Source organism: Rhodococcus rhodochrous (assembly GCF_900187265.1).
GTDB classification, from domain to species: Bacteria; Actinomycetota; Actinomycetes; order Mycobacteriales; family Mycobacteriaceae; genus Rhodococcus; species Rhodococcus rhodochrous.
On record NZ_LT906450.1, the window covers coordinates 631,071 to 744,508 of the forward strand.

The 113,438-nt window shown below is 68.2% G+C and carries 111 protein-coding genes (2 of these 111 cut by a window edge); 55 read left to right on the forward strand and 56 right to left on the reverse strand.

Going from position 1 to position 113,438, the window contains the following annotated elements:
- Both CKW34_RS02915 and CKW34_RS02920 read left to right on the forward strand, forming a co-directional pair.
- Positions 1-263: the 3' portion of an aspartate aminotransferase family protein gene (locus CKW34_RS02915; protein WP_059382552.1), read on the forward strand. The gene continues 979 nt to the left of window position 1, outside the view; 263 of the gene's 1,242 nt are visible here — the last part of the coding sequence; its start codon lies off the left edge, out of view; the stop codon is at positions 261-263.
- Positions 264-285: 22 nt separating this feature from the next.
- Positions 286-780 (forward strand): DUF3830 family protein, encoded by a 495-nt coding sequence (locus CKW34_RS02920; RefSeq protein WP_016694735.1) that lies wholly within the window; start codon positions 286-288, stop codon positions 778-780.
- Between the two features lie 62 nt (positions 781-842).
- On the opposite strand, the gene CKW34_RS02925 is transcribed toward CKW34_RS02920, so the two are convergent.
- Both CKW34_RS02925 and CKW34_RS02930 read right to left on the reverse strand, forming a co-directional pair.
- Positions 843-2,213 carry an amidase gene (locus tag CKW34_RS02925; protein WP_059382551.1) on the reverse strand — a complete coding sequence of 457 codons (1,371 nt, stop codon included), beginning with the start codon at positions 2,211-2,213 and terminating at the stop codon, positions 843-845.
- A gap of 32 nt (positions 2,214-2,245) precedes the next feature.
- Positions 2,246-3,160 (reverse strand): D-2-hydroxyacid dehydrogenase, encoded by a 915-nt coding sequence (locus CKW34_RS02930; RefSeq protein ID WP_059382631.1) that lies wholly within the window; start codon positions 3,158-3,160, stop codon positions 2,246-2,248.
- A 140-nt stretch (positions 3,161-3,300) separates the two neighbouring features.
- On the opposite strand from CKW34_RS02930, the gene CKW34_RS02935 reads away from it, so the two are divergent.
- The 3 genes from CKW34_RS02935 to CKW34_RS02945 are packed head-to-tail and all read left to right on the forward strand — an operon-like array spanning position 3,301 to position 5,464.
- Positions 3,301-4,041: a maleate cis-trans isomerase family protein gene (locus tag CKW34_RS02935; RefSeq protein ID WP_059382550.1), complete on the forward strand. Its 741-nt coding sequence runs from the start codon at positions 3,301-3,303 to the stop codon at positions 4,039-4,041.
- Complete coding sequence (locus CKW34_RS02940; protein WP_059382549.1) at positions 4,042-4,782, forward strand: maleate cis-trans isomerase family protein; 741 nt, start codon at positions 4,042-4,044, stop codon at positions 4,780-4,782.
- Complete coding sequence (locus CKW34_RS02945; protein WP_059382548.1) at positions 4,769-5,464, forward strand: GntR family transcriptional regulator; 696 nt, start codon at positions 4,769-4,771, stop codon at positions 5,462-5,464. The genes CKW34_RS02940 and CKW34_RS02945 overlap by 14 nt, the downstream gene beginning before the upstream one ends.
- Before the next feature lie 6 nt (positions 5,465-5,470).
- On the opposite strand, the gene CKW34_RS02950 is transcribed toward CKW34_RS02945, so the two are convergent.
- The 9 genes from CKW34_RS02950 to CKW34_RS02990 all read right to left on the reverse strand — a co-directional run bounded on the left by CKW34_RS02950 (position 5,471) and on the right by CKW34_RS02990 (position 14,187).
- Positions 5,471-6,076 (reverse strand): TetR/AcrR family transcriptional regulator, encoded by a 606-nt coding sequence (locus CKW34_RS02950; protein WP_059382547.1) that lies wholly within the window; start codon positions 6,074-6,076, stop codon positions 5,471-5,473.
- Between the two features lie 129 nt (positions 6,077-6,205).
- Positions 6,206-6,943, reverse strand: coding sequence for an acetoacetate decarboxylase family protein (locus tag CKW34_RS02955; RefSeq protein ID WP_059382546.1), 738 nt, complete (start codon positions 6,941-6,943; stop codon positions 6,206-6,208).
- Between the two features lie 70 nt (positions 6,944-7,013).
- The gene (locus CKW34_RS02960; RefSeq protein WP_019290148.1) at positions 7,014-7,889 is read right to left on the reverse strand and encodes an aldo/keto reductase; all 876 of its coding nucleotides are present in this window, start codon (positions 7,887-7,889) and stop codon (positions 7,014-7,016) included.
- A gap of 94 nt (positions 7,890-7,983) precedes the next feature.
- Positions 7,984-8,562, reverse strand: a complete 579-nt coding sequence (locus CKW34_RS02965; protein ID WP_059382545.1) for a P-loop NTPase family protein — start codon at positions 8,560-8,562, stop codon at positions 7,984-7,986.
- A gap of 37 nt (positions 8,563-8,599) precedes the next feature.
- On the reverse strand, positions 8,600-9,649 hold the full coding sequence (locus CKW34_RS02970) for an acyl-CoA dehydrogenase family protein (protein WP_059382544.1): 1,050 nt from the start codon (positions 9,647-9,649) through the stop codon (positions 8,600-8,602).
- Complete coding sequence (locus CKW34_RS02975; RefSeq protein WP_059382543.1) at positions 9,646-10,617, reverse strand: acyl-CoA dehydrogenase family protein; 972 nt, start codon at positions 10,615-10,617, stop codon at positions 9,646-9,648. Before CKW34_RS02975 ends, CKW34_RS02970 begins: the two co-directional genes overlap by 4 nt.
- The gene (locus CKW34_RS02980) at positions 10,614-11,774 is read right to left on the reverse strand and encodes an acyl-CoA dehydrogenase family protein (protein ID WP_059382542.1); all 1,161 of its coding nucleotides are present in this window, start codon (positions 11,772-11,774) and stop codon (positions 10,614-10,616) included. The genes CKW34_RS02975 and CKW34_RS02980 overlap by 4 nt, the downstream gene beginning before the upstream one ends.
- Complete coding sequence (locus CKW34_RS02985; protein ID WP_059382541.1) at positions 11,774-12,643, reverse strand: enoyl-CoA hydratase; 870 nt, start codon at positions 12,641-12,643, stop codon at positions 11,774-11,776. The genes CKW34_RS02980 and CKW34_RS02985 overlap by 1 nt, the downstream gene beginning before the upstream one ends.
- Positions 12,640-14,187: a FadD3 family acyl-CoA ligase gene (locus tag CKW34_RS02990; RefSeq protein WP_059382540.1), complete on the reverse strand. Its 1,548-nt coding sequence runs from the start codon at positions 14,185-14,187 to the stop codon at positions 12,640-12,642. Before CKW34_RS02990 ends, CKW34_RS02985 begins: the two co-directional genes overlap by 4 nt.
- 44 nt (positions 14,188-14,231) lie before the next feature.
- Here CKW34_RS02990 and CKW34_RS02995 point away from each other — a divergent pair, with 44 nt between their 5' ends.
- The 9 genes from CKW34_RS02995 (at position 14,232) to CKW34_RS03035 (ending at position 22,811) form a co-directional block, all read left to right on the forward strand.
- Complete coding sequence (locus CKW34_RS02995) at positions 14,232-15,440, forward strand: acyl-CoA dehydrogenase family protein (RefSeq protein WP_059382539.1); 1,209 nt, start codon at positions 14,232-14,234, stop codon at positions 15,438-15,440.
- A complete protein-coding gene (locus CKW34_RS03000; protein WP_016694718.1) occupies positions 15,437-16,252 on the forward strand; it encodes an SDR family oxidoreductase in 816 nt (271 codons plus the stop codon). Before CKW34_RS02995 ends, CKW34_RS03000 begins: the two co-directional genes overlap by 4 nt.
- Before the next feature lie 34 nt (positions 16,253-16,286).
- Entirely contained in the window at positions 16,287-16,898 is a 612-nt protein-coding gene (locus tag CKW34_RS03005) for a TetR/AcrR family transcriptional regulator (protein WP_026061684.1), read from the forward strand.
- Positions 16,899-16,907: 9 nt separating this feature from the next.
- Positions 16,908-18,056 (forward strand): acetyl-CoA C-acetyltransferase, encoded by a 1,149-nt coding sequence (locus CKW34_RS03010; protein ID WP_059382538.1) that lies wholly within the window; start codon positions 16,908-16,910, stop codon positions 18,054-18,056.
- 132 nt (positions 18,057-18,188) lie between these two features.
- Positions 18,189-18,458 carry a DUF2277 domain-containing protein gene (locus tag CKW34_RS03015; protein ID WP_059382537.1) on the forward strand — a complete coding sequence of 90 codons (270 nt, stop codon included), beginning with the start codon at positions 18,189-18,191 and terminating at the stop codon, positions 18,456-18,458.
- Between the two features lie 117 nt (positions 18,459-18,575).
- Complete coding sequence (locus CKW34_RS03020) at positions 18,576-20,882, forward strand: carbon starvation CstA family protein (protein WP_059382536.1); 2,307 nt, start codon at positions 18,576-18,578, stop codon at positions 20,880-20,882.
- The gene (locus CKW34_RS03025; RefSeq protein ID WP_174479623.1) at positions 20,879-21,061 is read left to right on the forward strand and encodes a YbdD/YjiX family protein; all 183 of its coding nucleotides are present in this window, start codon (positions 20,879-20,881) and stop codon (positions 21,059-21,061) included. Before CKW34_RS03020 ends, CKW34_RS03025 begins: the two co-directional genes overlap by 4 nt.
- A 16-nt stretch (positions 21,062-21,077) precedes the next feature.
- Complete coding sequence (locus CKW34_RS03030; protein ID WP_059382535.1) at positions 21,078-21,851, forward strand: crotonase/enoyl-CoA hydratase family protein; 774 nt, start codon at positions 21,078-21,080, stop codon at positions 21,849-21,851.
- A 111-nt stretch (positions 21,852-21,962) separates the two neighbouring features.
- The gene (locus CKW34_RS03035; RefSeq protein ID WP_229580020.1) at positions 21,963-22,811 is read left to right on the forward strand and encodes a DUF5996 family protein; all 849 of its coding nucleotides are present in this window, start codon (positions 21,963-21,965) and stop codon (positions 22,809-22,811) included.
- Positions 22,812-22,821: 10 nt separating this feature from the next.
- On the opposite strand, the gene CKW34_RS03040 is transcribed toward CKW34_RS03035, so the two are convergent.
- Entirely contained in the window at positions 22,822-24,789 is a 1,968-nt protein-coding gene (locus CKW34_RS03040) for a CocE/NonD family hydrolase (RefSeq protein ID WP_059382533.1), read from the reverse strand.
- A gap of 291 nt (positions 24,790-25,080) precedes the next feature.
- Here CKW34_RS03040 and CKW34_RS03045 point away from each other — a divergent pair, with 291 nt between their 5' ends.
- Positions 25,081-25,998 carry a TIGR03564 family F420-dependent LLM class oxidoreductase gene (locus CKW34_RS03045; RefSeq protein WP_059382629.1) on the forward strand — a complete coding sequence of 306 codons (918 nt, stop codon included), beginning with the start codon at positions 25,081-25,083 and terminating at the stop codon, positions 25,996-25,998.
- Positions 25,999-26,089: 91 nt separating this feature from the next.
- Here the strand turns inward: CKW34_RS03045 and ipdC are convergent, their stop codons facing one another.
- Genes ipdC through echA20 form a run of 4 tightly spaced genes read right to left on the reverse strand, consistent with a single transcriptional unit; the run spans position 26,090 to position 29,591 of the window.
- Positions 26,090-27,169 carry a (3aS,4S,5R,7aS)-5-hydroxy-7a-methyl-1-oxo-octahydro-1H-indene-4-carboxyl-CoA dehydrogenase gene (gene ipdC, locus CKW34_RS03050; RefSeq protein ID WP_059382532.1) on the reverse strand — a complete coding sequence of 360 codons (1,080 nt, stop codon included), beginning with the start codon at positions 27,167-27,169 and terminating at the stop codon, positions 26,090-26,092.
- Entirely contained in the window at positions 27,166-27,924 is a 759-nt protein-coding gene (gene ipdB / locus CKW34_RS03055) for a cholesterol ring-cleaving hydrolase subunit IpdB (RefSeq protein WP_059382531.1), read from the reverse strand. The genes ipdC and ipdB overlap by 4 nt, the downstream gene beginning before the upstream one ends.
- Positions 27,921-28,799, reverse strand: a complete 879-nt coding sequence (locus CKW34_RS03060) for a CoA transferase subunit A (protein WP_179161794.1) — start codon at positions 28,797-28,799, stop codon at positions 27,921-27,923. The genes ipdB and CKW34_RS03060 overlap by 4 nt, the downstream gene beginning before the upstream one ends.
- Before the next feature lie 30 nt (positions 28,800-28,829).
- Positions 28,830-29,591, reverse strand: coding sequence for a (7aS)-7a-methyl-1,5-dioxo-2,3,5,6,7,7a-hexahydro-1H-indene-carboxyl-CoA hydrolase (gene echA20, locus CKW34_RS03065; protein ID WP_059382529.1), 762 nt, complete (start codon positions 29,589-29,591; stop codon positions 28,830-28,832).
- Positions 29,592-29,708: 117 nt separating this feature from the next.
- On the opposite strand from echA20, the gene CKW34_RS03070 reads away from it, so the two are divergent.
- Entirely contained in the window at positions 29,709-30,926 is a 1,218-nt protein-coding gene (locus tag CKW34_RS03070) for an acetyl-CoA C-acetyltransferase (protein WP_059382528.1), read from the forward strand.
- 72 nt (positions 30,927-30,998) lie between these two features.
- Here CKW34_RS03070 and casG read toward each other — a convergent pair whose 3' ends face one another.
- Positions 30,999-32,678 carry a steroid-24-oyl-CoA synthetase gene (casG, locus tag CKW34_RS03075; protein WP_059382527.1) on the reverse strand — a complete coding sequence of 560 codons (1,680 nt, stop codon included), beginning with the start codon at positions 32,676-32,678 and terminating at the stop codon, positions 30,999-31,001.
- Positions 32,679-32,918: 240 nt separating this feature from the next.
- Here casG and CKW34_RS03080 point away from each other — a divergent pair, with 240 nt between their 5' ends.
- The 5 genes from CKW34_RS03080 to CKW34_RS03100 all read left to right on the forward strand — a co-directional run bounded on the left by CKW34_RS03080 (position 32,919) and on the right by CKW34_RS03100 (position 37,944).
- On the forward strand, positions 32,919-33,728 hold the full coding sequence (locus tag CKW34_RS03080; protein WP_059382526.1) for a MaoC/PaaZ C-terminal domain-containing protein: 810 nt from the start codon (positions 32,919-32,921) through the stop codon (positions 33,726-33,728).
- Between the two features lie 26 nt (positions 33,729-33,754).
- Positions 33,755-35,434, forward strand: coding sequence for an AMP-binding protein (locus CKW34_RS03085; RefSeq protein ID WP_059382525.1), 1,680 nt, complete (start codon positions 33,755-33,757; stop codon positions 35,432-35,434).
- A gap of 151 nt (positions 35,435-35,585) precedes the next feature.
- On the forward strand, positions 35,586-36,770 hold the full coding sequence (locus tag CKW34_RS03090) for a Rieske 2Fe-2S domain-containing protein (RefSeq protein WP_059382524.1): 1,185 nt from the start codon (positions 35,586-35,588) through the stop codon (positions 36,768-36,770).
- A gap of 23 nt (positions 36,771-36,793) precedes the next feature.
- Positions 36,794-37,048 (forward strand): hypothetical protein, encoded by a 255-nt coding sequence (locus tag CKW34_RS03095; RefSeq protein WP_059382628.1) that lies wholly within the window; start codon positions 36,794-36,796, stop codon positions 37,046-37,048.
- Between the two features lie 92 nt (positions 37,049-37,140).
- Positions 37,141-37,944 (forward strand): SDR family NAD(P)-dependent oxidoreductase, encoded by an 804-nt coding sequence (locus tag CKW34_RS03100; protein ID WP_059382523.1) that lies wholly within the window; start codon positions 37,141-37,143, stop codon positions 37,942-37,944.
- A 68-nt stretch (positions 37,945-38,012) separates the two neighbouring features.
- Here CKW34_RS03100 and CKW34_RS03105 read toward each other — a convergent pair whose 3' ends face one another.
- The 3 genes from CKW34_RS03105 to CKW34_RS03115 form a co-directional block, all read right to left on the reverse strand.
- Positions 38,013-39,065: a ferredoxin--NADP reductase gene (locus CKW34_RS03105; protein ID WP_059382522.1), complete on the reverse strand. Its 1,053-nt coding sequence runs from the start codon at positions 39,063-39,065 to the stop codon at positions 38,013-38,015.
- A gap of 136 nt (positions 39,066-39,201) precedes the next feature.
- Positions 39,202-40,548 carry an MFS transporter gene (locus CKW34_RS03110; RefSeq protein ID WP_059382627.1) on the reverse strand — a complete coding sequence of 449 codons (1,347 nt, stop codon included), beginning with the start codon at positions 40,546-40,548 and terminating at the stop codon, positions 39,202-39,204.
- 227 nt (positions 40,549-40,775) lie between these two features.
- Positions 40,776-41,921 carry an oxidoreductase gene (locus tag CKW34_RS03115; protein WP_059382521.1) on the reverse strand — a complete coding sequence of 382 codons (1,146 nt, stop codon included), beginning with the start codon at positions 41,919-41,921 and terminating at the stop codon, positions 40,776-40,778.
- 245 nt (positions 41,922-42,166) lie between these two features.
- On the opposite strand from CKW34_RS03115, the gene CKW34_RS03120 reads away from it, so the two are divergent.
- The 6 genes from CKW34_RS03120 to CKW34_RS03145 all read left to right on the forward strand — a co-directional run bounded on the left by CKW34_RS03120 (position 42,167) and on the right by CKW34_RS03145 (position 49,194).
- Entirely contained in the window at positions 42,167-43,060 is an 894-nt protein-coding gene (locus CKW34_RS03120; RefSeq protein ID WP_059382520.1) for an IclR family transcriptional regulator, read from the forward strand.
- Between the two features lie 117 nt (positions 43,061-43,177).
- On the forward strand, positions 43,178-44,044 hold the full coding sequence (locus CKW34_RS03125; protein WP_059382519.1) for an alpha/beta fold hydrolase: 867 nt from the start codon (positions 43,178-43,180) through the stop codon (positions 44,042-44,044).
- A 192-nt stretch (positions 44,045-44,236) separates the two neighbouring features.
- Positions 44,237-45,415: an acyl-CoA dehydrogenase family protein gene (locus CKW34_RS03130; protein ID WP_059382518.1), complete on the forward strand. Its 1,179-nt coding sequence runs from the start codon at positions 44,237-44,239 to the stop codon at positions 45,413-45,415.
- Between the two features lie 51 nt (positions 45,416-45,466).
- Positions 45,467-46,390: a VOC family protein gene (locus tag CKW34_RS03135; RefSeq protein ID WP_059382517.1), complete on the forward strand. Its 924-nt coding sequence runs from the start codon at positions 45,467-45,469 to the stop codon at positions 46,388-46,390.
- Positions 46,391-46,403: 13 nt separating this feature from the next.
- On the forward strand, positions 46,404-47,573 hold the full coding sequence (hsaA, locus tag CKW34_RS03140) for a 3-hydroxy-9,10-secoandrosta-1,3,5(10)-triene-9,17-dione monooxygenase oxygenase subunit (RefSeq protein ID WP_059382516.1): 1,170 nt from the start codon (positions 46,404-46,406) through the stop codon (positions 47,571-47,573).
- A 154-nt stretch (positions 47,574-47,727) separates the two neighbouring features.
- Complete coding sequence (locus CKW34_RS03145) at positions 47,728-49,194, forward strand: FAD-dependent oxidoreductase (protein ID WP_059382515.1); 1,467 nt, start codon at positions 47,728-47,730, stop codon at positions 49,192-49,194.
- 50 nt (positions 49,195-49,244) lie between these two features.
- Here the strand turns inward: CKW34_RS03145 and CKW34_RS03150 are convergent, their stop codons facing one another.
- Positions 49,245-49,760, reverse strand: coding sequence for a flavin reductase family protein (locus CKW34_RS03150; protein ID WP_059382514.1), 516 nt, complete (start codon positions 49,758-49,760; stop codon positions 49,245-49,247).
- Positions 49,761-50,007: 247 nt separating this feature from the next.
- On the opposite strand from CKW34_RS03150, the gene CKW34_RS03160 reads away from it, so the two are divergent.
- Positions 50,008-50,613: a TetR family transcriptional regulator gene (locus CKW34_RS03160; RefSeq protein WP_059382513.1), complete on the forward strand. Its 606-nt coding sequence runs from the start codon at positions 50,008-50,010 to the stop codon at positions 50,611-50,613.
- A gap of 69 nt (positions 50,614-50,682) precedes the next feature.
- On the opposite strand, the gene CKW34_RS03165 is transcribed toward CKW34_RS03160, so the two are convergent.
- Genes CKW34_RS03165 through CKW34_RS03190 form a run of 6 tightly spaced genes read right to left on the reverse strand, consistent with a single transcriptional unit; the run spans position 50,683 to position 55,651 of the window.
- Positions 50,683-51,813 (reverse strand): acyl-CoA dehydrogenase family protein, encoded by a 1,131-nt coding sequence (locus tag CKW34_RS03165; protein ID WP_059382512.1) that lies wholly within the window; start codon positions 51,811-51,813, stop codon positions 50,683-50,685.
- Between the two features lies 1 nt (position 51,814).
- Complete coding sequence (locus tag CKW34_RS03170; RefSeq protein ID WP_059382511.1) at positions 51,815-53,065, reverse strand: acyl-CoA dehydrogenase family protein; 1,251 nt, start codon at positions 53,063-53,065, stop codon at positions 51,815-51,817.
- 39 nt (positions 53,066-53,104) lie between these two features.
- Positions 53,105-54,289 carry a lipid-transfer protein gene (locus CKW34_RS03175; RefSeq protein ID WP_059382510.1) on the reverse strand — a complete coding sequence of 395 codons (1,185 nt, stop codon included), beginning with the start codon at positions 54,287-54,289 and terminating at the stop codon, positions 53,105-53,107.
- Positions 54,286-54,696, reverse strand: a complete 411-nt coding sequence (locus CKW34_RS03180; RefSeq protein ID WP_059382509.1) for a hotdog family protein — start codon at positions 54,694-54,696, stop codon at positions 54,286-54,288. The genes CKW34_RS03175 and CKW34_RS03180 overlap by 4 nt, the downstream gene beginning before the upstream one ends.
- A complete protein-coding gene (locus tag CKW34_RS03185) occupies positions 54,693-55,100 on the reverse strand; it encodes a Zn-ribbon domain-containing OB-fold protein (RefSeq protein WP_059382508.1) in 408 nt (135 codons plus the stop codon). Before CKW34_RS03185 ends, CKW34_RS03180 begins: the two co-directional genes overlap by 4 nt.
- Positions 55,097-55,651, reverse strand: coding sequence for an FAS1-like dehydratase domain-containing protein (locus tag CKW34_RS03190; protein ID WP_059382507.1), 555 nt, complete (start codon positions 55,649-55,651; stop codon positions 55,097-55,099). Before CKW34_RS03190 ends, CKW34_RS03185 begins: the two co-directional genes overlap by 4 nt.
- A gap of 189 nt (positions 55,652-55,840) precedes the next feature.
- On the opposite strand from CKW34_RS03190, the gene CKW34_RS03195 reads away from it, so the two are divergent.
- Both CKW34_RS03195 and CKW34_RS03200 read left to right on the forward strand, forming a co-directional pair.
- Positions 55,841-56,617, forward strand: coding sequence for an SDR family oxidoreductase (locus tag CKW34_RS03195; protein WP_059382506.1), 777 nt, complete (start codon positions 55,841-55,843; stop codon positions 56,615-56,617).
- Positions 56,614-57,528: an SDR family oxidoreductase gene (locus tag CKW34_RS03200; protein WP_059382505.1), complete on the forward strand. Its 915-nt coding sequence runs from the start codon at positions 56,614-56,616 to the stop codon at positions 57,526-57,528. The genes CKW34_RS03195 and CKW34_RS03200 overlap by 4 nt, the downstream gene beginning before the upstream one ends.
- 55 nt (positions 57,529-57,583) lie before the next feature.
- On the opposite strand, the gene CKW34_RS03205 is transcribed toward CKW34_RS03200, so the two are convergent.
- From CKW34_RS03205 to CKW34_RS03215, 3 genes are all read right to left on the reverse strand, one after another.
- Complete coding sequence (locus tag CKW34_RS03205) at positions 57,584-58,243, reverse strand: GNAT family N-acetyltransferase (RefSeq protein WP_059382504.1); 660 nt, start codon at positions 58,241-58,243, stop codon at positions 57,584-57,586.
- A gap of 90 nt (positions 58,244-58,333) precedes the next feature.
- Entirely contained in the window at positions 58,334-58,807 is a 474-nt protein-coding gene (locus CKW34_RS03210; protein WP_059382503.1) for a nitroreductase family deazaflavin-dependent oxidoreductase, read from the reverse strand.
- Between the two features lies 1 nt (position 58,808).
- Entirely contained in the window at positions 58,809-59,972 is a 1,164-nt protein-coding gene (locus tag CKW34_RS03215; RefSeq protein WP_059382502.1) for a steroid 3-ketoacyl-CoA thiolase, read from the reverse strand.
- Positions 59,973-60,153: 181 nt separating this feature from the next.
- Here CKW34_RS03215 and CKW34_RS03220 point away from each other — a divergent pair, with 181 nt between their 5' ends.
- Complete coding sequence (locus CKW34_RS03220) at positions 60,154-61,407, forward strand: cytochrome P450 (protein ID WP_059382501.1); 1,254 nt, start codon at positions 60,154-60,156, stop codon at positions 61,405-61,407.
- A 64-nt stretch (positions 61,408-61,471) separates the two neighbouring features.
- On the opposite strand, the gene CKW34_RS03225 is transcribed toward CKW34_RS03220, so the two are convergent.
- The gene (locus CKW34_RS03225; RefSeq protein ID WP_059382500.1) at positions 61,472-62,026 is read right to left on the reverse strand and encodes a helix-turn-helix domain-containing protein; all 555 of its coding nucleotides are present in this window, start codon (positions 62,024-62,026) and stop codon (positions 61,472-61,474) included.
- A gap of 66 nt (positions 62,027-62,092) precedes the next feature.
- On the opposite strand from CKW34_RS03225, the gene CKW34_RS03230 reads away from it, so the two are divergent.
- Positions 62,093-62,446, forward strand: coding sequence for a hypothetical protein (locus CKW34_RS03230; RefSeq protein ID WP_059382499.1), 354 nt, complete (start codon positions 62,093-62,095; stop codon positions 62,444-62,446).
- 9 nt (positions 62,447-62,455) lie between these two features.
- Here CKW34_RS03230 and CKW34_RS03235 read toward each other — a convergent pair whose 3' ends face one another.
- From CKW34_RS03235 to CKW34_RS03270, 8 genes are all read right to left on the reverse strand, one after another.
- Entirely contained in the window at positions 62,456-63,139 is a 684-nt protein-coding gene (locus tag CKW34_RS03235) for a YqeB family protein (protein WP_064059858.1), read from the reverse strand.
- Positions 63,136-63,738, reverse strand: a complete 603-nt coding sequence (locus tag CKW34_RS03240) for a TetR/AcrR family transcriptional regulator (RefSeq protein ID WP_059382497.1) — start codon at positions 63,736-63,738, stop codon at positions 63,136-63,138. The genes CKW34_RS03235 and CKW34_RS03240 overlap by 4 nt, the downstream gene beginning before the upstream one ends.
- Positions 63,739-63,817: 79 nt before the next feature.
- A complete protein-coding gene (locus tag CKW34_RS03245; RefSeq protein WP_059382496.1) occupies positions 63,818-64,390 on the reverse strand; it encodes a nucleotidyltransferase family protein in 573 nt (190 codons plus the stop codon).
- 10 nt (positions 64,391-64,400) lie between these two features.
- Entirely contained in the window at positions 64,401-64,814 is a 414-nt protein-coding gene (locus CKW34_RS03250) for a nuclear transport factor 2 family protein (protein ID WP_059382495.1), read from the reverse strand.
- A complete protein-coding gene (locus CKW34_RS03255) occupies positions 64,811-65,692 on the reverse strand; it encodes a TIGR03619 family F420-dependent LLM class oxidoreductase (protein WP_033096877.1) in 882 nt (293 codons plus the stop codon). The genes CKW34_RS03250 and CKW34_RS03255 overlap by 4 nt, the downstream gene beginning before the upstream one ends.
- Positions 65,693-65,701: 9 nt before the next feature.
- On the reverse strand, positions 65,702-66,877 hold the full coding sequence (locus tag CKW34_RS03260; RefSeq protein ID WP_059382494.1) for a thiolase domain-containing protein: 1,176 nt from the start codon (positions 66,875-66,877) through the stop codon (positions 65,702-65,704).
- Positions 66,877-67,938, reverse strand: coding sequence for a thiolase domain-containing protein (locus tag CKW34_RS03265; RefSeq protein ID WP_059382493.1), 1,062 nt, complete (start codon positions 67,936-67,938; stop codon positions 66,877-66,879). The genes CKW34_RS03260 and CKW34_RS03265 overlap by 1 nt, the downstream gene beginning before the upstream one ends.
- A 14-nt stretch (positions 67,939-67,952) precedes the next feature.
- Positions 67,953-68,924, reverse strand: coding sequence for a Zn-ribbon domain-containing OB-fold protein (locus CKW34_RS03270; protein WP_059382492.1), 972 nt, complete (start codon positions 68,922-68,924; stop codon positions 67,953-67,955).
- Positions 68,925-69,014: 90 nt separating this feature from the next.
- Between CKW34_RS03270 and CKW34_RS03275 the strand changes: the two genes are divergently transcribed.
- Positions 69,015-70,052 (forward strand): LLM class F420-dependent oxidoreductase, encoded by a 1,038-nt coding sequence (locus CKW34_RS03275; RefSeq protein WP_059382491.1) that lies wholly within the window; start codon positions 69,015-69,017, stop codon positions 70,050-70,052.
- A 76-nt stretch (positions 70,053-70,128) separates the two neighbouring features.
- On the opposite strand, the gene CKW34_RS03280 is transcribed toward CKW34_RS03275, so the two are convergent.
- Both CKW34_RS03280 and CKW34_RS03285 read right to left on the reverse strand, forming a co-directional pair.
- Positions 70,129-71,658 (reverse strand): AMP-binding protein, encoded by a 1,530-nt coding sequence (locus CKW34_RS03280; RefSeq protein ID WP_059382490.1) that lies wholly within the window; start codon positions 71,656-71,658, stop codon positions 70,129-70,131.
- A gap of 129 nt (positions 71,659-71,787) precedes the next feature.
- On the reverse strand, positions 71,788-72,687 hold the full coding sequence (locus CKW34_RS03285; protein ID WP_231921787.1) for a crotonase/enoyl-CoA hydratase family protein: 900 nt from the start codon (positions 72,685-72,687) through the stop codon (positions 71,788-71,790).
- Between the two features lie 45 nt (positions 72,688-72,732).
- Between CKW34_RS03285 and CKW34_RS03290 the strand changes: the two genes are divergently transcribed.
- Both CKW34_RS03290 and CKW34_RS03295 read left to right on the forward strand, forming a co-directional pair.
- Complete coding sequence (locus CKW34_RS03290) at positions 72,733-74,400, forward strand: acyl-CoA synthetase (protein ID WP_059382488.1); 1,668 nt, start codon at positions 72,733-72,735, stop codon at positions 74,398-74,400.
- 8 nt (positions 74,401-74,408) lie between these two features.
- Positions 74,409-75,521, forward strand: coding sequence for an NAD(P)H-dependent flavin oxidoreductase (locus CKW34_RS03295; protein ID WP_059382487.1), 1,113 nt, complete (start codon positions 74,409-74,411; stop codon positions 75,519-75,521).
- A 141-nt stretch (positions 75,522-75,662) separates the two neighbouring features.
- Here the strand turns inward: CKW34_RS03295 and CKW34_RS03300 are convergent, their stop codons facing one another.
- Together CKW34_RS03300 and CKW34_RS03305 are read right to left on the reverse strand one after the other, a co-directional pair.
- On the reverse strand, positions 75,663-76,244 hold the full coding sequence (locus CKW34_RS03300; protein WP_037190326.1) for a TetR/AcrR family transcriptional regulator: 582 nt from the start codon (positions 76,242-76,244) through the stop codon (positions 75,663-75,665).
- Positions 76,245-76,282: 38 nt separating this feature from the next.
- On the reverse strand, positions 76,283-77,104 hold the full coding sequence (locus tag CKW34_RS03305) for an esterase/lipase family protein (protein WP_231921788.1): 822 nt from the start codon (positions 77,102-77,104) through the stop codon (positions 76,283-76,285).
- Between the two features lie 110 nt (positions 77,105-77,214).
- On the opposite strand from CKW34_RS03305, the gene CKW34_RS03310 reads away from it, so the two are divergent.
- The 8 genes from CKW34_RS03310 to CKW34_RS03345 all read left to right on the forward strand — a co-directional run bounded on the left by CKW34_RS03310 (position 77,215) and on the right by CKW34_RS03345 (position 87,928).
- Entirely contained in the window at positions 77,215-79,023 is a 1,809-nt protein-coding gene (locus tag CKW34_RS03310; protein WP_059382485.1) for a multicopper oxidase family protein, read from the forward strand.
- Entirely contained in the window at positions 79,020-80,195 is a 1,176-nt protein-coding gene (locus tag CKW34_RS03315) for an alpha/beta hydrolase (protein WP_059382484.1), read from the forward strand. The genes CKW34_RS03310 and CKW34_RS03315 overlap by 4 nt, the downstream gene beginning before the upstream one ends.
- On the forward strand, positions 80,192-81,469 hold the full coding sequence (locus tag CKW34_RS03320) for an oxygenase MpaB family protein (RefSeq protein WP_059382483.1): 1,278 nt from the start codon (positions 80,192-80,194) through the stop codon (positions 81,467-81,469). Before CKW34_RS03315 ends, CKW34_RS03320 begins: the two co-directional genes overlap by 4 nt.
- A 39-nt stretch (positions 81,470-81,508) precedes the next feature.
- Entirely contained in the window at positions 81,509-82,561 is a 1,053-nt protein-coding gene (locus tag CKW34_RS03325) for a lipocalin-like domain-containing protein (RefSeq protein WP_016692388.1), read from the forward strand.
- The gene (gene hmgA, locus CKW34_RS03330) at positions 82,558-83,901 is read left to right on the forward strand and encodes a homogentisate 1,2-dioxygenase (RefSeq protein ID WP_059382482.1); all 1,344 of its coding nucleotides are present in this window, start codon (positions 82,558-82,560) and stop codon (positions 83,899-83,901) included. Before CKW34_RS03325 ends, hmgA begins: the two co-directional genes overlap by 4 nt.
- On the forward strand, positions 83,901-85,376 hold the full coding sequence (locus CKW34_RS03335; protein WP_059382481.1) for an aldehyde dehydrogenase family protein: 1,476 nt from the start codon (positions 83,901-83,903) through the stop codon (positions 85,374-85,376). Before hmgA ends, CKW34_RS03335 begins: the two co-directional genes overlap by 1 nt.
- 7 nt (positions 85,377-85,383) lie before the next feature.
- Positions 85,384-86,646: a CaiB/BaiF CoA transferase family protein gene (locus CKW34_RS03340; RefSeq protein WP_059382480.1), complete on the forward strand. Its 1,263-nt coding sequence runs from the start codon at positions 85,384-85,386 to the stop codon at positions 86,644-86,646.
- Positions 86,647-86,797: 151 nt separating this feature from the next.
- Complete coding sequence (locus CKW34_RS03345) at positions 86,798-87,928, forward strand: nitronate monooxygenase (RefSeq protein WP_059382479.1); 1,131 nt, start codon at positions 86,798-86,800, stop codon at positions 87,926-87,928.
- A 16-nt stretch (positions 87,929-87,944) separates the two neighbouring features.
- On the opposite strand, the gene CKW34_RS03350 is transcribed toward CKW34_RS03345, so the two are convergent.
- The 12 genes from CKW34_RS03350 to CKW34_RS03405 form a co-directional block, all read right to left on the reverse strand.
- Positions 87,945-88,466, reverse strand: a complete 522-nt coding sequence (locus CKW34_RS03350; RefSeq protein WP_059382478.1) for a DUF3253 domain-containing protein — start codon at positions 88,464-88,466, stop codon at positions 87,945-87,947.
- A gap of 16 nt (positions 88,467-88,482) precedes the next feature.
- The gene (locus CKW34_RS03355) at positions 88,483-89,694 is read right to left on the reverse strand and encodes an MCE family protein (RefSeq protein WP_059382477.1); all 1,212 of its coding nucleotides are present in this window, start codon (positions 89,692-89,694) and stop codon (positions 88,483-88,485) included.
- Positions 89,691-90,785 (reverse strand): MCE family protein, encoded by a 1,095-nt coding sequence (locus tag CKW34_RS03360; RefSeq protein WP_080968258.1) that lies wholly within the window; start codon positions 90,783-90,785, stop codon positions 89,691-89,693. Before CKW34_RS03360 ends, CKW34_RS03355 begins: the two co-directional genes overlap by 4 nt.
- Complete coding sequence (locus CKW34_RS03365; RefSeq protein ID WP_059382476.1) at positions 90,782-91,999, reverse strand: MCE family protein; 1,218 nt, start codon at positions 91,997-91,999, stop codon at positions 90,782-90,784. The genes CKW34_RS03360 and CKW34_RS03365 overlap by 4 nt, the downstream gene beginning before the upstream one ends.
- Positions 91,996-93,015 carry an MCE family protein gene (locus tag CKW34_RS03370; protein ID WP_231921789.1) on the reverse strand — a complete coding sequence of 340 codons (1,020 nt, stop codon included), beginning with the start codon at positions 93,013-93,015 and terminating at the stop codon, positions 91,996-91,998. The genes CKW34_RS03365 and CKW34_RS03370 overlap by 4 nt, the downstream gene beginning before the upstream one ends.
- On the reverse strand, positions 93,012-94,028 hold the full coding sequence (locus CKW34_RS03375) for an MCE family protein (RefSeq protein WP_059382474.1): 1,017 nt from the start codon (positions 94,026-94,028) through the stop codon (positions 93,012-93,014). Before CKW34_RS03375 ends, CKW34_RS03370 begins: the two co-directional genes overlap by 4 nt.
- On the reverse strand, positions 94,025-95,182 hold the full coding sequence (locus CKW34_RS03380; protein WP_064059857.1) for an MCE family protein: 1,158 nt from the start codon (positions 95,180-95,182) through the stop codon (positions 94,025-94,027). The genes CKW34_RS03375 and CKW34_RS03380 overlap by 4 nt, the downstream gene beginning before the upstream one ends.
- Before the next feature lie 5 nt (positions 95,183-95,187).
- Positions 95,188-96,048 carry an MlaE family ABC transporter permease gene (locus CKW34_RS03385; protein ID WP_059382472.1) on the reverse strand — a complete coding sequence of 287 codons (861 nt, stop codon included), beginning with the start codon at positions 96,046-96,048 and terminating at the stop codon, positions 95,188-95,190.
- Complete coding sequence (locus CKW34_RS03390; protein WP_016692401.1) at positions 96,045-96,809, reverse strand: MlaE family ABC transporter permease; 765 nt, start codon at positions 96,807-96,809, stop codon at positions 96,045-96,047. Before CKW34_RS03390 ends, CKW34_RS03385 begins: the two co-directional genes overlap by 4 nt.
- A gap of 119 nt (positions 96,810-96,928) precedes the next feature.
- On the reverse strand, positions 96,929-98,563 hold the full coding sequence (locus tag CKW34_RS03395) for a long-chain-fatty-acid--CoA ligase (protein WP_059382471.1): 1,635 nt from the start codon (positions 98,561-98,563) through the stop codon (positions 96,929-96,931).
- A gap of 4 nt (positions 98,564-98,567) precedes the next feature.
- The gene (locus tag CKW34_RS03400; RefSeq protein ID WP_059382470.1) at positions 98,568-99,683 is read right to left on the reverse strand and encodes an acyl-CoA dehydrogenase family protein; all 1,116 of its coding nucleotides are present in this window, start codon (positions 99,681-99,683) and stop codon (positions 98,568-98,570) included.
- A 15-nt stretch (positions 99,684-99,698) separates the two neighbouring features.
- Positions 99,699-100,883 carry an acyl-CoA dehydrogenase family protein gene (locus CKW34_RS03405; protein ID WP_016692404.1) on the reverse strand — a complete coding sequence of 395 codons (1,185 nt, stop codon included), beginning with the start codon at positions 100,881-100,883 and terminating at the stop codon, positions 99,699-99,701.
- A gap of 133 nt (positions 100,884-101,016) precedes the next feature.
- On the opposite strand from CKW34_RS03405, the gene CKW34_RS03410 reads away from it, so the two are divergent.
- The 12 genes from CKW34_RS03410 to CKW34_RS03465 all read left to right on the forward strand — a co-directional run bounded on the left by CKW34_RS03410 (position 101,017) and on the right by CKW34_RS03465 (position 112,719).
- On the forward strand, positions 101,017-101,202 hold the full coding sequence (locus CKW34_RS03410; protein WP_016692405.1) for a ferredoxin: 186 nt from the start codon (positions 101,017-101,019) through the stop codon (positions 101,200-101,202).
- Positions 101,203-101,335: 133 nt separating this feature from the next.
- Complete coding sequence (locus tag CKW34_RS03415; RefSeq protein ID WP_059382469.1) at positions 101,336-102,262, forward strand: 3-oxoacyl-ACP reductase; 927 nt, start codon at positions 101,336-101,338, stop codon at positions 102,260-102,262.
- Between the two features lie 466 nt (positions 102,263-102,728).
- Positions 102,729-103,493, forward strand: a complete 765-nt coding sequence (locus tag CKW34_RS03420) for an MlaE family ABC transporter permease (protein WP_006551898.1) — start codon at positions 102,729-102,731, stop codon at positions 103,491-103,493.
- Between the two features lie 16 nt (positions 103,494-103,509).
- Positions 103,510-104,358, forward strand: coding sequence for an MlaE family ABC transporter permease (locus CKW34_RS03425; protein ID WP_059382468.1), 849 nt, complete (start codon positions 103,510-103,512; stop codon positions 104,356-104,358).
- Positions 104,359-104,368: 10 nt separating this feature from the next.
- Positions 104,369-105,547 (forward strand): MCE family protein, encoded by a 1,179-nt coding sequence (locus CKW34_RS03430; protein ID WP_059382467.1) that lies wholly within the window; start codon positions 104,369-104,371, stop codon positions 105,545-105,547.
- Between the two features lie 2 nt (positions 105,548-105,549).
- Entirely contained in the window at positions 105,550-106,569 is a 1,020-nt protein-coding gene (locus CKW34_RS03435; RefSeq protein WP_059382466.1) for an MCE family protein, read from the forward strand.
- Positions 106,566-107,624 (forward strand): MCE family protein, encoded by a 1,059-nt coding sequence (locus CKW34_RS03440; RefSeq protein ID WP_033096864.1) that lies wholly within the window; start codon positions 106,566-106,568, stop codon positions 107,622-107,624. Before CKW34_RS03435 ends, CKW34_RS03440 begins: the two co-directional genes overlap by 4 nt.
- Positions 107,621-108,946: an MCE family protein gene (locus CKW34_RS03445; protein ID WP_059382465.1), complete on the forward strand. Its 1,326-nt coding sequence runs from the start codon at positions 107,621-107,623 to the stop codon at positions 108,944-108,946. The genes CKW34_RS03440 and CKW34_RS03445 overlap by 4 nt, the downstream gene beginning before the upstream one ends.
- On the forward strand, positions 108,943-110,160 hold the full coding sequence (locus tag CKW34_RS03450; RefSeq protein ID WP_016692412.1) for an MCE family protein: 1,218 nt from the start codon (positions 108,943-108,945) through the stop codon (positions 110,158-110,160). The genes CKW34_RS03445 and CKW34_RS03450 overlap by 4 nt, the downstream gene beginning before the upstream one ends.
- On the forward strand, positions 110,157-111,569 hold the full coding sequence (locus tag CKW34_RS03455) for an MCE family protein (RefSeq protein ID WP_059382464.1): 1,413 nt from the start codon (positions 110,157-110,159) through the stop codon (positions 111,567-111,569). The genes CKW34_RS03450 and CKW34_RS03455 overlap by 4 nt, the downstream gene beginning before the upstream one ends.
- On the forward strand, positions 111,569-112,081 hold the full coding sequence (locus CKW34_RS03460) for a hypothetical protein (RefSeq protein WP_016692414.1): 513 nt from the start codon (positions 111,569-111,571) through the stop codon (positions 112,079-112,081). Before CKW34_RS03455 ends, CKW34_RS03460 begins: the two co-directional genes overlap by 1 nt.
- Positions 112,078-112,719: a hypothetical protein gene (locus CKW34_RS03465; RefSeq protein WP_059382463.1), complete on the forward strand. Its 642-nt coding sequence runs from the start codon at positions 112,078-112,080 to the stop codon at positions 112,717-112,719. Before CKW34_RS03460 ends, CKW34_RS03465 begins: the two co-directional genes overlap by 4 nt.
- Positions 112,720-112,729: 10 nt before the next feature.
- On the opposite strand, the gene CKW34_RS03470 is transcribed toward CKW34_RS03465, so the two are convergent.
- Positions 112,730-113,438, reverse strand: partial view of an alpha,alpha-trehalose-phosphate synthase (UDP-forming) gene (locus CKW34_RS03470; protein ID WP_059382462.1) — the 3' portion only. 803 nt of this gene lie beyond the right edge of the window; 709 of the gene's 1,512 nt are visible here — the last part of the coding sequence; its start codon lies off the right edge, out of view — the gene reads right to left on this strand; the stop codon is at positions 112,730-112,732.

Below are 113,438 nucleotides of genomic sequence, written 5' to 3' on the forward strand. Positions count from 1 at the left end.
GTGCACGGGAGAACACGATCGACGCCATCGGCGACGTGCGCGGCCTCGGCCTCATGGTGGGCCTCGAATTCACCACCGACGGAGCACCCGACCGGGAGCGGGCGACCGCAGCGCAGCAGCTCGCCGCGCAGAAGGGGTTGCTGCTGTTGACCTGCGGTGCGCACATGAACGTGGTGCGCATGATCCCGCCGCTGATCGTCACCACCCAGCAGATCGAGGACGCGCTCGGGATCTGGTCCGAGGTCCGCGCCGAGGTCCGATAATCCGTCGAACGAGGGAGTCCGCGTGGCCCGATACATCACGATCACTCTCGACAAGCGCGATATCACGTGCAGAGCACGGCTTCTCGACGACGAGGCGCCGCTCACCTGTGCGGCGGTGTGGGACGCCCTGCCGCAGAGCGGCTCGGCGTTCCACGCCAAGTACGCCCGCAACGAGCTCTACACCCTCGTCCCGAGGATCACCGCGGCACCGCACAGGGAGAACCCGACGGTGACTCCGATCCCCGGCGACGTGTGCCTGTTCGACTTCGAACCGTGGGAGATCGGTAATCCCGCATACGGTTACGAACCCGGATCGCAGGCCCATGCGCAGCAGGGAGCGACCGACCTCGCGTTGTTCTACGGCCGGAACAATCTGTTGCTCAACGGCGATGTGGGCTGGGTGCCGGGCAACGTCTTCGCGACGATCGAGGAGGGCCTGCCCGAACTCGCCGTCGCGTGCAACGACCTGTGGATCCAGGGGGTCGTGGGGGAGACGCTGAGCTTCGCACGCGCATAGACGGGCACCGCACGGGAACGGCACCGCACAGAATGTGCGGTGCCGTTCCCGTGCGGGCTTCTTCAGCTCAACGCGTACTCGGCGAATCGCGCGACGGCGAGCAGCAGGTCGTCCGAGTGCCGTGGCCCGACGATCTGCAGACCCACGGGCAGACCCGCCGAGGTGGTGCCCACAGGGATGCTGATGGCCGGCTGCTGCGTGAGATTGAAGGGATAGGTGAACGGGGTCCACTGCGGCCACGAGGTGAGCGACGAACCCGGCGGCACGTCGTGGCCGGCCTCGAAGGCGGGGATCGGCATCGTCGGGGTGATCAGCACGTTGTACTTCTGGTGGAAGCTCCCCATCGTGATTCCGACCGCCGCCGCGACCGCGCGGGCCTCGAGATAGTCCACGGCACCGAGTTGTTCGCCGTGGGACCACACGCGTCCGAGACCGGGGTCCACCTTGTCCCGCGTGCCCTCGGGGAAGGTCTTCAGCATCGTGGCCGCGCCTGCCGCCCAGAGGTTCTCGAAGGCCTCGAGCGGGTCGGTGAAACCGGGATCGGCGGCGGTCACGCGCAGTCCGGCCTCGTCGAGGACGCGGACTGCCCGGTCGACGATCTCACCGACCTCGGGGTCCACGTCGACGTAGCCGAGGGTCTTGGAGTAGGCGACGTCCATCCCCACCACCTCGCGGTTGAGGCCACCGCGGAAGGTCGTCAGAGGTGGCGCGAGGGCCGTCGGGTCCCGGGGGTCGGGCAGCGCGAGGATGTCGGTGAGCAGTGCCGCGTCCTCGACCGTCCGGGTGATCGGCCCGGCGTGCGCGAGCGGCCCGAACGGGCTGGCGGGGAAGATCGGGATCCGGCCGTGGGTGGGCTTGAATCCGACGACGCCGCAGAACGATGCGGGGATGCGGATGCTGCCCCCACCGTCGGTGCCGACGGAGCACGGACCGAAGCCGGCCGCGACCGCCGCCGCGCTGCCACCGGACGAGCCACCGGCGGTCTTCGTCGTGTCGGCGGGATTCGTGGTCACCCCGTAGAGCGCCGAGTCGGTCACCGCCTTCCACGCGATCTCCGGAGTGGTGGTCTTGCCCAGCAACACCATTCCGTCCTCGCGCAGCCGGGCTGCGACCGGGCTGTCGACGTTCCAGTCCTGGTTCTCGTCGATGGCCTGCGAGCCCCGCAGGGTCGGCCATCCGTCGGTGAGGAAGATGTCCTTGATCGAGATGGGGACCCCGTCGAGCAGGCCCTTCGAATAGCCGGTCCGCCACCGCTCCTCGGACCTGCGCGCCTGGTCGAGGGCCTTCTCCTCGTCGACGAGGCAGAACGAGTTGATCTCGCGATCGTGCGCCGCGATCCGATCGAGCACGGCCCGCGTCACCTCGACGGGAGACAGCTCGCCCGAGGAGAACGCCGACACGAGTTCGACGGCGGTCATGTCTGTGGGCTCCATCGTGCCTCCTTCTCGTCGGACGATGCCGACTCTCACGCGCCGGGCACGTAACCCAGCTTCTTGTCCACCACGTTCCGAAGAGGTTCGCCACTGCGGTGACGGTGGAAGTTGTCGACGAAGACGTCCACCAGCGCGTCGCGCCAGCCCACGAAATCCCCCGAATTGTGCGGGGTGATCGAGACGTTCGGCATGTCCCAGAGCGGATGGCTCTCGGGGAGCGGTTCGACGTCGAGCACGTCGAGTGCGGCGCCGGCGATCGTGCCCGACCGCAGTGCCTCGACCAGGTCGTCGGTGCGCACGAGTTCGCCACGCCCGACGTTGACGAAGCGCGCCTGCGGCTTCATCGCGGCGAACATCCGGGCGTCGAACAGGTGCCGGGTCTGATCCGTGAGAGGTGCGGCCACGACGACGAAATCGACGTCGGCCAGGGCGGCCGGAAGGTCGGCGGTCGCGGTGACGGTGCCGAAATCGGGGTCGTCGTCGCGAGAGCGTCGGCCCGAGCCCCGGACCGTCATTCCCACGGCGGAGAGCAGGCGGGCGATCGCGCGACCGATCGGGCCGGTGCCGACGACGAGCACGGAGCGCCCGGCGATGCGTTCGGATTCCCGGTGCTTCCAGATGTGCTCGTGCTGGAGCCGCAGCGATTCGGGGATGTCCTTGGCGAAGGAGAGTATCTGGGCGAGCACGTATTCGGCGATCGCCCCGTCGAAGACTCCGCGGGAGTTGGTGACGACCACGTCGCTGTCGCGCAGCTCGGGGAACATGAGGGCGTCGACCCCGGCCGCGGCGACATGGATCCACTTCAGGGACGCTGCGGCGTGCCAGGCTGCGGGCAGCGCGTCGGTGAGGAAGTCGTACGCGAAGAGGATGTCGGCGCCGTCGAGCGCGTCGGCCAGACCGGTGGCGTCGGCGTAGCGGACCGTGGCGTGTTCGGCCACCGGGGCCATCCACGCACGATCCGGCACGGCTTCGGCATGAAGCACTGCAACGACCGGCTGGGCATCCACGTTGACACCGTATGAGTGCCTCGTATTATTGTCAACAATCCTCAAGGCTGAGGGAACTCTTGACGAAGCCGAGGGACCGTATGGAACTGAACATTCCCGAATTCGAAGGTCCTCTGGCTCAGCGGGGCATCGGTGTGATCGCACCCTTCGATCTCGCCCTGGAACGAGAACTGTGGCGATGGGCGCCGCTCGAGGTCACCCTGCACCTCGCTCGAACCCCCTACGAGCCGGTGCCGGTCAGCCGTGCCATGGCCGAGCTGGTGTCCGACCGACGGCACCTGATGGTCGCGGCCCGCGACGTGCTGTCGGTGGAACCGGAAGTCGTTGCCTATCTGTGCACCTCGGGCAGTTTCGTCAACGGGGTGGCCTACGAGAAGGCCCTGTGCGACGCGATCTGCGAGGCGGGCGCATCGTGCGCGGTCACGACCTCCGGAGCGCTGCTCGAAGCCCTCCGCAAACTCGACCTCACCCGCATCTCGGTGATCACCCCCTACGACCGGGAACTCACCGACCTGCTGCACGACTTCCTGAAGGAGGCCGGAACCGAGGTCGTCCGGTCGTCACATCTCGGGCTCGGCGGCGGCATCTGGAAGGTCAACTACCGCACCATCGCCGAGCACATCATCGCGGCCGACACCCCGGACGCACAGGCGATCTTCGTCAGTTGCACCAACCTGCCGACCTACGACCTGATCGCGCCGCTCGAACGGGAACTCGGCAAGCCGGTCCTCACGGCCAACCAGCTCACCATCTGGGCGTGCCTGGGACGGATGAAGTTGCCCATGACCGGACCGGGGAAGTGGTTGAGAGGAGTGTTCTGAATGCATCGTGACCGCACGACCGTCGGGATCGTCTACCCGGATCATGCCGCCGAGGACGACTACCCGTTCGCCGCCGAACTCCTGGGGGTGAATCTGCCCGTCGCCCACATCTACGGAACCGATCTGCACGCCGTTCCCGAACTCCTCGACCTCGGGAGCCCGGCCAAGCTCGCCGGGGGAGCGGCGCAGTTCGCGGACGAGCCCCTCGACGCCCTCGTGTGGGCGTGCACGTCGGGCAGCTTCGTGTACGGACCCGAGGGGGCACGCACCCAGGTCGAGCAGCTCTCCCGGGACGCGGGAGGCGTGCCCACGACGAGCACGAGCATCGCGTTCGTCGCCGCGCTACGGGCGCTCGGAGTCGGCCGGGTGGCCGTGGCGGCGAGTTATCCGCGGGACGTCGCCGAACTGTTCGTCGCCTTCCTCGCGGACGCCGGTGTCGACGTCGTCTCGCTCGCCGACGCCGGCATCGACACCGCCGCCGAGGTCGGCACCCTGACCGACGAGGCCGTCCTCGAATTCGTGAGGACCAACGATCATCCCGACGCACAGGCGGTCCTCGTCCCCGACACCGCGATGCACACGCTGCGGATCATGCGGGAACTCGGGAAGGAGACCGGTAAGCCGGTCCTGACCGCCAACCAGGTCACCGTGTGGCACGGCCTGGAACTCGCCGGATATACAGTGGAATGCCCGGAGCTGGGCTCACTGTTCGAGGAGGATAGCGATCATGGTGCTCGGTGATCTGGAAGGTCTACGTCCTGTCACCCGGCCGTCCACGGCCGAGCTCATCGCCGAACAGATCCGGTCGGCCATCGTCCGGGGTGCGCTCGGTCCCGGGGAACAGCTGGGGGAGGCCGAACTCGCGGCGCACTTCCAGGTCTCCCGGGGCCCGCTGCGAGAAGCCATGCAGCGGTTGCTGTCCGAAGGACTGCTCTACAGCATCCGCAACCGGGGCATCTTCGTCACCGAGCTCACCTTCGACGACGTCGTCGACATCTACCGCAGCCGCTGGGTCATCGAGGGCGGTGCCCTCGACCTGGTGCTGGACGGCCGTCGCGAACAGACGTGGAAGGCCCTCGAACCGGCGATCGAGGAGATGCGCACCGCCGCCGAACGCGAGGACGCCACCGGTGTCTCGGACGGCGACCGACGTTTCCACGAGATCCTCGTGGCCAGTGCCGACAGTCCGCGGCTCGTGCGGGCGGCCCGCACGCTGCTCGTCGAGACGCGGATGTGCCTCGGCGCGTTGCAGACCACCTATCCCGACCTGCACGTGCAGGTGGACGAGCACGTCGTGCTGCGGGAGGCGATCCGCACCGCCGACCGGGAGGAGGTGCGGCGTCTGCTCGACGAGCACCTGCACGACACGGTCACCCGGCTCCGCGAGCGTCAGAACGTCGACGGCGTGATCGCGTCCGGCTGATACCGCTCAGCCGGGCGGGGTGAACGACGACAGGGCCGTTGCGGCGATGTAGTCGGCGGCGTCCTCCGCCGACAACCGTCCTGCCGCGACTTCGGTTGCGGCACAATGGACCAGGCTGTGCAGGACCGACGCCAGCCAGGACGACGACAGGTCGGTGCGGAACGCCCCTTCGGCGCGACCGCGCTCGATGAGGGCGGTCGCGCGGGCGAGCAGGCCGTCGTGTGCGGCGCGGACGTCCTCGGCGGGAAGTGCTTGTTCGGCGGCCGCGAGCAGCGTCCCGGCGTCGGCGGTCAGCGACCACGAACCCGCGATGAGGCGGTGCAGGGCGTCGCGGGGGTCGCCCGTGAGGTCGATGCGGTCCACGGTCTGTTCCGCCTCGGCGAGCGCGCGCTGCACCACGGCGGTGACGAGTTCTGCGCGAGTGGGGAAGTGGCCGTAGAGCGTGACACGCCCGACGCCGGCGGCCTTGGCGATCTCCCCGATGCTCGCGTCGGGATCACGACCCAGTGCGATGCGCGCGGCGTGGAGGATCGCCTCGATGTTCCGCTCGGCGTCCGCACGTTTCCTGGGGCGGAGTGATTCGGGTCGGGGGAATGCCTCGTGGGTGGTCACGGAACCTCCTCTTGTCGAACACTGGTGTTCAGGTTACGTCGACGGGCAACTCGAACATCACTGTTCAACTCAGGGCGGATCCTCATGACGAGCGCCGTCTCGGGCGCGCACTCTTGAGTCCGGGGAGCGTCAGACGACGGTCGCGTCGCCGAAGGTCATCTGCAGATCGGGGATCGACGACGAGGCCAGTGCGCGTCGCGGCAGACCGAGCGACCGCAGTTCGTCGGCGATCGGATGCGTCCCCAACCGCAGGGTCGCGCCGCCGAGCCGGGTGCGCACGCCGCTCGGATTCATCTCCCAGGTCGTGCAGCGGGTGACGTCGTCGATGTGCGAGTAGGCAGCGAGCGAGGCGGCGAGACCCTTGCCCGGCACCGGAAGTCCGGGCGCCACGGTCAGTTCGGCGATCAGTGCTCCGTCGGCGGAGACCGAACCGCGCTTGGTGCTGCTGTCGTGGTCGGCGTCGAAGTCGGCGAGGGTCTTCGGAAAACCCCAGATGCCGCGCCCCGCCGCGAGAGTGAAGTCGCCGTCGACGGGCAGGTGGTGGATGAGTGCACCGGCCTGCCCGCCGACGAGGCTCCGCCAGTCGCCGACGATGCCGTCGCCGCGGTTGCGATGGTTGCGGACGAGGAAACACACCCCGAACTCGTTGTACGGGCCGAGGTCCCCGTCGACGTAGTCCACGAAGACGAGCGTGCAGATCCCGTGGCCCGGCCGGTACTGCAGGATCTCGAGCCCGGTGTGGGCGACGAGTTCCTGCGCGGGGCGCACGGGAACCGAGAACATCCCCATGAACGCCGTGGCCGTTCGGACCTGCACGGGCATCGTGACCGGCTTGCCCAACACCACATGCGTCGTCGTCTCGCTCATCGCTGCCTTCCGGAAGTCGGACGTGCGTACCCCGACAATGAGAACACGTTCCAGTTCCGGAGGGAAGAGACTAGGAAGGAGCGCCGATGTTCATCTCGTCGGGATGCGCGCCCACCCGCGTGCCGTCGTCGAGCGTGTCGAGTTCGCTGAGGTCGAGCTCGTCGAGTTCGAAGTCGAAGACGTCGATGTTCTGGGAGATGCGCTGCTCGTGCACCGACTTCGGGATGACGATCAGCCCGTTCTGCAGATGCCAGCGGATCAGCACCTGCGCGGCCGACTTGCTGTGACGATCGGCGATGCGGGTGACGATCGGGTCGACGAGCAGGGTGTTCGGCTTCGAGTTCGGACCCCACCCCGAGTTGCTCGTGCCACCGAGCGGGCTCCACGACTCCACGGCGATGCCGTGCTCGGACGCGAACCGGCGGATCTCCTGCTGCGGCAGGTGCGGATGCAACTCCACCTGGTCCACCGCAGGCAACAACCCGCCACGATCGACGAGCAACTGCAGGTGGTGCGGTTCGAAGTTGCACACCCCGACCGCCTTCGCGCGCCCGGACTCGGCGATCTTCTCGAGGGCGTCCCAGGTGCGCAGGATCCGTTCGCGGTCCTGCAGCGGCCAGTGGATCAGGTACAGGTCGACGTACTCGGTGCCCAGCTTCTTCAGGCTCGTGTCGAATGCCTTCAGTGCCGGCTCGTAACCCTGATCGGCGTTCCACAGCTTGGTGGTGACGAAGATGTCCTCGCGCGGCACCGACGACGCGGCGAGCGCGCGGCCGACGCCTTCCTCGTTGCCGTAGGCCGCGGCCGTGTCGATGTGCCGGTAACCGGCCTCGTCGATCGCGTATCGGACCGCGTGTTCGGTCTCGTCGTTGGTGGCCTGCCAGACTCCCAGGCCCAGCTGCGGGATCGTCGTTCCGGAATTCAGCGTGATCGTGGGAGGTGTCATCTCTCCGACGTTAGCGAGCCGCCGCGGCGGGCGCGAGTGATCCCGGGCGATCGGGTGTTCTCCGACCCGCGGGCCCCGAGGACGGATGTCGAGTTCATCGGCCGGACGCCGGGGGACGGCAGGCGAGCAGCGCCGCCCACGCATCGACCTCCCGCCGGCCCGTCAGCCGCACGACCGGCAGATCGGGACGTTGTGCGAGCGCGGTGAGGACGCGGTCGCGGTACCCACCGTGGGTTCGCCACGCCCAGCGCACGATGTGGTCGCGATCGCGGAAGAAGGTGTGCAGGGGCGGTTCGATGTTGCCGTTCCACAGTTCTTCCCGGCGCACCCGGCGTCGCAGCGTCCGCCACACCACCTGTCGCATCACCGTGCTCCGCGGCAGGTCGAGCCACACCATCAGGTCGGCGCGCTCGACGAGCAGCGGCCGCACCGCGGTGTACTGCCACTCCGTCACCCAGCGCGGCTGCGCGGTGAACTCCTCGACGTCCTCGCGGAAGGACGGACGCCGCGTCCAGTTCGGACCGTGATGGAGGCCGTCGAGCTCGACGTGCGGAAGGTCGAGGATCTGCCCGGTCCTCGCGGCGAGGGTCGTCTTGCCGGAACCGGACGTCCCCGCCACGAGGACGCGGCGGGGACGCACGGGGAGTGGAACCGAGGAATCGAGGAGGCGCATCACCGATCTTTCGCAGGATCGCCGCCGACGATATTGCTCAGGCGGATATTGCGCTCAGGTATTCGCGCGGTTGCCCGAACAACTGGGCGCTGCCGTGTGCCCGCTTGAAGAACAACTGCGCGTCGTGCTCCCAGGTGATCGCGATCCCGCCGTGCAGCTGCACGGCCTCCGACGCGACCTGCTGGAAGGCCTCCGAACAGTAGATCTTCGCGGCGTACGCGTCCTGTAGATCCTGCGACAACGCAGCCGCATACGACATCGATCGCGCCGTCTCCACGAGCGCGTACATGTCGGCCATACGGTGCTTGAGCGCCTGGAACGATCCGATCACGCGACCGAACTGCTTGCGGTTCTTCGCGTAGTCGACGATCAGATCGAGCACGGCCTGCGCGGCGCCCACCTGCTCGGCCGACAGGGCGATCGCCGCGGACGCCCGCAACCGCTCGACGAGATCGTCGGACGACGACAGGCGACGGCCGGTCACCGCCGAGAACGACACCTCGGCCATGGAACGCGTCGGATCCATCGTGGGCACGCGGCGCCGCGACACTCCGTCGGTGTCCGGATCGACCTCGAACAGGCCGACCGTGTCGCCGTCGGCAGCGAGCACCAGCAGAGTGGACGCGATATCGCCGCCGAGCACGTAGTGCGCGGTTCCGGTCAGCACGTCGCCCTCGACGCTCACGCCGGGACGCTGCCAGCCGGCGGCCGACGCCCAGCACACCGCGACGACTTCACCGGCCGCGATGCCGGGGAGCAGACGTGCCGCCGCGTCGGCATCACCGGACAGCAGCACGGTCTGCGCCGCGAGTACCGCCGACCCCAGGAACGGCGACGGCGTGAGCGTGCGGCCGAGTTCCTCGAGCACCACGTGGGTCTCGACCCACGAGGCGCCCACACCGTCGTACTCCTCCGGAACGGCGAGGGCCGCGACCCCGACCTGTTCGACGAGCATCGTCCACAGCTCGTCGTCGTACCCACTGTCGGTGGTGATCGCGCGCCGGACGGCAGCCGAATCGGAATGCTTGGCGAGCAGGGTGCGCACCGAGTCCCTCAGTGCGGCGCGCTCTTCCGTCTCGAACGTCACGACGCCTCGCTCTCGAGTGCCGCGACCACGCGGGCCCGGTGCTCGTCGGGGGTGCCCCACGCGGTGACGAGCGCACGGACCTTCGTGATCCACAGCGACAGATCGTATTCCTGGGTGTAGCCGATGGCGCCGTGCACCTGCAGGGCCGTGCGTGCGGCGAGGTAGGCGGCGTCGCCGCACGCGACCTTCGCGGCCGAGACGTCCCGGGACGCGGTGGGCAGTCCGTCGCGGACGGCGATAGCCGCGCCGTGCAGCAGCGGACGCGCCATTTCCAGCGCGACCGCCACCTCGGCCAGGTGGTGCTTGACGGCCTGGAAGGAGCCGATCGCGCGACCGAACTGCTTGCGCTGCTGCGCGTACTCGACGGTGGTGTCGAGCAGAGTCCGGCCCAGGCCCTGGAGCTGAGCGGCCGAAGCGAGGACACCGATGTCGAAAGCTGCAGCGGTATCGGCGGATCCGAGCGACTCACCCGGGGTGAGCGAGGCGAGCGTCCGCGAGCGGTCGACCGACTCACGCGTCTCACCTGCGGTGCCCACCGAGACGGTGCCGCCGGCGACGTGCAGTGCGAGGTCGGCGACGTGTGCGTCGACCGCGTACGGGGTGTGGGGGAGCATCGCGACGGTGGCGAGCGAGCCCGCGGCAAGAGGGCCGAGACGCTCGGGTGCCACGGCGGCGAGCAGAACCGGTGCCACCGCCACGGTTTCGACCACCGGTCCGGGCACGGCATGGCGGCCGAGCTGTTCGACGGCGACGACGAGGTCGACCGCGTCGGCCCCGAGGCCGTCGTGCTCCTCGGCGACGAGCAGACCGTTGACGCCGGTCTCGGCCAGTCGCTCCCACACCTGCAGACCCGGTGCCGTGTCGCCGCTGTTCCACGCACGGATCACCTGCGGCATGTCCGACTTGGTGAGCAGGGCGTCGATACTGGACGCGAAGTCCTCATGGGACTCGTCGAGTGCGAATCTCATCGATCACCCCTCGGAAGGCCGAGCAACCGCTCGGCGATGACGTTCTTCTGGATTTCGTTGGTACCGGCGTAGATCGGGCCCGACAGCGAGAACAGATAGCCGTCGGTCCAGCCGTCGACGAGCTCGGCTTCGGCGCCCTGCAGGTCGAGCGCCGTCTCGTGCGCGGCGATGTCCCACTCGGACCAGAACACCTTGTTGATCGACGATTCGGCGCCGAGTTGCCCACCGGCGGTCAGGCGCGTGACGGTCGCCCAGGTCGACAACTCGTACGCGCGGGCACCGATCCATGCGTCGGCGACGCGGTTGCGCAGCGCGGTGTCGCCGTGGAGGTCGGACCCGCGGTAGGCGCGCAGCAGCCGGTCGGTGGCTGCGAGGAACCGGCCCGGTGCGCGCAGCGAGAGACCGCGCTCGTTGGAGGCGGTGCTCATCGCGACCCGCCATCCCTCGTTCACCGCGCCGATCACACCGGATTCGCCGGGACGCTCCGGGTCGTCGGGGACGAAGACGTCCTCGAGGAAGATCTCCGCGAAACCGGGTTCCCCGTCGAGCTGCGGGATCGGTCGCACGGTGACGCCCTCGGCCCGCAGGTTGAACATGAAGTAGGTGATGCCCTTGTGCCGCTGGGCCTCCGGATCGGAACGGAACAGGCCGAAGCCCATGTCGGCGTAGGACGCCCGCGAGCTCCACGTCTTCTGCCCGTTGAGCAGCCAGCCACCGTCGACCTTCGTGGCGGTCGAGCGCAGCGACGCCAGGTCGGAGCCGGACTCGGGTTCGGACCAGGCCTGGGCCCAGATGTCGTCGGCCCGGGCCATACGGGGCATGATGCGGGCGAGCTGCTCGGGGTGGGCGTGCTCGAACAGGGTGGGGGCGAGCAGGAAGATGCCGTTCTGGCTCACCCGGCCGGGCGCGCCGGCGCGGTAGTACTCCTCCTCGAACACGACCCACTGCTCGAGGGTCGCGTCGCGGCCGCCGAGTTCCTCGGGCCAGGAGACGACCGACAGGCGTGCATCGGCGAGGGTGCGTTCCCACTGCCGGTGTTCTTCGAAGCCCTCGGCCATGTCCATCGACTTCAGCGGCGTCTTCGGGACGTTCTCGGAGAGGAAGGCGCGCACCTCGTCGCGGAACGCGAGGGTGGTGTCGTCGAGCTGCAGATCCACTACTTCGCCCCTTCCACCGGACGGGCGCTCGCGGCCATCGACTTGGCGTTCATGCCGCCGAGCGAGTCGGCTCCGACCTCGGCGTTGTGCGCGTGTGCGAAGTGGTGCAGGCCGAAGACCGAGTCCATGCCGTTGCGCATGCCCATCTGGTCCTCGCACTGGTTGACGGCGCGCTTGGTGAGCGCGAGACCGAAGCGCGGCATCTCCGCGATGCGGGCGGCGAGGGCGAGGGTCTCGTTCTCGAGTTCCTCACGCGGCACGACGCGGCTGACCATGCCCACCTCGTAGGCGCGCTGGGCGCTGAAACGGTCACCGGTGTAGAGGATCTCCTTCGCGAAGCGGGTTCCGAGGATCCACGGGTGCGCGAAGTACTCGACACCCGGGATGCCCATGCGCACCACGGGATCGGAGAAGAAGGCATCCTCGGACGCGACGATCAGGTCGCACACCCACGCAAGCATGAGGCCACCGGCGATGCAGGCGCCCTGCACCGAGGCGATGGTGGGCTTGGGGATCTCGCGCCAGCGGCGGCACATCCCCAGGTAGACCTCCATCTCCCGGGCGTAGCGCTGGTCGCCGCCGGGCTTGTCGACGTGGTCCCACCACATCACGGCCTTGTTGTCGTAGTGGACGTGGTGGTCGCGGCCCGGGGTACCCAGATCGTGGCCGGCGGAGAAGTGCTTGCCGTTGCCGGCCAGCACGATCACCTTGACCTCGTCGTCCTCGACGGCCTTCTCGAAGGCGGCGTCGAGCGCGTAGGTCATGACCGAGTTCTGGGCGTTGCGGTAATCGGGTCGGTTGAGAGTGACGATCGCGACGCCGTCGCGCACCTCGTAGGTGACGACATCGGGCTCGAACGGGACGGTCATGACTTCTCCTCACGCAGAACGTTCTTCAGTACCTTGCCGGACGGGTTTCGGGGCAGCGCATCGACGAACCGAACCGATCGCGGCGCTTTGAAGTTGGCGAGTTTCTCTCGGGCATACGCGATCACGTCGTCCTCGGTGAGCGGATGTCCGTCCAGCGGGACCACGAACGCCCGGCCGACCTCACCCATACGCTCGTCGGGGACACCGATCACCGCGACCTCGTGGACTCCCGGCAGGCGCAGCAGTGCCGCTTCGACCTCCGCCGGATAGACGTTGAATCCGCCGCTGATGTACATGTCCTTGAGGCGGTCGGTGATGTCGAGATAGCCGCGCTCGTCGAGGGTTCCGACGTCGCCGGTGTGCAGCCAGCCGTCCTCGTCGACGGTCTTGGCGGTGGCCTCGGGATCGTCGAGATAACCGAGCATGACGTTCGGGCCGCGCAGCAGGATCTCGCCCTTGTCTCCGATGCGCACCTCGAACTCGGCGGTGGCGCGTCCGGACGAGGTGGAGACGGTGACGGGATCGTCGTCGGTGCGGCACATCGTCGCGACGACCGCCTCGGTCTGGCCGTAGGCGGTGAGCACCGCGTCGAAGCTCAGTTCGTTCTGCATGCGCTCGACGAGGGAGACGGGCACGGGTGCGGCGCCGGTGACGGCGATGCGCAGGTTGCTCAGGTCGTACTCACCGCGACGCGGGTGGTCGAGGATGGACTGGTAGATCGTCGGGGCGCCCGGGAGCACGCTGATGCGCTCGGCCGCGACCATCGCCATGACCTTCTCCACGTCGAAGGTCGCGAGGGGGATGACGGTGGAGCCCTCGAGCAGTGCGGCGACGAAACCGGCCTTGTACCCGAAACTGTGGAAGAACGGGTTGATGATCAGGTAGTTGTCGTCGGTCGTCAGTTCGGCGCACTCACCCCACGCCTGCGCGACACCGATGCACTGACGGTGGGCGCTGAGCACGCCCTTGCTGCGGCCGGTCGTGCCCGAGGTGAACAGGATGTCGGAGACGTCGTCGGGGGTCACGGCCGCGGCGCGCGCGTCGGCTTCGGTGCGGGCGGCATCGGTGGCGGAGGACAGGAAGTCCGCCCACTCGACGACCCCGTCGGTCGGCGCGTCGTTCCCGCCCAGCGGGACCCGCACGGTCGTCGGGATCGACAGCTCCGGCGCGGCCTTGCTCAGTTCGGTGCACCGGTCGGTCCCGAGGAACTCGCCGACCACGACGAGGGCCTCGGGACGGACGCGCTCGACGACGTCGGCGGCCTCGCTTCCGGTGTAGCGGGTGTTGAGGGGCACGACGACACCGCCGGCCCAGTGCGTGCCCAGGGCCGCGATCACCCAGTGGAACGTGTTGGGCGACCAGATGACGACGCGCGCACCGCGTTCGACGCCGCGGGCGACGAGCGCCGCGGCGAAGTCGCGGACGTGGTCGCGCAGTTGTGCGAAGGTCAGCCGGGTGTCGCCGTCGGCGATCGCGAGCAGGTCCGGCCAGGTGTCGGCGGCACGTACGAGTGCGGCCGGAGTGGTTCTCGGTCGTGTGTTCACAGAGCTCCCTACCTAGCAATTGCTTGGTAGGTTATCGTACGGATGTGCACGAGAGCGAGAGCCAGGAAAATGCGGAGTTCGCAGCCACCGTTCGGCAGTGGCTCGAAGACAACCTGACCGGCGAATTCGCCGAGCTCAGGGGCAAGGGCGGACCCGGAAGCGAACACGAGTTCTTCGAACAGCGACTCGCGTGGGACCGGCATCTGGCCGCGGCCGGATGGACCTGCATCGGCTGGCCCACCGAGTACGGCGGTCGCGGTGCGAGCATGGATCAGCGGGTGATCTTCCACGAGGAGTACGCGAAGGCGAACGCGCCCGCACGCGTCAACCACCTCGGGGAGGAACTGCTCGGCCCCACCCTCATCGCCTTCGGAACCGAGGAGCAGAAGCAGCGCTTCCTGCCCGGGATCCGCAACGTCACCGAACTGTGGGCGCAGGGCTACTCGGAACCGGGCGCCGGCTCCGACCTCGCCAACGTCTCCACCACCGCCCGCCTCGAGGGCGACAAGTGGGTGATCAACGGCCAGAAGGTCTGGACGTCGCTCGCACACGTCGCACAGTGGGCCTTCGTCGTCGCGCGGACCGAACCCGGTTCGAGCCGTCATCACGGCCTGAGCTTCCTGCTCGTGCCCCTCGACCAGCCCGGCGTCACGGTGCGGCCCATCCAGCAGCTCACCGGCACCTCCGAGTTCAACGAGGTCTTCTTCGACGACGCCGTCACCGATGCCGACCTCGTCGTCGGTGCCCCCGGCGACGGATGGAAGGTCGCGATGGGTCTGCTGACCTTCGAACGCGGCGTCTCCACCCTCGGGCAGCAGATCGGCTTCGCCCGCGAACTCGACGGCATCGTCTCCGTCGCCGAGAGCAACGGTGCGATCGACGATCCACACCTCCGCGAACGCATCGCCCGCGCGCGGATCGGACTGCGGGTCATGCGCGCCCACGCCCTGCGTACCCTCGGCGACGCCGACCCGGGTCAGGCCTCGGTCGCGAAGCTGTTGTGGGCCAATTGGCATCGCGACCTGGGTCAGCTCGCCATGGACGTGCAGGGTGCGTCGTCGCTCGTCGGCCCCGATCACGACCATGCCGGAAATCCCTCCGAGATCACCGATCCCGAGCATCTCGAGCTCGCAGAGTGGCAGCGGCTGTTCCTGTTCACCCGCGCCGACACCATCTACGGCGGATCCAACGAGATCCAGCGCAACATCATCGCCGAGCGCGTGCTCGGCCTTCCCCGGGAGGCACGTCCGTGACCGCTTCACCCCGCCCCGTATCCCCGCTCGCGACCCCGCCGGTCGAGACCCCCGGCCACGGCCTGCTCCGCGACAAGAAGGTCGTGGTCACCGCCGCCGCCGGCACCGGCATCGGATTCGCCACCGCGCGTCGCGCGCTGCTCGAGGGCGCCGACGTGCTCGTCTCCGACTTCCACGAGCGCCGGCTCGGCGAGTCAGCGGAGAAGCTCGCGGCCGAGTTCCCCGAACAGCAGGTCGCGACGATCGTGTGCGACGTGTCGTCCACCGAACAGGTCGACGCCCTCATCACCGGCGCCGCCGATCAGCTCGGACGTATCGACGTGCTCGTCAACAACGCCGGACTCGGCGGGGAGACGCCCGTAGTCGAGATGACCGACGAGGAATGGGATCGCGTCCTCGACATCACCCTCACCAGCACCTTCCGCGCGACCCGCGCCGCGCTGCGCTACTTCCGTTCGGTCGACCACAACGGAGTGCTCGTCAACAACGCGTCGGTCCTCGGCTGGCGCGCGCAGCACTCGCAGGCGCACTACGCGGCTGCGAAGGCCGGCGTCATGGCCCTGACCCGCTGCTCCGCGATCGAGGCCGCCGAATACGGCGTGCGCATCAACGCCGTCGCCCCGTCCATCGCCCGGCATCCCTTCCTCGCGAAGGTCACCAGCGAGGAACTGCTCGACAACCTCGCCGCCGGTGAGGCCTACGGTCGCGCCGCGGAGGTCTGGGAGGTCGCGGCGACGATCGCGATGCTCGCCAGCGACTACACGACCTATCTGACCGGCGAGGTCGTGTCGGTCTCCTCCCAGCGCGCATGAACCCACCCTCGGTCGGCTTGAAAGGATGTCCGTCATGACTCCCTCACGCGACGACACCTCCAGCAAGTCCGGACGCCGCGCGGAACTGCTCGACATCGCCGCCGACCTGTTCGCGTCGCGCGGTGTGCGGGCCACGACCGTGCGCGACATCGCCGACGCGGCGGGAATCCTCTCCGGCAGCCTCTACCACCACTTCGATTCCAAGGAGTCGATGGTGGACGAGATCCTGCGCGCCTTCCTCGACGACCTGTTCGACCGGTACCGCAAGATCGTCGCGTCGGGTCTGCCCTCCCGCGAGACCCTCGCGGCGCTCGTCACCACCTCCTACGAGGCGATCGACCGGTCGCATGCCGCGGTGGCGATCTACCAGGGTGAGGCCAAGCATCTCGAGGGCGACCGTTTCGCCTACATCGGTGAACTCAACATCGAGTTCCGCGACCTGTGGGTGGGCGTGATCGAACGCGGCGTCGCCGACGGTTCGTTCCGGCCCGACGTCGACGTCGAACTCGTCTTCCGGTTCCTGCGCGACACCGTGTGGGTGGCCGTGCGCTGGTACCGGCCCGGAGGCTCCCTCAGCATCGATCAGGTTGCCCAGCAATACCTTTCCATCGTTCTCGACGGACTATCGAACCAGAATTCTTCCTAAGGAGACATCATGACCGAGGCCTACATCGTCGACGCGGTGCGTACCCCCATCGGCAAGAAGAAGGGTGGGCTCGCGGACGTGCACCCGGCCGACCTGGGCGCGCATGTGATCAAGGCGCTCGTCGACCGCACGGGCATCGATCCCGCCGACGTCGACGACGTGGTGTTCGGTTGCGTCGACGCCATCGGTGGCCAGGCCGGCAACATCGCCCGCACCGCGTGGCTCGCCGCCGGTTACCCGCAGCACGTGCCCGGCGTGACCGTCGACCGTCAGTGCGGGTCGAGCCAGCAGGCCCTGCACTTCGGCGCCCAGGCGATCCTCAGCAACACCGCCGACCTCATCGTCGCCGGTGGCGTGCAGAACATGACGCAGATCCCGATCTCCGCGGCCATGATCGTCGGACAGCAGTACGGCTTCGACACCCCCTTCGGCGGGTCGAAGGGCTGGACCGAGCGTTACGGCGACGAAGAGGTCTCGCAGTTCAAGGGCGCCGAGATGATCGCCGAGAAGTGGGACATCAGCCGCGAGGAACTCGAGAAGTGGGCGTTGCAGAGTCACGAGCGCGCCAAGGCCGCGATCGCCGAGGGCCGCTTCGACAACGAGATCGTCCCGCTCGGTGACGCCACCGTCGACGAGGGCCCGCGCGAGACCAGCCTCGAGAAGATGGCGTCGCTGCAGCCGCTCGTCGAGGGCGGTCGTCTCACCGCTGCCGTCGCCAGCCAGATCTCCGACGGCGCGTCCGCGGTGTTGCTCGCCTCCGACGAGGCCGTGAAGAAGTACGGCCTGAAGCCCCGCGCGCGCATCCACCACCTCAGCGCCCGCGGCGACGACCCGATCTTCATGCTCACCGCCCCGATCCCCGCCACCCAGTACGCCCTCGAGAAGGCCGGCCTGACGATCGACGACATCGACCTCATCGAGATCAACGAGGCCTTCGCTCCCGTCGTCCTGGCGTGGATCAAGGAGATCGGTGCCGACCCGTCGAAGGTCAACGTCAACGGCGGCGCGATCGCCCTCGGCCACCCGCTCGGCGCGACCGGCACCAAGCTCATGTCGACGCTGCTCAACGAGCTCGAGCGCACCGGTGGCCGCTACGGTCTGCTCACCATCTGCGAGGGTGGCGGCACGGCCAACGTGACCATCATCGAACGCGTCTGATCTGTTCGTCCGTATCCGCGCGCCCGTTCGTCATCCGCTGCAGCAATTGCTGTAGCGGATGGACAGCGGGCGCGCGGATGTTCGGTTCGGCACTGTATGGTTCGGCACCCGAGCGGCGTCTACCCTCGAAGCATGTGCCGGAACATCACGGAGCTGCGCGGGCTCGAGCCGGCCGCGACCGCCGAGGAGATCGAAGCGGCCGCGCGGCAGTACGTCCGTAAGGTCAGCGGGATCCACAAACTCTCCGACGCCACCCGGGAACCGTTCGAGCAGGCCGTCGCCGAGGTCACTGCGACGACCACGAGATTGCTCGCGTCCCTTCCCGAGCGGCGGCAACCACCGCCGACGGTCCCACCGCTGCGTCGGCCCGAGGTGCAGGCGCGGATCGCCGCACGCGGCTGATCGATTCCGGTTCCTTCGTCGACGCGCGCGAGTAGCGTGACGCTGGTCGAGAATCGAGCACGTTCGAGGCCCGTCGCGACTTCCGCGGACCCGCGGCGAGCCCGGTGAGGAGCCGATATGGCCGTGGACCCGGCGCCACAGAACAGCGAGGTCGAATACCTCCGGACCGATCCCGATCTTCCTCCTGTCGGTGTCGTCGACCGGACACCGATCTCACCGACCGCACGGATCGTCTTCCTCGTACTCGCGATCCTGGGCGCCGTCGCCTGGTCGATCATCGCGCTGGTCCGCGGTGAAGAGATCAACGCGGTCTGGTTCGTCATCGCCGCCGTCTGCACCTATCTCGTCGCGTATCGCTTCTACGCGAAGTTCATCGAACGCAGGATCGTCCAGCCACGCGACGACCGTGCGACCCCCGCCGAGGAACTGGAGAACGGCAAGGACTACATGCCGACCGACCGTCGGGTGTTGTTCGGCCATCACTTCGCGGCGATCGCCGGGGCCGGCCCACTCGTCGGCCCGGTGCTCGCCGCTCAGATGGGTTATCTGCCCGGCACGATCTGGATCATCGTCGGCGTCGTCTTCGCCGGTGCCGTCCAGGACTTCCTCGTCCTGTGGATCTCGTCGCGCCGACGCGGGCGCAGCCTCGGTCAGATGGCCCGGGAGGAACTCGGGCCCATCGGCGGTGTCGCCGCGATCATCGCGGTCCTCGTCATCATGATCATCCTCATCGCGGTACTGGCGCTGGTGGTCGTCAACGCCCTCGCCGAGAGCCCCTGGGGTCTGTTCTCCATCGCGATGACGATCCCCATCGCCCTGTTCATGGGCGTCTACCTCCGGTACCTGCGTCCCGGCAAGGTCGCGGAGGTCTCGCTCATCGGTGTGGTCCTGCTGGTCACCGCGATCATTGCGGGCGGATGGGTAGCCGAGACCGACTGGGGCACCGACTGGTTCACCCTGTCGCCGGTGGCGATCTCCTGGCTGATGATCGCCTACGGTTTCGCCGCGTCGGTGCTGCCCGTGTGGCTGCTGCTCGCCCCGCGCGACTATCTGTCGACCTTCATGAAGGTCGGCACCATCGTGCTGCTGGCCATCGGCATCCTCGTCGCGCGTCCCGTCCTGGAGATGCCCGACGTCACCTCCTTCGCGATCGAGGGCAACGGCCCGGCCTTCGCCGGATCGTTGTTCCCGTTCCTGTTCATCACCATCGCGTGCGGCGCACTGTCGGGATTCCACGCGCTGATCTCCTCGGGCACCACCCCGAAGCTGATCGAGAAGGAGAAGCAGATCCGGCTCATCGGCTACGGGGGCATGCTCACCGAGTCGTTCGTCGCGATCATGGCGCTGGTCACCGCATGCATCATCGACCAGCACCTGTACTTCACGCTCAACGCACCGGCCGCCCTCACCGGCGGCACCCCCGAGACCGCCGCCGCCTACGTCAACGGACTCGGTCTCGGCTCACCGGACATCACCCCGGAACAGATCGCCGCCGCCGCGGAAGGCGTGGGGGAGGAATCGATCATCTCCCGCACCGGTGGTGCCCCGACCCTCGCGTTCGGTATGTCTCAGGTGCTCAGCGACCTGTTCGGCGGCGACAGCCTCAAGTCGTTCTGGTACCACTTCGCGATCATGTTCGAGGCGCTGTTCATCCTCACCACCGTCGACGCCGGCACGCGCGTCGCCCGGTTCATGCTCTCGGATTCGCTCGGCAACCTCGGCGGACCCGCACAGCGGTTCAAGGATCCGTCCTGGCGTCCGGGTGCCTGGTTCTGCTCGTTCGTGGTGGTCGCCGCGTGGGGCGGGATCCTGCTGATGGGCGTGACCGACCCGCTGGGCGGCATCAACACCCTCTTCCCGTTGTTCGGCATCGCCAACCAGCTGCTCGCGGCGATCGCCCTGACGGTGGTGCTCGCCATCGTCGTGAAGAAGGGCCTGGTGAAGTGGGCCTGGATCCCCGGTGTGCCGTTGGTGTGGGATCTGATCGTGACCATGACGGCGTCGTGGCAGAAGATCTTCTCCGGCGACCGTGCGGTCGGTTACTGGGCGCAGCACCGCGCCTTCGTCGACGCGAAGAACTCCGGCGCGACCACCTTCGGGTCGGCGAAGACGGCGGACGAGATAGACGCCGTCATCCGCAACACCTTCATCCAGGGCACACTGTCGATCGTGTTCGCCGTTCTCGTGTTGATCGTCTTCGTGGCCGGGGTGGTGGTGTGCATCAGATCGATCCGTGCCGGAGGCATGCCCACCACCGAGACCCCGGCGGTGCCGTCGAAGATCTTCGCCCCGGCCGGTTTCGTGCCGACCCCGGTGGAACGGGAACTGCAGAAGGAGTGGGACGAACTCATCGCGTCGGGCAAGGTCCGTGCACCGGGCGCCGCGCACGCGTTCGTCGAACATCGGGACCAGGATCTGTCGTGATCACCGCACTGCGACGTGCGTGGTGGTGGATCGGTGCCGTCATGGGCGACCACGACTACGCGCGGTACGTCGAAGTACACCGCCGGAAGCATCCCGATCGACCGCCGTTGAGCGAACGCGACTACTGGCGGGAACGGCACGCCGCGGCCGACGCGAACCCTGGAAGCCGATGCTGCTGAACAGGGGAGGACGGGCATGACGCAGTACGAATCGATCCGCGTCGAGACACGCGATCGGGTGACGACGGTGATCATGACCCGTCCCGAGCGCCGGAACGCCGTCGACGGTCCGATGGCCGCCGAACTCGCCGACGCGTTCCGGGCCTTCGACACCGACCCCGACGCCGACGTCGCCGTCCTCTACGGCGACGGTGGGAACTTCTGTGCGGGAGCGAACCTCAAGGCCATCGGGACCGAGGAACAGAACGTCCTCGGTGAGAACGGCGACGGACCGATGGGGCCGACACGCATGTCGCTGTCGAAGCCGGTGATCGCGGCGGTGGAGGGTTACGCGGTGGCCGGCGGACTCGAACTGGCGATCTGGTGCGATCTGCGGGTGGTGTCCGCCGATGCGGTGTTCGGTGTCTTCTGCCGCAGGTGGGGTGTGCCACTGATCGACGGCGGGACCGTTCGGCTGCCCCGCCTCATCGGCGCGAGCCGGGCCATGGACATGATCCTGACCGGCCGTCCGGTCGATGCCGCGGAAGCGCTCGACTTCGGTCTGGCCAACCGCGTGGTCGAACCGGGAACAACACGCGAGGTCGCCGAGGACATGGCGCGGGAGATCGCCGGCTTCCCACAGACGTGCATGCGCAACGACCGGTGGTCGGTCCACGCGCAGTTCGGCCGTTCCGAATCCGACGCGCTCGCATTCGAGTTCACGGTCGGCATGCAGTCCCTAGAGAGCGATGCGGCCGGCGGGGCCGCCCGCTTCGCGTCCGGGGAGGGGCGGCACGGATCGTTCTCCTGATCCCGATCCCTCGACAAGGGAGGCGTTGTGAACGAATCGGAACCGGTCTCCGGTGATGCGTGGCCGAGGCTGCGCACGGCGGAATGGACCGCGACCCGCGACACCCTCCACATGTGGCTGCAGATCGTCGGCAAGATCCGGATGGCTCACGCGCCGATGGTCAACCACTGGTGGCAGACGACGCTGTACGTCACGCCGCGAGGGCTGAGCACCTCGTCGATCCCGTACCGGAACTCCGTCTTCGACATCGAATTCGACTTCTTCGAGCACCGGCTGCACATCCGCGCGAGCGACGGTCGCAGTCGTTCGGTGCCTCTCGTCGCACAGCCCGTAGCCGAGTTCTACACCCGCACCCTCGGAGCGCTGGACGAGCTGGGTATCGCGACTCGCATCCACGGCACACCCAACGAGGTGGATCCGGCGATCCCGTTCGCTCAGGACCGTGAGCACGACAGTTACGACGCCGAGGCCGCCCACCTCTTCTGGCGGCAGCTCGTGCAGGCCCAGCGTGTCCTGCAGGTGTTCCGGGCGGATTTCCTCGGCAAGGTCGGTCCGGTGCACTTCTTCTGGGGCGCGATGGACCTCGCGTGCACCCGGTTCTCCGGACGCACCGCCCCGCCGCACCCCGGCGGGATCCCGAACTGCCCCGACCGGGTGATGACGGAGGCCTACTCGCACGAGCTCAGCAGCTGTGGCTTCTGGCCGGGTGGTGGGGACGAAGGAGCCTTCTATTCCTACGTCTACCCCGGCCTCGACGGATTCGGCGAAGCCCCGGTGCGACCGGATGCCGCTCACTATTCGGCGGAACTGGGGGAGTTCGTGCTGCCCTACGAGGCGGTGCGGACCGCGGCCGATCCCGACACCGAACTGCTGCAGTTTCTGCACAGCACCTACGAGGCCGCCGCCCGGCTCGGTGCGTGGGATCGGGACACGCTCGAGCGTCGAGCCGACGCCCGGTGACGCGACCCTCCTATCGAGCGACGGGCAGTGTCACGAAACTCGGTGAGGCGGGGTTCAGTTCGAGGTGCTGTGGCCGCAGTCCGCTCTCGACCAGCATCGGACCGAGGGGCAGCGAGCGCGGGACGCTCGCGGCGTAGACGTCCACGCGGATGCGGTGCCCCGGTTGCAGGACCGCCTCGGTCGGCAGCGTGCTGATGTCGAGGGCCGTCGGTTGCCCCGGGACGATCGGCTGCCGGGACTCGAGGGTCAGCACCGGATGTGCCTGCGCATAGTCGCCGTCGGCGGTGAACGTGCTCTTCGAATCGTCGATCGCCCGCAGCGACGAGACGAGGGAACCGGTGGTGAGCACGGTGGACCGTCCGTCCGGAGCCACGTCGTTCACGGAGACCGACCAGAATCCGTCGGTGGTGTCGAGGACGGTCTCGAGGTGCACGTTGACCGGTCCCGAGAGCACGGTCGGTTCGGTGACCGGCCCGCTGGTGAAGGTGAGACCCTCGGCCTCGTTGAACCGGGCGTCCTTCGTGCATCCGGCGCCCAACAGCACTGCGATGCCGGCGGTGCCCTGCGCGGCCTCACGGGAACAGAATCCGCGCAATCCCGGGGCGACGGTGAGTCGTTGTGCGGTCTCGGGTGCCGACGTCGCGAGCGTGCCGTCGTGGAGGGCGTGCCACGCGGTGCCGCTCGGTGCCGGCGACAGGAAGAGCTTCTCGTGGTCGACGGTGCTGCGCGGGAATTCGTCGGTCGTGACCCAGCCACCGCCCTGCTGCAGCAGGGTGACGGGACCGTACTCGTCGATGCCGTTGTCGATGTCCTTGAGCCAGCGGTCGAACCAGGCGTGCTGGAGTGCCGTGATGTTCGGTGGGTGTCCCTCGGTGCCGAATCCGGTACCGAGGATCGCGTGGTAGCCGTCGCCCATCACCAGTTGCTTGCGGCCGGGTTCGACGGGAATCCGGTTGTAGATGTCGGGCTCACTGTCGGCGAAGATGTCGTGCCAGTTGCCGAAGACGAAGGTGGGCACCTCGATCGACTCGAGTCGGGCCTGCCGTTCCTGGTAGAACGGGCCGTCCTGCGCGACCGCGAGGGCATCGGGGGAGACGCCGTCGACGCTCGGCGCGGTGAGGACCTCGAAGAGTTCGGGGATCTTCGTGGCGGGGTCGGCGAGCCTGTCGCGCAACCACTGTGCGTCGAACCGGCCCTGGAGGAGGGCTTCCATGTCGGGAACCCATTTGAGCCCGTTGACGAGACCGAGCCAGGCGGGCATGAAGCCCACACCCACGGCGCCGCCGGTGCCCACGATGTCGCGCAGCAGGTCGTTGCCGGGTTCGACGGCGAAGACAGCGTCGAGTGCCTCGGGCCGCAGGCCGGCGGCCTGGATCTGGTTGATCGCCGAATAGGAGACGCCGGTCGTCCCGACGCGTCCGTTCGACCACGGCTGCTTCGCCGCCCAGTCGATGACCTCGACGGTGTCCTGCTGCTCGCGCGGACCGAGGACCTCCCACTGTCCGTGGGAGAAACCGGTACCCCGGACGTCGACGATCACCTGCGTGTACCCGTTCTGCACGAGATCGCGGTTGAGTCCGAAGGCGCGGCCGAGTTGTGATGCCGGCGCGGCGAGTTCGGTGATGCCGTCGAAGGGGGCACCGAAGTTCAGGACGGATCCGAGTTCGTCCACGAGCGGGGCGAACTGCGGGTCCTCCATCGCCACCGACGCCAGCGTCGACAACAGTTTCGTGTAGGGCGTGAGGCCGAGGACGACCGGGGTGGGTTCGTCGATCGGGGTTCCGTCGGCATGCGCGGGACGGAAGACGTTGGCGCGGAGCACCGTCCCGTCGCTCAGCGTGATGGGTACGTCCCACTCGACGGCCGTGTTCGGATAGGCGTCGGGCGCGTCGACGAGGCTCTGCCAGGAGGCGCCGGAGGCACCGCCGGTGGGATCGGCGGTCGCCGGTCCTGCGGATGTGATCGTGCAGGCGGCCATTGCCGCCACGACGAATGCGACCGTACGTGATCCCACCGGGCCCCCATGCCTGCGGTAAACAGTTCTGCGCACGTTAACGCGAGGTCGGCGAATCCGTCAACGACCGTAGTCGGTCGGATCGGAACCGACGTTGTTGTCGTTCATCCCGTGAAGGATCGACAACAACGTCGGTTTCGATGGCGGGAACTATCAGGACCCGGCCGACCACAGTTCTCCGACAAGAATCCATACTCTCTTTATCGGAGAGTACTGTTCTCCTCATCGATTGGGAATGCGATCGCGGAGGTGTCGATGCGAATCGGGCTCACGGGCGGAGCGTCGTCCACGGACAGGATCGTGAAGCAGGCACAGAAGGCGGAGGCCGAGGGCTTCACGTCGCTGTGGTTCGCGAGCACCGTCGCGGGCGACCCGCTGGCGACCCTCGCGGTGGCCGGTCGGGAGACCGGATCCATCGAACTCGGCACCGCCGTGCTCCAGACCTACCCGTGCCACCCGCTGCTGCAGGCGAACCGCGCCGCGGCCGTCGCCGAGGCCATGGGCCGGCCGGGATTCACGCTCGGGCTGGGACCGTCGCACGAGAGCCTGGTCCGGGACGTCTACGGATTGTCGTACGACACCCCGGGGCAGAACACCGAGGAGTACATCCGGATCGTCACCGCCCTGCTGCGTGGTGAGGAGGTGGACTTCCGGGGAGAGGCCTGGTCGACCCGCAGTGCGGGGCGGATGGTCGACGTCGCGCACGAGGTGCCCGTCCTGCTGTCCGCCATGTCGCCGCGGATGCTGCGGGTCGCGGGGGAGTACGCCGACGGGACGGTCCTGTGGATGGCGGCGCCGAAGGTGATCGAATCACGGATCGCCCCCGCGATTTACACGGCCGCCGCGCGGGCGGGCCGGCCGGAGCCGCGCATCGTGGCGGGACTGCCCGTCGCAGTCCACGACGACGCAGACGCCGCGCGCGATGCGGTCGCCGCGACGGCCACGTCCTACGCGGGAATGCCCAGCTACCGGCGGGTCCTGGAGGAGGCGGGCGCGAGTACCCCGGCGGACATCGCGATCGTCGGCGACGAGGAGTCGGTGCGCCGGCAGCTGCAGGGTTTGCTCGATGCGGGCGTCACCGACGTCTGGGCGGCGATCGTCCCCATCGGCGACGACCCGCGAGCATCGCTCCGTCGCACCAGAGCTCTTCTGAGCGCGCTCACCACCGAATAGCGGTCGTCGGAACGGACCGAGACCGGTGTTGTTGTCGATTTCTCGCGGAAACTCGACAACCACACCGGTCTCGATCTGCTCGGAATCGGAATCAGGCGGCGGGACGCCCCTGATCGCGCAGAGCCGAGAGGGCGTCGATGCGCTCGACGGCCTCGGCGACGATGCGGTCGATCAGCTCCTGGCAGCTCGGCAGATCGTCGAGCATGCCCACGACCTGACCGGAGGCGAGCACACCGGCGGCGGTGTTGCCCTCCACCAGGCCGGCCTTGAGGAGCATCGGGGTGTTGGCGGCCATGATGATCTGCTGCCAGGTGCGGTCGCTCGCCTTCTTCATGGCGAGGCCGTCCTTGACGATCGTCGACCACTTCATGCCCGTCATCGACTTGAACTTCGTCGCGTTCCGCGCGGCCGCGAGCAGTCCCTTCGCGTAGGTGGACTTCTCGAGGCTGTTCACCAGGTCGGTGTTCAGGACCCGGTGCGGCATGCCGTCGACCTTGAGTGACACCGTGGTGTCCTGCAGTCCCCGCGAAAGGTACTGCTGCTTCACCGAATCGGGAACGGCACTGTCACTCGTGAGCAGGAACCGAGTGCCCATCGCGATGCCGGCCGCGCCGTAGGACAGCGCGGCGGCCAGACCGCGACCATCGAAGAAGCCACCGGCGGCGACGACGGGGATGTCGACGGCGTCGAGGACGCTCGGCAGCAGCAGGGTCGTCGCGACGGGACCGGTGTGGCCACCGCCCTCGCCGCCCTGCACGATCACCGCGTCGGCGCCCCACGAGGCGACCTTCACGGCGTGTTTGGCAGCACCGATCGACGGGATCACGACGATGCCGTGATCCTTGAGCTTGGCGATCAGATCCTTCTTCGGTGCGAGCGCGAACGACGCGACCTTCACCTTCTCGCGGATCAGCAGGTCGATGCGTTCACCGGCGTCCGAGGCGTCGGCGCGGATGTTGACGCCGAACGGTTTGTCGGTCAGCGACTTCGTCTTCGCGACCGCAGCTTCGAGCTCGGGATAGGTCATCGTCGCCGACGCGAGGATGCCGAGGCCACCGGCGTTCGACGTCGCGGCGGTCAGGCGAGGACCGGAGACCCAGCCCATGCCCGTCTGGACGATGGGGTGCTCGATGCCCACGAGCTCCGTCAGTGCCGTGCGCAGGGTGCTCACAGCGCGACCTCGCGATCGCGGAACCCCTTGGGGTCGATCACCTCTCGGATCAGACGCAGTTCCTCGGCGGTGGGTTCGCGGGTCACACCGGCCTCGTCGAGACCGGCGACCTCGAAGGAGGTGTTCTCAGCGACGGTCGCGGACTCGACACCCGGGTGCAGCGAGAGAGCCCGGAAGCTGTGGCCGGGGCCGCCGAAGTCGAAGACGCCGAGGTTGGTGACGACCCGCGCGATGTCCAGGAAGCGGTACGCCGGGTTCTCGGGATCGACCTTGTCGTATCCGACACCCGAGACGATGTCGACCGTGTCGACGAAGACGCGCGAGGAGTGCTTGCCGACCCAGTAGCTGGTCGCGTGGTTGATCGTGTTGCCGGGAGCCCCACGCACACCGAACATCTGACGCGTCGGCTGCTGGAGCGGACCGAAGGCCGACAGGTTCTGGTTGCCGTACCGGTCGATCTGGTTGGCGCCCATCACGACGTGGCGGCGACCCGACGCGACGACGTCGAACACCTTGCGGAACGGCATCCAGCCTTCGATCGGTGCCTTCGCGCCGAGTGCCGGGACGTCGGCGAGGATGAGTGCTTCACCGTCGGTGATCAGCAGGTCGGGCTCGGTGGTGAGCTTGGCCAGGCGTGCGCCGATCTGCGGCAGTGTCGCCATCGGGCTCGCCATGATCTCGCCGGCACCCGCGAAGATGTCGGCGCATGCGATCGCGCAGTACTCGGCGCGGGTCACGGTCTCGGTGGTGGTCATGCCTGCTCCTGTGCGAACTTCTGGACTGCGGCCTGGTACTCGTCCTCGCTGCCCGAGAGGAAACGGTCGACGAATGCCTGCCATGTCTCGGGGTCCTTGGCGGACTCGGCGTAGTGGCGCTGGAACTTCTCGTCGCGGCCGTAGCTGTCGCCCGCGAGGGTGAAGTGCGCCCCGTTCGGTGCTTCGACGATCCCGTCGACCATCATGCGGTTGAGCAGGAGCTGCTGGAGCGGAACTTCTTTCACGAGCTGCTCGGTCTCGACGATTTTCTCGACCGAGACGTAGCGCCGTTCGGCGGCCATGCAGTAGAGGTCGTCGAAGTACGGGTCGACACCCTGGTAGCCGGCGTTGCCGTGCTTGTCGCCGATGTTGAGGTGAACGAACGCCGCGTCGAGGTTCAGCGCCGGCATGGCGATGAGGGTCTCGGTGCCGTCCGGGCCGGGATACGGCGAGGTGACGGTCTTCAGTTCGCCTTCCCAGAAGTCGACGACGGCCGAGCCCAGGCCTGCGCGGATGGGCAGGAACGGCAGGCGTGCCGCGGCGGCCTCCAGGCCGCACTTGATCATGCCCTCGTCCATCTCGCGGGCGACGATCTCGCCGCCCGTACGCACCTTGGCGAACCACGGATCGTAGAACGGTGCCGAGTCGAGCGAGACGAATCCGTAGTAGGCCTTCTTCACCTTGCCCGCCGAGCACAGCAGACCCAGATCGGGGCCGCCGTAGGTGACGACGGTCAGATCCTTCACGTCCGAGCGGAGGATCGCCCGCACGAGGGCCATGGGCTTGCGGCGCGACCCCCAGCCACCGAGGCCGATGGTCATTCCGCTGCGCAGCTCGCCGACCACGTCGTCGAGCGACATTCTCTTGTCACGCATGGTGTTCCGAACTCCTGGTGGTGTGAGGCGTCAGCTGTTGCTGCGCGGCTTTCCTGTTGCGACGAACTCGTCGCGGTGCTCGTCGGCGATGCCGGCGAGATTCAGCTCGAAGGTGAAACCCTGCTCGAGGCGGTAGCTCGTCTTCACGTCGACGGGGTCGATGCGGTTGATGGCTTCCTTCGCACGGCGGATGACGCGGGTGTCCTTCGCGGCGATCATCTCGGCGACCTCGCGTGCGGTGGCGTCGAGTTCGCTGCGCGGCACGACCTTGTACACCGAGCCGAAGTGCTCGAGCTGCTGCGCGGTGACGTTCTGCGCCGTGTAGTAGAGGGTGCGCATCATGTGCTGGGGGACGAGGCGCGCGAGATGTGTTGCGGCGCCGAGTGCACCGCGGTCGACCTCGGGCAGGCCGAAGACGGCGTCGTCGGAGGCGACGATGACGTCCGCGTTGCCGACGAGACCGATGCCGCCTCCGACACAGAAGCCGTTGACGGCGACGATCACAGGTACCTCGCAGTCGTAGACGGCGGCGAATGCGGCGGCGCACCCGTGGTTGGCGGCGATCAGGGCGTCGAACCCTTCGGTGGCCTGCATTTCCTTGATGTCCACACCCGCGTTGAAGCCTCTGCCCTCGGCGCGCAGGATCACCGCGTGGGTGTCGAGACTGCGCCCGGCCGTGGTCACGGCCTCGGCCAGGTCGAACCAGGCCTGTGAGGGGAGAGCGTTCACGGGCGGGAAGTCGACGGTGACCGTGGTGATACCGGCGCTGTCGCAGGTCGAGGTGATGCCCATGGCATGTTCCTAACGTCTGTACCGAACCAAGCGATTGCTTGGTAAGTTAGCACAGGATAGCCGCTTGACCCAGAGGGTCGTAAGGTCGCAGTACGACCGGAACATCGAGGAGAGAAGATGCCCGAAGCAGTAATCGTGTCCGCAGTACGGTCGCCGATCGGGCGAGCGCGCAAGGGCTCGCTCGCATCGATCCGCCCGGACGACCTGGCGACCCAGATGGTCGCCGCGGCGCTCGCCCAGGTCCCCGACCTCGATCCCACCGAGATCGACGACCTGATGCTCGGCTGCGGACAGCCCGCAGGACAGTCCGGCTTCAACATCGCCCGCGTGGTCGCGGTGCAGCTCGGCTACGACTTCCTGCCCGGTGTGACCGTCAACCGGTACTGCTCGTCGTCGCTGCAGACCACCCGCATGGCGCTGCACGCCATCAAGGCCGGTGAAGGCGACGTGTTCGTCTCTGCCGGTGTCGAGTCGGTGTCGAGTTTCGTGACCGGCAACGCCGACGGCCTGCCCGACACCAAGAACCCGCTGTTCGACGAGGCGCAGGCGCGCAGCGCGAAGCTCGCCGAGGGGGGCGTGGCGTGGACCGACCCGCGTAGCGAGGGATTGCTGCCGGATGTCTACGTCGCGATGGGACAGACCGCCGAGAACGTCGCCTCCCACACCGGGATCTCCCGGGAGGACCAGGATCGCTGGGGCGTGCGCTCGCACAACCTGGCGGAAGAGGCCATCAAGAGTGGCTTCTTCGAGCGGGAGATCACCCCGGTGACCCTCGCCGACGGCACGGTCGTCAGCACCGACGACGGTCCGCGCCCGGGCACCACCTACGAGGCGGTCAGTCAGCTCAAGCCGGTCTTCCGCCCGGACGGCACGGTGACCGCCGGCAACGCGTGCCCGCTCAACGACGGTGCGGCCGCTCTGGTGATCATGTCCGACACGAAGGCGAAGGAACTCGGGCTCACCCCGCTCGCGCGCATCGTCTCCACCGGTGTCTCGGGCCTGTCGCCGGAGATCATGGGCCTCGGACCGATCGACGCGACCCGCAAGGCGCTCGCCAACGCGAACATGGGCATCGACGACATCGACCTGTTCGAGATCAACGAGGCGTTCGCCGTGCAGGTGCTCGGCTCGGCGCGCGAGCTGAAGATCGACGAGGACAAGCTCAACGTCTCCGGTGGCGCGATCGCCCTCGGTCACCCCTTCGGCATGACCGGTGCCCGCATCACCGCGACCCTCATCAACAACCTGCAGACCCACGACAAGCAGTTCGGCGTCGAGACGATGTGCGTCGGCGGTGGCCAGGGCATGGCGATGGTGCTCGAGCGGTTGAGCTGAGCGAATTCCGTTCGGGTGGGCCGGACTCCGGTCCGGTCCACCCGACGGCGCGCGTGAGGGGGATGCGTGCGGCTACCAGGGCCCGTGCGTGTCGCGCCAGCCCTTGCGGATGATCTTCCCGGTCGCGTTGCGCGGCAACATCTCACGGGTCAGCGTCCACTGCGTCGGTACCTTGAAGTACGCGAGCCGCTCGGAGGCGAAGGTCGTCAGTTCCTCGGCGGTGGCCGAACGGCCGTCGGCGAGCACGACCACCGCGGCGACCTCCTGCCCCCACTCGGGGTGCGGCGCGCCGGTGACCATGCACTCGCGCACTGCCGGGTGCTGCGACAGCACGCCCTCGACCTCCGAGGGGTAGACGTTCTCGCCGTTCTGTTCGATGAGATCGGCCCGCCGGCCCACCAGCCGCAACCGGCCGTTCTCGACGACGCCGAAATCGCCTGTGCGCAACCAGCGGTCGGGAGTGATCGCCTCGGCCGTCGCGGCCTCGTCGTCCCAGTAGCCCAACATGACGAACGGGCTGCGCACACACACCTCGCCCACCTGGCCGTCCGGAAGCCACGCGCCCGTCCGGTCCCGGATCTCCAGGCTCACCGTGATGATCGGTGCTCCCACCGTGCCCGGATACTCCTCGAGTTCCGCGGCGGAGGCCACGGCGATCGGCGTACTGCACTCGGTGATGGTGTAACTGTCGACCATCGCGTGCTTGCCGAACGGAAGCCGTTCGCGCAGCTGCTGTTTGAACTCGGGGGTCGACGGCTCCGAGGACAGCGTGAAGCGATTCAGGGACGTCAGGTCGTAGCGGTCGAGATCCTCGTCCTCGAGCATCCGCGCGGCCATCGACGGCACGGCCATCCAGTGCGTCACCTGCTCCGCCTCGATGAGCTCGAGCACCGGATGCACGCCGAACCAGCCCTGGTTCATCACCACGGTGCTGCCGGTCGCCAGGCGCGGAACGATCGTGTTGTGCAGGCTCGTGATGTGGAACAGCGACGACGTCAGCAGGTACCGCGAATCCGACGGAATCGACCGGTCGTACGCGGCCCCGGTCCAGATCGTCGCGATCGCATCGAGGTACCGGTGGTAGTCGACCACCGCCAGCAGATTCCGCTGCGAGTGCAGCGCGCCCTTCGGGTCCCCGCTCGTACCCGAGGTGTACAGGAGGACGGCCGGATCGTCCTCGGCGACCCTCGGCGGTGGCGGTTGCGCGCCGTCGAATTCGGCGATGAGGCGCGGCAGATCCTCCTCGATCGACAGCACCACCGTCTGCGCGCGGTCGATGCCGGCCACGGCCGCCGCGCGCGGACCGTCGACGAAGAGCACCCGGGGCCGCGAATGACGGATACCGAATTCGAGTTCCGGCTGCACCCACCACGCGTTCAGCCCCACCGAGATCGCACCGAGGGCCTGTGTCGCCCAGAAGGCGGTGACCCACTCGGGCCGGTTCGCCGACAGGATCGCGACCCGATCGCCCACGCCCACCCCGTACCGCTCGTGGAGCGCCGCGGCGAGGGCGTACGACATGCGCGCGTTCCGGGCGAAGGTGATCCGCTGATCGGTCGTGACCAGATACTCGCGGTCGCCCCAGGCCAGGGACTGGGACAGCAGGTCGGCGACGGCGCGATCGCGTCGGCGCATGACGGGGATCTCGGTGCCCAGGACCTCCTGCATGACGATCTCGAACTCGCCGCCCGGGCCCGTGAGCCGGGAAACCAGCTGGTCGAGGAAATGGGAGGGATCGGACGGGATGGTCATCGCGCGTGTCCCGTCGATGCCCCTGCGCGCTTCACGAACGTCCCCTCCTCCAACGAGTGCGTCCCGTCAGAATCTCACGACCGCTCGGTCCGGCTCCGAATGTACCGGTGAGTGAGACGAGCAGTGACGGTCACCGCCGCGCTCCCTAGCCTTCGGACCAGGGCGTCCGTGGGCAACCGAGGTCCTGTGTCCGAGGGGCCGCGGCCCGGCGCCGTACCCCGAGAGAGGACATCCGATCCCATGACCGCAACGACGGCGTCGCCCGCGCAGTGGCGCGGCCACGACCTGGGCACCCGCACGATCGCCTACGACGAACGCGACGCGATCCTGTACGCACTCGCCGTGGGGGCGTCCGCGACCGACCTCGACCTCGTGTTCGAGGAGCGACTCCGGGTGCTGCCGACCTTCGCCCTGACCCTGGCCCAGTGGGCGCCCGATGCGCTCGGCGCGCTCGGCGCATTCGACACGAGGACCGCACTGCACGGCTCCCAGAGCCTCGAGGTCCTCGCCCCGCTTCCGCGGTCGGGGGAGATCACCATGTCGGCGCGTGTCGGGGAGGTCTGGGACAAGGGCCGCGCGGCGGTCTTCGAGGTCGTCGTCGAGAGCGAGTACTTCGTGGCGACCTGGTCGCTGTTCGCGCCGGGAGCGGGCGGCTTCGGCGGCGAACGCGGACCGTCGGCGCCGGCAGCGCCGGACGAGCAGGCCGACACGATCGGCACACTCACCACCCACGCCGATCAGGCCGCGCTCTACCGGCTCACCGGCGACCGCCACCACATCCACATCGATCCCGCCGCGGCCGCGCGCATCGGTCAGCCGCGCCCCATCCTGCACGGACTGTGCACACTGGCGGCTGCGACCCTGCCGCTCGCGGACATGCTCGGAGCCCACCCCGCCGATCTGAGGACACTGTTCGGACGGTTCGCCGCCCCCGTCTTCCCCGGTGACACCGCGCAGGTGCGTTCCTGGGGTGACACGACCGACGCCCGGTTCGACGTCGTCACACAGGCCGGTGCCGTCCTGTCCGGCGGCCGCGCCGCATTCGCCTGATCCGCACAACTGCCTGGAGGAAAGAGTTGGACACGTTCGCCGAAGTAGTGCGCGCCCGTCACGGTGACCCGAAGGTGGGATTGCGTTTCGAGGATCAGCAGTGGACCTGGGGCGAGGTGGTGCAGGAGAGCGCGGATCGTGCCGCCGCGCTCGTCGCGACCGTGCCTGCTCCCGCAGATCGGCAGCGCCACATCGGGGTGCTGCTCGAGAACGTCCCGGACTTCGTCTTCTGGATCGGCGCCGGTGCCCTCGCCGGAGCAGCCGTCGTGGGCATCAACGCCAGTCGCAGCGGCCCCGAGATCGCCCGCGACATCGCGCACGCGGACATCGACCTCGTCGTCACCGAATCCCGCCTCGCCCATCTGCTCGAGGACACCGGCCACGGACTGTCGGCCGACCGCATCCTCGACATCGACGACGATCGCTACGAGGAATTCCTCGCACCCTTCCGCGGCGCGGATCTGCCCGAGACGATCCCGTCCGCCGACGACATCGCACTGTTGCTGTTCAGCTCCGGTTCCACCGGCGCCCCCAAGGCCGTGATCGTCGGCCAGGGCCGGCTCGCGCGACTTCTCGGTCCGCTCACCGAACGTGTTCGCATGCGCGAGGATTCGGTCGCCTATCTGTGCATGCCGCTCTTCCACGGAAACGCACTCATGCTCAACCTCGGCACGGCGATGCGGGCCGGCGCGACCGTCTGCCTGATCCGGAAGTTCTCCGCGAGCCGGTTCTCCGACGACATCCACCGCTACGGTGCCACTTTCGTCAACTACGTGGGCCGGGCCCTGTCGTACATCCTGAGCCGCCCGGAGGATCCGCGCGACCGCACGGGCACTCTGGAACTGGCGTTCGGCACCGAGGCCTCGGAGGCCGACGTCGCGCGGTTCTCCGAACGTTTCGGATGCACGGTCGTCGAGGGCTACGGGATGAGCGAGGGCGTCTTCCGCATCAACCGCACCCCTGATACCCCGCCCGGCTCGCTCGGCGTCGCCGTCGGTGGGGTGGACGTCCGCATCCTCGACGAGGCCACGGGCCAGGAGTGCCCCCGTGCCCGGTTCGACGAGTCGGGCCGCCTGATCGACAGCGACGCCGTCGGCCAGATCGTCGCGTGCAACACCGCGCACACCTTCGAGGGGTACTACAAGAACCCGGAGGCGATGGCCGACCGCATCAAGGGCGACGACTTCTGGTCCGGCGACCTCGGATACCGCGACGAGAACGGCTTCTTCTACTTCGCCGGGCGATCGTCCGACTGGCTCCGCGTCGACAGTGAGAACTTCTCCGCGACCCCCGTCGAGCGGATCGTCCTGCGCGCGCCGGGCATCCTGTCGGCGCCGGTCTTCGCCGTGCCCGATCCCACGACCGGCGACCAGGTCATGTGCGCCGTCGAACTCGAACCCGACGCCGAGTTCGATCCGGTGGCCTTCGGCGCGTTCCTCGCGGAACAACCCGACATGGGCGACAAGTGGTGGCCGCGGTTCGTGCGGGTCACCGACGGGATCCCGCTCACGGGGAGCAACAAGGTGAACAAGGCACCGCTACGGGCCGTCGCGTGGAACACCACCGATCCGGTCTACGTGCGTGTCGGGCGGACACCCGAGTACGTCCTGCTCGACGACGAGATGCGCGCTCGGATCGAGCAGGAGTTCGTCGCCAACGGCAGGGCGGCGCTGCTGCCCACCGCCGAATCCGCCTCGGTCGCATGACCTCGGCGGGGAGGTCTCGACCAGTGAGATGTCCCCACCTGGGGTGATGCCGATCACCTAGCGTTCGGACGTATCGCGGCGGACGCCCCCCGGCAGACTCCGCCGCCCGAACTCCTGAAGCTTTCCCTGCCTCCCGAAAGGACGGACGACCGTGAGCCTCGGCACTTCCGAACAATCCGAAATCCGTGAGATCGTCGCCGGGTCGGCTCCCGCCCGCTTCGCCCGCGGCTGGCACTGCCTCGGCCTGGCGAAGGATTTCAAGGACGGCAAGCCGCATTCCGTGCACGCCTTCGGTACCAAACTCGTGGTGTGGGCCGACAGCAACGACGAGATCAGGATCCTCGACGCGTACTGCCGGCACATGGGCGGCGATCTCAGCCAGGGCACCGTCAAGGGCGACGAGATCGCGTGCCCGTTCCACGACTGGCGCTGGGGCGGCAACGGCCGCTGCAAGAACATCCCGTACGCACGTCGTGTTCCCCCGATCGCGAAGACCCGCGCGTGGCACACGCTCGATCAGGACGGGCTGCTGTTCGTCTGGCACGACCCCCAGGGCAATCCGCCGCCGGCCGACGTGACGATCCCGCGCATCGCGGGTGCGACGAGCGACGAGTGGACCGACTGGGTCTGGTACACCACCGAGGTCGACACCAACTGCCGCGAGATCATCGACAACATCGTCGACATGGCGCACTTCTTCTACGTGCACTACTCCTTCCCGGTGTACTTCAAGAACGTCTTCGAAGGACACGTCGCCAGCCAGTTCATGCGCGGTCAGGCCCGTGAGGACACCCGTCCGCACGCGAACGGTCAACCGAAGATGATCGGAAGCCGATCCGATGCAAGCTATTTCGGCCCGTCCTTCATGATCGACGATCTCGTCTACGAGTACGAGGGATACGACGTCGAGTCGGTCCTCATCAACTGCCACTACCCGGTCTCCCAGGACAAGTTCGTCCTGATGTACGGCATGATCGTCAAGAAGTCCGACCGTCTCGAGGGCGAGAAGGCGTTGCAGACCGCGCAGCAGTTCGGCAACTTCATCGCGAAGGGTTTCGAGCAGGACATCGAGATCTGGCGCAACAAGACCCGCATCGACAACCCGCTCCTGTGCGAGGAGGACGGCCCCGTCTACCAGCTGCGTCGCTGGTACGAGCAGTTCTACGTCGACGTCGAGGACGTCGCGCCCGAGATGACCGACCGCTTCGAGTTCGAGATGGACACCACCCGTCCCGTCGCGGCGTGGATGAAGGAGGTCGAGGCGAACATCGCCCGCAAGGCCGCCCTCGACACGGAAACTCGTTCTGCACCAGAGCAGTCCACCACCGCGGGCTAGGGGAACGAATCATGGAGAACCGGATGGAACCGCTGCGTTGCGGTGAGTGCGCCGCGCAGGTGCTGGTCCGGAAGAACAGCTGGGAGCACACCTCCATCCAGTGGAACACCGACGCCCGCCGTCGCTGCCGGATCGAGCAGGACGGCGGGCGTGAGGGCCGCCCCGGCGCACCGCGGATGTCGTGCTCGTATCTCGACGAGACGATCTCCCGGGCGGCAACCTCGGGTGTCATCGAGGTCTTCGACGACACCCCCATCTGCGCCCCCATCGTGCAGTGACGACCGTGCAGTGACAACCGTGCAGTGACAACCGTGCAGTGACAACCGCGCAGGGACCCCCTCGGACCCCGACTACTCCCAGAAGGACAGTGATGACCGAAACCCTCGACCTCGACCGCTCGTACTACGGCCCGTGGGCCGTCATCGCCGGCGGATCGGAAGGCGTCGGCGCAGCGTTCGCCGACGAATTGAGCCGCGCGGGTTTCGATCTCGTGCTCATCGCCCGCAAGCCGGGCCCGCTCGAGGAGACCGCGGACAAGGCGCGCAGCAACGGGGTGCAGGTGCGCACCCTCGCGCTCGATCTGCTCGCCGACGACGCCGTGGAGGAGATCCGCAAAGCGACCGCGGACATCGAGGTCGGTCTGTTCATCTTCAACGCCGGCGCGAACAGCTACGGCCACGAGTTCGTCACCGGTGAACTCGACGGCTTCCGCGGCGTCATCGAACTCAACGTCCACCGCCAGGTCGAGTTGTCGCACCTGTTCGGCGGGAAGATGGCCGAACGCGGTCGCGGCGGCATCATGCTGCTCGGCTCGCTGTCCGGGTACATGGGCGCCGAACACCAGAGCATCTACGCCGCGTCGAAGGCGTTCAGCCGTGTCTTCGCCGAGAGCCTGTGGCTCGAACTCGCTCCGCGCGGTGTGCACGTGGTCGAACTCGTCCTCGGCGTCACCCGCACGCCGGCGATGGTGCGCGCGGGCCTGAACTTCGACATCCCCGGCATGCTCGTCGCCGAACCGGAGGACGTCGCACGTGAAGGTCTCGAGCACCTCCAGGACGGCCCCGTGTGGGTCGCCGGGGGCAACTACGAGGCCGCGGTCAAGCGCAGCGGATTCCCCCGCGACAAGCTCGTCCGGGGTGCCGCGGCGGCGATGCGGGCACTGCTGAACCGCTGATCCCCTCCGATACGGATCGTCCCTGGGCGCCTTCGCGGCATCCGGGGACGATCTCGTCGTCGGGGCGTTCAGAACTCGATGCGCACGTGGTCGCTCTTCGGCCGGGCCTGGCACGCGAGGACGTATCCGTTGGCGATGTTCTCCTCGTCGAGGATCGCCGACGGCGGGCTGTCCACATCGCCCTCGACGACGGTGCACGCGCACGACCCGCACTCGCCCTCACGGCACGAGTACGGCACGTCCAGGCCCTTCGACAGCATGACGTCCACGAGGGTCGCGCTGCGGGGCCACACGAGGTCGTGCTCCTCGCCGTCGAGTTGCACTGTTGCAGAGGTCGCGTCGGCATCCGACTCGTCGATCTCGACGAGGGGGACGTCGGCGAACGGATCGCCGGACAGCGACGTGAAGACCTCGGCGTGGATCCGGTCCTTCGGCACGCCCGCCAGGAGCAGCCCTTCGCGGACGGTGTCCATGAACGGGCCGGGCCCGCACATGTATGCACGGTGATCGGCGAAGGGCGAGATCAGGGTCGCGAGTTGCTGCGGCGACGGCAGGCCCTGGACGCTCTCGAGCCAGTGCACGACGGTGAGAGCGCCGGCGTGACGAGCGGCGAGTTCGCGCAGCTTCTCGGCGAAGATGACGGACTTCTCGTCGCGGTTGCCGTAGATCAGCACCACATCGCGGTTTCCGCTGTGCAGTGCCGACTCGAGTATCGACATCACGGGGGTGATCCCGCTTCCGCCGGCGAACAACACGAGCTTCTCCGTCAGGTCGGCCGGGGTGAAGACTCCAGCGGGAGGCAACACCTCGATGCTCCGGCCCGCGACGATGTTGTCGCACAGCCAGTTCGAACCGTAGCCACCGGCGGTGCGCTTGACGGTGACCTTCGGCGGTTCACCCGTGAACGGGGAACTGGCGAGGGAGTAGCACCGGGCGACGGAACCGGTCCGGTCGCTCGGGATACGCAGGGTGAGGAACTGCCCGGGCCTGTAGGTGAAGTCCTCGCGGCGGTCGTCGGGTACGTCGAACACCAGCGACACGGCGTCGGCGGTCTCCTGGACGACTGCGCTCACCGTCAGCACGGTGGCGCGTGAAGTGACCGGTGCCTGGACGGCTGTCATCGGCGGATTCCCTTCGGTACACGAACGTCTCGATCGGAGAACGGTAGAACGTACCCGACGGGAAAGCGCGTCTCCTCCCGGTAATCGGGACACCGGGAGGAGACGCGCTGTTCTCGGATCGAGTGGTGCCGGCGGATCAGGCGGTACGCGTGCCGCGCGGGATCATCAGGGTGAGGGCGATCGTCACCACGGACAGGACGACGAGCATGGCGCCGACCGTGTTGATTCCGGCGAGAGGCGTCGCCGCGAAGGCGAGCAGCATGGTGGCGACGGACGTACCGACACCCTGGCCCGCGGTGCGGAGCACGGCGTTCGTTCCGGCCGCCTCACTGGTATTGCGCTCGGGCACGGCCTCGACGATCAGGTTCGGAATCGCGGTGTAGGCGAAGGCGGTTGCGACCGACACCACGACCACCATCGCGGTCATGGCCACCACGGAGTGGTGCGCGGTGAGCATGACGACGATGCCGGCGAGGAAGAGTCCGGTGCCGAGCAGCATCGACGCCCGCGAGCCGACCGCGGCGGAGATCCGGCCGCTGAGCGGGGTGCAGGCGAAACCGAACAGGGACCCGATGAACGACAGCCAGCCCGCGTGCGTTGCGCTCAGGCCCAGGCCGAAGTCGCCGGTGGACGGTGTCTGCATGATGATGGGGATGATCATGGTGACCACGCCCAGCGGGCCCGCCGCGATGGCGACGGTGGCCAGCATCGTGAGCGAGAACTTGCGGTCGGCGAACAGTCGCACGTTGATGATGGGGGAGGGGATACGCAGCTCCCACTTCACGAACAGGACCAGTGCGACGGCACCGCCGAGGACGAGTCCCAGCGTCCGTGCATCCGACCAGCCCCAGGCCTGGGACCTGCTGACGCCGAGTAGGATCGCGGCGACCGCAGCCGCGAAGGCGACCGCTCCGAGATAGTCGACCTTCTCGGAGGTACCGGTGGCCCGGCGCCAGGGCAGGACGAACCACACCAGCAGCAGGGCGAAGATCGCGTACGCGGCGGCGACGACGAAGATCATGTGCCAGCTGGCGTTGTCGATCAGCAGGCCTGCGACGAGCAACGACGCGGATCCCGCTGCCACGGCCGAACCCGAGATCAGCGCAACCGCAACCGGAACACGCGCTGCAGGAAGGTGTTCGCGTGCGAGGCCGATGCACAGCGGAAGGATCGCGCCGGCCACACCCTGGATCGCGCGGCCGATGATGATGCTGGTGAGGCTGTCACCGACGGCGCTGACGATCGACCCCAGCGCTGCGACGGCGAGAAGGATCACGAGGATCCGTTCGCGGCCGTACATGTCGCCGAGACGGCCGCAGACGGCGGCAGAGGCGGCTGCGACGAGCAGGAAGGACGTCACCGCCCACCCGACCGTCGAAGCGTTGCTGTCGAATTCGGTGATGAGGGTCGGGATCGCGGCGAACATCATCGATGATTCGAACGCACTGATGATCTCGACCACGATCAGGACCGATACGATCACCCACACCGGTTTCTGCCGGTCGAACCGGCCCCGCTTCCTGGCGGTCGACGATTCCGAATGGGAGAGTTCGTTGGCATAGGATGTCACAGCACATTCCAGACTCTCGGCGACCCGATCACGGGCCGCGGTTCCTGATCCACGGATGGGAGTGGCTCGGATCACTTTGTAGATCAGGTGAGATACGTCTCGTTGTGCAATCCCGGTGAGCGAGATCGGGTTTCGGACCCTCAGGTCAGGGCGGCCTCGTGCACCGCACGATCGAACTCCGGAAGGTCCGCGCCGGCACGCAGAGTGCTCGCGAGCGAGGGGTCGGCCAGGTGCAACCGGCCGATGGCGATGAGGTCGAACTCGTCGGCGCCCAGTCGTCGTTCGAGTTCGGGAACGTTGTTCCGCACGGGTGCGCTGCCCAGCAACCGGCTCTCCCGCAGCGTCGTTCCGATACCCACGCTGCCCACCGCCATCGACAGTGCGCCGGTGACCTTCTTCGCCCAGCCCGCGAGAGTGAGATCGCTGCCTTCGAATGCCGGCATGTCGAAGCGGCGGATGCTCGCGTCGAACACGTCGACACCCGCTTCCGCCAGCGGCGTGAGGACGGCCTTCAGTTCGTCCGGGGTGCGGGCGATCCGCGCATCGTAGTTCTGCTGCTTGTGCTGGGAGAACCGGTAGAAGATCGGCAGGTCGTCGCCGATGCGCGCGCGGATGGCCGCGACCACCGCTGCGGGGAATCGGGTGCGACGCTCGAGGTCGCCGCCCCATTCGTCGTCGCGGAGATTCGTTCCCTCCCAGAGGAACGAGTCGAGCAGGTAGCCGTGCCCGCCGTGCAGTGCGATGCCGTCGAAACCGACCCGGGCCGCGGATGCGGCCGCATCGGCGTAGGCCGCGATCACCTGTTCGATGTCCTCGGTCGTCATCGCCCGGGTGGGCTCGGACGCCCGTGCGACGTACTCCTCGCCGTAGGACGTCACGCCGGGCTCGCCCCAGACACCCGAGGGACGCATGGGCGTGAGCGACGGGTCGACGTCGGCGGTCATCGCGCCCCAGAGCGGACCGACGTGCCACAGCTGAGGAACGATGCGTCCACCCTCGGCGTGGATCGCGTCGACGACGCGGCTCCACCCTTCGAGCGCCTCCTCGCCGTACATGTGGGGCACGCGCGGGTTGTCGACCGCCGTAGGGTGGTCGATGGCGACACCCTCGGTGACGATCAGACCCGTGCCCCCCGCGGCGCGGCGCCGGTAGTACTCCACGACGTCCGGGCCGGGCACGCCGCCCGGCGAGTGCGAGCGGGTCATCGGCGACATCACGATGCGGTTGCGGAGTTCGAGGGAACGGACCGTCAGGGGGCGGAAGAGGGGGGACTCGGTATCCGGCATCGTGGTCTCGACTCTTTCGGCTCGTTCGGGTGACGGGGGCGGGCGGATTCGATCCGCATCCGATGTTGTACCCACGGCCGGACGGAGGGACCGGGCGTCTCCTGCTGAGTGAGATCTTCCGGCCGACACGGGTCCACCCGGCGGGAATTGTGCAACAGGTCACTCTCCGAGTACTCTCGCCGGTACCCACAAGAATGAATTTCAGTTTTGCCGCGGTCGTGGGTGATCGGTAATCCGGAGAAAGGGTGACGATGTCCGAGTCGCATCATGAGCAGGCGCCCCGAGCGCCGAAGCGCGAACTGCCCGCGTCGATGGTCGAGCGGATGACCCTGATCCTCGACGCCTTCGACGACCTCTCCTCGCGACTCACCCTCGAGGAGGTCGCGTGCCGGACCCAGCTCCCGCGCTCGACCGTCCACCGCATCCTCGACCAGATGGTGCGACTCGACTGGATCGACCACGCGTCCTTCGGCTACTGCCTCGGACGTCGCGCGAAGGCCATGGGGGACGGCGACAACGGGCACATCCGCATCCGTGAGGCCGCGGCGCCGCACCTCCACGAACTGCACATGACCACCGGCATGGTCGCCCACCTGTCCGTCCTCGACGGAGGCGACTGCGTCTACCTCGACAAGATCGGCGGTCAGCTCGCCGCGGCGCTGCCGTCCCGGGTCGGCGGACGCTCACCCGCCTACGCCACCGCCGGCGGCAAGGCGCTGCTCGCCGGCCTCGAACCGGAGCAGGTCGACGTCCTCTACGGCGGACCGAACCTGCCGCCCCGCACCGAGCGGACCATCACCGACCTGTCGACCCTGCACCTCGAACTCAACCGCATCCGCCGTCGACACGGACTGGCCTTCGAAACCGGCGAGGCCACCGCCGGCATGTCGTGCGTCGGCGCCGCGATCCGCAGCCCTGCATCGCCGGTCGCCGCGATCTCCCTGTGCGGTCCCACCCGCCCCGGCCACCTCGAACGCATAGCACCGCTGGTCGCCGATGCGGTCCGCACGATCTCGCGCGCGCTCTATCCCGAACTCGACACCCCCCGACGCAATCGCGCCGCACGCACGTCCGCAGCGTCGTGGTCGCCGCAGGTCATGGAGCAGATGCTCGCCACACAGTCCCACGGCTGGATCTGACGGACGGATCCGCAGGCAGGTCCGACGGCACCACGTCCGGGCCGTCGGCGGAGGAACCTTCCCGGTGATCGGGAGTGTCCGGGTCGCGTGAGGTGAATCACTGGAAACCTCGACCTCATGACGACGGAATGGACTTTCGAGAACACGGCGAGAGAACTCGCGACCGACCGCGGCACCCTCCGCTACCACGAAGCCGGTGAGGGTGAACCCCTCCTGCTGCTCCACGGCTCCGGGCCGGGCGTCACCGGCTGGCGGAACTACCGCGGTGTGCTCGCCGATCTTGCCGAGCACTACCGGTGCCTCGTCCTGGAGTTCCCCGGCTTCGGTGTGAGCGACCCGTGCGAAGGGCACCCGATGGCGATGGCATCGGTCGCGGTGACCGACTTCCTCGACGGACTCGGCCTCGACCGCGTGTCGATCATCGGGAACTCGATGGGCGGCATCGTCGGGACGCAGTTCGCGATCGCACAGCCCGACCGGGTGAAGAAGCTCGTCACCATCGGAGGCGCCGGCCGGTCGGTCTTCGCGCCGTCGCCGGGCGAGGGCATCCGGCTGCTCATGGAGTTCACGGACGATCCCACGCGCGACAAGCTCGTCCGCTGGCTGCGGTCGATGGTCTACGACCCCGCGATCGTCACCGAGGAACTCATCGAGGAGCGGTGGGCGCTGGCCACCGAACCGAAGACCCTCGAGATCGCCAGACGCATGTACAGCACCGCCGCCTTCGCCGCGGGTGCGAAGGCCGCTGCCGCCTCCGACGCCACCCCGTACTGGGCGCAGCTCCACAAGATCACCGCGCCGGTGCTGCTGACCTGGGGTCGCGACGACCGCGTCAGCCCCGTCGACATGGGGATGCTTCCCATGCGCGAACTGCGCCACGGCGAACTCCACGTGTTCCCGAACTGCGGCCACTGGGCGATGATCGAAGCACGCGAGGCGTGGCTGTCGGCGGTGCTCGCGTTCCTTCGCCGCGACGACGCGTAGCCAACCGTCCGCGCGGACTCGTAATCTGCTCCCGCTCAGCCACACCGACCGCTCCCGCTCAGCCACACCGACCGCTCCCGCTCAGTGGAAAAACGACGATGCAAGTGCGGTTCACCTGAGACCGTAGGCGTCAACGGAACCGACGCTCACCACGTCGTATCGGGGCGTCACCCTCACAGAGCTGGAGAGATCATGGGACAGGTGCTCGACTCCGTTTCGGAGTTCGCAGACGAGATCCGCGCGGACGGTGCCGAAGGCGACACCCTGATGCGGCTGACCGACCGCAGCGCGAAGAGGCTCCGCGACGCCGGCGTCATCCGCCTCCTGCAACCGAAGGAATTCGGGGGCCTCGAGGCGCACCCGCGCGAGTTCGCGGAGACCGCCATGGCCATCGGCGCCATGGACGGTGCGACCGGCTGGGTCAGCGGCATCGTCGGTGTCCACCCGTGGGAGATGGCCTTCTTCGACCCGAAGGCCCAGGAGGAGGTGTGGGGCGAGAACCCCGACACCTGGATCGCATCCCCGTACGCACCGATGGGTGTCGCGACCCCCGTCGACGGCGGATACATCCTCAACGGCCGCTGGTCGTTCTCGTCGGGCACCGACCACTGCGACTGGGTGATGATCGGCGCGGCCGTGGGCGACAAGGACGGCAACCGCCTGAGCCCGCCGCAGAGCCTGCACGTGCTGCTGCCGCGATCGGACTACCGGATCGACCACGACAGCTGGAACGTCGTCGGCCTGCGCGGCACCGGTTCGAAGGATCTCGTCGTCGAGAACGCCTTCCTCCCCGAGTACCGGACGCTGCGCGCCGAGCGCGTCATGGGCGGGGTGGCGTGGCAGGACGCCGGACGCGACGAGACGCTCTACAAGTTCCCCTTCTCGTGCATCTTCCCGCTCGGCATCACCTCGTCGCTCATCGGCATCGCCGAGGGTGCGCTGAACTGCTACATCGAGTCCCAGCGCGAGCGGGTCACGGTGTCCGGCACCGCGATCAAGCAGGATCCGTACGTGCTGTCGAACCTCGGCGACGCAGCGGCGGAGATCGCTGCCTCGCGCGCCGCCCTGCTCGAAACCGTCGACCGCTTCTGGGATCTGACCGAGCGGGGCATCGAGGTCACCTTCGAGCAGCGCGCGATCGGACGCCGGACCCAGGTCGCCGCGGCATGGCGGGCCGTGCGCGCCGTCGACGAGATCTTCTCGCGGGCCGGCGGCGGCGCGTTGCAGCTGAGCAATCCGCTGCAGCGCTTCTGGCGCGACGCGCACGCCGGTCTGAGCCACGCCATCCACGTCCCCGGTTCGATCTTCCACGCCGCGACGCTCACCCAGCTCGGCGAAGAGCCGCAGGGCATGATGCGGTCGATGATCTGACTTCACATCCATTACGGCGAAGGAACATTCGGATATGACGGACATTCGGTTATGACGGACATTCGCGGACTGGGTTATCTCAGGATCCAGACCACAGACATCGCACGGTGGCGCGAACTCGTCGTCGACGGACTCGGCATGGCGATCGGTACCGGGCCGGAACCCGACGGCCTGTACCTGCGTGTCGACGAACGGCGGGCACGCCTGATCGTGTTGCCCGGTGAGGTCGACAATGCGCTCGCCGTGGGCTGGGAGGTGCGCGACGAGTTCGCGCTGCGTCGAGTGCGCGAAGCGGTCGAGAAGGCCGGCATCGCCGTCGAGGTCCTCTCCGAGGAGGAGTCGACCTATCGCGACGCCGAGCAGGTCATCGCATTCGACGATCCGGGCGGCACCCGCACCGAGGTCTTCTTCGGTCCGGTGCTCGACCACAGCCCGGTCGTGACGCCGTTCGCCGGTGTCTTCCACACCGGTGAGGAAGGGCTCGGCCACGTCGTCCTGCCCACCGCAGCGTTCGGGGAGTCGTACGAGTTCTACACCGAGGCACTCGGTTTCCTGCCGCGCGGAGCGACGCGGCTCGGTGGCCTGTCGGCACCGCCGCCCGTGCGGCGCGTGCGCTTCCTGGGCGTCAACCGCCGCCACCACAGCCTCGCGTTGTGCCCGGCGCCGCCCACCGCCGAACCGGGTCTCGTGCACCTGATGCTCGAAGTCGAGACGCTCGACGCGGTCGGTCAGGCCCTGGACCGGGTGAACAAGCTCGGCTTCTCGATCTCGTCGACCCTGGGCCGGCACACCAACGACAAGATGGTCTCCTTCTACGTCCGTGCTCCCGGCGGATGGGACATCGAGTTCGGTACCGAGGGCATGCTCGTCGACGAGACCTTCTACACCGCGGAGGAGATCACGGCCGACAGCTACTGGGGCCACGACTGGTCGGGTTCCGAGCCCCTCGCGGCGTTCTCGCCGCCGGCAGGCTGACCCCGTCCGTCCGATGACCGCCGACGACGTCCTGGATGCGGTCCGAGACCTGATCCCCGGAATCGCCGCTCGCGCAGCGGAGACCGACAGACTCGGCCGCGTCCCCGACGGGACGGTCCGTGAACTCGTCGCCGCCGGTGTGTTCCGCATGCTGCAGCCACGCCGGTACGGCGGGTTCGAGACCGAACCTGCACGCTTCTTCGAGGTCGTGCGGACGATCTCGGCGGCCTGCGGTTCGACGGGGTGGATCGCGTCCGTCGTCGGCGTCCACCCCTGGCACCTGGCCCTGTTCCACGATCGGGCGCAGCGCGAGGTCTGGGGTGAGGACGATTCGACGCTCGTCTCGTCGGCGTACGCCCCGGTGGGCCGTCTGATCCCCGTCGACGACGGATACCGGTTGTCGGGGACGTGGATGTTCTCGTCCGGTTGCCGGTTCGCGTCCTGGGCGTTGCTCGGCGCCGTGGTGGTCGGATCGGAGGGCAGGCCGGTCGATTTCGTCACGGTGCTCGTGCCCCGCAGCGACTACACGATCCGTGACGTCTGGAACGTCGTGGGGATGCGCGGGACGAGCAGCGACGAGATCGTCGTCGACGACGTCTTCGTGCCCGACCACCGGGTGAAGAGCAACTACGAGACGTCGCAACTACGCGGACCGGGCCGGAAGGTGAACACCGGTCCGCTCTACCGCCTTCCGTTCGCCGCGTTGTTCACCACGAGCGTCGCCGTCCCCGTCGTCGGAGTCGTCGCGGGCTGTTACGACGAGTATCTGTCCTCGATGCGCGAGCGGGTGCGGCTGAGCCTCGGTGGGGGACGGTTCGTCGACGATCCCTTCGCGCAGGTCGCCGTGGGGCGCGTCGCGTCGGACATCGACGCCGCGACACTGCAACTCGACCGCAACATCCGTGAACTGTGGGAGCTGGCGAAGGCGGGCAGGCAGATCCCGATGCAGCTGCGACTGCGCACCCGGCGGGATCAGGTGCGCGCCACCGAGCGTGCGGTCGAGGCGATCGACCTGCTGTTCAGGACCGCAGGCGGGACGTCGTTGTTCCTCGGTGGTGTCGTCGAACGGGCGTGGCGCGACGCGCATGCCGGCAGCGTCCACGTCGCGAACGAACCGGAACGGGCCTATGCGCTGTACGGGCGGGACGCGTTCGGTCTCCCGGTCGAGGACAATCTGATCTGACCCCGTACCGGACTCCGGCCGTCCTTCGCACGCGCGAACCGGTGTCGGCAGGGCATGTTCCGGTCATCGGGACGAATCGTATCGCCGTGCCGCGGTGGCGCATAGCGTCCGCGGGAACGCACCGTCACCGTTCCCGTTCGGAAGGAATGCCTCCATGAGCGCCTCACCGGTCCGCCCGATCTCCGTCCACGACATCGAGACGTGGGATCTCGAATCCAACGTCGTCATAGCAGGTTTCGGCATCGCCGGTGTCTCCGCCGCCATCGGTGCCGCCGAGAGCGGCGCGGACGTGCTGGTGCTCGAACGTACCGGGGGCGGTGGGGGAGCGGCGGCGTTGTCGGGCGGCATCGTCTACCTCGGCGGTGGCACGCGACTGCAGAAGGCCTGCGGATTCGACGACACCCCCGAGAACATGAAGACCTTCCTCGCCGCGGCTCTCGGTCCGGGCGTCGACGAGGCCAAGCTCGACGTCTACTGCGAGGGCAGCGTCGACCACTTCGATTGGCTCGAATCGTGCGGGGTGCCCTACAAGGAAGGGTTCTGGTCGCAGCCCGGCTGGGAGTGCCCGGAGGACGACTCGCTGATGTACAGCGGCGGCGAGAACGCTGCCCCCTTCTCCTCGCTCGTCGACCCCGCGCCGCGCGGTCACCTCGCCCGGGTGCCGATGCCGCGCACCGGCGATCAGGGCGCCGGCCACGTGCTCATGACCACCCTCATCGCCAAGGCCGCCGACCTCGGCGTGCGCGTCGAATCCGACGTCCGCGTCCAGCGTCTCGTCGTCGACGACACCGGAAGGGTCGTCGGGATCGTCGCCCAGCGTTTCGGCGACACCCTCGCGGTGAGGGCGCGTCGCGGCGTGGTCCTGGCCACCGGATCGTTCGCCTACAACGACGAGATGATGCAGGCCTACGCGCCTCGGCTGTACCAGCGTCCCGCCGCCACGGTCGAGGAGCACGACGGTCGCGGCATCCTCATGGCACAGGCGCTGGGTGCGCGTCTGGCACACATGGACGCGTGCGAGGTCGCCTTCTTCTGCGACCCCCAGCTGATCGCACGCGGCATCCTCGTCAACGGTCGCGGTCAGCGTTACGTCGCCGAGGACACCTATCCGGGCCGCGTCGGTCAGCTCACCATGTACCAGAACGACAACCAGGCGTTCCTCGTCCTCGACGAGCAGGCCTACGAGAAGGGGATGGCGGCGCCGAGTTCGAGTCCGCAGTTGCGTCACCGGCCCACCTGGGTGTGTGAGACGGTCGCCGAACTCGAATCCGAGATGGGACTGCCCGAGGGCGCCCTGACCGCGACGGTGGAGCTGTACAACAAACATGCCGAGCAGGGGACGGATCCGGTCCTCGGGAAGAAGCCCGAGTGGGTGCGGCCGATCGGGTCCCCGATCGCGGCGATCGACCTGCGGAGCATGACCGGCGGTTTCACCCTGGGCGGACTGCAGACCTCGATCGATTCGGAGGTCCTGCATGTCGACGGGGAGCCGATCCCCGGTCTGTACGCCGCGGGTCGCTGCACGTCGGGCCTGTCGGCGTGGGGGTATTGCAGCGGCATCTCCCTCGGTGACGGGAGCTTCTTCGGGCGGCGGGCCGGCATCCGCGCCGCTGCCTCGTAGACGACGGGGTGTGTGTGCGGTGCCCGTCCACCGCACACACACCTTCCCCGTCAGCGGCCGAGATCGAACCCGCCGCGGTAGAACACCATCGGACCGTCGTCGGCGAGGCACTCGAGTTCCGCGACCCGGCCGATGACGACATCGTGATCACCCGCGACGTGCACGTCCTCCACCGAGGCGTGCACCCGCAGCAGGACATCCGGCAGCGACGGAGTGCCCCAGCGGGACAGTTCCCAGTCGAGACCGTCGAACTTCGAACCGCGGCTCGATCCGAAACGCGCGCACAGATCGCTCTGGCCGGCACCGAGCACGTTGACGGTGCACCGGCCGGCGCGGCGGATCCGCGGCCACGCGCGACCGCGGTGATCCGCGCAGAACAACACGAGGGGCGGCTCGAGCGAGACCGACGCGAACGACTGGCACGCGAAGCCTGTGGGTCCGTCCTCGTCGAGACCGGTCACGACGGTGACGCCGCTCGCGAACCGTCCCATGGCGCGTCGCATCTCGTCGGCGCCGGGCAGCTCGATGTCGTAACCGATGTCGCGGGTCGGTATCCGGGTCTGCATGTGGCTCACTCCGATTCGATCGTGGAGGTCGAGTCCGACCGTCCTTCTCCGACTCCGACGTTATGACCGGCGAAGGTCGGGACGGGCCGGCTTCTCGCTCAGTGGACGCTCGGATCCGATGCCGTCCCCGCACGACGTCCGGTGCCCGTGCTCCCACCGTTCGGGACCGTGGGTGAGCTGCGATGCGACAATCTGCCGGGCGGTTCGGTGCAGAATCGACGGGTCGTCATCGCGGAAAGGGGAACCGGTGCCCAGAATCGGTAAGGCACGGGACGGAGCCGAGCCGACCTCGGTCGAACAACGGCGACGACACGTGCGGATCCTCGAGGCCGCAGCGCAGCTGGGGTCCGAGCACGAACTGGCCCGTGTGCAGATGACCGAGGTGGCGAAGAACGCCGGGGTCGCGATCGGCACCCTGTACCGATACTTTCCGTCGAAGACGCACCTGTTCGTGGCGTTGCTGCTCCACCGGCTCGAACTCGGCGCCGACCGGCTGCCCGAGAGGAAGCCGGGAACGAGCGCGCGCGAGGCGATCACCGAGACACTCGTCGAGATGACCCGCCGGTTCGTCGACCGTCCGCGCCTGGCCTCCGCGATGTTGCTGTCCAACAGCACCGCCCCGGCATCGGTGGTGCCGGACTCCGTCGAGGTGAGGCGGACGTTCCACCGGATCCTGTTCGAGAAGGCAGGCCTCGACGAGCCGACCGAGGAGGATCGCAACGCCGTGCGGCTGTTGTCGATGTTGTGGTCCGGACTGTTGGTGACCTATCTCAACGGCGGCGCGACCCTCGAAGAGACCGAGGCCGATGTGCGGAGCAGCTGCGACCTGCTGCTCGCGCACCTGTCCGAGTAGGGACCCGAAACGACGCGAGTCCCCCTGCGCGGTCTGCGGAGAAGGACTCACGTCGTCGGTGCGAGAAGGCTATCCGGCCGCACCGATCGGGGGTGCGGTGTCCAGGACGTCCCCGAGGGTGGCCGCCGTCGCGTCGGCGCCGCCGAAGGTGAACGCCAGCTGCCGTCCCCACAGGAAGTAGCGGTGGATGGGGTAGTCGATGTCGGCGCCGATACCGCCGTGCAGGTGCTGGCCGGTCAGACCGACCCGCACACTCCCGCGCGACGCCCACCACTTCGCGACCAGCGCGGCGGACTCGGCTTCGTCCTCGCGTCCGACGTCGAGCAGCCATGCGGCCCTGCGCATCGTGAGGCGGATCGCCTCGGTGTCGAGGTAGGCGTCGGCTGCGCGCAACGCGACCGCCTGGTTGGTCGACAGCGGCCGGCCGAACTGCACGCGCTCGGAGGTGTACTTCGCCGTCGCCCGCAGCGTCTCTTCGCACACGCCGAGCGCCACGGCGGCCAGGGCGACGCGGATACGACGCCGGGTCCAGGCCGCGATCTGCTCCCCGTCGCCGGGCAGGACGTCCTCGGCTCCGATGTGCGCGTCGGTGAACCGCACGGCCGCTTCGGCGCCGCGACCGGTCACCTCCACCGGGGTGGCCTCGACGCCGGTCGCATCCACGGGGGCGATGACGACGGCGACCGAGTCGTCGTCGCACCGGACGGGGACGACCACTCCCGCGATGGCGGGCGCCCACGGCACGGACGGAATCTCCCCGCTGATGACGAGGTCGTCGCCCTTGCGGATGGCGGTGACGGTGGGGCTCGCCCCGGGGGTGTCGTCGAACGCGCCGGTCAGGACGACGGAACCGTCGAGGAGCCCCGGCAGGAACCGGGCGGTCTGGGTGCTCGAACCGAAGTGGGCGAGCGGGAGAGCGGCGCCGGCGACGGCCGACCACACGGGGACGGGGGCGACGCGACGGCCTTGCTGCTGCAGGATCGTCGTCAGCCCCAGCATCCCCATGCCGGCGCCACCGGCGGATTCGGGCAGGGCGAGTCCGAGCAGCCCGGAGTCGGCGAGGGCCTTCCACAGGGTGGCGTCGAAACCGCCCTCGGTGCGCTCCACCTCCACGACCCGTTCGACTGCGGCGAGAGAGCCGAAGACCTGCGAGGCGAGGTCTTCGACCGCGATCAGATCGTCGTCGAGTTCGAATTCCATGTCAGCTCCTCGTCTCGGCGGGTGTCTTCGTTGCGGCAGCGTCGGGGCTCGTAGGGGCGTCTGCGACACCGGGGCGCCTACGGGCGCCGAGTGTCATCCCGAGGGTCCGGGCGGCGACGATCTCGCGCATCACCTCGTTGCTGCCACCGCCGAAGGTGTTGTTCTGGGCGCGCCGGGCGAGAGCCTCGACCCGGCCCTCGATCACCGCGCCGTGGCTGCCGGGACGCAGCAGGCCGCGAGCACCGAGCACCTCCTGCAACATGCCGTAGGCCGCGACCACGCCCTCGGTGCCGAAGACCTTCGCGGCGGCCGAATCGCCGCCGTCGAGCGTGTTCGCCGCGATGTCCGACACCAGGCGCAGGTTGACGAGGTCGGTCGCCGACAGCAGCGCGTAGACCTCGGCGAGCGTCGCGCGCACCCACGGGACGTCGAACAGCACACCGGGACCGAACGGCTCGTTCTTCGCCCACGCGAGGACCTCGTCGTACATCTGGTTGGCGATGCCGCCGCGCGCGGCGAGCGCGACGCGCTCGTGGTTGAGCTGGCTGGTGATCAGGGTCCAGCCCTGGTTGAGCTCGCCGACCACGTTGCTCAGGGGAACGCGGATGTCCTCGTAGTAGGTCACGGCGGTGCTGATGCCGCCGACGGTCCGGATCTCGGTGGCGGAGAAGCCCGGTGAGGAGGTCGGCACGAGTACGACCGAGATCCCCTTGTGGCGCGGTGCATCCGGATCGGTGCGGACGGCGAGCCAGACCCAGTCGGCGAAGATCGCGGCGCTCGTGAACAGCTTGTTGCCGTCGATGACGAGTTCGTCGCCCTCGACACGCGCCCTGGTCTGCAGCGCGGCGAGGTCGGTGCCGGCGCCGGGCTCGGTGTATCCGATCGCGAACTTCAGTTCACCGGTGAGGATCTTGGGCAGGAAGAAGTCCTTCTGTTCCTGCGTGCCGTACTTCATCAGTGCCGGGGCGACGGTGTTGAGTGTGACCAGCGAGACCGGCGCGCCGGCGCGGATCGTCTCGTCGTAGAAGACGTAGAGCGCCTCGGGATCCTCCCCGCGTCCGCCGTACTCCTCGGGCCACCCCAGGCCGAGCCAGCCGTCGGCGCCCATCTGCCGGTAGATCTTGTCGAAGACCGGTCCACCCTCGGTCTGATCGACCAGGGCGCGTCGATCGTCGTCGTCGATGATGCGGGCGAAGTACTCCCGCAGTTCGGTGCGCAGCCGCCGTGACGTGTCGGACAGCTCGGGATGCATGTGGTCTCCTGAGAGGTGGTCGGGGCCCGGGTTGCGGGCCTAACGGTCGGCCGAGAGGACGATCGCGCTGTGCGGCACCGGCGATCCGCCCGTGACGAGCACGTTGTCGAGTGTCTTCGCCGGCTGGTTCACGGAGGTGCCGCGGATGAGCCGGACGCCTTCGGCGATGCCGTTGACGCCGTGGATGTAGCCTTCGCCGAGCTGCCCGCCGTGGGTGTTGACCGGCAGGCGGCCGTCGACCTCGAGGTTGCCGTCGGCGACGAAGTCCTTGGCCTCACCACGACCGCAGAAGCCGTACTCCTCGAGCTGGAGCAGCACCATGGGGGTGAACGCGTCGTACAGGATCGCGGCGTCGATGCCCTCGGGGCCGAAACCGGCCTGACCCCACATCTGCCGGGCGACCAGTTCAACCTCGGGCATCACGTCGATGTCGTCGCGGTAGTAGCTGCTCATCGAGATCTGCTGCGGTCCGACGCCCTGGGCGGCGGCGGTGATGACGGCCGGGGGATGCGGAAGGTCGCGTGCCCGTTCGGTACTCACGATGACCAGTGCCTGGCCGCCGTCGCTCTCCTGGCAGCAGTCGAGCAGGCGGAGGGGGTCGGCGAGCATCCGGGAGTTCTGATGGTCGTCGAGGGTGATGGGTCGCTCGTAGAACCAGGCCTTCGGGTTGGTGGCCGCGTGCTTGCGCGAGAGCACCGAGACGCGCCCGAAGTCGGCGCTCGTGGCGCCGTACTTGTGCATGTAGGTGCGGGCCAGGAAGGCCTCCTGCTGGGCGGGGGTGAGCAGACCGTAGGGGTTGATCCAGTTCCGGTATTCCTGGTCGGTGCTCGAGTTGTAGGCGAACGGCGGCGGGCCGGCACCGAAGCGGTGACCGGAGCGCTCGTTGAAGGCGCGGTAGACGACCACGACGTCGGCGACGCCCGACGAGACCGCCAGTGCGGCCTGCTGGACGGGGGCGCACGCGCCGCCACCGCCGTGCGGGATGCGGCTGAAGAACTTCAGCTCGGGGATACCGAGTGCGCGCGCGACCGCGATCTCGGGGTTGGTCTCCATGGTGAACAGGGCGAAGCCGTCCACCTCCTCGACACCGATCTGCGCGTCGGCGAGTGAGGCGAGCACCGCCTCACACGCGAGCTGCCATTCGCTGCGACCGGAGTTCTTGGAGAACTCGGTGGCCCCGATCCCGGCGATCGCTGCGGTTCCCGAGAAACCTCGCACGCTCATCGGATTCCCTTCCCGTACGGCTCGACCACGACATCGGCGGAGACGTGGACACCTCGGCTGTTGCGCCCCTGGACCTTCACCGTCACGGTGGTGTCCTTGACGGCGGTGATCTCACCGGTCATGACCATCGGATCGCCGGGGAAGGCGGGAACGCCCAGGCGCAGCGAGACCTTCCGGATGCGCGCGGTGGGTCCGGTCCAGTCGGTGATGTAGCGGTCGACGAAACCGTTGGTGGCGTTGATGCTCATGAAGACGTCCGGTGTGCCCCGCCCGAGTGCGGCGTCCGGGTCGTGGTGCACGTCCTCGAAATCCTGCGACGCGATCGCGGTGGCCACGATGGTCGTGCGATCGATCGGCAGGACGAGTTCGGGAAGTTCCTGTCCGACAGTGCATTCGGCGAGGTTCATGCGTCTCCTCCGGGCTTGCGCAGCTGGGGCAGGATCTCACCGTGCGCGTGCTCGGAGAATCCCACCTCGAGTTCCATGCCGATCTCGAGGGTGTCGTGGTCGACCCCCGCGATGTCGGCGACGATGCGGATTCCTTCGTCGAGGTCGATCAGCCCGACGGCGAGCGGATACTCGAAGGCGGGATCCTGCGGGTGGTGGATGATCGTCCAGCTGTGAAGCGTTCCGCGCCGCGAGGATTCGACGCTCTTCCACTCGAATGAGCGGCACGCGGGGCAGGCCGGGCCGGGAGGATGGCGCAGAGTGCCGCAGTTGCTGCACTGCTGGATCTCGAGTCGGCCCTCACGGACGGCGTCGAACCAGAACTGGTTGTCCTGGGTGATGGTGAGCCGGGGGACGGCGGTCATTCGGACTCCTCGGTGGTGGTCGGGTCGAAGCGGAGCATCCGGAAGCGTTCCTCGGCGACGAGCTCGCCGTTCCGGTCCTCGTAGCGCTTGTAGAGCGTGAAGAAGCGGCCCCTGCCGAGGCCGGTCCGCTTGACCGGAGACACCGATTCGATGAGGAAGTGGGCGGTGACGTGGTCACCGGGAACGAGTTCGCGGTGGTATTCCTGTTCGACGTTCGTGGCGACGACGGAGGTGAAACCCTCGCGGTCGAGGTCGGCGAGCATGCGCGAGTACGCGAAGTCCTCGACGACACCCTCGTGACGTTTGCGCTGCACCTCGCGCCAGCGCCGGTAGCCGGCCATGACCCAGGTGGAGATCATCGCCGGGGGACACACGATCGAGGGCCGGCCGGTGCTGCGGGCGGCGGCGTCGTCGACGTAGACGGGGTTGACGTCGTCGTGGGCCTCGGCCCAGTTCCGGATCATGGCCTCGTTCACGGTGTATCTGGCCACCCGTGGTGGTTCGGCCACCCGGCCGATGTACTGCTCGTAGTCCTGTTCGACGGTCTGCATGGTTCCCGATCGCTCTCTGTGTCCGAACCTGATCGCTTCGCCACGCTAAGGCGGGGCCGCGGACGTCAACTGCCGGTTCCCACTCAGCAGGAGCGGGCGGAGGGCGGTACCGAACCAAGCGATTGCTTGGTAAGTTGTCGGAGTGAAGGAAGAGGCAGCACGCGCGCTGCCCGAGACGCGGAGGTGCGAATGGATCTGGGACTCGACGGCGCGGTCGTGCTCGTCACCGGTGGCGTACGCGGCGTGGGTGCCGGGATCAGCAGGGTCTTCCTGCGTGCCGGCGCCACGGTGGTGACCTGTGCGCGGAACGAACCCGAGCAGCCGATCACGGTGGACGGGCGCACCACCGAGTTCCTGCCCTGCGACGTCCGTGATCCGGAGAAGGTCGCGGAGCTGGTCGACGGCATCGTCGCCCGGCACGGTCGCCTGGACGCGGTGGTGAACAACGCCGGTGGTTCGCCCTACGCCCTCGCGGCCGACGCGAGCCCGAAGTTCCACGCCAAGATCGTCGAACTGAACCTGCTCGCGCCGCTGCTGGTCGCGCAGGCGGCGAACGCGGTGATGCAGAAGCAGGAGACCGGCGGTTCGATCGTCAACATCTCGAGCGTGAGCGGGTCGCGCCCGTCGCCCGGTACCGCCGCCTACGGAGCCGCGAAGGCCGGAATCGACAGTCTCGCAAGTTCACTCGCCGTCGAATGGGCGCCGAAGGTGCGGGTGAACTCGGTGGTGGTCGGCCTGGTCGACACCGAACAGTCCCATCTGTTCTACGGCGACGAGGAAGGAGTGGCCGCCGTGGGCGAGACCGTCCCGCTCGGACGTCTGGCGACCCCGGACGACATCGGCAACTGCGCGGCCTTCCTGGCCTCCCCGCTGGCGGCCTACGTCAGCGGATCGACATTGACCGTCCACGGCGGCGGCGAACGCCCTGCCTACATGGCAGCGGCCCGAACGAAGGAGACGAAGTGAGTGGACTGATGGACGGGCGCGTGGTCATCGTGACCGGCGCCGGACGCGGCCTCGGTCGCGCCCATGCCCTGGCATTCGCCGCGGAAGGCGCGAAGGTCGTCGTCAACGACATCGGTGTCGGCAGCGACGGCACGGCCACCGGTGAGTCGCCCGGCGAGCTGGTCGTCGAGGAGATCCGCGCGGCCGGGGGAGAGGCCGTCGTCAACGGCGACGACGTCGCCGACTGGGCCGGCGCCGAGAACCTCGTCAAGACCGCCCTCGACAACTTCGGCCGGCTCGACGTGCTCGTCAACAACGCCGGATTCCTGCGCGACCGCATGCTCGCCAACATGAGCGAGGAGGAGTGGGACGCCGTCATCCGCGTGCACCTCAAGGGGCATTTCGCGCCGATGCGCCACGCCATGAGCTACTGGCGCGCCGAGTCCAAGGCCGGCAACCCCGTCGACGCCCGCATCATCAACACCAGCTCGGGTGCCGGACTGATGGGCAGCATCGGTCAGGGCAACTACGCCGCCGCCAAGGCCGGCATCGCGACGCTCACGATCCAGGCCGCAGCCGAATTCGGCCGCTACGGGGTGACCGTCAACGCGATCGCGCCCTCGGCGCGCACCCGCATGACCGTCGGTGCCGGTGGCGCGATGGCCGAGATGATGGCCGCGCCCGAAGAGGGTTTCGACGCCATGGCGCCGGAGAACGTCTCGCCGCTCGTCGTATGGCTCGGCAGTGCCGAAGCGAAGGACGTGACCGGGCGCGTGTTCGAGGCCGAAGGTGGCAAGGTGTCGCTGGCCGACGGATGGCGCCACGGTGAGGCGATCGACAAGGGCGACCGCTGGGATCCGAAGGAACTCGGTCCCGTCGTCGAGAAGCTGATCGCAGCGTCGCAGCCGCCGACGCCGGTCTACGGAGCGTGATGTCCTCGTGCGCGTTTCCGGTGGTCGCCACCGGAAACGCGCACGGGCAGCCGATCTAGGCGGGCGTGCGGATGATGAGGGTGGAGCCGGGGAAGTAGGCGGCGAGTTCGGAGCGCGCCTGCTTGAGCGTGGCGGTGCCGTAACCCTGCTTGCGGAACTCGGGATGCACCCAGATCCGCACGTCGACCTCGTTGCCGGTCAGCTCACCGAACGCGAAGCCGATTGCCTTCGGCTCGTCACCCGAAAGATCTTCGGCCACAAGCCACATCCCGGACTCGTCGTCCATCAGCTCGCTGCCGCGTTGCCGCTCGGATTCGACCCGCTCGTCGCTGTCGTCGCCCAGCTGGTCGGCGCAGCGCTGCTTGAACAGCGCGGTGTCGGCCGCACTGTGCGAGATGGGCCGCAACCGGAAATGCGCGCCGGTCGCGTACGGACGCGCTGCCGTCGTCCACTGCAGCACCGCATCGAGATCGTCGAGTTCTTCACGGATCTTCTTCCGCTCCGCCTGGGTCAGGCGGCGGAAGGGAAGGTTCAGCACGGCCTCCGCGCAGAACTCGTCGGTGTCGAGCAGAGAGGCGAGCTTCGCGACCGCGTCGCCCCGATCCCTGCTCTCGACGATCACGTCGAGCACCTCGTGGCGTTGTTCGAGCGCTCGGAGCAGCGCGGCCGCGATCTCCCGCCGGTCGAGTACCTTGTCGTGATTCGTGGTTGCCATCGTGCGACATCCCTTCGTCGAGAACCTGGACGTACGAGACTCAGTATTCCCGCACGGGACCGTCCCGGCGAGCCGTGCCGACCGGGATGCTCACTCGCACACGACGACGGGAATCACACGGTCGGTCCACGACTGGTAGTTGTCGAAGTCCGGGTACATCGCCGTCAGGCGCGGCCAGTAGGCCGCTCGTTCCTCGTCGCTCGCGACCCGCGCCCGCATGGTCCGGATGCGCGACTTGATCTGCACCGTGACCTCCGGGTTCGCCTGGATGTTGCGGAACCACAAGGGGTGCTTGGGCAGTCCGCCCTGGGAGGCGACCAGGACCACCTTGTCGCCGTCCTCGAGGAACAACAGCGGGGCCGTCCGCGGCTGCCCGGTCTTCCTCCCGATCGTGGTCACCAGGCACACCGGGATGCCCCACGGGAAGGCGCTTCCCACACGCCACTTCCCGCCGATGCGACCGCCGGTCGCCCGGTACGCCGCGACGTTGAACCGCGACATCCACTTGATGATCGAGACCGTGGCCTTCGAATCGAGGCCCTTCGGTGCCGTTTCGGTGCCCATGTCAGATGCGCTCGATGATGGTGCCCGTCGCCAGCGCGCCGCCGGCGCACATCGAGATCAGCGCGGTCGACGCGTCGCGGCGCTCGAGTTCGTGCAGCGCGGTGGTGATCAGGCGCGAGCCCGTGGAACCGACGGGATGGCCGAGCGCGATGGCACCGCCGTTGACGTTGACCTTGTCCATGTCCGGTCCGTGCACCTGGGCCCAGGACAGCAGTACCGACGCAAAGGCCTCGTTGACCTCGAACAGGTCGAGATCGCCGATGCTCATGCCGGCCTTCTCGAGAACCTTCGCGGTGGCCTGGACGGGGCCGTCGAGGTGGAACTCGGGTTCGGCGCCGACGAGTGCCTGCGCGACGATCCGTGCCCGCGGCTTCAATCCGAGTGCCTTCGCGCGGTCGGAGTCCATGAGCAGCACGGCGGCGGCTCCGTCGGAGATCTGCGACGAGGTGCCGGCGGTGTGGATGCCGCCCTCGAGCACGGGCTTCAGCTTCGCCAGCGACTCGGCCGACGTCTCGCGCAGACCTTGGTCGCGGGTGACGGTCGCCTTCTCGCCGGTGCGGTTGCCCTCCTTGTCGACGACGGGGGCGACGACCGGCAGCACCTCGCGGTCGAACCGGCTCTCGTCCCAGGCCTGCTTCGCGAGCTGCTGCGAGCGCACGCCGAGCGCGTCGACGTCCTCGCGGGTGATGCCGCGGCGCCGCGCGATACGCTCGGCGGCCTCGAACTGGTTGGGCATGTCGATGTTCCACGACTCCGGCCGGCGCGAGCCGGCCTGGTCGCCGACGTTGGCGCCGAGGGGCACCTGGGTCATCGCCTCGATGCCGCACGCGATGCCCACGTCGATGGCGCCGGTGGCGATGAGGCCTGCGATGAGGTGGTTGGCCTGCTGCGCCGATCCGCACTGGGCGTCGATGGTGGTCGCGCCGACCTGCCAGGGCAGGCCCGCGTTGAGCCACGCGGTGCGGGTGATGTTGTTGGACTGGGCGCCCGCCTGGGTGACGCAGCCACCGATGACCTGTTCGACGAGCTCGGCGTCGATGCCGGCGCGTTCGACGAGTCCGGCCTGGACGGCGCCCAGGATCTCGGCAGCGTGCAGGCCCGCGAGCCATCCACCCCGCTTGCCGATCGGGGTCCGTGCGGCCTCGACGATGACTGGTGTGCCCACTTCGGGCTCCTTTCTCCTACGTTCTTCGCAAAATAGAACAGGTTTCTCCGAGAGGCAACAGAACTTGATTATCACACGGGACGTGCGGATCTCTTGGTCGCACGGCGCACCTGTGTTTGAATGGTTCTAGAACGTGTTACAAATCACGCGAGCGGTACTCGCCAGGGCAGGAGAGATATCAGTGGCGCAGCCGAACATCCCCGAAGACATCGACTTCACCGATCCCGATCTGTACGCAGACCGTATGCCGTTCGAAGAGTTCGCGGAACTGCGCAAGACGGCACCGGTGTGGTGGAACAAGAAGTCTCCCGACGTCGGTGGTTTCCACGACGAGGGTTTCTGGGTTGTCTCCCGGCACGAGGAGGTCCGTGAGGTCTCCCGCCGGAGCGACGTGTTCTCCAACTGGGAGAACACTGCGATTCCGCGGTTCAACGACGACATTCCGCGCGAGGCCATCGAACTGCAGCGCCACGTCCTGCTCAACAAGGACGCCCCCGAGCACACCAAGCTGCGCAAACTCGTCGCCCGAGGCTTCACGCCCCGTGCGATCAACGGCCTGCGCGACGAGCTCGACCGTCGCTCCAAGATGATCGTCCAGGAGGCCTGCCAGGCCGGTCGGGGTGACTTCGTCACGCAGATCGCCGCGGAACTGCCGCTGCAGGCGATCGCCGATCTCATCGGCGTCCCGCAGGAGGACCGCGCGAAGATCTTCGAGTGGTCCAACCAGATGACGGGCTACGACGACCCGGACAACACCGCCGATCCGGCGGCCGCCTCCATGGAGGTGCTGGGCTACGCCTACCAGATGGCCGCCGCCCGCAAGGAGAACCCGGCCGACGACATCGTCACCACCCTCATCGAGGCCGACATCGACGGCGACGAGCTGGCTCCCGAGGAGTTCGGCTTCTTCTTCATCGTCCTCGCGGTGGCTGGCAACGAGACCACCCGCAACGCCATCACCCACGGCATGGCGGCCTTCCTCGACAACCCCGAGCAGTGGGAGATCTTCAAGCGCGACCGGCCGAAGACCGCCGCCGACGAGATCATCCGCTGGGCCACCCCGGTCACCTCGTTCCAGCGCACGGCGCTCGAGGACACCGAGCTCGGCGGACAGACGATCCGCAAGGGCGAGCGCGTGGTCATGCTGTACGCCTCGGCCAACAACGACGAAGAGGTGTTCGAGAATCCCCGCGAGTTCGACATTCTCCGGGATCCCAACCCGCACCTCGCCTTCGGTGGCACCGGGGCGCACTACTGCCTCGGTGCGAACCTCGCCCGCATGGAGATCGACCTGATCTTCAACGCGATCGCCGACCACATTCCCGACATCACCAAGATCGGCGACCCGCACCGTCTGCGGTCGGGCTGGCTCAACGGCATCAAGGAATTCCAGGTCGACTACAAGACCTCGGGAGGATGCCCGGTCCAGCACTGAGCGACCACAGCGCAGATCCCCGGACGCCGTCAGGCGTCCGGGGATCTCGTTGTTTCTGTGCCGATCACTCCTCGGGTGAGGGGTCTCCCGGATCGCGGGCCGGCATGATGACGCGGCTGATCAGCCGCCGTCGCCTGCCGGGGCCCGGGCCGAGTTCGGCATAGCGCGCGAACAACTGTGCCATCTCACCCACGAGATCCAGGGCCTCCGCGTCGGTGAGCTCGAGCGCGACCTGCCGATAGCCCACGACGTCGTCGGCCATGCCTCGCCGGTTCGGGTCGTCGAGATACGCGTCGAAGTCGTCGAGCAACTGCGCGGCGAAGACGAGGAAGGCGCGCCGGTGGTCGTCGGCGCTCATCTCCTCGGCCTGGGCGCCGGTGACCTGGGCGCGTTCGGTGACGAGCCGGAACGTGCGCTCGACGGTGCCGCGCACGCGACGTTCGGAGACGACCTCGAGTACCCCGGCGTCGACGAGGGTCGAGATCTGGCGGTAGAGCGTCGCGGTGGAGACGTCGTCGAGCAGTGTGCGCAGCTGAGCGGTGGTCGCGGTGCGATCGCCGAGCAGTGCCTGGACGATGCGTAGCCGGACCGGATGCAGCAGCAGTTCTGCGGTGGTCATGCTCCCCCTTCCGTCCCAACCTTCTCACAGTTGACATTGATCTCAACAATGAGAATAATCGCTGTCATGACGACAATGCGTATCGACAACAGAACCCTGCGAGTGCGGCTCACCACCTTCGAGAAGATCGCGGGACTCCTCGGCAACGTCGACGTGCCCCTCGCGTCGATCCGGAAGGTGGAAGTGCATCAGGACGGACTCGCCGCGGTGCGGGGCATCCGTGCTCCGGGGCTCGGTCTGCCGGGCGTGCGCAGCATCGGCTCGTGGCGCGGGCCCGGCCGCAACGACCTCGTCTCGGTCCGGCGCGGGCAGCCGGCGCTGCGCATCGAACTGGAAGGGCACAAGCGCACCGCGCTCGTGTTGGGTGCCGACGACGCAGAGCAGTGGGCGCAGAAGCTGCGCACTGCGGCCCACTGCTGAGAGGTGGATCTACGCCAGGCGCCGGTACTCCTGGTGACGCCCCCGGTCGCGTACGACGACGCCGAGTTCCTGTAGTTGTTCGTGCAGTGCGGTGGCAAGATGTGTGTCCTTGCCGGACAACGCTTCCCGCCGCTCTCGCAGCAGGGCGTGGGTCTGCTCGTCCAGGCCGGGGTGTCCCTCGATCCACCGGGTGAACGATTCTTCGTGGGTGTTCTTCTCGCTCCACGGATAACCGTGCGCCGTGAATGCGTCGGCGACGGCACGGTCGTTCAGGTCGTCGGCCTTGCGCCGCGCGAGTTCTCGCTCCGCGGAGTCGAGCAGGACCAGATCGCGGCCTTCGCGGAACACCGACCCGATCTTCGCGCGCGGCACGTACAGATCGCGCTCGTCCTGGGTCAGCAGCACTCCTTCGGAATCCACGGTCAGTGCCAGGGACTCGTGGATCGCTGTCGAGGCGAGGAAGAGTCCTGCGCCGATGCCGACGACGGTGAGGAGCGGGATCGTCCACGCCGTGGTGAGTCCGGCCAGGAGTTCGAGCGGGCCGGGAACCGTCGGAAGGGTGTCGACCGCCCACGTCGACACGGCCGGCGCGACGAAGCCGAGTCCGAGACCGGCGAGAGCGCACAGGATCCCCAGCGCCCCCGGAACGACGGGGGAGACGGTTACGCGAGTGGCATCGTCGTGCATCCTCATGATCGTGGTCCTTTCGTGTGTCCGGTGAGATAGCGCTGCACGATCGTCCGGATCGTCCCGACCGGATCGACGGCCGCGGGATTGTCCGCGTACAGGAACGCCGAATCCTTGATCGCGCTGATCCAGGTGGCGGCGGCGCCCGGATCGAGGGACGGGTCGATCCGGTCGCCCGCTCTGCGCAGGAGATGGGTGAGCCCCTCGATCACGATGCCGTCGTCCTCGTCGAGGATCTCGGCGAGGACGGGGTCGTGACCGACCTGGCGGATCACCTCGACCACGAGTCCTCCGGCTGCGGGATCGGTGGCCTGCCCGACGAGTTCGGCGACCATGTCGAGAAGGGCTTCCAGGGGGTCGTCGGCGTCGCGATGACGCTCCACGAGGGCCCGGGTCTCGGGTAGGCCCTGCTCGAAGATCGCGCGGAACACTCCGCGCTTGTCTCCGAAGTGGTGGAAGACCGTGCCGGAACTGACTCCTGCAGCCTTCGCGATCGCCGTCACCGGTGTGGCATCGAAGCCGTGCTCGGCGAAGAGGGCTGCAGCGGAGTCGATGATCGCGGTGCGGCGGCGGGCTCGGAGTTCGGGGTCGACGGTGCGTGCCATGGCCCCAGTGTATTAATTGATCGAGTAGTCAGTCAATTAATCCGGGAAGGTCGGGCGGGCTCGGTGTCGCGAGCCGGCCTCAGCGCAGGCGCCGCAGATCCTCGGGCGTATCCACGTCGCCGGCCTCGGCGAGATCGCTGCAGTCCACCCGGCGTACCCGATCGCGGTTGCGGGCGAGGAACGACCGCGCACCTTCGTCGCCGGTGGCCTCGTCGGCGGCCGTGAGAGCGTCGGCGAGGTCGAACACCACCGGGTGGCCGGGACGCTCCTCGAAGACGGGGAGCGTGACCGTGCCCGGTCGGTGCTCGTCCAGGACGTGGCGCACCAGATCGGCCGTGATGCCGGGAAAGTCGACGACGGTGAGTGCGACCCGGTCGTGGGTGCGCGCGGCGTCGACCCCGCGGCGCAGGGAGGTCGACATGCCGTCGGACCAGTCGGGGTTGTGCACCGCCGTGGCACCGGCCGGGCAAGCGGTGGCGACCTCGTCGCCGAACGCACCGACCACCACCACGACCTCGTCGCAGCCACCACCGAGCAACGCATCGACGACGGTATGCAGCAGGGGACGGCCACGGTGGGGGAGCAACGCCTTCGCGCGCCCACCCAACCGCGAGCCGTCCCCTGCTGCGAGAACGATTCCGGCGGTCGACATACCGCCGATGCTACGAGACGGGCCGTACGGTCTTCATCGCGCGATCCACTTCCCAGAACGCACGCAGCGACACGATCTTCCCGTCGTCGTCGACCCGGTAGACGAACACGCCCTCCGCGTCGATGAGATTGCCCGCCATCGTGGTGCGGATCGTGCCGATGTTGACGCACTCACTGCCGCACACCAGCACGTCGTCGACGAGGAACTCGAGCTTGTCGGTGTTCGCGATGGTCATGTCGTAGAACTTCGCGATCGCCTCGTGGCCGTGGTGTCCCTTGCCCTCGGGATCGAAACCGGACGGGCCGACGGGATCCTCGACGCACGCATCCTCGGCGAACAGTGCGAGCCACTCGTTCTTGCGCTTCCCGCTCGCCGCCGCCTGCGACGCACGGGCCGCCACGCGCGCCGGATGTTCCTCGCTCATGCCGCGTCCTTTCCGTGGATGTACTTGTCGGCGAACTTCCGCAGCGATTCCTGCTTCGCCTCGAGCGGCGAGTCGAATCCGTGCCCGTCGAAGATCCACGGCACCACGATGATGTCGGTGACCCCGGCGTCGGCGAGTTCGGCATAACCGGAGCTGCCGAACCGGTCGACGCACACGGCCTGGATCTCGAACGGCTCGTCGCCGCGGCCGTACTCGGCACGCAACTCGCGCAGGCGCGTGATGACCTCGACGAGATCGTCGAACCCGATCATCGCCGACGTCCACCCGTCTCCGATCCGGGCCGCGCGACGCAGTGCCACATCGGTGTGCCCACCGACGTAGAACGGCACCGGCTCGCTGGGTGCGGGGCTCATCTGGAGCCGGTCGAAATCGTAGAACTCGCCGTGATGCTCGACCATACCGCCGCCGAGGATCAGCTTGAGTACGTCGATCATCTCGTCCACGCGCTTGCCGCGCTTGGCGTAGGGAACACCGCACCACTCGAATTCTTCCGGCGCCCATCCGATCCCGACGCCGAGACCGAACCGGTTGCCGGTGAGATTGGCGACCGAACCGACCTGCCGTGCCAGCAGCACCGGATTGCGCGAGCCGAGCTTGAGTACCTGCGTGTAGAACCGGATCGTCGACGTGGCGGCCGCCATGGACGCCGCGGCGATGAGCGGATCGACCCACGGGGTGTCGGGCGTCCACATCCGCGAACCGTCGGGAGTGTACGGATAGTCGACCGTCTGCTTCTCCATGTAGAACAGGGAGTCGGGCAGGGCGATCGAGGTGTATCCGCACTCCTCGGCGGTCTGCGCGATGCCGGTGAGCTGGTCGAGCGGGGTCATCGCGACCCCGACGGTGAACGAGACCATGCCCGCCTCCTAGTTCGTCGGCCGGTCGGAGCCCACGACCCACATGGAGAAGTACTGCGAGCCACCACCGTAGGCGTGTCCGAGCGCCTTGCGGGCACCGTCCACCTGATGGTCTCCCGCCTTGCCCATCACCTGGATCGCGGCCTCGGCGAAGCGGATCATGCCCGACGCGCCGATCGGGTTGGAGCACAGCACGCCACCGGACATGTTGATCGGCAGCTGGCCGCCGATGGCCGTCTCGCCGGCCTCGGTGAGCTTCCAGCCCGAACCCTCGGGGGTGAAGCCGAGATTCTCGAGCCACATCGGCTCGAACCACGAGAACGGCACGTAGATCTCGGCGCAGTCGATCTCGGTGAGCGGATCGGTGATACCGGCCTGCTTCCACAGCGCCGCGGCGGCGACCCGGCCGGCTTCCGGATTGACCTGGTCGCGACCGGCATAGGTGGTCGGTTCGGTGCGCATCGCGGTGGCATGGATCCAGGCCACCCGGCGGCCCGCCTGTTCGGCGGCCCTCGCGGTGTCCTCGTCGCCGAGCACGACCGCGCACGCACCGTCGGACGACGGGCACGTCTCGTCGTACCGGATGGGATCCCACAGCATCTGCGAGGCCTGCACCTTCTCGAGCGTGATGTCGGGCTGCTTCAGATGCGCGTAGGGATTCTTCGCGCCGTTGAGACGGTCCTTGACCGCGACCATCGCCCCGATGTGCTCGGGGGCGCCGGAGCGGCGGATGTACGAACGGACGTGCGGCGCGAAGTAACCGCCCGCGCCGGCGCCGACCGGCATCGTGAACGGGACCGGCGTGGACAGCGCCCACATCGCGTTCGACTCGGACTGCTTCTCCCAGGCCACGGCGAGCACCCGGCGGTGCACACCTGACTGGACGAGACTTGCCGCGACGTTCGCCGTCGAGCCCCCGACGGACCCGGCGGTGTGCACGCGCAGCATCGGCTTGCCCGTGGCGCCGATGGCGTCGACCATCGACAGTTCGGGCATCATGACGCCTTCGAACAGGTCGGGGGCCTTGCCGATCACGACGGCGTCGATGTCGTCCCAGCCCACCTGGGCGTCCGCCATGGCGCGGTCGATCGCCTCGCGGACGAGGCCGGACATCGACACGTCGTGCCGCTTGGCGACGTAATGGGTCTGCCCGGTTCCGAGGACAGCTGCGGGTTGCTTCGCCATCAGTTGCGTCCCTCCAGAACGGCTACCAGATTCTGTTGCAGCACAGCACCGCTCGTCGCGTGCGCGAGTGCACGTCCGGCCGTGCCGTCCATGATCGCCTGCGCTGCGTAACCGATGCGCTCGAGACCGCCGGAGAACATCGGGTTGCCCGTCAGCGGTCCGCCGGACGGATTGATCGTCGTCGAATCGTCCAGACCGATCGCCTCGCGGAGGATGAGCTCCTGATGCGTGAACGGCGCGTGCAGTTCGGCGACGTCGAAGGCGGTGTCGCCACCGGTGACCGCCTGCGCGGCGGCCCGTGCGGAGGCCGACACCGTGAGGTCGAGCGAACCGAAGTTCGGTGAGTCGGTGCGGTGTTCGATCCCGGTGATCCACGCAGGGTTCTCGCACAGCTCACGGGCCCGGTCGCCGCTCGCGAGGACGATCGCAGCGGCACCGTCGGTGACCGGAGCGCAGTCGTGCTTGCGCAGCGGGTCGGCGATGTACGGCTGCGAGAGCAGGTCCTCGATGTCGAGATCGCCCGAGAGCTGGGCCTTCGGGTTGTTCTTCGCGGCCGCGCGACTGCGCACCGCGACCTCGGCCATCTCGCGGTTGGTCCACTTGCCGGAGTCGAGACCCATGCGGGCCTGCAGACCGGCGAGCGAGACGGAGTCGACGCCGAGCGGTGCCACGAGGTACGGATCGAGCTGCAGGGAGAGGGTGCGCCGCAGGGTGCCGGCCGAGGACTTGCCGAAGCCGTAGACGAGGGCGGTGTCGACCTCACCGGTGATGAGCTTGACCCACGCTTCGTAGAGCGCCCAGGCCGCGTCCATCTCGACGTGCGACTCGTTGATGGGCGGGACCGCGCCGATCGCGTCGATCGCCGAGATGAACGAGAACGCGCGTCCGGCAAGGTAATCGGAGGAACCCGAGCACCAGAATCCGATGTCGGACTTGGTGATGCCGAGCTTGTCGTACAGCTCCTGGAAGCACGGGACGAGCATCTCGACGCCGTTGGTGGTGCCGAACGTCTCGCGCACGTGCGGAGCATGCGCGAAGCCGACGACTGCGATGTCTGTCATGGTGTCCGCTGCTCCTAGAGGTGGTGTTTGAAGGTGTCGTAGTCGGCGTCGGGTTCACCGGTGGGCCGGAAGTACTCGATGTTGCGCAGCGTGTGGTCCCACTCCTCGCGCGGACGCCACTTGGCCTCGACCCGCATGCCCATGCGCACCTCGGAGGCGTCGCACTCGAGGATCAGGTGCAGGAACGGGATGTCGGCGCCGTCGAGCAGCACGTAGGCCGCGACGTAGGGCGGCTTGATCTGCTGGCCCATGAACGGGACGTTGACGATGCAGAAGGTGGTGACGATGCCCTTGTCGGGCACCTCCACCGGTTCCTTGGTGGGCACACCGTCGGTCGGGCTCGCGCCGCGCGGCGGCACGTAGACCTTCCCGCCGGGGCCGGTGCGACCACCGATGATCTTCCCCTCCTTGAGACCGCGCAGGTACCAGGACTCCTCGGGCGAGGCCGAGTGCCGGTAGTGCAGGTCGACGGGGGTGGTGATCATGGTGACCGGTTCGCCGTCGGCCGCTTGCACGGTGAGGGTCGCCTCGCCGGGTTCGAAGGCCTCGATGTCGTGGATCTTGCCGGTGCGCTCTGCGGCCCAGCGCACGCGCACACGCAGGCCTGTCCCGATCTCGTCCGGGGACGCGACGTCGACCGCGTGCAGCAGCGTCGTGTCGGCACCGTCGAGACGGATCAGCGCCCACGCGAACGGCCGGTCGAACGGCTGTCCGGGCAACGGCTCGGCGTTCCACGTCCAGCTCACCACGGTGCCGGTCTGCCCGACCTCGACGAAATCGGTGAGCGGTTCATGGGTGACCGCGTCGAATTCGGGGGGCGGGACGAGGACCCGTCCGTCGGATCCGCGCGCGCCGAGAATGCGGCCGTCGCGCAGTCCGGTGACGAAGGCTCCGACGGTCGGCCCGGTGGATCGTGTGTAGTCGAACTTCAGATTCAGCGGTGCGCTCAGCGGTGGCTCGGCAACCGCGCTCTTTCCCAGGCTCACAATTTCGAGTAGAACAGGTTCTAGTGTTGCTGGCAAGAGCGGCGCGCGAACTGCACCTCGCCGCGATTCGTCCGACAGGAAAGGCGTCCAATGAAACTGGGACTGCAACTCGGTTACTGGGGTGCCCAGCCGCCCCCGAACGCACCGGAACTCGTTGCTGCGGCCGAGGCCGAAGGATTCGACGCCGTCTTCGCCGCCGAATCGTGGGGGTCCGACGCGTTCACTCCGCTCGCGTGGTGGGGTTCGTCCACCGAACGGGTGCGGCTCGGCACGTCCGTCGTGCAGATCTCCGCGCGCACACCGACGAGTTGCGCGATGCACGCGCTCACGCTCGATCACCTCTCGGGTGGCCGGCACATTCTCGGCCTCGGCGTCTCGGGGCCGCAGGTGGTGGAGGGCTGGTACGGGCAACCGTTCGCGAAGCCCCTCGCGCGCACCCGCGAGTACGTCGACGTGATCCGCAAGGTGCTCGCGCGCGAAGAGCCGGTGACCAGCGACGGACCGCACTTCCCCCTGCCCTATGCGGGCGCTGGATCCACCGGGCTCGGCAAACCGCTCAAGCCCATCACGCATCCGCTGCGGTCGGACATCCCGATCTGGATCGGTGCCGAGGGCCCGAAGAACGTCGCGCTCACCGCCGAGATCGCCGACGGCTGGCTCGCGATCTACTACACCCCGCGACTGGCGTCGATGTACGACGAGTGGCTCGACGAGGGGTTCGCCCGGTCGGGCGCGCGGCGTACCCGCGAGGACTTCGAGATCGCCGCGACCTGCCAGGTGGTCGTCACCGACGACCGCGCGGCGACCATCGCGGCGATGAAACCGGTGACGGCGCTGTACGTCGGGGGAATGGGCGCGCCGGAGTTGAACTTCCACGCGCAGGTCTACCGGCGGATGGGGTACGACGCCGTGGTCGAGGAGGTGACCGCGTTGTTCCGCGCCGGTCGCAAGGACGAGGCGGCCGCCGCCATCCCGGACGAGATGATCACCGAGACGATGATCGTCGGCAACGCCGACGAGGTACGCGAAGGCGTGAAGCGGTGGGAGGAGGCCGGCGTGACCATGCTGCTGGTCGGTTGCCGCGACGTCGACCAGGTCCGCACGATCGCCGACGTGGTGTTGCGCTAGACCGTGGCGCTGGGCTGAACGCCGCGGCGGGCGGAAACCGTTCCGTAAGGAAGGCTTCCGCCCGCCGCGTGTGGCGTCAGGAGGCGTAGGCGGCCTTCAGTTTGCCCTTCACCAGCTTGCCCGTGGGTGTGCGGGGCAGTTCGTCGACGAAGTCCACCGACCGCGGCACCTTGAAGTGGGCGACCCGCTCGCGGACGTACGCGATGAGGTCGTCGGCGAGATCGGGTGATGCGGTGGCACCGGACGACACCTGCACGACGGCCTTGACCTCCTCGCCCATCTCCGGATGGGGTACGCCGATCACGGCGACGTCCTCGACGGCCGGGTGCAGGGCGAGCACGTTCTCGATCTCCTGCGGATAGATGTTCACCCCGCCGGAGATGATCGTGAACGACTTGCGGTCGGTCAGATACAGATAACCGTCCTCGTCGAGATAACCGAGGTCGCCGACGGTGGTCCAGGTGGGATGCTCGGGATGCTGCGACGCTGCGGTCTTCTCGGGATCGTTGTGGTACGAGAACGGAACCTTCTCGTATTCGAGATAGATCGTCCCCACCTCGCCGGCCGGGAGTTCCCGCCCTTCCTCGTCGCAGATGTGCGCGGGCCCGAGCACGCTCTTGCCCACCGAGCCCGGATGTTCGAGCCATTCCTGGCTGTTGATGAACGTGATCCCGTTGGCCTCGGTGGAGCTGTAGTACTCGTAGATCACCGGTCCGAGCCAGTCGATCATCGCGCGCTTGACCTCCGGCGGGCACGGCGCGGCGGCGTGGACGAGCACGCGCAGACTCGACAGGTCGTGACGGGCACGGATCTCCTCGTCGAGTTTGAGCATGCGGACGAACATCGTCGGCACCATCTGCCCGGCGGTGATCTTGTGCTCCTCGATGTGCCGGAGCGCGGTCTCGGCGTCGAACTTCTCGGCGAGGACCACCGTGCCGCCGAGCGCATGGATCGCCCCACCCCAGCGCAGTGGCGCTGCGTGATAGATCGGGGCGGGGGAGTAGTAGACGTCGGAGTCGGTGAGGCCGAAGAGGAACTGCGCCACCGTCACCAGCGGCTCACCGGGTTCGTCGACGCGACGGTCCGGGAGATCCGGCTGGATGCCCTTGGGGAAGCCCGTGGTTCCGGACGAATACAGCATGATGGCGCCGCACGGTTCCTCCTCGAGTCGCGGGCCGGCCGCGGCGAGGGCATCCTCGTACGACTCGAAACCACGCACGGCGCCGCCGAACGCGAGTCGCGCGGAACCGATCGTGACCTTCTCGCCGACCTGTTCGGAGAGCTCACCCAGCGTCGCCGAGACGATCAATGCCTTCGCGCCGCTGTCCTCGACGATGTACGCCACCTCGCCGGCGGTGAGATGACTGTTGACCGCCGTGATGTACAACCCGGACCGCATTGCGGCCCAGAACACCTCGAAGGCCTCCGGCAGGTTCTCGGTGAGGAGGGCGACGACATCGCCGGAGCGGAGCCCGGCGTCGTGCAGCACTCGGGCGAGCGCTGCCGACCGGTCGTCGAGTTCGCGGTAGGTCAGGCTCCGGCCGCTGTCGGCCAGGACGACGGCGAGCTTGTCCGGGGCGGTGCGGGCGTGGACTCCTGGATACATGGGGCTCCTCATTACCTCGGCGAACGCTGTGACCCTGTGTTGTGGGTCACAGCGGGCAATGTAGCAGAGCTAAGAACATGACTGTGACCGCGCTCTCACGGATGGGAGCGCGGTCCACAGCAGCGCAGGTCAGGAACCGGTGAACTTCGGGGCACGCTTCTCGGCGAACGCCCGCGGACCCTCCTTGGCATCTGCGCTCTTGAAGACGGCGGCGCCGAGCTCGGCGTCGATCCGGAAGGCCTCCTCCTCGTGCAGACCCTCCGAGTCGCGGATGGTCCGGAGGATGGCCTGCACGGCGAGCGGGCCGTTGTTCGCGATCGTCTCGGCGATCTCGAGCGCCTTGTCGAGCGCGGTGCCGTCGGGGACGACGTAACCGATGAGCCCGATCTCCTTGGCTTCGGCGGCCTTGATGTGGCGGCCGGTGAGCAGGATGTCGGCGGCGATCGTGTACGGGATCTGGCGGACGAGGCGCACGGCGGATCCGCCGAGCGGGAACAGTCCCCACTTCGCCTCGGAGACGCCGAATTTCGCGCTCTCCCCGGCGACGCGGATGTCGGTGCCCTGCAGGATCTCGGTGCCGCCGGCGATCGCGGCGCCCTCGACGGCCGCGATCAGCGGCTTCGTCAGGCGGCGACCTTTGAGCAACGCCGGCAGGCGTGACAGGTCCCACCCACCGCCGTTGCCATTCCGGTCGCTCCGCTCGCCCTGCTCGAACTTGTCTCCGGGAGGCGCTGCATTCATGGCCTTGAGATCGGCACCCGCGCAGAACGCGCCACCGGCGCCGGTGAGGATCGCGACGCGGATCTCGGGATCGTTGTCGACGCGGTCCCACGCCTCGCTCATGATCGCCATCATCTCGCCGGACAGCGCATTTCGTGCTTCGGGGCGATTGAGCGTGACGATCAGGACGTGGCCGCGTTGCTCGACGAGGCAGTGCGGTTCGCGGGACGAGATGTCCGAATCGGCTGCGCCGGGGGCTTCGGTAGCGGACACTGGCAGGACTCCTCGCGGTGTTGTGAACTGGATCATATTCGGGTCTTGTCAGAAACGGTAACACGTTCTACTTTTGTCAGCGTGGCCCTAAACATCGCAGACCTCGTCGAACACGCAATCGACCTCGTTCCCGAGCGCGTCGCGCTGGCCTCGGACGGACGTGAGGTCACCTACGCACAGCTGGAGGAACGAGCCAACCGACTTGCTCATTACCTGCGCGAACAAGGAGTGGAGCCGGGCGACAAGGTCGGCATCTACTCCCGGAACACCATCGAGGCCGTAGAGGCGATGATCGCGGTCTTCAAGATCCGCGCCATCATGATCAACGTCAACTACCGCTATGTCGAGAACGAGTTGCAGTACATCTTCGATAACTCCGACATGGTGGCCCTCATCCACGAGCGCCGGTACTCCGACAAGGTGGCGAACGTCCTCCCGAGCACACCGCTGGTGAAGACCGTCGTGGTGGTCGAGGACGGCACCGACGTCGACTTCTCGGCCTACGGCGGCATCGAATACGAAGCGGCACTGGCGCAGAGCTCGCCCGAACGCGACTTCGAAGACCGCAGCGCCGACGACGTCTACATCCTCTACACCGGCGGCACCACCGGCCACCCCAAGGGCGTGATGTGGCGTCACGAGGACGTCTGGCGCGTCCTCGGCGGCGGCATCAACTTCATGACCGGCGAGTGGGTCAAGGACGAATGGCAGCTGGCGAAGGAGGGCGCCGAGAACCCCGGTCTCGTGCGCTATCCCATCCCGCCGATGATCCACGGTGGCGCGCAGTGGGCGCTGTTCCAGTCGCTGTTCAGCGGCGGCAAGGTCATCATGCATCCCGAGTTCTCGGGCCACGAGGTGTGGCGCATCATCGACGACCACAAGGTCAACGTCATCTTCATCACCGGCGACGCGATGGCCCGCCCCATGCTCGACGCGCTCGAGGAGGGCAACCCGAAGACCGGTGAGCCCTACGACCTCTCGACGCTGTTCGCCATGGCGTCGAGTGCTGCTCTGTTCTCCCCGTCCATCAAGGACCGTTTCCTCGACCTGCTGCCCGGCAAGGTCATCACCGACTCCATCGGCTCGTCCGAGACCGGCTTCGGCGGCATCGGTATCGCCGAGAAGGGCAAGACCCTCGGTGGCGGACCCACGGTGAAGATCGACGAATCGACCACCGTCCTCGACGACGACGGCAACCCGATCGAACCGGGCTCCGGCAAGGTCGGCATGGTCGCGCGCACCGGCAACATCCCGCTCGGCTACTACAAGGACGAGGCCAAGACCAAAGCGACCTTCCGCGAGTACAACGGGATCCGCTACTCGATCCCCGGCGACTACGCCCGCGTCGAGGCCGACGGCACCGTCACGATGCTCGGCCGCGGTTCGGTCTCGATCAACAGCGGTGGCGAGAAGGTCTACCCCGAAGAGGTCGAGGGCGCACTCAAGCAGCACCCGGCCGTCTTCGACGCCCTGGTGGTCGGTGTGCCGGACGAGCGCTTCGGTGAGCGGGTCTCCGCCGTCGTCGCGCTGCGTGAGGGCGAGCAGGCGACGCTCGAGGAACTCATGACGACGGCACGGTCGAAGATCGCGGGGTACAAGGTGCCGCGCGCGGTGTGGTTCGTCGACGAGATCAAGCGGTCGCCTGCCGGCAAGCCCGATTACCGGTGGGCCAAGGACCAGACCGAGCTGCGTCCGGCCGACGAGGTCTACAACAACGGCGACGGCAACGGCGCCGCGGCGACGGGATAGAAGGACACATGCAGACCGGTCTCAGCAAGAAGTTCGGTATCGAGTATCCGATCTTCGGATTCACGCCCTCCGAACACGTCGCGGCGGCGATCAGCCGCGCAGGCGGACTCGGTGTCCTCGGGTGCGTGCGGTTCAACGACCCGGAGGAACTCGACGCCGTCCTGACCTGGATGGACGAGAACACCGACGGCAAGCCGTACGGCGTCGACATCGTGATGCCCGCCAAGGTGCCCACCGAGGGCACAGCGGTGGACCTCGACAAACTGATTCCCGCCGAGCACCGTGCCTTCGTCGACCGCACGCTCGACGAACTCGGTGTGCCGCTGCTGTCCGACGACGTCGGCGAGGCGAGCGGTGTTCTGGGCTGGCTGCATTCGGTCGCGCGCTCGCACGTCGACGTCGCTCTCGCCCACCGGCCCGCCCTGATCGCCAACGCACTGGGATCGCCGCCGAAGGACGTCATCGACCTCGCGCACGAGAAGGGAGTGCCGGTGGCGGCACTCGCGGGCGCGGTCGAGCACGCTAAGCGTCATGTCGAGAACGGTGTCGACATCGTGATCGCGCAGGGCTACGAGGCCGGCGGGCACACCGGTGAGATCGCGTCGATGGTGCTGTGGCCCGAAATCGTCGATGCACTCGGCGATTCGGCGGCCGTGCTCGCCGCCGGCGGTGTGGGATCGGGACGGCAGGTCGCGGCGGCACTGGCCCTCGGTGCCTCCGGTGTGTGGATGGGTTCGTACTGGCTCACCACCTCGGAGTACAAGCTCGGGGCGGCCGCGCACGGCCCGTCGTCGATCCAGCGTGCGCTGCTCGGAGCGAGCTCGTCCGACACCGTGCGGTCGCGGATCTACTCGGGCAAGCCCGCGCGTCTGCTCAAGACCAAGTGGACCGAGGCGTGGTCGAAACCCGATGCGCCCGAACCGCTGCCGATGCCGCTGCAGAACATCCTCGTGAGCGAGGCGCACCAGCGCATGTCGGCGGCCGACGACCCCGAGGCCGTCGCGATGCCGGTCGGGCAGGTGGTGGGGCGGATGAACGAGATCCGTCCCGTCGCGGAGATCATGGCCGAACTCGTCCGGGGCTACGACGAGGCGGTCGAGCGGCTGAACGAGGCGCGCTAGACAGGACCACGGTGGTGGGGTGGCAGATGCCCGGGGCGGAGCGATCCGCCCCGGGCATCGTCCCGTTTCGGGATCGGCGCCGGACAGGGATCGGCGCCGGACAGGGATCGGCGCCGGACAGGGATCAGCGGCGGACAGGGATCAGCGGCGGACCAGGATCTTCAACAGTTCCTGGATCTGTGTGGCCGTGGGGGAGGGCAGACTGTCGCGGCCGTACAGGAAGCCGATTCCCGCGTAGACGAGGGTGCCTGCACGCAGCTCCGCCTCTTCCTCGTCGAAACCCAGTTCGAGGAAACAGTTTCGGACGACGGCCAGGATGCGCTGGTCGAGTGCGCGGACCGACTCGGCGACCTGCGGGTCGCTGCGCGCCCATTCGCGCACCGCGACCTCGGCCTCCCAGGCGCGTTCGTCGACGAGCATCGCACCCATGTGGGCGAGCCGTTCGTCGACCGGCAGTTCCTCGAGGCTCGTCAGACCGCGGGCGGCGTCGTTGTCCTGCGAGGTGTAGCGGGTGGCGATGGCCTTCATCAGGTCGTCGATGTCGGAGAAGTGCCAGTAGAAGCTACCTTTGGTGACTCCGAGGTCGTCGCACAGGCGCGAGATCTTCACGGCGCTGCGTCCTTCGGAGACGAGCAGGCGCAGACCCGCCTCGGTCCAGTCGTCGAGGGACAACCGTGGTCGTCTGCCCGACCGGCGACCACTCCTCGCCGGTTGCTCTGCCACGGATGGTCACCTCGTCTCGATCGGATCCGAAATCGAGACTACATGCCCGAACCGGACAGTGCCGTGAGGACGGCGTCGCGTGCCGGGCCGTCGTGCGGAAGTGCCCAATGGTGAACGCATGGAGACGAATCCGTCCCGGGCAGCGTGACCACCGCCGAGGCGGATAGTGCCCCGATCCCAGGTGGGACGACGAGTCCGTCGCAGCGGGAGACGATGTCGGTGTAGTCGATCCCGGCCGTGGGCACGCCGCGCGCATGCAGGTCGCGGAGGAGATCCGATCCGGCGATGATCTCGCGGCATCCGGCGCACAGGGGGTCGACGAGCGGCTTCTCGAGGGCGAGGACCGCATTGTAGGTGCCGAGGTCGCGGCTGATCTGCTCGGCGGCGGCCAGTCCGGCGATCTCCGTGCCGTGCCACATCGGGCCGAGGGTGGTCAGCGACCGGACCCGGTCGTTGCCGTGATCCTGCAGGTAGCGCTGGGTGACGAGGGACCCCGCGCCGTGCGCCACGACGTCGACCGTGCACCGCGATCGCTGTTCGCACAGCCCGTCCAGAGCGTAGGCCAGGTCGCGTGCGCCCGCCTCGGCCCCGCGCAGGCCGGCGAGGGGGAGCGGGACGTCGGTGCCCGCCGGTTCGCCCCAGGTCACCGGGACGGTGCAGAAGCCTGCCGCGGTGAGGTCCGCGCGCAGATCGGACCACACGTCCGGCGTGCTCGCGAGGTCGTGGACGAGCACTACCGCAGCGTCTGCGCCCGAGCACGGCGCAGGGCTCGGATCGGCCGCTGCGGGCGCCGGAGCCACCGCGCCGAGGGTGAGAACAGCGACCGTCGAAACCATCGCCGACCAGGGGAATCGAGTCATCTGTACTCCTCCGTGCGCACTATTGACCAAACCATACCGTATGGTACTGTGGCGGCGGTCACGATGACTGTCCGCATCGACTCCCGATCCGGAACACAGAAAGCCGCGTCATGCAGAGACTCACCCGTAGAACCCTTCTCGCCGGGCTCGCCGCAGGAACCGGTGCGGTGCTTCTCGGCGGCCGAGCGTTCGCGGACGGGCCGGACATCTCCCGCCCCCTGTTGTTCCACTCCCCGCGACTCGACCCCTTCGTCGACGACCTTTCCCTCCTGCCGCGTCTGGACTCGTCGTCCTACCGGATCGACGCCGTCAGCACGATGCACAGCTTCCACCGCGACCTTCCGCCCGGTCCCGCCCTCGCCTACGGCGACAACACCTACGGCGGACCGACTCTCGTGGCGCACCGCGGGCAGGAGACGGCGATCGAGTACCGCAACCGCATCGACGCGCACCCTTTCGCCGTCGACTTCGACACCTCGCTGCACGGTCTGAGCGAACGCGACCGCACCGACGTCCCCACCTCGATGCACCTGCACGGTGGGGTCACGCCTCCGGAATTCGACGGCAACCCCGAGCAGATCTCCCGGCCCGGACAGGGATTCACGTACCGCTTCCCGAACCGCCAGGGCGCGACGACGCTGTGGTACCACGACCACGCCATGGCCGTCACCCGCCTGAACGCCTACGCGGGACTGGCCGGCATGTACCTGCTCCGCGACGACTACGACACCGGTCTGCCCGGCAACCCGCTGGGCCTGCCCGCCGGGGAGTTCGAACTCGATCTGGTGCTGCAGGAGAAGATCGTCAACGGTGACGGCTCGCAGAGCATCCGATCCACCCCGATCGTCCCGCAGGGGCGCTGGGAGGGCGGCGCGGTCGGCGATGTCGGCGTCGTGAACGGAAAGATCTGGCCCGAGGCGCGGGTCGCGCGGGGTCTCTACCGGCTCCGGCTGCTCAACGCGGCGTCGTTCAGCATCTGGGACCTGCACTTCTCCAACGGCATGCCGTTCTGGGTGATCGGCATGGAAGGCGGCCTGCTCGACGCCCCCGTCCCCACGACCCGCGTGCGACTGTCGCCCGGCGAACGCGTGGACCTGCTCGTCGACTTCGCGCAGCTCGATGCGGACGCCACCGTCGAACTACGCAACTCCGAACCCGCCGCGCCGCAGGCCGCGCAGATCGGTGCCGTGCTCATGCCGCTGTTCATGCGGTTCCGGGCAGATCGCTCGCGAGGCTTCACCGGACCGGTCCCGGACCGCCTGCGCGGTGGTCCCGGCCTTCCGCCCGCGGTCGGGCCGATCCCGGCGCCGCAGAACGTGCGGAACGTGTCGTTGAGCCAGCCCTCGGAGGTGCGGATCCCGCCGTCGATCATGTCGCTGAACAACCTGATGTACCACAGCACCGACATCGAGATGCCGCGTCAGGGCACCGTCGAGCAGTGGAACATCGTCAATGCGACGCCCGATCCGCACCCGATCCACCTGCACCTGGTGCACTTCCGCGTGCTGGGACGGCAGGCGATCAACACCCTCGCGATGTGTGCACGGCAGCCGCAGCCGCCCATCGGGCTCAAGTGGACGCCCGATCCCGACCCGTACGTCGTCGAACCGATGCGGGGACCGGAGCCGTGGGAGACCGGCTACAAGGACACGGTCATCTGCGACCCGAACTCGGTGACGCGCATCGTCGCGTACTTCCCGACGGCCGACGAACTCGGCTTCGACCCCGACGCGACGTTCTCGCGCGAGGTGCACACCTTCGATCCGCACCGCGCCGGGCACACCGGACACGGTGACCACGCCGGCCACGGCGACACTGCCGGCACCGCCGGCGGCGACCTGCAGGGATATGTGTGGCACTGCCACATCCTCGACCACGAAGACCACGACATGATGCTCAAATACCGGACGGTGACATGACTTCCACCAGTTCCACCACGACCCGAGACCACTTCCAGCGCATCCCGTACGAACCGGCGAACGACGGTCGCGTCGAGATGCACTCCGGGCTCAGCCGCCACTACCCGACGCTGCACGGCAACCTCGTCGCACAACCCGGGTACTCGAAGGACGTCGGTGTGGTCATGTGCCACCCGGCCTCGAACTTCCTGAGCCACTTCCTGCTTCGCGCCTTCGCCGAAGCCGGTATCCCCGCAATGGGACTCAACACCCGCTACTCGTCCAACGAACCGGCACTCATCATGGAGCGGGCCGCCTTCGACCTCGGTACCGGAGTGCGGTGGATGGCCGACGAGCTCGGCTTCGAGAAGGTCGTGCTGCTCGGGTTCAGCGGTGGTGGATCGCTCGCGTCGTTCTACCAGTCGCAGGCACAGAACCCGACCGTGACGACCACACCCGCGGGCGACCCCGCACCGTTCGCCGAGGCGAACCTGCGACCGGCCGACGCCCTGATGCTCGTCGGCGCACACCCCGGCCGGGCACGCGTTCTCCGGCACTGGATCGACGGCGCGGTCACCGACGAATCCGATCCCTACGCCACCGATCCCGAACTCGACCTCTACGCCCCCGGGCGCACCGCACCGCTCGATCTCGAATGGGTGCAGCGCTACCGCGACGCGCAGCTCGCGCGGATGCGCCGCATCGACGCCTGGGCGCTCGAGCAGCTCGCCGACCTCGAACGCACGGGTGCCTCCGATCGCGGTTTCGTGGTGCACCGTACCGTCGCGGACCCGCGCTTCGTCGACCTGAACCTCGACCCGAGCGACCGCGAACTCGGCTCCATGTACGGAGATCCGAAGGCGGCCAACACCGCCGCCGGTGGTCTGGCCCGCTTCGTCACGGTGCGTAGCTGGCTCAGCACGTGGAGCGTCGACCACACCCACGCCGACGCCCTCACCGATCTCCGCAACGTCACCACCCCGACGATGGTGATGAGCCTGCTCGGCGACCAGGCGGCCTTCGCCGAGGACTCGCGGTTGATGTACGAGGCGCTCGCCGGTACCCACAACGAACTGATCGAGATGCGCAACCTCAACCACTATCTCGTGGATCAACCGGACGGTCTCTCCGACGTCGTCGGACGGCTCGTCGCGTGGATCCGCCGAACGGTACTCGAGGAGGTATCGGCATGACCCGAACTCTCGCAAGTCCCGGAACCACCGCACAGGACCGATGCCCGAGCGCCTTCCCCTACTGGCAGGCGCTGGAGAAGCCCGGTGTGAAGCGCACCCGCAACCTCGTCCGCCGGCTCACCGGATTCGACTTCCTGCCCACCGACGAGCAGGCCCGGGCCCTGTGCAACGACCTGTTCAGCGGCGACCCCACGGCCGAGCGCTTCGTCGACGAGGTCTACCACGGTGAACTCGGGCCGAAGAAGACCCGCGAGATGCTCGACAAGGCCCTCGTCGACGGCATCGACTCGCTCGACGACGTGCCCGACGCGATGAAGGCACTGTTCGAGGAATTCGAGACCGTGCCCGACTGGGTGCAGCCCGAACTCGTCGAACAGGGCGCCGCGATCTGGCGTCGCTGGGGCACGATGTTGTTCAGCTTCGCGGGCGCCGAGACCCTCGAGATCTACACCGAGGCGGCCGTCGCGACACCGCTGTCGCTCGCCGGAGGCTATGCCGGCGACAACGCCCTACGACGTTTCCTCGAGACCTGCCGGTTCTGGATCGACGTATCCGAACCCGGTGCCCTGCTCACCCCGGGTTCGAAGGGGCGGGCCACCGCGCTGAAGGTCCGCGTGATGCACGTGTCGGTGCGCTCCCGTGTCGCGAAGCACCCCGAATGGGACATCGCCAAGTGGGGACTGCCGATCAGCCAGACCTACATGCTGCTCACCCTCATCGCGGGCAGCCTCACCCCGGGCCTGGCCCTGTGGACCCTCGGCTACCACACCACCCCACGAGAGATCCGCGCGCTCATCCACTTCCAGAAGTACATGGGCTACCTGCTCGGGGTGCGCATGCAGTGGTACCCCGAGACCATCGCCGACAGCATCCGCGCGCTCATGACCACCGTGATCTCCCGTTCGTACGACTCGGGTGAGCACGGCAAGGAACTCATCGAGTCCTACCCGCAGGCGTTCGCGCCCCGCGACGGGCACCGCGGTCTGAAGAGACTGCGGGAGCACTACAACTTCCGCATCAACTCGGTGTACTCGGCGATGTTCATGGGACCGGGCACGCGACGCAAGTACTCGATGCCGAAAGTGCTTCCGTGGATGATCATCCCGATCGTCCGCTTCCCGCTCATCACCGCGATGGAACTGGCCCGGCGGTTCGTCCCCGGCGCGGCCGGCGTGCACGAGAAGATCATGTGCGCCCACCGCGAGAACTGGTACCGCGCCCAGATGGAAGGCCGCGAAGCGCAATTCGACGCCAGCGGAGCGCTCCGGAGATAACCGGCCCGCCCCACTTCACCCTCGTACGGAGAGAACCCAATGACCCTGCAGATCATCGAAGCCTGGAACGGCCCCGGACGACGCGACGGCGAGATCACCGCCGTGGAGGCCGCCGACAACGGCGCCCACCCGTCCACCGACAAGCACGCCTTCGAACACTGGTACTTCGACGCCCATCTCGACGACGGACGGATCGTCGTGGCGATGATCCAGACCCGGGAGCTGGTGCACCGCAAGCCCGGTGTGGAGATCCACGTCTACAGCGCGGACGGCAAGCGACGCGAGGCGAGCCGGTCGTACACCGACGCCGACCTCTCGGTGTCCACCGAACGGTGTGACGTGCGTGTCGGTCAGAGCTTCGCGAAGCTCGTCGGCGAGGAGGACGGGCTGCCCGTCTACCATGTGTCGGTGTCCGAAGGAGATCTCGCCTTCGACCTGACCTTCACCGCCGAGGTCCCGCCGTGGATGCCCGGTCGTGGCCAGACCAGTTACAACGAACGCGAATTCTTCGCGTGGGTCGTCGGCGCACCCCGAGCGCGGGTCGCAGGGACGGTGACGGTGGACGGGAAGACCACCGAGGTCACCGGTCGTGGCTACCACGACCACAACTGGGGCGTCGGCGACATGAAGCGCCTCATCGACAAGTGGTACTGGGGCCGGCTGTACACCGAGGACTTCACCCTCGTCTACGCCATGGTGCACACCCAGAAGAAGTACGGCTCGCACTGGTCGCAGCCGGTGATGGTCGCGCAGGGACGCGACGTGATCCTCAGTAACGGCGAGGTGGAACTGACGGAAGGACCGATCGTGCACAATGCGGTCGCCGACCGCACCTACCCGGCGTGGATCCGTCTCCGCATCCCGGGTTCGCTGGACGTCAAGCTCACCGTCCGCGAGATCGTGCACGCCCACAACCTGCTCGAGGACGTTCCGCTCGCGTCGAGCAGGCTGCTCAAGCCGCTCGTCAACCGGCTCGTCGGTCATCCCGGCTACTTCCGATTCCGGTCGGACTTCACGATGACGGTGACCGTCGACGGAACCGATTACGAGCGTTCGGGTTCGACGCTGCACGAGATGGTCGCGTTGACATGAGCGAGCGCGCGGACGTCGGTGCGGAGCCCGGCTGCGCGGGCATCGAGTATCTGCACGGCTTCGGCAACGAGCACCACAGCGAGGCCGTCCCGGGTGTGCTTCCGTGGGGACAGAATTCGCCCCAGCGGGTCGCGTACGGGCTCTACGCCGAGCAGCACTCGGCCACGGCGTTCACCGAGCCCCGCGAGATCAACCGCCGCACATGGACGTACCGGATCATGCCGTCCGCCGCGCACGGCCCCTTCGAGCGCATCGACGACGCCGGCTGGGTGTCGGCACCCGACTCCGGGGGAGTGCTCACCCCGAACCGGTTGCGATGGGATCCGCAGCCGGAACCGGCGCCGGGCACGGACTTCCTCGACGGCGTGACGACCTACGCCGTCAACGGGGACGTGCGGTCCCGCACCGGCATCGCCATCCACCTGTACGCGGCGTCGCAGTCGATGACCGACCGTTACTTCGTCGACGCCGACGGAGAACTGCTGTTCGTGCCCCAGGACGGCGCGCTGCTGCTGTGCACCGAACTCGGACGTCTGCTCGTCGAACCCGGTGAGATCGCCGTGATCGGGAGGGGCCTGCGGTTCCGCGTGGACCTGGTGGGGGAGAAGGCGACCGGCTACCTGCTCGAGAACTACGGTGCCGCCCTGACCCTGCCGGAACTCGGCCCCATCGGCGCGAACGGTCTCGCCCACGCCCGCGACTTCCTGTACCCGACGGCCTGGTACGAGGACCGTTCGGGCACGGTGCAACTCGTGCAGAAGTTCGGTGGGCACCTGTGGGCCACCGAGCTCGACCACTCGCCTCTCGACGTCGTCGCCTGGCACGGCACGCACGGTGCCTACAAATACGATCTCGGTCGCTTCAACGCGATGACCACGGCCGGCTGGGACCATCCCGATCCGTCGATCTTCACCGTGCTCACCTCGCCCACCCCGATTCCGGGGCAGGCCAACGTCGACTTCTGTGTCTTCCCCGACCGCTGGGTGGTCGGAGAGCACACCTTCCGGCCGCCACACTTCCATCGCAACGTCATGACCGAGTTCATGGGACTCGTTCGTGGACAGCATGACTCGAAGGCGGAAGGATTCGTTCCCGGTGGCGCCTCGCTCCACAACCAATGGGGCGCCCACGGACCCGACGTCGAGACCTTCGACCTCGCGACCTCGGCCGAACTGAAGCCGGTCAAGCTCGTGAACACCCTGTCGTTCATGTTCGAGACGAGACTGGCCCTCTCCGTCACCGACGCGGCCCACCGCGCAGCGCATCGTCAGCCGAACTACGACTCCTCGTGGTCCGGCCTCACCCGACGCTTCACCCCACCTTCTCCCCAGGAGTTGTGATGACCGAACTGTCCACCCCCGCACCCGTCGTCGTACCCGACCCGCAGCTGCGGATCGGCGGCCGGGCCGTGCCCGCCCGTTCGGGTGCCCACTTCTCGTCGATCAACCCGGCGACGGAAGAGGTCGTCGCCGAGGTCGCGGCCGGTGGCGCCGCCGACGTCGACGCGGCCGTCCTCGCCGCGCGCGACACCTTCGACTCCGGTGCCTGGTCGCGGATGGCCGGTGCCGAACGCGGCCGGATCCTCTCCCGCGCCGCCGACCTCATCGAGCAGCACGCCCCCGAACTGTCGGCGCTCGAGACCGCGGAGATGGGCAAGCTCTACGCCGACACCGTCGCCGGGGACATCCCCGCCGCCGCGGCGTCGTTCCGGCACTACGCCGGCTGGGCCGACAAGATCGCCGGTGAGGCGATGATCCTGCCCGACGTGGGTCCGCAGCACCGCTTCGGATTCACCCTGCGCCAGCCGCTCGGCGTGGTCGGTGCGATCACCCCGTGGAACAACCCGACGGTCGTCGCGGCCTGGAAGATCGCCCCGGCCCTGGCCGCCGGATGCTCGGTGGTCGTCAAGCCCGCCGAGGACGCCTCGCTGTCGACCCTGAAGCTCGCCGACCTGCTCGCCGAGGCGGGGGTGCCGGACGGCGCGTTCAACGTCGTGCCCGGTCTCGGCCCTGAAGCCGGTGCGGCGCTGGCCGCCCACGAGGGCATCGACAAGATCACCTTCACCGGCAGCCCGGCCGTCGGCAAGACCATCACCTCGCTCGCCGGCGAGAAGTTCCGCAAGGTGACCCTCGAACTCGGCGGCAAGGCCCCGCAGTTGATCTTCCCCGATGCCGACCTCGAGGCGTCGCTGCCGTGGATCGCGATGGGCAACTTCTACCACCAGGGTCAGGTGTGCGCGGCGGGCACGCGCGTGATCGTGCACGAGTCGATCGCCGATCAGGTCGTCGAGGGACTCGTCGAGTTCGCGCGCGGCGCGGTGATCGGTGATCCCTTCGACGCATCGACGACGCAGGGCACCATCGTCAACCGCAAGCAGCTCGACCGCATCCTCGGCTACATCGAGAAGGGCCGCAGCGAAGGTGCTCAGCTGCTGACCGGCGGGTCGCGGGTGGGGGAGCGCGGTTTCTTCGTCGAGCCGACCGTCTTCCGCGGCACCAACGACCTCACCATCGCGCGCGAGGAGATCTTCGGCCCCGTCGCCACGGTCATCACCTTCAGGACCACCGAGGAGGCCGTGCAGCTGGCGAACGCCACGAAGTACGGTCTCAACGCGTTCATCTTCAGCCAGAACCTGTCGACCGTGCACAGCGTGATCCCGCAGTTGCGCGTGGGCACGGTGTGGGTCAACGGCTGGGGTGTGCCCGATCCGGCACTACCCTGGGGTGGACGTGACGCGAGCGGCATCGGGCGTGAACTGGGCCGCAGCGGGCTCGAAGCGTTCACCGAGGAGAAGACGGTTCACCTCGGTTACTGACCAGAGGATGGAAGAGGCAGTGACACAAGCCGAGTCGACACAAGACGGGTCGCAGGCAGCCGCGTCGCAGGCAGCGGGAGCGCTGGCGGACATCAGGGTGCTCGAATTGGGAACCCTGATCGCGGGTCCGTATGCAGGACGTCTGCTCGGCGACATGGGTGCCGACGTCATCAAGATCGAGGATCCGAAGCGTCCCGACCCGCTCCGCACCTGGGGACAGGGCGAGCGGGACGGGCACCGCTACTTCTGGACGGTGCACGCGCGCAACAAGCGTTGCGTCACCCTCGATCTGCGGGCACCCGACGGACAGGAGTTGTTCCGGCGTCTCGTCGCCGAGTCCGACGTGGTGGTCGAGAACTTCCGTCCCGGCACGCTCGAGAAGTGGGGACTCGGTTACGACGTGCTCTCCGAGATCAATCCGGGCATCGTGCTGGCCCGCGTCTCCGGATACGGGCAGACCGGTCCCAAAGCCGGGCAGGCCGGCTACGCGTCCGTGGCCGAGGCGGAGAGCGGACTGCGGCACCTGAACGGATATCCCGGCCAGGCACCCCCGCGACTCGCGCTCTCCCTCGGCGACTCCCTCGCCGGGATGTTCGCCGTGCAGGGCATCCTCGCCGCGCTTCTCGGCCGTGAACGGACCGGACGCGGGCAGATCGTCGACGTGGCGCTCACCGAGGCGTGCCTGGCCATCCAGGAATCGGTGATCCCCGACTACGACGTCGCGGGCGTCGTCCGCGGCCCGTCCGGCACCCGCCTCGAGGGCATCGCCCCGTCGAACCTGTACCGGACGTCCGACGACATGTGGATCGTCATCGCCGCCAACCAGGACACGGTCTTCCGTCGCCTGTGCGCGGCGATGGAACGCCCCGAGCTCGCCGACGACCCGCGCTTCGCCGATCACCTCGCGCGCGGCGTGAACCAGGACGAGCTCGACGCCCTCATCGGTGAGTGGGCGGCGACGTGGACGCTCGACGACCTGCTGGCGCACCTGTCGTCGTCGGGTGTGGTGTCCGGTCCGGTGAACACGGTCGCGGAGGTCGTTGCCGATCCGCAGTTCCAGGCGCGCGACATGATCGTCCCGCATCACGACGAGCGCACCGGCGCAGACGTGCTCGGCCCCGGTGTGGTGCCGACGCTCACCGGGACGCCGGGTTCGGTGCGTCGCGCCGGCCCGCCCGTCGCGGGATACGACAATGCGGCGGTCTACGGCGAGATCCTCGGACTGAGCGACATCGAGCAGAAGGAACTCCGCGAGCGCGGAGTTGTCTGAGGTACGCAACGCGAGGTGAAGGCTCGCAACGTCGGCAGTCACTGCCGATGTTGCGAGCCTTCGTCCGTTGTTGCGTGCCTTCCGCACAGACCCATCTGGCACTAAGGTAGAACGTGTTCCAATCTTGCGCCTTTCTATCGAGGAGTGCCGAATGCACACGCCCATCTGCGACGAACTCGGCATCGAGTTCCCGATCTTCGCGTTCACCCACTGCCGCGACGTCGTCGTCGCCGTCGCCAAGGCCGGCGGCTTCGGTGTCCTCGGCGCCGTCGGGTTCACGCCGGAAGAGCTCGAAATCGAGCTGAACTGGATCGACGAGCATATCGGCGACCGCCCGTACGGCGTCGACATCGTCATCCCCAACAAGTACGAAGGCATGGACGCGAACCTCTCCGCCGAGGAACTCACGAAGATGCTGCAGTCGATGGTGCCGCAGGAGACCCTCGAATTCGGCCGCAAGATCCTCACCGACCACGGCGTCCCGCTGCCCGAAGGCGACGATAACGCGTTGCAGCTTCTCGGCTGGACCGAGGCCACCGCGACCCCGCAGGTGGAGGTGGCGCTGCAGCATCCGAAGGTCACGCTCATCGCCAACGCACTCGGCACCCCACCGGCCGACATGATCGAGCACATCCACAAGGCCGGGCGCAAGGTCGCGGCGCTGTGCGGTTCGCCGAAGCAGGCCCGCAAGCACGCCGACGCCGGTGTCGACATCATCATCGCCCAGGGTGGCGAAGGCGGTGGGCACTGCGGTGAGGTCGGCTCGATCGTGCTGTGGCCGCAGGTCGTCAAGGAGGTCGCACCGGTGCCGGTGCTGGCCGCCGGCGGTATCGGCAGCGGCCAGCAGATCGCCGCGGCGCTCGCGCTCGGCGCCCAGGGTGCGTGGACCGGTTCGCAGTGGCTCATGGTCGAGGAGGCCGAGAACACCCCGGTGCAGCAGGAGGCCTACATCAAGGCGAGCAGCCGCGACACCGTCCGCAGCCGCTCGTTCACCGGCAAGCCCTGCCGCATGCTCCGCAACGACTGGACCGAGGCGTGGGAGCAGGAGGGCAACCCGAAGCCCCTCGGAATGCCGTTGCAGTACATGGTGTCCGGCATGGCCGTCGCCGCCACCCACAAGTACCCCGACGAGTCCGTCGACGTCGCGTTCAACCCGGTCGGTCAGGTCGTCGGGCAGTTCACGAAGGTCGACAAGACCTCCACCGTCATCGAACGCTGGGTGCAGGAGTACCTCGAGGCGACCGGAACGCTGGAGAAGCTGAACGAGGCCGCGAGCGTCTGATCCGCTCGGATTCGTCTCACGGCGAGGGACGAGGATGCTCGAGGTTCGGTCCGGGTGCGATCCGGATCGGACCTCGAGCCGTCTCCACGTCCACCGGTTCACCCTTCTGCGTGATCACCACGTGTTCACTGCGTTCGAGTTCGGCGGCCACCGAGCGGGCGGTGTCCATCAGGTCGCGCCACGACTGTCCGCCCGCGACCCGCGCGGCGTCGCTCGGGCAGATGGTCGACGGATTCCGTTCCCGGAGCAGTACGCAGATCGTGGCCGCGAGCCGTTCGCGGGCCGCGTCGTCGTCGAGCGGTTCCCACCACGGATGCCCGCGCTCACCGAGCGCGACCTTGGCGTCCTGGACACGATGTCGCGCGGCGTCCCCGTCGCTCTTCACGAGACGGCGGGCCCGCATCAGCTCCGCCACCAGCTGCTTCCGCAGAGGTTCGGGAATCGCGGGATCGGTGGCACGCCAACGTCGCCCCTTCACCACCACGTATCTGCCGTCGGGCGTGCGTTCCGCCTCGCCGGATGACCCGTCGGTGTCCATCGGCCCCGCCCGTCGCTCAGTTCGGCGGTGACAGAAGCCCTTCCAGGCTCGTCGCCGAATAACCACCGTCGCGGCACAACTGTACCGTGGGGGCGCGGCGCCCCGGGTACTCGATGCACGGCATGTTCCGTGCCCCGCGCACCGCGATGGGGGAGTCCGCCGGCAGCTTGCAGTACAGATCGGGCGGGGTGTCGGGCACGTCGAACTCGGTGGGTGAGCGCCGCTGTTCCGGCGGCAGGAAGCCGGTGATGCACGGTGGCGGGTCGTTGAAGGTCGCGGTGAAGTAGGTGTTCTGCGACGGGTTGTCGACATTGGGCAGACCCGCCGACTGGGTCGACGCCATGATCGACGGGAGCAGCACCAGCATCTGTTCGAGCGACGGCCGGTACACCGCGGCGACCTGCTCGACGGTGACGAGATTGGCGAGCAGCAGGGGGAGGGTCGGTTCGGCCTCCTCGAACAGTGCCTGCACCTGTGCGGCGGCGGGGGCCGTCACGCCGAGGAGTGTGCGCACGTCGCTGTCGGAGTCGCGCAGCTGCGCGGTGGTGCCCGCCAGGGAGGACGCCCAGCGGGCGATCGCATCCGACGACGCGACCTGCGTGTCGAGCAACGGGCCGACCTGATCGATCAGCGCCGCGGTGATGTCCGCGTTCGCAGCGGCCTCGGCGCTCACCGCCGCACCGGCCTCGACGAGGATCCGCAGGGCGTCGCCGGAATCGGCCACCGCTGTGTGGGTCTCGTCGAGCAGCAGGGCGAGGCGGTCGGGACCCACGGACTGCAGCGTGGCGTCGAGCTGGTCGAGTGCACCGCCGATCGGTTCTGGCACGGAGATGCGATCGCGGGGAACGATCGAGCCCGCGGTCAGATACGGGCCGTCCTCGCCGTCGGGCAGGAACTCGACGTACTGCTCGCCGATTGCCGACATGCTGCGGATCTGCGCCGCCGCATCGGCCGGCACCGGAACATCCGAGTCGAGTGACAGGACCGCCTCGGCGCCGCTCGTGGTCATGGTCAGCGACGTCACCCGGCCGATCTCGATGCCGCGGTAGGTGACGTTCGCCGAGGGATACAGGCCACCGGCGTCGGTGAGGTCGAGACGCACCTCGTAGCGCCCCACCCCGAGCAGGGCGGGCACATCGACGATGAACAGCGCGACGATCAGCACCGCCGCGATCCCGACCGAGAAGAACACCGCCAGTTTGCGGCGCAGCACCGCGGCCGGGCTCATCGGGTCGGCTCCGACACGGGCGGGACGAGCAGTGACACCAGATCCGGTACGGGTCGCCCGCCACCGGTGAGTGCGTTCTCGAAGGGCGTGCCGAGCAGCAGTGCGTTCTCGAGGGTCGGCAGGGTGAGGTCGAGGATGACCGTGCCGTTCGCGTAGTCGCCGCGCACCGCGTTGCGGTAGGTGTCGATGGGGAACGGGAAGGTCAGCAGGTAGCGCAACGACTCGGTGAGCGAGTCGCCCGCCGACGCGAGCGAGGCCAGCACCGGTTCGAGATCACGCAGATTCGCGACGACGTCGTCGCCGCTCGCCTCGACGACCTCGTTCGCGACGCGCCCGAACTGCCCGAGGGCGTCGGCGGCGCGGGTCAGGTCGTCGCGCTGGGTGGACAGCACCTCCATGGCGGGCGCGAGATCGTCCGTCGCCGCGGCGATCTCGGTGTTGTGCTCGGCGACCTCGACGGCGAGTGCGTCGAGCGATTCCATCGCGCTCACGATCTGCTCCTTCTGACCGTCCAGCCCGGCGAGCACCGCGTCGAGACGGGTGAGCAGGGCCCGCACCGACTCCTGCCGCCCGTCCATCGCCCGGTTGAGTTCGCGGGTGATCTCCTGGGCCTGGGCGAGACCACCGCCGCTGAGCACCAGCGACAGCGACGACAGGGTCTGCTCGGTGGTGGGGAACGCACCCGCCCGTTCGAGGGGGATGACGTCGCCGTCCCCGAGCCGGCCGCGGGCGGGTTCGGCGAGCGGGGGAGAGAGTTCGACGTGGGCGGACCCGAGCAGGCTCGTCTGCCCGATCTTCGCGACCGTGTTCTCCGGGAGCACCGTGCTGCCGTCGACCATCACCGTCACGAGCGCATGTCCGTCGCCGAGCCGCAGGTCGGCGACCCGCCCGACGGTGACGTCGCCGACGCGGACCCGCGAATTGCGTTCGAGGGTCGTGACGTCGGGCATCTCGATGGTCACGGCGAAGGCGTCGTCGCCGCGACCGTGTGTGCCGGGAAGCGGCAGGCTGTTCAGGCCGCGCCACTCGCACCCGGTGGTCAGTGCCAGGCACGCGAGGACACCGATCGTGCGCAGGACTCGTGTTCTCACGGCGCCCCCGGGGAGAGCAGGTCGGCCAGCGAGGTCGGCGAGTGCGCACCGGGCGCCGGCATCAACTCGGGCTCGGTGTAGACGAGCTGGTCGGGCAGCGCGCCCACGCCGCGCGTCGGATTGATGCGCACGGGCGGGTAGTCCATCGCGAGCAGCGGCAGGATCGGGCCGAGATACTGCACACACAGCTCGGACGCGGTGTGTGCGTCGACCTGCTCGGCCGCGGCGAGCGCGGAGCACACGAACTGGGCGGGATTGGCGAAGTTGGTCAGCGACAACGCCGAGACCACCGTGTTGTGCGCGGGCTGGTAGATGCCTTGCAGGTTCGACAACGCCGTCGGTGCGACGTGCAGTACCTGCGCGAGCCCGTCACGCTGCGCCGCCAGGGTCTCGGTCAGTGCGGCCGTGCGATCGACGGTCGTGTCGACGCGCTCGCGGTTGTCGCGGACGAACCGCTCGACGTCGACGAGGACGGCGTCGAGTCCCGCCAGGGCGGCGCCCATGTCGTCGCGGTTGGCGTCGAGGATCTCGGTGACGGACGCGAGCCGGTCGTGGAACGAGACGATCTGATCGCCGCTCATCGACAGCGCCTCGACGAACACCTGCAGGTTGCCGAGGGTGCCGAACAGGTCGTGCCGGCCGTCGGAGATCGTGCGCATCGCCGTCGCGAGTTGCTGCAGGCTGTCGCGCAGGGCGGGACCGTGTCCCTCGGCGTTGGCGGCCGCGACGTCGAGGACCTCACCGAGCGCGCCCTGCGGGTCGGTGTCGTCGGGCCCGAGTTCGGTCGTGAGCCGCGTCAGTTGTTCGGTGATCTCGTCCCATTCGACCGGGACCGCAGTGCGTTCGACGGGAATCGTTGCTCCCACCGGGAGTTCGGGTCCTCCCGTGTGCGGTGGGGTGAGCTGGACGAAGCGTGCCGAGACCAGGGTGGGGGCGACGATCGCGGCCTGCGCGTCGGCGGGGATGCGGCGGTCGGAGTCGACGTCGAAGCGCACGAGCACGCGATCGCCGCGCGGCTCGATCTTCGTCACGCGTCCCACCTCGACACCCATGACGCGCACGTCGTCGCCGACGTACAGGCCACGGCTCGAGGTGAATTCGGCCGCGTATTCGTCGGCCGACCGCCACGGCGCGACGGTGAACGACACCACCGCGACGACGGCGAGAAGCAGGATCGGGACACCCCACGAGATCAGGGGACGCAGTCGCGTCACGGTGTACCTCCCGGCGGCGTGATGCCGGCCTTCTCGAGCGCGGCGGTCAGGGCCGGCTCGATGATCTGCATGGGCAACAGGTTCTGGATGTACGAGTTGAAGAACGGGCCGGAGGCGACGGCCTCGCCGAGTTCGGTCGCGTACGGGCCCAGCCGCTCGATGGCCAGGGCGATGTCGTCGCGGTTGCGTTCGAGGATCCCGAGGACGGCGTTCAGCTTGCCCAGGGTGGGTTCGAGTTGTGCCTCGTTGTCGGCGACGAGATTCGAGATCTGGATCGACAGCGCATCGACGTTCGCGAACAGGGTCTCGAGAGCGGCTCGGCGACGGTGCAGTTCGCCGAGGATGCGGTCGGCATCGACGATCAGTGCATCGATCGCGTCGCTGCGCTCGGCGAGGACCTCGGTGACCTGTTCGGCGTGCGCGAGCAGCGCCCGCAGGGATTCGTCCCGCGACGCGACGGTCTCGGACAGTCGCCGCACACCGTCGAGCGCCGCACCGACGTCGTCGGGCGTCTCGCGCAGGGTGTCGGACAGCACTTCCATCGACTCGCGCAGTTGCTCGGTGTCGATCGCCGCGGCGGTGTCGGTGAGATCGCCGAGGGCGTCGGTCAACTGATAGGGCGCGACGGTGCGGTCGAGGTCGATGGTGGCGCCGTCCTCGAGTCGTCCCGGACCGGCGGGACGCACGCGCAGGTTCCGTGCCCCGAGCGCGGTGGCGGTGGCGATCTCGACGGTGGTGTCGGTGCCCAGGACCACCGCCCCGTCGACCGTGAACGTGACGGCCACGGCGTCGTGGTCGATGTCGATGTCGGTCACCCGCCCGGCGTCCTTGCCCGCGACCTGCACGGTGTCGCCGGTGTTCAGACCGCCGGCGTCGACGAATCTCGCCCGGTAGGTCGTGCCGCCGTCGAGGAACGGCAGGGAGCGGATGTTCAGGGCGCCGAGCACGAGCACGACGAGCACGATCGTGCCGACGACGCCGACACGCACGGGATTCATCTCGCGGAACTGGGTCATGCCGGAGCGCACCTGCCCGTCGTCTGCCCGAACAGCGGTGAGGTGACCTTGTTCCCGGACAGGTCGTTGATCTCGATGAGCATGCCGCACAGGTAGTAGTTGAAGAATCCGCCGTAGGCGCCGAGTCGCGTGAGGGCCTTGTAGGCGTCGGGGAGTTCGGTCGTCAGTTGCTCGACGGTGTCGCTGCGCGAGTCGACCTGCGCGGCGACGTTGCCGGTCTCGCGGATCGTGCCGGCGAGTGAGGTGCGGGACTGCGCGAGCAGATCGGTGAGCGACCCGCCGATCGCATCGATGTGGGTGACGGCGTCGCCGACGAGCGTGGCATCCTGCGCGAGTCGCGCGGCCACCTCGTGGGCACGCACCAGCGCGGTGTCGAAGGTGTCGCGGTGCGCGGCGAGATTCGCGAGCACCGAGTCGAGGTTCGTGATCACCTGCCCGACGAGAACGTCGCGGTCGGCGATGTGGGAGGTCAGCGAGGCCGCCTGGGCGAGGACGGATTCGACGGTGCCGCCCTGGCCCTGCAGCACGGTGATGAGATCGGCCGACAACCGGTTGACCTGTTCGGGTTCGAGCGCGCGGAACAACGGTGTGAAGCTGCCGATGAGCACGTCGAGATCGAGTGCCGGCCGGGTCCGGTCGGTGCCGATCGTCTCGCCCGCCGCCATGGGCGTGGGATCACCGGCGCCGTCGGACAATTCGAGATAGCGGTCGCCGACGAGGTTGAGATAGCGCACGGTGGCGATGCTCGCGCGGGTCGGGGTGTACGACGAGTCGACCTCGAAGGTCACGTCGATGCGGTTGTTCTCGGCGAACTCCACGGCGGTGACCCTGCCGACCTCGACTCCGGAGACGCGGACGAACTGGCCCTCCTCGAGACCGGAGACGTCGTCGAAGACCGCGTGGTAGCGCGTGTGTTCACCGAACCGGACCTGGCCGAAGACGACGAACAGTCCGGCGAGGATCAGAACCATGACGAGGGCGTAGATGCCCGCGGCGATCGCGGTGCGTGTCATCCGGCGCCTCCGGTGAGCAGTTCGAACAGCGAGTCGGGGACGAAGACCGGCGAGGTGTTGCCGGCCTCGAACGGGTTGGCGCCGGTGTTCGCCACGACGTACGGGGCGGGGGTCTCGTCGGCCGTCACGATCGGCAGGGGACCGCAGCGTGGCCCGCCGGTGGCCTCGACCACCGGAAGGTTGCGCGGATATTCGTACGGGTCGGTGCCGAGCAGGAAGGTCGACTTCAGCATCATCGACGAGCCGTTGCCGCCCGAGGCCGGTTCGGCGAGTTGCCGGGCACGGTCGGCGCCCTGCAGGAAACAGGGGAGGACCGGCGAGTACTCCTCGAGGAGAGAGGCCGTCGGGCGCAGCAGGTCGAGCACGTCGACGATCTGCTCGCTGTTCGGCTCGACCACGCGGCGACCGGCGTCGCCCATGCCGATCGCGGCGAGCAGGACGCGGTCGAGGTCGTCGGCGCGGTCGACGAGGGTCGTGCCGGTGACGGCGAGATTGTCGAACGACGCCACGATCCCGTCGGTGGCTCCGGCGTAGATGTCGGCGGTCGTCTCGGCGGCGGCGAGATCGCGTCGCAGTGTCTCTGTGCGTGGTTCGATCCGGGTGAGGACGGCGTCGGTGTCGACGAGCGCGCGGCCGAGCGACTCGCCCTGTCCGCGCAACGCCGACGACAGCGCACCGAGCGTGCGGTTCAGCTTCGCCGGATCGACCGCCTGCAGGACGTCGGACAGGGATTCGAAGACGGTGTTCGTCTCCACGGTCACGTTCGACGCGCGCAGCACCGTACCTTCGGTCAGTCCGACCGGGCCGGGTGACGGCGGGTCGGTGAGAGTGACGTACTTGGCGCCGAAGACCGTCGTGGCGCGGATGTCGGCGCCGGGGTCGGCGGGCAGCCGGGCGGCGGCGTCCGGATCCAGGCGCAGTTCGATCACCGCGCCGGACGGCGTCTGCTGCACCGTGGTGACGCTGCCGACGTGTACACCGTGCGCCTTGACCATGGCGCCGTCCTCGAGCATCAGACCGGAGCGGCCGCTCTCGACGGTCACCTTCACGCCGGGCGTGAACGAGCCGCGGAAGCCGTGGTAGACGAACACGAGAACGAGCGCGGAGACGACGACGAAGCAGATCGCAGCGACCTTCGGCAACCAGGTGGGCACGCTCCTCACCCCGCCAGATGCAGCTGGCGGCTGCTGCCATAGAGGACCAGGGAGATCAGCAGGGTCACCGTCACCACCGCGATGAGCGACATCCGCACCGCGCGACCCGTCGCGACACCGACACCGGACGGTCCGCCCGTGGCGGTGTAGCCGTAGTAGCTGTGCACGGTCATGACGACCACGGCCATGGTGATCGCCTGCCCGAAGGACCACAACACGTCGGTGGGACGCAGGAAGGTCGCGAAGTAGTGGTCGTAGACGCCGGGCGACTGGCCGAGCACCACGACGGTCGCGATGCGGCTCGACAGGAACGACGCCAGCACCGACAGCGAGTACAGCGGCACGACGGCGATCAGGCCCGCCAGGATCCGGGTGCCGACGAGATACGGCACCGATTTGATGGCCATGACCTCGAGCGCGTCGATCTCCTCGCTGATCCGCATCGCGCCGAGTTGCGCGGTGGTGCCGGCGCCGATGGTCGCGGCGAGACCGACACCGGCCGTCACGGGCGCGACGACCCGGACGTTGACGTAGGCGGACAGGAAACCGGTGAGCGCTTCGACACCGATGTTGCCGAGCGAGGTGAAGCCCTGAACGGCGACGGTCGCGCCGGCGAACAGGGTGAGGAAACCCATGATGGCGACGCTGCCGCCCACCATCGCGAGCACACCGGTGCCGAGACCGATCTCCGAGACGACGCGCAGTGTCTCGCGCGGATAGTGCCGGGCCGCTCGCACCGTCGAGAACAGCGCGCCGACGAGGAAGACGACCTGGCGCCCCAGGGTGTCGATGCTGCGCGAGATCCCGTGACCGATGCGGCGCACCACCTGCGCCGTCCGCCCGGTGGCCGCGCCCGTGACGCTCATCTGCCCATCACCGCGATCCCGATCGAGGTGAGCAGCATGTTGGCGAGGAACAACGCGACGAAGGCGAAGACCACGGTCTCGTTGACGGCCTCGCCGACGCTCTTCGGACCGCCGCTGACCGAGAGCCCGCGATGGCACGCGATCAGGCCCGCGAGCAGGCCGAAGACCGCCGCCTTGATCTCCGAGAGCAGCAGCTCACCGGGACCGACGAGCAACGTGACCCCCGCGGCGTACGCGCCGGGGTCGACGTTCTGGAGTGTCACCGAGAAGAAGAACCCGCCGATCAGGCCGATCGCGCACACCGCCCCGTTGAGCGTGACCGCGACGGCGGTCGACGCCAGTGCGCGCGGCAGCACGAGCCGGGCGGCGGGGTCGATGCCGAGTACCTCGAGCGCGGCGATCTCGTCACGGATGGTGCGGGAACCGAGGTCGGCGGCGATCGCGGTGGCGCCGGCCCCGGCGACGACCAGCACCGTCACGAGCGGGCCGATCTGTGTGATGGCGCCGAGCCCGGCGCCCGCTCCGCTCAGGTCGCCGGCACCGATCTCGAGCAGCAGCGAGTTGAGCGTGAACACGACGAGGACGGTGAACGGGACGGACATCAGGATCGTGGGCACGAGCGACACCCGGGCGATGAACCAGAACTGGGTGAGGAATTCGCGCCACTGGAAGCGGGAGCGGAACAGGGCGGTGAACGCGTCGAGGGACAGCGCATAGAAACCGCCGAGTGCGTGTGCGGTCGCGCGTGGCACCGATCCCATGAATCCTCGCTTCTTCCACGGTCGCATCGACGAAACCGCGTCCCGACCTCTCGGGTGCGCCGAACATACCCCAGGGTATGTAGAGCGGCAAGGGAGCGATCCCGGGTCCCGGGACGACGCTATCGCGCAGAAGTGCCGACGGAGGCGGGTTCGAGAAGGTGCACCAGTTCGTCTGACAACAGCCGGAATTCGGAATCACCACGTTCCCGGAGCCACACCGGATCGCTGCAGGACCAGCGTTCGGCAGCCAGGGAACGGGTCAGGACCTTGAAGGTCGCGGTGCGGGGGAACTCGCTGCAGACACGGATCAGACCGGGCATCTGCTTGGGTCCGAGATCGGTCTGCGCATCGAGGAAACGGGCGAACGCCACCGGATCGAAGTCGGAGCCTGCCGCCGGGATCACCGCGGCCATCACGCGGTCGCCGACGTTGCGGTCGGGCACCCCGTACACCGCGACCTGAGCGAAGCCCTCGTACCGCATCAGAATGCGCTCGATGGGTGCCGCACCGAGATTCTCCCCGTCCACCCGGAGCCAGCCCGAGCTGCGTCCGGCGAAGTAGACGAAGTCGTTCTCGTCCCGGTAGGCGAGGTCGCCGCTGTGATAGCGCCCGTCGCGGAGTCGTTCGGCGTCGGCCTCGGGATTGTTGTAATAGCCGTCGAACAGACCGGCGCCGCGCACGTTGACCAGTTCGCCCGTCGCGGCGTCGGCGTTGGTGATCCTGCCGTTCGCGTCGAACACCGCGGGAGGGCAAGGTCGCCCCGTCTCGGGGTCGAGGATCTCGATGCCCTCGGGAAGCCGACCGAGGGCGCCGGCCGGTGCGTCGGGTGCCGACGCGATCGCGATGCCGCCCTCGGTCGAGCCGAACCCGTCGACCACCCGCGCGCCGAAGCGCCGCGTGAACTCGGTGACGTCGGCGGCCGACGCCTCGTTGCCGTACACGATGCGCAGCGGGTTGTCGTGGTCGTCGGGCTGCTCGGGAGTCGCCACCACATACGACAGCGGCTTGCCGACGTAGTTCGCGAAGGTCACGCCGTAGCGGCGGACGTCGGAAAGGAAACCCGACGCCGAGAACCGGCGACGCAGGGCGATGCTGCCGCGCGCCGCGAGCCCGATCGACCAACCGGCGATCATCGCGTTGGAGTGGAACAGCGGCATCGACACGTACACGGTGTCGTCGGGGCCGAGACCGAACCGCGTGGCGAGCATCGTCGCGGGATCGGTGAACTTGCGGTGCGTGCACCGCACGGCCTTCGGGTCGCCGCTCGTGCCCGACGTGAAGATCAGCATGAACAGGTCGTCGGGGGAGGGCGCGGCAGTCTCCACGACGGTATCGGCGAACGGGGCGAGCATCGTCGTCCACTCGGGGGAGTCGACGTCGATCACCCGCACGTCGCCGAGATCCACACCGTCGAGCAGGGACGCATGGGCGGCCTCGGTGAACACGACCCGGCAGTCGGCGAGCGCGATGTCGCGGGCGAGCGCCGCGCCGCGCCGGGTCGTGTTCAGGCCCACCACCACCGAACCGGAGAAGGCTGCGGCGCCGAGCAGCAACGAGAACTCCGGGACGTTGTCCATGAGGATCCCGATGTGCTTCGGCGCCGGGTCGTCGAGCAGGTCGCGCAGCAGTGCGGCGCGTCGCCGGGACTGCGCGACGTGTTCGCGCCACGACAGTTCGGTCTCCTCGAAGCGCAGGCCTCGATCGTCGACGTCGGCGAGTCGTTCGAGCAGTTCGGTAACGGTGAGGGCGGTCATGCGATCAGGCCGGGACGTCGGCGAGTTCGCCTCCGAGCGCGCGCAACTGGTCGGTGGCGGAGCCGAGCAGGAACTCGTGGTGCTTGGCCGCGAGGAAGTAGCGGTGCACCGGATGGTCCTCGTCGAGCCCGACACCGCCGTGCACGTGCACGGTCGTGTGCGCGACACGGTGTCCCGCATCGGCCGCCCAGAAGGCCGCGGTGCGCAGGGCGTCGTCGTGACGCTCACCCGAAACCATCCGGAAGGCGGCCTGCCACAATGTCAGTCGCACCGCCTTGACGTCGATGTAGGCGTCGGCGAGTCGCTGGGAGACGGCCTGGAAACTGCCGATCGGGCGGTCGAACTGGACGCGTTCGCGCGCGTACTGCGCGGTGAGCTCGAGGGCCTGTTCGAGGACGCCGCACTGGTAGGCGGCGGAGCCGAGCAGGCTGCGGTCGCGCAACCACGTCGCCACGGCGACGCCGTCGGTGCCGAGAACACGGTCGGCCGGGAGCGGGACCTGCTCGAGGGTGACGATGCCGCGACTGTCGAAGTCGGTGGTCTGCTGCCGGGTGATCGAGACACCCGGATCGTCGGGTCGCACGAGGAACACCGCCACCGAGTCGCCGACGGTGGCCGGGACGAGGAAACCGTCGGCGACCGGCGCGGCGTCGACGACGATCTTCACGCCGTCGAGCACGTGCCCGTCGCCCGTGGCCTGCGCCCGGGTCGCGGGGGCCGTGGGGTCGGGGTTCAGTTCCTCGGCGAGCGCGGCGGAGAGGATCTGCTCGCCGGTCGCCGCGGGGCGTCCCCACTCGGCCTGCTGCTCGGCGGTGCCGAACTCCGCGATCGCCGACGCGCACGCGGCGATCGAGCCGATGTACGGGACGGCGGCGACGCCGCGGCCGAGTTCGCGCAGGATGCTCGCCTGCTCGAGCGGCCCGTACCCGTCTCCGCCCAGCGACTCGGGAAGCGCGGCGCCGAGCACGCCCGACGATGCGAGCGTGTCCCACAGGGTGCGGTCGAGGCGGTCCTCGGAGGCATCGAGTGTGCGCAGGTGCTCGTTGGTGACGATGTCCGCGACGATGCTGCGGGTCAGTTCTGCGAGATCCTGCTGGGCCTCGGTAAGGGTGAAGTCCACGGTGCGCGTCCTTTTCTAACGCTTGGCGGGCGGCTGGCCGAGAGCGGTCATCGCGATGATGTCGCGCTGGACCTCGTTGGTGCCGCCACCGAAGGTGAGGATGAGGGAACTGCGGTGCATGCGTTCGATCCGGCCGCGGAGCAGTGCGCCGGCCGAGTTCTGCCGTACCGTCGCCGCGGGTCCGAGGACCTCCATGAGCAACCGGTAGGCCTCGGTCGCGAATTCGGTGCCGAACACCTTGTTGGCCGAGGCGGCCTCCGGACCGAGCGGGGTCGTGCCGGCGCTCGAGGCGATGTCCCAGTTCATCAGCTGCAGGTATTCGGCCTTGGCATGGACGCGTGCCAGGTTGATCTGCACCCATTCCTGGTCGATCACCCGTCGTCCGTCGGGCAGGTGCGTCTCCTGCGCCCAGCGCCGGACCTCGGTCAGCGCGGTGCGCACGGGACCGGCGGAGGTGAGTGCGACCCGCTCGTGATTGAGCTGGTTGGTGATGAGCGCCCAGCCGCCGTCGACCTCACCGACGAGCGCGGACGCCGGGACGCGCACGTCCTGGTAGTAGGTGGCGCTCGTGTCGGGGCCGGCCATGGTGTGCACGGGGGTGTACGAGAAGCCGGGAGCGTCGGTCGGCACGATGAAGACGCTGATCCCCTTGTGCTTCTTGACATCCGGGTTGGTGCGCGCGGCGAGCCAGACGTAGTCGGCGTAGGCGATCAGGCTCGTCCACATCTTCTGCCCGTTGATGACCCACTCGTCGCCGTCGCGCACGGCGGTGGTGCGCAGCGAGGCGAGGTCGGTGCCGGCGCCGGGTTCGGAATAGCCGATCGAGAAGTGCAGTTCTCCCGCGGAGATGCGGGGGAGGAAGAACTCCTTCTGCTCGTCCGTGCCGTAGTGCATGATCGTCGGCGCGACCGAGTCGATGGTGAGGAACGGGACGGGCGCGCCGGCGATGGCCGCCTCGTCGGTGAAGATCAATTGGTCCATCGCGGAACGGTTCTGGCCGCCGTATTCCTCGGGCCACCCGAGGGTGAGCCAGCCGTCCTTGCCCATCTGCTGCACGACCTCGCGGTACACGTTGCCGGAGCCGTACTCCCCGGTCGTGGCCGCGAGTGCCTCGCGGCGCTCGGGGGTCATGATCTGTGCGAAATAGGCCCGCAATTCCTCGCGGAGGGCTTGTTGCCCGGGGGTGTAGGAGATGTCCACGAACGCTCCGTTTCGTCGCTGCGGGTCCCCGCGAATCGTCTCTGTGGGATCATCGCGAATCATTGCACAGAATTGGAACGCGTTCTAGTCTGGACGCGATCGGTCGGCGCGAATGTGAAGCGAGGTCTCCGGAATGGATGTCAAGGTCGACTTCGACCGCTGTGAAGCGAACGGCGTGTGTGTCGGGCTGGCGCCCGACGTGTTCGATCTCAACGACGACGACGAGCTGATCGTCACCCACCCCGTACCCGAGGGAAGTGAGGACGCCGTGCGTGAAGCCGTCGCCCAGTGCCCGCGTGCGGCGCTCGCGGAGGCGTGAGCGCCTCGCGGTGACCGGCACCGGCCCTTGCCGGGAAAAATAACAAGTTCTACATTTTCGGTGCCCCCGGGTCCTGGTGGGGAGAGTACCGGCGTGCGGCCGGCAATCGGCCCGAATCTCGAGGAGTACGTGGATGAGTGCGGACGCCAACGGTGGCGTGGGGAACGACGATCGGGTGTCTCTCGAAGGGCGGGTCGCCGTCGTCACGGGAGCCGGAGCAGGTCTCGGACGTGCCGAGGCGCTCGCGCTCGCGCGGGCCGGAGCGTCGGTGGTGGTCAACGATCTCGTGGAGAACGACGCGGTGGAGGACACCCTCGCGCGGATCCGCGATCTCGGTGCCGAGGCGGAGTTCGTGCCCGGCAGCGTCGCCGAGCGTGAGACGGCCGATGCGATGCTCGCCGCGGCGCAGGGCAAATTCGGCGGTCTCGACATCGTCGTCAACAATGCGGGCATCACTCGGGATCGGATGCTGCCCAACATGTCCGACGACGAATGGGACTCGGTGGTCGCCGTGCACCTGCGCGGTCACTTCCTACTCTCCCGCAATGCCGCGGCCTACTGGCGCGACCGGTCGAAGCAGGAGGGTGGCCCCGTCTACGGGCGCCTGGTCAACACGTCCTCGGAGGCCGGTCTGCTCGGTCCGCCCGGGCAGCCCAACTACGGCGCCGCCAAGGCCGGCATCACCGCACTCACCCTCTCGGCCGCTCGGGGTCTCGAGCGGTACGGGGTCCGGGCGAACGTGATCTGCCCCCGCGCGCGCACGTCGATGACCGAAGCGGTCTTCGGCGACGCCCCGGGGGACGGCATCGATCCGCTCTCGCCCGACCACGTCGCGAATCTGGTCGCCTATCTCGCCTCCCCGGCGGCCGATCGCGTCAACGGGCAGGTCTTCATCGTCTACGGACCCATGGTGGCCCTGATGGCCGCACCGGTCGTCGAGCAGCGTTTCGATGCCGACGGGCAGTGGACCCCAGCCGCGCTCGCCGACGAGCTCGGCGGTTACTTCGCCGATCGTGACCCGGGCCGGACGTTCTCGGCCTCGGCGGCACTCGATCTCTAGTTCCGGTCGTCCCTGCTGTTCCCGCTCGGGGACAGCAGGGGGCCGTGTCTTCGCCCCCGGGCCGGATCCTGCAACCACGGGTGACGGACACCGGGGATTCCGGTAGCGTCACGCCCACTCGGGCCGTTTCTCCGGCTCTCGCCAGGCCTCGTATTTCTGCCTGGTACGTGTTCTAGTTTTGTTTCGTCGTCACGACCCGCTCGCGAGTGTGACGACCTCCTGTGGCGACGTGGTCGAGCTCGGTTCCTGCGTCGAAAATCTCAGCGAAACCCCAGTGTAAACCCACTTATGAGCGTGTCGATGTGCGTCGGTCGACGCCCGTGTGTCCGTTCGGACGGAAATGGATCGAGATGCCCCTCGACGGATCTTTGACAGGTGAACACGTTCTAGTTAATATGACCCGGGTCACAGCACACGCCATCGATCGGCCGCGCGCCGACGACGTGAGGATCGAAGGGGGCACACGATGGTAGACCTCCTCGAGGTCCCCTTACGGGCCGTCGGCGGACTGTTCGCCATGACCGGCGAGACCGCCCGGGCAGCCTTTCGTCGCCCCTTCCAGCGGCGCGAGTTCATCGACCAGGCCTGGTTCGTCGCCCGCGTCTCGCTCGTGCCCACCGTGCTCGTCGCGGTGCCGTTCACCGTTCTGGTGAGCTTCACCCTCAACATCCTGCTCCGGGAGATCGGCGCGGCCGACCTCAGCGGAGCGGGTGCGGCCCTCGGCGCGGTGACGCAGGTCGGCCCCATGGTCACCGTGCTCATCGTCGCCGGTGCCGGCGCCACCGCGATCTGCGCCGATCTCGCGGCGCGCACCATCCGCGAGGAGATCGACGCGATGCGTGTGCTCGGCATCGATCCGATCCAGCGTCTCGTCGTGCCCCGGGTGCTCGCCTCCACCGTCGTCGCCCTGCTGCTCAACGGTCTCGTGTGCACGATCGGCATCCTCGGCGGGTTCGCCTTCTCGGTCTTCCTCCAGGACGTCAACCCCGGCGCGTTCATCAACGGCATCACCCTGCTCACCGGTTTCGGAGAACTGATGATCTCCCAGGTCAAGGCAGGCCTGTTCGGCATGATCGCGGGGCTGGTCGCGTCCTATCTCGGTCTCAATGTCAAAGGTGGAGCGAAAAGTGTCGGCGACGCCGTCAATCAGACGGTCGTGTTCGCGTTCATGGCACTGTTCGTGGTCAACCTCCTCGTCACGGCCGTCGGCATCAAGCTGACCGCGGGATGAGGGGAGCGGAGATTTCATGGCAGTGATGTCCTGGCGGTTCCCCCGTGCGGTTCGGCGCATGTCACGTGCGTCGTCCACGGTGGACCGAGTGGGGGAACAGGCGCTGTTCTTCGGGCGCGCCCTCGCGACGGTCCCCCGGGCACTGACGCACTACCCCAAGGAGACGGTGCGTCTGGTCGCCGAGATCAGCATGGGCACCGGCGCACTCGCCGTCATCGGCGGCACCGTTGTGATCGTCGGCTTCCTGACGCTCTTCACCGGCGGCATCATCGCCGTGCAGGGCTTCAGCTCCCTCGGCAACATCGGCGTCGAAGCGCTCACCGGCTTCTTCGCGGCCTTCATCAACGTGCGTATCGCGGCCCCGACGATCGCCGGCATCGGGCTGGCGGCCACCATCGGCGCCGGCTCCACCGCCCAGCTCGGCGCCATGCGTGTCTCCGAGGAGATCGACGCGCTCGAGACCATGGCGATCCCGTCCATCCCGTATCTGGTGTCCACGCGCGTGCTCGCCGGGATGATCGCGATCGTCCCGCTGTACTCGCTCGCCGTGATCGCCTCGTTCGTCGCCAGTCGTTTCGCGACGGTGGTGCTCTACGGCCAGTCGGCGGGCGTGTACGACCACTACTTCACGACCTTTCTGATACCCACCGACATCCTGTGGTCGTTCGTCCAGGCCATCGTGATGGCGATCGCCGTGATGCTCATCCACACCTACTACGGCTTCACCGCAGGTGGCGGCCCCGTCGGTGTGGGTGTCGCGGTCGGCAACGCGGTGCGGGCCTCGCTCGTCGCGGTCGTCACCGTCACCCTGCTCATCTCGCTCGCCGTCTACGGCGCGACCGGCAACTTCAACCTGTCGGGATAGGGCGCGCGACATGGACACTCCTTCGTGGAAGAAGAAGCTCGCCGCCTTCGGTCTCGTGGGCGGCCTCGCCGCGATCGTCGCGGTGGCACTGACGATGTTCGCCGGTGGGTTCACCTCGACGGTCCCGCTCACCGTCACCTCACCCCGCTCCGGTCTGGTGATGGAGCCCGACGCCAAGGTGAAGATGCGCGGCGTCGAGGTGGGCCGCGTGGCGTCGATCGAGCACACCCCGGCCGGTGCGGTCCTGCATCTCGACATGCAACCCGGGCAGATGCAGCTCATCCCGTCGAACGCGCGGGTGGCGATCGAATCCACCACCGTCTTCGGTGCCAAGTTCGTCGACATCGTCGTCCCCGACGATCCGTCCTCGGTGCCGATGCAGGAAGGCGCCGTGATCGCGGCCGACAACGTCACCGTCGAGTTCAACACGGTCTTCGAGCACCTGTCCGACGTGCTCGCCCAGATCCAGCCCGAGAAGCTCAACGCCACCCTCGGCGCGCTGTCGGAGGCGCTCAACGGACGCGGCGACGCCCTCGGCGCCGCATTGTCCGAGGCCGACGCGTATCTCGCCGAGATGAATCCGTCGCTGCCACAACTGCAGGCCGACCTCGTCTCGGCCGCGCAGGTCACCGACGTCTACGCCGACACGGCACCCGACCTCATGACCACGATCGGCAACGCCACCGACGTCGGCAACACCGTCGTCGACGAACAACAGCAACTCGACCTGCTGCTGATGAACCTCACCGGTCTCGCGAACACCGGACGGGACGTCCTGGGGGAGAACGAAGCACAGTTGACCACCGCACTCGACAGCCTGAGTCACACCACCGGCCTGCTCGGTGAGTACTCGCCCGAACTGACCTGCTTCATCGTCGGTCTCAACGACGCCCGGGTGGCGTTCGAGCCGATGGCCGGCACCGGCGAGTACGCGGCCCTGACCCTGAGCACGAGCTTCATGGGTGGTGCCACGCCGTACGACGACGCCCAGGATCTGCCCGTGGTCGGCGCGAGCGGCGGCCCGAACTGCTGGGGTCTGCCGAACTTCGACCCGCGCCGCGACGGTCACGCGCCGTTCGTCGTGTCGAACACCGGTGAGACGCCCTACAAGCCCGCAACGGAGGCCTGGATCCGCTACCCGACGATCTTCCAGTACCTGTTCGGCGACCATCTCGCGGGCGGGCGGTGACCATGAGAGCGACCACCGTCAAGTTCCTGATCTTCGCCGTCACGATGGCATTGATCTTCGCCGGGCTGGCCGTCGTGTTCAGCCAGGCGCGGTTCACCGGCACCGAGAACTACCGGGCCACCTTCACGGACGTCTCCGGTCTCGGTACCGGCGACAAGGTCCGCATCGCCGGGGTGCAGGTCGGCTCCGTGAAGAAGGTCGACATCGGCCGCGACAACACCGCCGAGATCGAGTTCGACGTGGACGCGAAACACACGCTGTTCACCAGCACCCGCGCCACCGTGCGGTACGAGAACCTCGTCGGCGACCGGTATCTCGAACTGCTCGAAGGTGCCGGCAGCGTCGACGTCCTGCCCGCCGGTGGCAGCATCCCGATCGAACAGACCGAACCGGCCCTCGATCTCGACCTGCTGCTCGGTGGGTTCAAGCCGCTGCTGCAGGGCCTCGACGCGCAGCAGGTCAACGACCTCTCCGGAGCACTGTTGCAGGTCTTCCAGGGACAGGGCGACACGCTCGTGTCGCTGCTGGGGAACACCAACTCGTTCACCAACTCCCTCGCCGACCGCGACCAGCTGATCGGCGACGTCATCGACAACCTCAACGCCGTCCTCGGCACGATCGACGACCACGACCGCGAGTTCGAGAACACGATCGACCAGCTGCACACCCTGGTGCGCGGGCTGTCCGCCGACCGTGATCCCATCGGTGCGTCGATCCCGCAGATCGCCTCCGGCACCGCGGATCTCGCCGCACTGCTGCAGAACAACCGGCCCGACCTGCAGTCGGTCATCGCCGAGACGAACCGCACCATGACCCAGCTCGACCTCGGCAAGGACGACATCAACCGCACGCTCGAACGCCTGCCCTCCGATTACAAGAAACTCATCCGCGTGGGTGCATACGGCAACTTCTTCCAATTCTTCCTCTGTGCCAATACTTTCAAGTTCTCCGGACCGGACGGCACCACCATCCGGTACACCACGGCGAACCACGACACGGGAAGGTGTGCGAAGGTCGAATGAGTGCACCCCGTGACCCCAACTACATCCGGACGGGCATCATCGGCCTGGCCGTGTCCGCCGCGATCGTGCTCGCCGGTCTGCAGTACGACCAGCTGCACTTCCTCTCCGGTGGCCTGAGCTACTCGGCCCGTTTCCAGGACGCCGGTGGCCTCGTCCCCGGCGACGACGTCATGCTCGCCGGCGTGAACGTCGGCGACGTCACCGACGTGCGGCTCGACGATCAGGCCGTGCTGGTCACCTTCCGTATCCGCGACGGCATCGGGCTCGGCGACACCACCGGTGCCGACATCAAGACCAACACCGTCCTCGGCCGGAAGTCCCTGGCGCTACGCCCCGGTGGCGACGGCGTGATGCGCCCGGGCTCGGTGATCGCGCTCGAACGCACCAACTCGCCGTACTCGCTGACCGACGCTCTCGGCGACCTCACGACGTCGGTCTCCGAACTCGACACCGACCGGATCAACGAGTCGCTCGACGCGTTGTCGCAGTCGCTCGAGAACACCCCGCCCGAGATCCAGGGCGCATTGGAGGGCATGACCCGCCTGTCGCAATCGATCAACGCCCGCGACGAATCGCTGGACCAGCTGCTCGAACGCGCCGAGGGCGTGACGAGCATCCTCGCCGAGCGCAGCGACCAGGTCAACGCGCTCATCGTCGACGCGAATGCGCTGTTCGGCGAACTGAGTCTGCGCCGCGACGCCATCACCGAACTGATCGCGAACATCTCGTCCGTCTCGCGTCAGCTCACCGGCCTCGTGCAGGACAACCAGGCGCAGATGGCACCGACGCTCGAGAAGCTCAACCTCGTGACGGCCAACCTGCAGGCGAACAAGGAGAACATCGCCGGCGCACTCGACGGTCTGGGCCCGTACATCAGCGCACTCGGCGAATCCGTCGCCAGCGGACCGTTCTTCAACGCCTATGTGTCCAACATTCTGCCGGCACCGTGGTGGAAGGCCGTGGTGGACAGCCAGGTCGCACCCGATCTCCTCCCCGAGGATCTGCAGGACGTGATCCCGGACGAACCCCCGACGATCAAGAGGGACGGCGAATGAGTACCGATACCGCCGCAACGACCCGGCGGCGCCCACCCTGGCTGATGGCGGCGATCATCGGTGCCGTCGTCGTGCTCGTGCTCGGCGCCCTCGCCGTGTTCGTCCTGCCGGACCTCGGCAAGCGCACCATCCACGCCGAATTCGCTTCCACCAGCGGCCTGTACGAGGGCGACGACGTGCGGGTGCTCGGAGTGTCGGTGGGACGCATCAGCGACATCGAACCCCGCGACGATCTCGTGCGCGTGACGATGCAGGTCGACAGCGGCGTCGAGATCCCGTCCGACGCGAAGGCCGTCGTCATCGCGCAGAGCCTCGTCTCGGCGCGTTTCGTCCAGCTCACCCCGGTCTACTCGGGTGGTCCGACGATCGAGGACGGCACGACGATCCCGATGCAGCGCACGGCCTCTCCGGTCGAATGGGACCAGATCAAGACCGAACTGATGCGGCTGTCCGAAGCGCTCGGACCCGAGGAACTCGACCCGCAGGGATCCCTCGGCCGGTTCATCGACACCGCGGCCGACAATCTCGAGGGCAACGGGCAGACCGTGCGTGCGGCCCTGCGCGAGCTGTCGGACACCATGCGCACGCTCTCCGAGGGGCGCACCGACCTGTTCTCGACGATCCGCAACCTGCAGACCTTCGTGTCGGTCCTCTCGTCGAGCAACGAGCAGATCGTGCAGTTCGGCGGTCGACTCGCGTCGGTCTCGGACGTGCTCGCGCAGAGCTCCGACCAGCTCGGAGTCTCGTTGTCCGAGTTGAACATCGCCGTCGGCGACGTACAGCGGTTCGTGCAGGACAACCGGGCCGGTCTCACCGAATCGGTGCAGCGACTGGCCGACGCGACCGAGGTGCTCGCCCGCAAGCGACCCGAGATCGAGCGGGTGCTGCACTCGGGCCCGACCTCCCTCGCGAACTTCTACAACATCTACAAGCCGGCGCAGGGTTCGCTCACGGGTGCACTCGCGATCAACAACCTCGCCAACCCCGTCGAGTGGATGTGCGGGTCGGTCGCGGCCGCCGCCAACGCAACCTCCGAGCGCAGCGAGGAACTGTGCCGCCAGCAGCTGGGACCGGTGCTGTCGTCCATCAACGCCAACTACCTTCCGCTGCTGGTCAACCCGCTGGCCGGTGTGCAGGCCTTCGACGGCGACATCGTCTACACCGAACCCTGGCTCGAAGGGGCGTCGGAAGGACGCGGCACCGCACCCGGTCCGTCGCTGTCGGAAGCGGCGTCGCCGCTCGACGGGATCCTCGGCGGCCTGCCGTCGCTGCAGGTCCCGCAGGATCTCGGTTCCCTGCTGCAGCCGGGAGGAGGACGATGACCGGCCGATCGATGTTCCGCCGCCTCGGTGTCGCGGTCACCGCCGTCGCGGTGGGCACGACACTCACCGCGTGCGAGTGGGGTGGGCTCAACTCGATTCCCATGCCCGGCACCGCCGGACGCGGAGAAGGCGCCTACCGGGTGCAGATCGAGATGCCCAACGTGACGACCCTGACCCAGAACTCGCCCGTGCGGGTCGACGACGTCACCGTCGGGTCGATCTCGGGGATCGAACTCGACGGCTGGCACGCGCTCGTGACGGTCTCGCTCGACGAAGGCGTGATCGTTCCGGCCAACTCGCTCGCGCGGATCGGTCAGACGAGCCTGCTCGGATCGCAGCACCTCGAACTGATCCCGCCCGTCGGCGAACCCCCGGAGGGCCGCCTCGAGGACGGCGACGTCATCCCGCTCGAACGCGCCGGTGCGTATCCGACCACCGAACAGACGCTCTCGTCGTTGTCGGTGGTGCTCAACGGTGGTGGACTCGCGCAGATCAACGACATCACCACCGAGCTGAACGCGGCGCTCGTCGGCCGGGAGGACTCGATCCGGAACCTGCTCCCGCGCCTGGACGAACTGGTCTCCACTCTCGATACGCAGCGCGGTGACATCATCGCCGCGCTGGAGGGCATGGACCGTCTGGCGGCGACCGTGAACGACCAGAACGCGACACTCGTCCGGGCTCTCGAGGAACTGCCGCCCGCGATCGAGGTGCTGGCCGACCAGCGCTCGAACCTCACGGCCGCGATGAGTTCGCTCGGCGAGCTGAGCACCGTGGCCAGCCGGGTCGTGGAGACCTCGAACGACGACCTGAAGGCGAACCTCGAGGGGCTCGCACCGACGTTGAAGGCGCTGGCCGATTCGGGCAGTGCCCTGACCGAGGTGCTCGGTGTGCTGCTCACCTATCCCTTCCCGCAGGCGGGCATCAACAACATCATCCGCGGCGACTACGCCAACCTCGCGATGACGATCGACCTCAGTCTCGAACGTCTCGACCTGAACTTCCTGTCCGGGACGCCGCTCGCGGGACGTCTCGCGGGTCCGGAGGGGATCCTCGGCCGCGACGCGGGACTCGCTGCGCAGGCGACCGATCCGTTCCGTGCACCGCTCGAACCGCCACCGCCGCCACCGCCCGGTCCCGAAGGGAAACTGACGATCCCCGGCATCGGTGAGATCACCATTCCCGGCCTTCCCCTGGGGGTGCCCGCACCATGATGCTCACGCGGTTCGTCCGCATCCAGCTCACGATCTTCGCGATCCTCACGGTCGTCGGACTCGTCGTGATGTCGCTGATGTACGTGCGGCTGCCCGCCCTGTTCGGGGTCGGGCGGTACGAGGTGGTCGTCGAACTCCAGTCGACCGGCGGCCTGTACCCGCATTCGAACGTCACCTACCGCGGCAACACCGTCGGCACCGTCCGGAGCGTCTCGCTGTCGCCGGTGGGCGTCGAGGCGAAGTTGTCCATCGACAGCGACGCGAAGATCCCCGCCGACGTCGACGCGGCCGTGCGCAGCGTGTCGGCGGTCGGCGAACAGTACGTCGATCTCGTGCCCCGGGCCGACGGCTCGGGCGGTGAACGTCTGGCCGACGGCGACGTGATCCCGGTCGACCGCACGACGGTGCCCCAGGAGGTCGGTGCCCTGCTCGACCAGGCCGACGTGCTGCTCGCCTCGATCGGCGACACGCGACTGCAGACGGTGGTCGACGAGGCGTTCGACGCGTTCAACGGCTCCGGACCCGAACTGCAGGAACTGATCGACTCGACGCGCCTGTTCGTGCAGGAGGCCTCGGCGAACAGCGCCGAGACACGGCAGTTGATCGATCAGATCGGTCCGCTGCTCGACACGCAGGTGGTCACGAGCGACGCCATCCGGTCGTGGACACGCGACATGGTGACCTTCACCGATCGTCTGCGCGAGAGCGATCCCGACCTGCGGGCCCTGCTCGACGTCGGGCCGGGAGCCGCTGCCGAAGCCGAATCGTTGCTGCAGGACCTGAAACCGACACTGCCGCTGCTGCTCGCGAATCTGGTGAGCGTCGGCGAGGTGGGCGTCATCTACAACGCCGGCATCGAACAGATCCTGGTGCTGTACCCGCCGATGACGACGGCCCTGATCACCGCGGCCGGCGACGGCCCACCCGAGGACGGTGCCGTGGTGGACTTCCATCTGCAGCTGCACGATCCGCCGCCGTGCCTGGCCGGTTTCGTGCCGCCGGAACAGTGGCGCAGCCCGGCCGACACGTCCATGGTCGACACCCCGGGCGACGTCTTCTGCCAACTGCCGCAGGACTATCCGAATGCGATCCGCGGTGCCCGGAACCTGCCGTGCATGGAGTACCCGGGCCGTCGCGCACCGACGCCCGACATGTGCCGCACCGGGTACAGCCCCACCTACTCGGACAATCCGTGGACCGGGCCGCCCACGCCGGTGGCCTCGGAGAACGTCGCACCCACACCCGCCTCCTACGGCGGGGGAGACGACACGGCTCCCGCCGGGGTCGCGGCGCGACGGATCGATCCGCAGACCGGGACGTACATTGGTCCCGACGGCACCGTGTACACGCACGCCGATCTCGGTGGAGATCGGAGCTTGGAGAGTTACATGAAGGCGCAGCAGGGCTGATGGCAGACGAGATCGACAAGAAGACGAAGCCGAGATGGGCCAAGCCGGTCGCGATCATCGCGTCCGTGCTGGTGATCGCACTCGTGGCGGTCGGGGCCTGGCTCATCGTCGACCGGCAGTCCGCGAACGAACGCGACGAGCGTCGGGAGGCGTACCTGCAGGCCGCGCGGCAGACGGTGCTCAACCTGACCACCATCAACGCCGACACCGCCGACGCCGACGTCGCGCGTCTGCTCGAAGGCGCGACGGGTGATTTCAAGGCCGAGTTCGAGGGCCGCGAAGGACCTTTCGTGGAGGTCGTGCAGCAGGCCGGTGTCGACACCACCGGTGAGGTCCTCGAGGCGGGGATCCAGAACGAGGACGGCACGTGCGCGTCGTCGCTCGTCGCCTCCCGCGCGATGGTGAGCAACGCCGACCAGACCGAACCCGAAGCGCGCGACTTCCGTCTGCGGGTGACGATCTGCGACGAGAACGGCAGATTGTTGGCGTCGAAGGTGGAGTTCGTGCCGTGACCGACGAGAAGGACGATCGCGTGACGCTCGACAAGACCGACGAAGCCGTGTCCGGCACTGTGTCCGACAAGACCGAGGAGACGGGCGGATCCACCGCCGCCGGCGAGACCTCGGCCGCCGCCGCCTCGGTCCCGGACGCGACTTCGGATCCGAAGGCCTCGTACCTCCCGCACATCGCGATCGGATTGTCGATCGTGGCACTGGTTTTCGCGGTCCTGGTGGGGTGGCTCGCCTACGGTACCGTCCAGCAGTCCGCCGCCGAGACGGCGCGGACGGAGGCGCGGGTCGCTGCGGAGGAACAGGCGGTCGCGATGCTCGCCTACACCCACGACCAGGTGGACGCGCAGACCGACGCTGCCGCGGAGGGTCTCACCGGCGACTTCCGCGACGAGTACACCAATCTGATGAAGAACATCATCGCGCCGGGCGCCAAGGAGAAGGCGATCAGCGTGCAGGTGAGCGTGCAGGCGTCGTCGGTGGTCTCCGCCGACGCCGACAACGCCGTGACCCTGCTGTTCCTCAACCAGATCACGACGAGTTCGGAGAACCCCGAAGCGGTGAGCAGCGGCAGCCGGGTGCGCGTCGAACTCGAAAAGCAGGACGGGCGTTGGCTCGTCAGCCGACTGACCCCGATCTAGGAGAGAGCCGTCAGGTGGGGTCGGGTTCGCCGGCCTCACCCGGCGCGATCAGCGCGCGCCCGGCAGCGCCGGTGTTGGCGAGAGTGTCGAGGAACGAACGGGCCCAGCGATCCACGTCGTGCGTGAGCACCTGACGGCGCAGCGCACGCATCCTCTTGCGGCCGTCCTCGCGCGGCACCTCGATCGCGGCCTGGATCTTGTCCTTGACGTCCTCGAGGTCGTGCGGGTTGCACTGGAACGACTGCCGCAGTTCGGCTGCGGCACCGGTGAACTCGCTGAGCACCAACGCGCCGCCGAGATCGCTGCGGCACGCGATGTACTCCTTGGCGACGAGATTCATACCGTCGCGCAAGGGGGTCACGAGCATGACGTCGGCCGCGACGAAGAACGCGATGAGCTCGTCGCGGGGGACCGGCCGGTGGATGTAGTGCACCACCGGACGCCCCACCTCGGCGTACTCGCCGTTGATGCGGCTGACCGTCCGCTCGATCTCGCCGCGCATGTGGACGTAGGAATCGACGCGCTCCCGGCTCGGGGTCGCGAGCTGCACCATCACGGTGTCCTTCGGGTCCATGCGACCCTCGGCGAGGAGTTCGTGCACCGCGTCGAGCCGCACGTCGATGCCCTTGGTGTAGTCGAGCCGGTCGACGCCGAGCAGGATCTTCTTCGGGTTGCCGAGTTCCTTGCGCAACGCCTTGGCACGATCGCGGATCGCCTTG

Excerpts from the sequence above, each read along its gene's own strand:
- CKW34_RS02925 (WP_059382551.1), bottom strand. The coding sequence starts at position 2,213 with ATGGAGCCCACAGACATGACCGCCGTCGAACTCGTGTCGGCGTTCTCC.
- CKW34_RS02930 (WP_059382631.1), bottom strand. The coding sequence starts at position 3,160 with ATGGCCCCGGTGGCCGAACACGCCACGGTCCGCTACGCCGACGCCACC.
- CKW34_RS02935 (WP_059382550.1), top strand. The coding sequence starts at position 3,301 with ATGGAACTGAACATTCCCGAATTCGAAGGTCCTCTGGCTCAGCGGGGC.
- CKW34_RS02940 (WP_059382549.1), top strand. The coding sequence starts at position 4,042 with ATGCATCGTGACCGCACGACCGTCGGGATCGTCTACCCGGATCATGCC.
- CKW34_RS02945 (WP_059382548.1), top strand. The coding sequence starts at position 4,769 with ATGGTGCTCGGTGATCTGGAAGGTCTACGTCCTGTCACCCGGCCGTCC.
- CKW34_RS02955 (WP_059382546.1), bottom strand. The coding sequence starts at position 6,943 with ATGAGCGAGACGACGACGCATGTGGTGTTGGGCAAGCCGGTCACGATG.
- CKW34_RS02960 (WP_019290148.1), bottom strand. The coding sequence starts at position 7,889 with ATGACACCTCCCACGATCACGCTGAATTCCGGAACGACGATCCCGCAG.
- CKW34_RS02965 (WP_059382545.1), bottom strand. The coding sequence starts at position 8,562 with ATGCGCCTCCTCGATTCCTCGGTTCCACTCCCCGTGCGTCCCCGCCGC.
- CKW34_RS02975 (WP_059382543.1), bottom strand. The coding sequence starts at position 10,617 with ATGAGATTCGCACTCGACGAGTCCCATGAGGACTTCGCGTCCAGTATC.
- CKW34_RS02985 (WP_059382541.1), bottom strand. The coding sequence starts at position 12,643 with ATGACCGTCCCGTTCGAGCCCGATGTCGTCACCTACGAGGTGCGCGAC.
- CKW34_RS03005 (WP_026061684.1), top strand. The coding sequence starts at position 16,287 with ATGACTCCCTCACGCGACGACACCTCCAGCAAGTCCGGACGCCGCGCG.
- CKW34_RS03010 (WP_059382538.1), top strand. The coding sequence starts at position 16,908 with ATGACCGAGGCCTACATCGTCGACGCGGTGCGTACCCCCATCGGCAAG.
- CKW34_RS03015 (WP_059382537.1), top strand. The coding sequence starts at position 18,189 with ATGTGCCGGAACATCACGGAGCTGCGCGGGCTCGAGCCGGCCGCGACC.
- CKW34_RS03020 (WP_059382536.1), top strand. The coding sequence starts at position 18,576 with ATGGCCGTGGACCCGGCGCCACAGAACAGCGAGGTCGAATACCTCCGG.
- CKW34_RS03030 (WP_059382535.1), top strand. The coding sequence starts at position 21,078 with ATGACGCAGTACGAATCGATCCGCGTCGAGACACGCGATCGGGTGACG.
- CKW34_RS03035 (WP_229580020.1), top strand. The coding sequence starts at position 21,963 with ATGTGGCTGCAGATCGTCGGCAAGATCCGGATGGCTCACGCGCCGATG.
- CKW34_RS03040 (WP_059382533.1), bottom strand. The coding sequence starts at position 24,789 with ATGGCCGCCTGCACGATCACATCCGCAGGACCGGCGACCGCCGATCCC.
- CKW34_RS03045 (WP_059382629.1), top strand. The coding sequence starts at position 25,081 with ATGCGAATCGGGCTCACGGGCGGAGCGTCGTCCACGGACAGGATCGTG.
- ipdB (WP_059382531.1), bottom strand. The coding sequence starts at position 27,924 with ATGACCACCACCGAGACCGTGACCCGCGCCGAGTACTGCGCGATCGCA.
- CKW34_RS03060 (WP_179161794.1), bottom strand. The coding sequence starts at position 28,799 with ATGCGTGACAAGAGAATGTCGCTCGACGACGTGGTCGGCGAGCTGCGC.
- echA20 (WP_059382529.1), bottom strand. The coding sequence starts at position 29,591 with ATGGGCATCACCTCGACCTGCGACAGCGCCGGTATCACCACGGTCACC.
- CKW34_RS03070 (WP_059382528.1), top strand. The coding sequence starts at position 29,709 with ATGCCCGAAGCAGTAATCGTGTCCGCAGTACGGTCGCCGATCGGGCGA.
- casG (WP_059382527.1), bottom strand. The coding sequence starts at position 32,678 with ATGACCATCCCGTCCGATCCCTCCCATTTCCTCGACCAGCTGGTTTCC.
- CKW34_RS03080 (WP_059382526.1), top strand. The coding sequence starts at position 32,919 with ATGACCGCAACGACGGCGTCGCCCGCGCAGTGGCGCGGCCACGACCTG.
- CKW34_RS03095 (WP_059382628.1), top strand. The coding sequence starts at position 36,794 with ATGGAACCGCTGCGTTGCGGTGAGTGCGCCGCGCAGGTGCTGGTCCGG.
- CKW34_RS03100 (WP_059382523.1), top strand. The coding sequence starts at position 37,141 with ATGACCGAAACCCTCGACCTCGACCGCTCGTACTACGGCCCGTGGGCC.
- CKW34_RS03105 (WP_059382522.1), bottom strand. The coding sequence starts at position 39,065 with ATGACAGCCGTCCAGGCACCGGTCACTTCACGCGCCACCGTGCTGACG.
- CKW34_RS03115 (WP_059382521.1), bottom strand. The coding sequence starts at position 41,921 with ATGCCGGATACCGAGTCCCCCCTCTTCCGCCCCCTGACGGTCCGTTCC.
- CKW34_RS03125 (WP_059382519.1), top strand. The coding sequence starts at position 43,178 with ATGACGACGGAATGGACTTTCGAGAACACGGCGAGAGAACTCGCGACC.
- CKW34_RS03130 (WP_059382518.1), top strand. The coding sequence starts at position 44,237 with ATGGGACAGGTGCTCGACTCCGTTTCGGAGTTCGCAGACGAGATCCGC.
- CKW34_RS03135 (WP_059382517.1), top strand. The coding sequence starts at position 45,467 with ATGACGGACATTCGCGGACTGGGTTATCTCAGGATCCAGACCACAGAC.
- hsaA (WP_059382516.1), top strand. The coding sequence starts at position 46,404 with ATGACCGCCGACGACGTCCTGGATGCGGTCCGAGACCTGATCCCCGGA.
- CKW34_RS03145 (WP_059382515.1), top strand. The coding sequence starts at position 47,728 with ATGAGCGCCTCACCGGTCCGCCCGATCTCCGTCCACGACATCGAGACG.
- CKW34_RS03150 (WP_059382514.1), bottom strand. The coding sequence starts at position 49,760 with ATGCAGACCCGGATACCGACCCGCGACATCGGTTACGACATCGAGCTG.
- CKW34_RS03165 (WP_059382512.1), bottom strand. The coding sequence starts at position 51,813 with ATGGAATTCGAACTCGACGACGATCTGATCGCGGTCGAAGACCTCGCC.
- CKW34_RS03170 (WP_059382511.1), bottom strand. The coding sequence starts at position 53,065 with ATGCATCCCGAGCTGTCCGACACGTCACGGCGGCTGCGCACCGAACTG.
- CKW34_RS03175 (WP_059382510.1), bottom strand. The coding sequence starts at position 54,289 with ATGAGCGTGCGAGGTTTCTCGGGAACCGCAGCGATCGCCGGGATCGGG.
- CKW34_RS03180 (WP_059382509.1), bottom strand. The coding sequence starts at position 54,696 with ATGAACCTCGCCGAATGCACTGTCGGACAGGAACTTCCCGAACTCGTC.
- CKW34_RS03185 (WP_059382508.1), bottom strand. The coding sequence starts at position 55,100 with ATGACCGCCGTCCCCCGGCTCACCATCACCCAGGACAACCAGTTCTGG.
- CKW34_RS03190 (WP_059382507.1), bottom strand. The coding sequence starts at position 55,651 with ATGCAGACCGTCGAACAGGACTACGAGCAGTACATCGGCCGGGTGGCC.
- CKW34_RS03195 (WP_059382506.1), top strand. The coding sequence starts at position 55,841 with ATGGATCTGGGACTCGACGGCGCGGTCGTGCTCGTCACCGGTGGCGTA.
- CKW34_RS03205 (WP_059382504.1), bottom strand. The coding sequence starts at position 58,243 with ATGGCAACCACGAATCACGACAAGGTACTCGACCGGCGGGAGATCGCG.
- CKW34_RS03210 (WP_059382503.1), bottom strand. The coding sequence starts at position 58,807 with ATGGGCACCGAAACGGCACCGAAGGGCCTCGATTCGAAGGCCACGGTC.
- CKW34_RS03225 (WP_059382500.1), bottom strand. The coding sequence starts at position 62,026 with ATGACCACCGCAGAACTGCTGCTGCATCCGGTCCGGCTACGCATCGTC.
- CKW34_RS03230 (WP_059382499.1), top strand. The coding sequence starts at position 62,093 with ATGACGACAATGCGTATCGACAACAGAACCCTGCGAGTGCGGCTCACC.
- CKW34_RS03235 (WP_064059858.1), bottom strand. The coding sequence starts at position 63,139 with ATGAGGATGCACGACGATGCCACTCGCGTAACCGTCTCCCCCGTCGTT.
- CKW34_RS03240 (WP_059382497.1), bottom strand. The coding sequence starts at position 63,738 with ATGGCACGCACCGTCGACCCCGAACTCCGAGCCCGCCGCCGCACCGCG.
- CKW34_RS03245 (WP_059382496.1), bottom strand. The coding sequence starts at position 64,390 with ATGTCGACCGCCGGAATCGTTCTCGCAGCAGGGGACGGCTCGCGGTTG.
- CKW34_RS03250 (WP_059382495.1), bottom strand. The coding sequence starts at position 64,814 with ATGAGCGAGGAACATCCGGCGCGCGTGGCGGCCCGTGCGTCGCAGGCG.
- CKW34_RS03255 (WP_033096877.1), bottom strand. The coding sequence starts at position 65,692 with ATGGTCTCGTTCACCGTCGGGGTCGCGATGACCCCGCTCGACCAGCTC.
- CKW34_RS03260 (WP_059382494.1), bottom strand. The coding sequence starts at position 66,877 with ATGGCGAAGCAACCCGCAGCTGTCCTCGGAACCGGGCAGACCCATTAC.
- CKW34_RS03265 (WP_059382493.1), bottom strand. The coding sequence starts at position 67,938 with ATGACAGACATCGCAGTCGTCGGCTTCGCGCATGCTCCGCACGTGCGC.
- CKW34_RS03275 (WP_059382491.1), top strand. The coding sequence starts at position 69,015 with ATGAAACTGGGACTGCAACTCGGTTACTGGGGTGCCCAGCCGCCCCCG.
- CKW34_RS03280 (WP_059382490.1), bottom strand. The coding sequence starts at position 71,658 with ATGTATCCAGGAGTCCACGCCCGCACCGCCCCGGACAAGCTCGCCGTC.
- CKW34_RS03285 (WP_231921787.1), bottom strand. The coding sequence starts at position 72,687 with ATGATCCAGTTCACAACACCGCGAGGAGTCCTGCCAGTGTCCGCTACC.
- CKW34_RS03295 (WP_059382487.1), top strand. The coding sequence starts at position 74,409 with ATGCAGACCGGTCTCAGCAAGAAGTTCGGTATCGAGTATCCGATCTTC.
- CKW34_RS03305 (WP_231921788.1), bottom strand. The coding sequence starts at position 77,104 with ATGACTCGATTCCCCTGGTCGGCGATGGTTTCGACGGTCGCTGTTCTC.
- CKW34_RS03310 (WP_059382485.1), top strand. The coding sequence starts at position 77,215 with ATGCAGAGACTCACCCGTAGAACCCTTCTCGCCGGGCTCGCCGCAGGA.
- CKW34_RS03315 (WP_059382484.1), top strand. The coding sequence starts at position 79,020 with ATGACTTCCACCAGTTCCACCACGACCCGAGACCACTTCCAGCGCATC.
- CKW34_RS03320 (WP_059382483.1), top strand. The coding sequence starts at position 80,192 with ATGACCCGAACTCTCGCAAGTCCCGGAACCACCGCACAGGACCGATGC.
- CKW34_RS03325 (WP_016692388.1), top strand. The coding sequence starts at position 81,509 with ATGACCCTGCAGATCATCGAAGCCTGGAACGGCCCCGGACGACGCGAC.
- hmgA (WP_059382482.1), top strand. The coding sequence starts at position 82,558 with ATGAGCGAGCGCGCGGACGTCGGTGCGGAGCCCGGCTGCGCGGGCATC.
- CKW34_RS03335 (WP_059382481.1), top strand. The coding sequence starts at position 83,901 with ATGACCGAACTGTCCACCCCCGCACCCGTCGTCGTACCCGACCCGCAG.
- CKW34_RS03340 (WP_059382480.1), top strand. The coding sequence starts at position 85,384 with ATGGAAGAGGCAGTGACACAAGCCGAGTCGACACAAGACGGGTCGCAG.
- CKW34_RS03345 (WP_059382479.1), top strand. The coding sequence starts at position 86,798 with ATGCACACGCCCATCTGCGACGAACTCGGCATCGAGTTCCCGATCTTC.
- CKW34_RS03350 (WP_059382478.1), bottom strand. The coding sequence starts at position 88,466 with ATGGACACCGACGGGTCATCCGGCGAGGCGGAACGCACGCCCGACGGC.
- CKW34_RS03355 (WP_059382477.1), bottom strand. The coding sequence starts at position 89,694 with ATGAGCCCGGCCGCGGTGCTGCGCCGCAAACTGGCGGTGTTCTTCTCG.
- CKW34_RS03370 (WP_231921789.1), bottom strand. The coding sequence starts at position 93,015 with ATGACCCAGTTCCGCGAGATGAATCCCGTGCGTGTCGGCGTCGTCGGC.
- CKW34_RS03375 (WP_059382474.1), bottom strand. The coding sequence starts at position 94,028 with ATGACACGCACCGCGATCGCCGCGGGCATCTACGCCCTCGTCATGGTT.
- CKW34_RS03385 (WP_059382472.1), bottom strand. The coding sequence starts at position 96,048 with ATGAGCGTCACGGGCGCGGCCACCGGGCGGACGGCGCAGGTGGTGCGC.
- CKW34_RS03390 (WP_016692401.1), bottom strand. The coding sequence starts at position 96,809 with ATGGGATCGGTGCCACGCGCGACCGCACACGCACTCGGCGGTTTCTAT.
- CKW34_RS03395 (WP_059382471.1), bottom strand. The coding sequence starts at position 98,563 with ATGACCGCCCTCACCGTTACCGAACTGCTCGAACGACTCGCCGACGTC.
- CKW34_RS03410 (WP_016692405.1), top strand. The coding sequence starts at position 101,017 with ATGGATGTCAAGGTCGACTTCGACCGCTGTGAAGCGAACGGCGTGTGT.
- CKW34_RS03415 (WP_059382469.1), top strand. The coding sequence starts at position 101,336 with ATGAGTGCGGACGCCAACGGTGGCGTGGGGAACGACGATCGGGTGTCT.
- CKW34_RS03420 (WP_006551898.1), top strand. The coding sequence starts at position 102,729 with ATGGTAGACCTCCTCGAGGTCCCCTTACGGGCCGTCGGCGGACTGTTC.
- CKW34_RS03425 (WP_059382468.1), top strand. The coding sequence starts at position 103,510 with ATGGCAGTGATGTCCTGGCGGTTCCCCCGTGCGGTTCGGCGCATGTCA.
- CKW34_RS03430 (WP_059382467.1), top strand. The coding sequence starts at position 104,369 with ATGGACACTCCTTCGTGGAAGAAGAAGCTCGCCGCCTTCGGTCTCGTG.
- CKW34_RS03435 (WP_059382466.1), top strand. The coding sequence starts at position 105,550 with ATGAGAGCGACCACCGTCAAGTTCCTGATCTTCGCCGTCACGATGGCA.
- CKW34_RS03440 (WP_033096864.1), top strand. The coding sequence starts at position 106,566 with ATGAGTGCACCCCGTGACCCCAACTACATCCGGACGGGCATCATCGGC.
- CKW34_RS03445 (WP_059382465.1), top strand. The coding sequence starts at position 107,621 with ATGAGTACCGATACCGCCGCAACGACCCGGCGGCGCCCACCCTGGCTG.
- CKW34_RS03450 (WP_016692412.1), top strand. The coding sequence starts at position 108,943 with ATGACCGGCCGATCGATGTTCCGCCGCCTCGGTGTCGCGGTCACCGCC.
- CKW34_RS03455 (WP_059382464.1), top strand. The coding sequence starts at position 110,157 with ATGATGCTCACGCGGTTCGTCCGCATCCAGCTCACGATCTTCGCGATC.
- CKW34_RS03460 (WP_016692414.1), top strand. The coding sequence starts at position 111,569 with ATGGCAGACGAGATCGACAAGAAGACGAAGCCGAGATGGGCCAAGCCG.